General features: G+C 68.4%; 99 protein-coding genes, 2 tRNA genes, 1 rRNA gene and 2 pseudogenes (1 of these 104 running past the window's edge). 52 read left to right on the top strand and 52 right to left on the bottom strand.

Annotated elements, in window-relative coordinates:
* Both rrf and ASE83_RS07815 read left to right on the top strand, forming a co-directional pair.
* Positions 1–111 (top strand): 5S ribosomal RNA (gene rrf / locus ASE83_RS07810); the annotation flags it as partial.
* A 107-nt stretch (positions 112–218) separates the two neighbouring features.
* A tRNA-Met gene (locus tag ASE83_RS07815) sits at positions 219–295 on the top strand.
* A gap of 144 nt (positions 296–439) precedes the next feature.
* On the opposite strand, the gene ASE83_RS07820 is transcribed toward ASE83_RS07815, so the two are convergent.
* Complete coding sequence (locus ASE83_RS07820) at positions 440–793, bottom strand: hypothetical protein (RefSeq protein ID WP_156352900.1); 354 nt, start codon at positions 791–793, stop codon at positions 440–442.
* A pseudogene (locus ASE83_RS18125) lies at positions 751–945 on the bottom strand (transposase domain-containing protein); the annotation flags it as partial. The gene ASE83_RS07820 and the pseudogene ASE83_RS18125, both read right to left, overlap by 43 nt.
* Positions 946–1396: 451 nt before the next feature.
* Between ASE83_RS18125 and ASE83_RS07825 the strand changes: the two are divergent.
* The 8 genes from ASE83_RS07825 (at position 1397) to ASE83_RS07860 (ending at position 13669) form a co-directional block, all read left to right on the top strand.
* Positions 1397–2701 (top strand): MFS transporter, encoded by a 1305-nt coding sequence (locus tag ASE83_RS07825; protein ID WP_235513275.1) that lies wholly within the window; start codon positions 1397–1399, stop codon positions 2699–2701.
* A gap of 91 nt (positions 2702–2792) precedes the next feature.
* Positions 2793–4199, top strand: a complete 1407-nt coding sequence (locus ASE83_RS07830; protein WP_055787864.1) for an aldehyde dehydrogenase — start codon at positions 2793–2795, stop codon at positions 4197–4199.
* 88 nt (positions 4200–4287) lie between these two features.
* Entirely contained in the window at positions 4288–5124 is an 837-nt protein-coding gene (locus tag ASE83_RS07835) for a p-hydroxycinnamoyl CoA hydratase/lyase (protein WP_055787867.1), read from the top strand.
* Between the two features lie 155 nt (positions 5125–5279).
* Entirely contained in the window at positions 5280–7373 is a 2094-nt protein-coding gene (locus ASE83_RS07840) for an acetate--CoA ligase family protein (protein ID WP_055787869.1), read from the top strand.
* A 230-nt stretch (positions 7374–7603) separates the two neighbouring features.
* A complete protein-coding gene (locus ASE83_RS07845; protein WP_055787872.1) occupies positions 7604–9994 on the top strand; it encodes a TonB-dependent receptor in 2391 nt (796 codons plus the stop codon).
* A gap of 214 nt (positions 9995–10208) precedes the next feature.
* Entirely contained in the window at positions 10209–11798 is a 1590-nt protein-coding gene (gene nadB, locus ASE83_RS07850; RefSeq protein WP_055787877.1) for an L-aspartate oxidase, read from the top strand.
* A 121-nt stretch (positions 11799–11919) separates the two neighbouring features.
* Entirely contained in the window at positions 11920–12996 is a 1077-nt protein-coding gene (locus tag ASE83_RS07855; protein ID WP_235513274.1) for a serine hydrolase, read from the top strand.
* 7 nt (positions 12997–13003) lie between these two features.
* The gene (locus ASE83_RS07860) at positions 13004–13669 is read left to right on the top strand and encodes a phytanoyl-CoA dioxygenase family protein (RefSeq protein ID WP_055787880.1); all 666 of its coding nucleotides are present in this window, start codon (positions 13004–13006) and stop codon (positions 13667–13669) included.
* Between the two features lie 6 nt (positions 13670–13675).
* Here ASE83_RS07860 and ASE83_RS18465 read toward each other — a convergent pair whose 3' ends face one another.
* The 3 genes from ASE83_RS18465 to purH form a co-directional block, all read right to left on the bottom strand.
* Complete coding sequence (locus ASE83_RS18465) at positions 13676–13849, bottom strand: hypothetical protein (protein WP_200921866.1); 174 nt, start codon at positions 13847–13849, stop codon at positions 13676–13678.
* A complete protein-coding gene (locus ASE83_RS07865; protein ID WP_055787883.1) occupies positions 13827–14429 on the bottom strand; it encodes an HAD-IA family hydrolase in 603 nt (200 codons plus the stop codon). The genes ASE83_RS18465 and ASE83_RS07865 overlap by 23 nt, the downstream gene beginning before the upstream one ends.
* Before the next feature lie 157 nt (positions 14430–14586).
* Positions 14587–16176, bottom strand: a complete 1590-nt coding sequence (purH, locus tag ASE83_RS07870) for a bifunctional phosphoribosylaminoimidazolecarboxamide formyltransferase/IMP cyclohydrolase (protein ID WP_055787885.1) — start codon at positions 16174–16176, stop codon at positions 14587–14589.
* Between purH and ASE83_RS07875 the strand changes: the two genes are divergently transcribed.
* Positions 16175–16780: a hypothetical protein gene (locus ASE83_RS07875; RefSeq protein WP_156352907.1), complete on the top strand. Its 606-nt coding sequence runs from the start codon at positions 16175–16177 to the stop codon at positions 16778–16780. The genes purH and ASE83_RS07875 overlap by 2 nt on opposite strands.
* 76 nt (positions 16781–16856) lie before the next feature.
* On the top strand, positions 16857–17636 hold the full coding sequence (locus tag ASE83_RS07880) for an SDR family oxidoreductase (RefSeq protein WP_055787889.1): 780 nt from the start codon (positions 16857–16859) through the stop codon (positions 17634–17636).
* A 117-nt stretch (positions 17637–17753) separates the two neighbouring features.
* On the opposite strand, the gene ASE83_RS07885 is transcribed toward ASE83_RS07880, so the two are convergent.
* The 4 genes from ASE83_RS07885 to ASE83_RS07900 all read right to left on the bottom strand — a co-directional run bounded on the left by ASE83_RS07885 (position 17754) and on the right by ASE83_RS07900 (position 21961).
* Positions 17754–17981: a hypothetical protein gene (locus ASE83_RS07885; RefSeq protein WP_156352910.1), complete on the bottom strand. Its 228-nt coding sequence runs from the start codon at positions 17979–17981 to the stop codon at positions 17754–17756.
* 88 nt (positions 17982–18069) lie between these two features.
* Positions 18070–19809, bottom strand: coding sequence for a heparinase II/III family protein (locus ASE83_RS07890; protein WP_055787895.1), 1740 nt, complete (start codon positions 19807–19809; stop codon positions 18070–18072).
* Positions 19806–20465 carry a ribulose-phosphate 3-epimerase gene (rpe, locus tag ASE83_RS07895; RefSeq protein WP_055787898.1) on the bottom strand — a complete coding sequence of 220 codons (660 nt, stop codon included), beginning with the start codon at positions 20463–20465 and terminating at the stop codon, positions 19806–19808. The genes ASE83_RS07890 and rpe overlap by 4 nt, the downstream gene beginning before the upstream one ends.
* 236 nt (positions 20466–20701) lie before the next feature.
* On the bottom strand, positions 20702–21961 hold the full coding sequence (locus ASE83_RS07900; RefSeq protein ID WP_055787901.1) for an RsmB/NOP family class I SAM-dependent RNA methyltransferase: 1260 nt from the start codon (positions 21959–21961) through the stop codon (positions 20702–20704).
* A 93-nt stretch (positions 21962–22054) separates the two neighbouring features.
* On the opposite strand from ASE83_RS07900, the gene ASE83_RS18130 reads away from it, so the two are divergent.
* Positions 22055–22222 carry a DUF1674 domain-containing protein gene (locus ASE83_RS18130; RefSeq protein ID WP_082443393.1) on the top strand — a complete coding sequence of 56 codons (168 nt, stop codon included), beginning with the start codon at positions 22055–22057 and terminating at the stop codon, positions 22220–22222.
* 39 nt (positions 22223–22261) lie between these two features.
* Here the strand turns inward: ASE83_RS18130 and ASE83_RS07905 are convergent, their stop codons facing one another.
* Positions 22262–24694: a TonB-dependent receptor domain-containing protein gene (locus ASE83_RS07905; protein ID WP_055787904.1), complete on the bottom strand. Its 2433-nt coding sequence runs from the start codon at positions 24692–24694 to the stop codon at positions 22262–22264.
* 194 nt (positions 24695–24888) lie between these two features.
* Here ASE83_RS07905 and ASE83_RS07910 point away from each other — a divergent pair, with 194 nt between their 5' ends.
* Entirely contained in the window at positions 24889–26715 is a 1827-nt protein-coding gene (locus ASE83_RS07910; protein WP_055787907.1) for an AsmA family protein, read from the top strand.
* 630 nt (positions 26716–27345) lie between these two features.
* On the opposite strand, the gene ASE83_RS07915 is transcribed toward ASE83_RS07910, so the two are convergent.
* Genes ASE83_RS07915 through hemC form a run of 6 tightly spaced genes read right to left on the bottom strand, consistent with a single transcriptional unit; the run spans position 27346 to position 32671 of the window.
* Entirely contained in the window at positions 27346–28452 is a 1107-nt protein-coding gene (locus tag ASE83_RS07915; protein WP_055787910.1) for a CaiB/BaiF CoA transferase family protein, read from the bottom strand.
* On the bottom strand, positions 28449–28952 hold the full coding sequence (locus ASE83_RS07920; protein WP_055787913.1) for a GNAT family N-acetyltransferase: 504 nt from the start codon (positions 28950–28952) through the stop codon (positions 28449–28451). Before ASE83_RS07920 ends, ASE83_RS07915 begins: the two co-directional genes overlap by 4 nt.
* On the bottom strand, positions 28952–30136 hold the full coding sequence (locus ASE83_RS07925; RefSeq protein ID WP_055787914.1) for an acyl-CoA dehydrogenase: 1185 nt from the start codon (positions 30134–30136) through the stop codon (positions 28952–28954). The genes ASE83_RS07920 and ASE83_RS07925 overlap by 1 nt, the downstream gene beginning before the upstream one ends.
* A 10-nt stretch (positions 30137–30146) precedes the next feature.
* Positions 30147–31064 carry a hypothetical protein gene (locus ASE83_RS07930; protein WP_156352913.1) on the bottom strand — a complete coding sequence of 306 codons (918 nt, stop codon included), beginning with the start codon at positions 31062–31064 and terminating at the stop codon, positions 30147–30149.
* A gap of 33 nt (positions 31065–31097) precedes the next feature.
* Positions 31098–31763 carry a uroporphyrinogen-III synthase gene (locus tag ASE83_RS07935; RefSeq protein WP_055787922.1) on the bottom strand — a complete coding sequence of 222 codons (666 nt, stop codon included), beginning with the start codon at positions 31761–31763 and terminating at the stop codon, positions 31098–31100.
* Positions 31760–32671, bottom strand: coding sequence for a hydroxymethylbilane synthase (hemC, locus tag ASE83_RS07940; RefSeq protein WP_055787925.1), 912 nt, complete (start codon positions 32669–32671; stop codon positions 31760–31762). The genes ASE83_RS07935 and hemC overlap by 4 nt, the downstream gene beginning before the upstream one ends.
* A 283-nt stretch (positions 32672–32954) precedes the next feature.
* On the opposite strand from hemC, the gene tsaD reads away from it, so the two are divergent.
* Both tsaD and ASE83_RS07950 read left to right on the top strand, forming a co-directional pair.
* Complete coding sequence (tsaD, locus tag ASE83_RS07945) at positions 32955–33995, top strand: tRNA (adenosine(37)-N6)-threonylcarbamoyltransferase complex transferase subunit TsaD (protein WP_055787928.1); 1041 nt, start codon at positions 32955–32957, stop codon at positions 33993–33995.
* On the top strand, positions 33992–34966 hold the full coding sequence (locus ASE83_RS07950) for an NAD(P)H-dependent glycerol-3-phosphate dehydrogenase (RefSeq protein WP_055787930.1): 975 nt from the start codon (positions 33992–33994) through the stop codon (positions 34964–34966). The genes tsaD and ASE83_RS07950 overlap by 4 nt, the downstream gene beginning before the upstream one ends.
* Here ASE83_RS07950 and ASE83_RS07955 read toward each other — a convergent pair.
* The 4 genes from ASE83_RS07955 to metX form a co-directional block, all read right to left on the bottom strand.
* A complete protein-coding gene (locus ASE83_RS07955) occupies positions 34961–35755 on the bottom strand; it encodes a DUF72 domain-containing protein (RefSeq protein ID WP_055787933.1) in 795 nt (264 codons plus the stop codon). The two genes, ASE83_RS07950 and ASE83_RS07955, sit on opposite strands and share 6 nt — an antisense overlap.
* Positions 35756–35795: 40 nt before the next feature.
* Positions 35796–36509, bottom strand: coding sequence for a hypothetical protein (locus ASE83_RS07960; RefSeq protein ID WP_055787935.1), 714 nt, complete (start codon positions 36507–36509; stop codon positions 35796–35798).
* 74 nt (positions 36510–36583) lie between these two features.
* Complete coding sequence (gene metW / locus ASE83_RS07965) at positions 36584–37171, bottom strand: methionine biosynthesis protein MetW (RefSeq protein WP_055787938.1); 588 nt, start codon at positions 37169–37171, stop codon at positions 36584–36586.
* On the bottom strand, positions 37168–38295 hold the full coding sequence (gene metX / locus ASE83_RS07970) for a homoserine O-acetyltransferase MetX (protein ID WP_055787941.1): 1128 nt from the start codon (positions 38293–38295) through the stop codon (positions 37168–37170). Before metX ends, metW begins: the two co-directional genes overlap by 4 nt.
* 169 nt (positions 38296–38464) lie before the next feature.
* Here metX and hisC point away from each other — a divergent pair, with 169 nt between their 5' ends.
* The gene (gene hisC, locus ASE83_RS07975; protein WP_055787944.1) at positions 38465–39559 is read left to right on the top strand and encodes a histidinol-phosphate transaminase; all 1095 of its coding nucleotides are present in this window, start codon (positions 38465–38467) and stop codon (positions 39557–39559) included.
* A complete protein-coding gene (locus tag ASE83_RS07980) occupies positions 39559–40506 on the top strand; it encodes a prephenate/arogenate dehydrogenase family protein (protein ID WP_055787948.1) in 948 nt (315 codons plus the stop codon). The genes hisC and ASE83_RS07980 overlap by 1 nt, the downstream gene beginning before the upstream one ends.
* 14 nt (positions 40507–40520) lie before the next feature.
* On the opposite strand, the gene ASE83_RS07985 is transcribed toward ASE83_RS07980, so the two are convergent.
* The 7 genes from ASE83_RS07985 to ASE83_RS08015 form a co-directional block, all read right to left on the bottom strand.
* Entirely contained in the window at positions 40521–42449 is a 1929-nt protein-coding gene (locus ASE83_RS07985; protein WP_055787951.1) for a CocE/NonD family hydrolase, read from the bottom strand.
* A gap of 201 nt (positions 42450–42650) precedes the next feature.
* A complete protein-coding gene (ftsH, locus tag ASE83_RS07990) occupies positions 42651–44612 on the bottom strand; it encodes an ATP-dependent zinc metalloprotease FtsH (RefSeq protein WP_055787953.1) in 1962 nt (653 codons plus the stop codon).
* 69 nt (positions 44613–44681) lie between these two features.
* Complete coding sequence (tilS, locus tag ASE83_RS07995; RefSeq protein WP_055787956.1) at positions 44682–45719, bottom strand: tRNA lysidine(34) synthetase TilS; 1038 nt, start codon at positions 45717–45719, stop codon at positions 44682–44684.
* A gap of 387 nt (positions 45720–46106) precedes the next feature.
* The gene (locus tag ASE83_RS08000) at positions 46107–47096 is read right to left on the bottom strand and encodes a hypothetical protein (protein ID WP_055787960.1); all 990 of its coding nucleotides are present in this window, start codon (positions 47094–47096) and stop codon (positions 46107–46109) included.
* A 65-nt stretch (positions 47097–47161) separates the two neighbouring features.
* The gene (locus tag ASE83_RS08005) at positions 47162–47980 is read right to left on the bottom strand and encodes a helix-turn-helix domain-containing protein (RefSeq protein WP_235515978.1); all 819 of its coding nucleotides are present in this window, start codon (positions 47978–47980) and stop codon (positions 47162–47164) included.
* A gap of 222 nt (positions 47981–48202) precedes the next feature.
* A complete protein-coding gene (gene ptsP / locus ASE83_RS08010) occupies positions 48203–50479 on the bottom strand; it encodes a phosphoenolpyruvate--protein phosphotransferase (RefSeq protein WP_055787962.1) in 2277 nt (758 codons plus the stop codon).
* A gap of 148 nt (positions 50480–50627) precedes the next feature.
* On the bottom strand, positions 50628–51188 hold the full coding sequence (locus ASE83_RS08015) for a helix-turn-helix domain-containing protein (RefSeq protein ID WP_055787966.1): 561 nt from the start codon (positions 51186–51188) through the stop codon (positions 50628–50630).
* A gap of 101 nt (positions 51189–51289) precedes the next feature.
* On the opposite strand from ASE83_RS08015, the gene ASE83_RS08020 reads away from it, so the two are divergent.
* Positions 51290–51745 carry a DUF6456 domain-containing protein gene (locus ASE83_RS08020; RefSeq protein ID WP_055787969.1) on the top strand — a complete coding sequence of 152 codons (456 nt, stop codon included), beginning with the start codon at positions 51290–51292 and terminating at the stop codon, positions 51743–51745.
* A gap of 48 nt (positions 51746–51793) precedes the next feature.
* On the opposite strand, the gene ASE83_RS08025 is transcribed toward ASE83_RS08020, so the two are convergent.
* Positions 51794–54274 carry a DUF2339 domain-containing protein gene (locus ASE83_RS08025; RefSeq protein WP_162236629.1) on the bottom strand — a complete coding sequence of 827 codons (2481 nt, stop codon included), beginning with the start codon at positions 54272–54274 and terminating at the stop codon, positions 51794–51796.
* A gap of 73 nt (positions 54275–54347) precedes the next feature.
* Here ASE83_RS08025 and ASE83_RS08030 point away from each other — a divergent pair, with 73 nt between their 5' ends.
* Positions 54348–55004: a glutathione S-transferase family protein gene (locus ASE83_RS08030; protein ID WP_055787974.1), complete on the top strand. Its 657-nt coding sequence runs from the start codon at positions 54348–54350 to the stop codon at positions 55002–55004.
* The gene (gene dapF / locus ASE83_RS08035) at positions 55004–55954 is read left to right on the top strand and encodes a diaminopimelate epimerase (protein WP_055787978.1); all 951 of its coding nucleotides are present in this window, start codon (positions 55004–55006) and stop codon (positions 55952–55954) included. Before ASE83_RS08030 ends, dapF begins: the two co-directional genes overlap by 1 nt.
* Positions 55955–56235: 281 nt before the next feature.
* Here dapF and ASE83_RS08040 read toward each other — a convergent pair whose 3' ends face one another.
* Both ASE83_RS08040 and ASE83_RS18795 read right to left on the bottom strand, forming a co-directional pair.
* Positions 56236–56562, bottom strand: a complete 327-nt coding sequence (locus tag ASE83_RS08040; protein ID WP_235513273.1) for an antitoxin Xre/MbcA/ParS toxin-binding domain-containing protein — start codon at positions 56560–56562, stop codon at positions 56236–56238.
* On the bottom strand, positions 56559–56729 hold the full coding sequence (locus ASE83_RS18795; protein ID WP_200921867.1) for a hypothetical protein: 171 nt from the start codon (positions 56727–56729) through the stop codon (positions 56559–56561). The genes ASE83_RS08040 and ASE83_RS18795 overlap by 4 nt, the downstream gene beginning before the upstream one ends.
* Positions 56730–56986: 257 nt before the next feature.
* Between ASE83_RS18795 and ASE83_RS08045 the strand changes: the two genes are divergently transcribed.
* The 3 genes from ASE83_RS08045 (at position 56987) to ASE83_RS08055 (ending at position 60388) form a co-directional block, all read left to right on the top strand.
* Positions 56987–57487, top strand: coding sequence for a hypothetical protein (locus ASE83_RS08045; RefSeq protein ID WP_055787982.1), 501 nt, complete (start codon positions 56987–56989; stop codon positions 57485–57487).
* Positions 57484–58791, top strand: a complete 1308-nt coding sequence (locus ASE83_RS08050) for a DNA-packaging protein (protein WP_055787985.1) — start codon at positions 57484–57486, stop codon at positions 58789–58791. Before ASE83_RS08045 ends, ASE83_RS08050 begins: the two co-directional genes overlap by 4 nt.
* Before the next feature lie 475 nt (positions 58792–59266).
* Complete coding sequence (locus ASE83_RS08055; protein ID WP_055787987.1) at positions 59267–60388, top strand: phage portal protein; 1122 nt, start codon at positions 59267–59269, stop codon at positions 60386–60388.
* Between the two features lie 122 nt (positions 60389–60510).
* Here ASE83_RS08055 and ASE83_RS18470 read toward each other — a convergent pair whose 3' ends face one another.
* Positions 60511–60657, bottom strand: coding sequence for a hypothetical protein (locus ASE83_RS18470; RefSeq protein ID WP_156352919.1), 147 nt, complete (start codon positions 60655–60657; stop codon positions 60511–60513).
* A gap of 38 nt (positions 60658–60695) precedes the next feature.
* On the opposite strand from ASE83_RS18470, the gene ASE83_RS08060 reads away from it, so the two are divergent.
* The 15 genes and pseudogenes from ASE83_RS08060 (at position 60696) to ASE83_RS08130 (ending at position 73593) form a co-directional block, all read left to right on the top strand.
* Complete coding sequence (locus ASE83_RS08060) at positions 60696–61004, top strand: DUF6127 family protein (RefSeq protein WP_055787991.1); 309 nt, start codon at positions 60696–60698, stop codon at positions 61002–61004.
* The gene (locus ASE83_RS08065; protein WP_055787994.1) at positions 60992–61369 is read left to right on the top strand and encodes an HK97 family phage prohead protease; all 378 of its coding nucleotides are present in this window, start codon (positions 60992–60994) and stop codon (positions 61367–61369) included. The genes ASE83_RS08060 and ASE83_RS08065 overlap by 13 nt, the downstream gene beginning before the upstream one ends.
* Positions 61370–61621: 252 nt before the next feature.
* Positions 61622–62542 (top strand): annotated as a pseudogene (locus tag ASE83_RS08070) (phage major capsid protein); the annotation flags it as partial.
* A 536-nt stretch (positions 62543–63078) separates the two neighbouring features.
* Positions 63079–63282, top strand: a complete 204-nt coding sequence (locus tag ASE83_RS08075) for a hypothetical protein (RefSeq protein ID WP_055788001.1) — start codon at positions 63079–63081, stop codon at positions 63280–63282.
* Positions 63279–63659 (top strand): DUF3168 domain-containing protein, encoded by a 381-nt coding sequence (locus ASE83_RS08080; protein ID WP_055788003.1) that lies wholly within the window; start codon positions 63279–63281, stop codon positions 63657–63659. Before ASE83_RS08075 ends, ASE83_RS08080 begins: the two co-directional genes overlap by 4 nt.
* A gap of 288 nt (positions 63660–63947) precedes the next feature.
* Entirely contained in the window at positions 63948–64355 is a 408-nt protein-coding gene (locus ASE83_RS08085; RefSeq protein WP_055788005.1) for a phage major tail protein, TP901-1 family, read from the top strand.
* Positions 64352–64663: a gene transfer agent family protein gene (locus tag ASE83_RS08090; RefSeq protein ID WP_055788008.1), complete on the top strand. Its 312-nt coding sequence runs from the start codon at positions 64352–64354 to the stop codon at positions 64661–64663. Before ASE83_RS08085 ends, ASE83_RS08090 begins: the two co-directional genes overlap by 4 nt.
* Complete coding sequence (locus tag ASE83_RS08095; RefSeq protein ID WP_055788010.1) at positions 64660–64851, top strand: phage tail assembly chaperone; 192 nt, start codon at positions 64660–64662, stop codon at positions 64849–64851. The genes ASE83_RS08090 and ASE83_RS08095 overlap by 4 nt, the downstream gene beginning before the upstream one ends.
* A complete protein-coding gene (locus ASE83_RS08100; protein ID WP_055788013.1) occupies positions 64844–65389 on the top strand; it encodes a hypothetical protein in 546 nt (181 codons plus the stop codon). Before ASE83_RS08095 ends, ASE83_RS08100 begins: the two co-directional genes overlap by 8 nt.
* A gap of 3 nt (positions 65390–65392) precedes the next feature.
* On the top strand, positions 65393–67681 hold the full coding sequence (locus tag ASE83_RS08105) for a DUF2460 domain-containing protein (protein ID WP_055788015.1): 2289 nt from the start codon (positions 65393–65395) through the stop codon (positions 67679–67681).
* Positions 67678–68460, top strand: coding sequence for a DUF2163 domain-containing protein (locus ASE83_RS08110; protein WP_055788018.1), 783 nt, complete (start codon positions 67678–67680; stop codon positions 68458–68460). Before ASE83_RS08105 ends, ASE83_RS08110 begins: the two co-directional genes overlap by 4 nt.
* Positions 68461–68829: 369 nt before the next feature.
* Positions 68830–70953 carry a GTA baseplate fiber-binding domain-containing protein gene (locus ASE83_RS08115; RefSeq protein ID WP_055788021.1) on the top strand — a complete coding sequence of 708 codons (2124 nt, stop codon included), beginning with the start codon at positions 68830–68832 and terminating at the stop codon, positions 70951–70953.
* Entirely contained in the window at positions 70950–71450 is a 501-nt protein-coding gene (locus ASE83_RS08120; protein WP_055788024.1) for a DUF2793 domain-containing protein, read from the top strand. The genes ASE83_RS08115 and ASE83_RS08120 overlap by 4 nt, the downstream gene beginning before the upstream one ends.
* Before the next feature lie 107 nt (positions 71451–71557).
* Positions 71558–72676, top strand: coding sequence for an OmpA family protein (locus ASE83_RS08125; protein WP_055788026.1), 1119 nt, complete (start codon positions 71558–71560; stop codon positions 72674–72676).
* Between the two features lie 107 nt (positions 72677–72783).
* Positions 72784–73593, top strand: coding sequence for an APH(3')-I family aminoglycoside O-phosphotransferase (locus ASE83_RS08130; protein ID WP_055788028.1), 810 nt, complete (start codon positions 72784–72786; stop codon positions 73591–73593).
* Between the two features lie 109 nt (positions 73594–73702).
* Here ASE83_RS08130 and ASE83_RS08135 read toward each other — a convergent pair whose 3' ends face one another.
* The 3 genes from ASE83_RS08135 to ASE83_RS08145 all read right to left on the bottom strand — a co-directional run bounded on the left by ASE83_RS08135 (position 73703) and on the right by ASE83_RS08145 (position 76757).
* The gene (locus ASE83_RS08135) at positions 73703–74416 is read right to left on the bottom strand and encodes a CPBP family intramembrane glutamic endopeptidase, BDIM_20840 family (protein WP_055788030.1); all 714 of its coding nucleotides are present in this window, start codon (positions 74414–74416) and stop codon (positions 73703–73705) included.
* A gap of 82 nt (positions 74417–74498) precedes the next feature.
* Positions 74499–75662: an AraC family transcriptional regulator gene (locus ASE83_RS08140; protein WP_235513272.1), complete on the bottom strand. Its 1164-nt coding sequence runs from the start codon at positions 75660–75662 to the stop codon at positions 74499–74501.
* 117 nt (positions 75663–75779) lie between these two features.
* The gene (locus tag ASE83_RS08145; protein ID WP_235513271.1) at positions 75780–76757 is read right to left on the bottom strand and encodes a serine hydrolase domain-containing protein; all 978 of its coding nucleotides are present in this window, start codon (positions 76755–76757) and stop codon (positions 75780–75782) included.
* Positions 76758–77235: 478 nt separating this feature from the next.
* Here ASE83_RS08145 and ASE83_RS08150 point away from each other — a divergent pair, with 478 nt between their 5' ends.
* Together ASE83_RS08150 and ASE83_RS08155 are read left to right on the top strand one after the other, a co-directional pair.
* The gene (locus tag ASE83_RS08150) at positions 77236–78408 is read left to right on the top strand and encodes a helix-turn-helix domain-containing protein (RefSeq protein WP_082443389.1); all 1173 of its coding nucleotides are present in this window, start codon (positions 77236–77238) and stop codon (positions 78406–78408) included.
* Positions 78405–79886: a S41 family peptidase gene (locus ASE83_RS08155; RefSeq protein WP_055788036.1), complete on the top strand. Its 1482-nt coding sequence runs from the start codon at positions 78405–78407 to the stop codon at positions 79884–79886. The genes ASE83_RS08150 and ASE83_RS08155 overlap by 4 nt, the downstream gene beginning before the upstream one ends.
* 385 nt (positions 79887–80271) lie before the next feature.
* Here ASE83_RS08155 and ASE83_RS08160 read toward each other — a convergent pair.
* Positions 80272–80364: transfer RNA gene (locus ASE83_RS08160), tRNA-Ser, on the bottom strand.
* A gap of 166 nt (positions 80365–80530) precedes the next feature.
* Between ASE83_RS08160 and ASE83_RS08165 the strand changes: the two genes are divergently transcribed.
* Complete coding sequence (locus ASE83_RS08165) at positions 80531–81259, top strand: DUF1134 domain-containing protein (RefSeq protein WP_082443388.1); 729 nt, start codon at positions 80531–80533, stop codon at positions 81257–81259.
* Positions 81260–81525: 266 nt separating this feature from the next.
* Here the strand turns inward: ASE83_RS08165 and ASE83_RS08170 are convergent, their stop codons facing one another.
* The gene (locus tag ASE83_RS08170; RefSeq protein ID WP_055788043.1) at positions 81526–82857 is read right to left on the bottom strand and encodes a dihydroorotase; all 1332 of its coding nucleotides are present in this window, start codon (positions 82855–82857) and stop codon (positions 81526–81528) included.
* A 45-nt stretch (positions 82858–82902) separates the two neighbouring features.
* Here ASE83_RS08170 and ygfZ point away from each other — a divergent pair, with 45 nt between their 5' ends.
* Positions 82903–83646, top strand: coding sequence for a CAF17-like 4Fe-4S cluster assembly/insertion protein YgfZ (ygfZ, locus tag ASE83_RS08175; protein ID WP_055788047.1), 744 nt, complete (start codon positions 82903–82905; stop codon positions 83644–83646).
* Between the two features lie 70 nt (positions 83647–83716).
* Complete coding sequence (locus tag ASE83_RS08180) at positions 83717–84940, top strand: threonine synthase (protein ID WP_055788049.1); 1224 nt, start codon at positions 83717–83719, stop codon at positions 84938–84940.
* Positions 84941–84976: 36 nt separating this feature from the next.
* Here ASE83_RS08180 and ASE83_RS08185 read toward each other — a convergent pair whose 3' ends face one another.
* Both ASE83_RS08185 and ASE83_RS08190 read right to left on the bottom strand, forming a co-directional pair.
* Entirely contained in the window at positions 84977–87385 is a 2409-nt protein-coding gene (locus tag ASE83_RS08185) for a ligase-associated DNA damage response DEXH box helicase (protein ID WP_082443387.1), read from the bottom strand.
* Positions 87386–87538: 153 nt separating this feature from the next.
* Positions 87539–89188 (bottom strand): alkaline phosphatase D family protein, encoded by a 1650-nt coding sequence (locus ASE83_RS08190; protein ID WP_055788055.1) that lies wholly within the window; start codon positions 89186–89188, stop codon positions 87539–87541.
* 122 nt (positions 89189–89310) lie between these two features.
* Between ASE83_RS08190 and ASE83_RS08195 the strand changes: the two genes are divergently transcribed.
* From ASE83_RS08195 to ASE83_RS08205, 3 genes are all read left to right on the top strand, one after another.
* Complete coding sequence (locus ASE83_RS08195; RefSeq protein WP_055788058.1) at positions 89311–91695, top strand: TonB-dependent receptor; 2385 nt, start codon at positions 89311–89313, stop codon at positions 91693–91695.
* Between the two features lie 303 nt (positions 91696–91998).
* Positions 91999–94752, top strand: a complete 2754-nt coding sequence (locus tag ASE83_RS08200) for a TonB-dependent receptor (RefSeq protein ID WP_235513270.1) — start codon at positions 91999–92001, stop codon at positions 94750–94752.
* A complete protein-coding gene (locus ASE83_RS08205; RefSeq protein WP_055788063.1) occupies positions 94752–95780 on the top strand; it encodes a phytase in 1029 nt (342 codons plus the stop codon). The genes ASE83_RS08200 and ASE83_RS08205 overlap by 1 nt, the downstream gene beginning before the upstream one ends.
* Positions 95781–95811: 31 nt before the next feature.
* Here the strand turns inward: ASE83_RS08205 and ASE83_RS08210 are convergent, their stop codons facing one another.
* From ASE83_RS08210 to lgt, 11 genes are all read right to left on the bottom strand, one after another.
* Positions 95812–96417, bottom strand: a complete 606-nt coding sequence (locus tag ASE83_RS08210; RefSeq protein ID WP_055788066.1) for a DedA family protein — start codon at positions 96415–96417, stop codon at positions 95812–95814.
* A gap of 194 nt (positions 96418–96611) precedes the next feature.
* Positions 96612–97565, bottom strand: coding sequence for a glutathione synthase (gene gshB, locus ASE83_RS08215; RefSeq protein ID WP_055788069.1), 954 nt, complete (start codon positions 97563–97565; stop codon positions 96612–96614).
* Between the two features lie 311 nt (positions 97566–97876).
* Positions 97877–98848, bottom strand: coding sequence for a cell wall hydrolase (locus ASE83_RS08220; RefSeq protein WP_055788072.1), 972 nt, complete (start codon positions 98846–98848; stop codon positions 97877–97879).
* 216 nt (positions 98849–99064) lie between these two features.
* Positions 99065–101926, bottom strand: a complete 2862-nt coding sequence (locus ASE83_RS08225; protein WP_055788075.1) for a M16 family metallopeptidase — start codon at positions 101924–101926, stop codon at positions 99065–99067.
* Between the two features lie 142 nt (positions 101927–102068).
* Positions 102069–102263 carry a hypothetical protein gene (locus ASE83_RS08230; RefSeq protein ID WP_055788078.1) on the bottom strand — a complete coding sequence of 65 codons (195 nt, stop codon included), beginning with the start codon at positions 102261–102263 and terminating at the stop codon, positions 102069–102071.
* A 23-nt stretch (positions 102264–102286) separates the two neighbouring features.
* Positions 102287–103420, bottom strand: a complete 1134-nt coding sequence (gene tgt, locus ASE83_RS08235) for a tRNA guanosine(34) transglycosylase Tgt (protein ID WP_055788081.1) — start codon at positions 103418–103420, stop codon at positions 102287–102289.
* Positions 103421–103774: 354 nt separating this feature from the next.
* Positions 103775–105094 carry a cystathionine gamma-synthase family protein gene (locus ASE83_RS08240; RefSeq protein WP_055788084.1) on the bottom strand — a complete coding sequence of 440 codons (1320 nt, stop codon included), beginning with the start codon at positions 105092–105094 and terminating at the stop codon, positions 103775–103777.
* 175 nt (positions 105095–105269) lie between these two features.
* Positions 105270–106034 carry a peptidoglycan editing factor PgeF gene (gene pgeF / locus ASE83_RS08245; RefSeq protein ID WP_055788087.1) on the bottom strand — a complete coding sequence of 255 codons (765 nt, stop codon included), beginning with the start codon at positions 106032–106034 and terminating at the stop codon, positions 105270–105272.
* Entirely contained in the window at positions 106031–106540 is a 510-nt protein-coding gene (locus ASE83_RS08250; RefSeq protein ID WP_055788090.1) for a GNAT family N-acetyltransferase, read from the bottom strand. Before ASE83_RS08250 ends, pgeF begins: the two co-directional genes overlap by 4 nt.
* The gene (locus ASE83_RS08255; protein WP_055788092.1) at positions 106537–107607 is read right to left on the bottom strand and encodes a class I SAM-dependent methyltransferase; all 1071 of its coding nucleotides are present in this window, start codon (positions 107605–107607) and stop codon (positions 106537–106539) included. The genes ASE83_RS08250 and ASE83_RS08255 overlap by 4 nt, the downstream gene beginning before the upstream one ends.
* Positions 107604–108503 carry a prolipoprotein diacylglyceryl transferase gene (gene lgt, locus ASE83_RS08260; RefSeq protein WP_055788095.1) on the bottom strand — a complete coding sequence of 300 codons (900 nt, stop codon included), beginning with the start codon at positions 108501–108503 and terminating at the stop codon, positions 107604–107606. Before lgt ends, ASE83_RS08255 begins: the two co-directional genes overlap by 4 nt.
* A 321-nt stretch (positions 108504–108824) precedes the next feature.
* Here lgt and ASE83_RS08265 point away from each other — a divergent pair, with 321 nt between their 5' ends.
* The 5 genes from ASE83_RS08265 to nadA all read left to right on the top strand — a co-directional run bounded on the left by ASE83_RS08265 (position 108825) and on the right by nadA (position 113682).
* Entirely contained in the window at positions 108825–109193 is a 369-nt protein-coding gene (locus tag ASE83_RS08265) for a BlaI/MecI/CopY family transcriptional regulator (protein ID WP_055788098.1), read from the top strand.
* A complete protein-coding gene (locus ASE83_RS08270; RefSeq protein ID WP_055788101.1) occupies positions 109190–110815 on the top strand; it encodes a M56 family metallopeptidase in 1626 nt (541 codons plus the stop codon). Before ASE83_RS08265 ends, ASE83_RS08270 begins: the two co-directional genes overlap by 4 nt.
* 115 nt (positions 110816–110930) lie before the next feature.
* The gene (locus tag ASE83_RS08275; protein WP_055788104.1) at positions 110931–111788 is read left to right on the top strand and encodes an MBL fold metallo-hydrolase; all 858 of its coding nucleotides are present in this window, start codon (positions 110931–110933) and stop codon (positions 111786–111788) included.
* A complete protein-coding gene (locus tag ASE83_RS08280) occupies positions 111773–112489 on the top strand; it encodes a DUF4230 domain-containing protein (protein WP_055788105.1) in 717 nt (238 codons plus the stop codon). The genes ASE83_RS08275 and ASE83_RS08280 overlap by 16 nt, the downstream gene beginning before the upstream one ends.
* Positions 112490–112659: 170 nt before the next feature.
* A complete protein-coding gene (nadA, locus tag ASE83_RS08285) occupies positions 112660–113682 on the top strand; it encodes a quinolinate synthase NadA (RefSeq protein ID WP_443024311.1) in 1023 nt (340 codons plus the stop codon).
* 60 nt (positions 113683–113742) lie between these two features.
* On the opposite strand, the gene ASE83_RS08290 is transcribed toward nadA, so the two are convergent.
* From ASE83_RS08290 to ASE83_RS08300, 3 genes are all read right to left on the bottom strand, one after another.
* A complete protein-coding gene (locus ASE83_RS08290; protein WP_055788108.1) occupies positions 113743–114537 on the bottom strand; it encodes a hypothetical protein in 795 nt (264 codons plus the stop codon).
* Positions 114538–114667: 130 nt separating this feature from the next.
* Positions 114668–115306, bottom strand: coding sequence for a 2-dehydro-3-deoxy-6-phosphogalactonate aldolase (locus tag ASE83_RS08295; RefSeq protein ID WP_055788110.1), 639 nt, complete (start codon positions 115304–115306; stop codon positions 114668–114670).
* Positions 115303–115343: the final stretch of a 2-dehydro-3-deoxygalactonokinase gene (locus tag ASE83_RS08300; RefSeq protein WP_055788114.1), read on the bottom strand. The gene runs 829 nt beyond the window's last position; the window shows 41 of its 870 coding nt (coding positions 830–870); its start codon lies beyond the right edge, outside the window; its stop codon occupies positions 115303–115305. The genes ASE83_RS08295 and ASE83_RS08300 overlap by 4 nt, the downstream gene beginning before the upstream one ends.

Below are 115343 nucleotides of genomic sequence, written 5' to 3' on the forward strand. Positions count from 1 at the left end.
GTGGCTATAGCGTTTGTGAACCACCCGATCCCATCCCGAACTCGGCCGTGAAACCAACCTGCGCCAATGGTACTATTGCTCAAGCAATGGAAGAGTAGGTCGTCGCCAGGCATTGAAGCCGGTGCACATAACCATTCACAATTCTTGCACGCGCTTCCCGCCGAACCACACGACGACACGCTATCCAAGCGTGCCGCCGAGCGGATCAGCTCAGGTGACGCGGGGTGGAGCAGCCCGGTAGCTCGTCAGGCTCATAACCTGAAGGTCACAGGTTCAAATCCTGTCCCCGCAACCAACCCTTTCACTAACGCCCCAGGCCCCGTCTCCAAAGAGATGGGGCTAGGGGCGTTGGGNTAACCTGAAGGTCACAGGTTCAAATCCTGTCCCCGCAACCAACCCTTTCACTAACGCCCCAGGCCCCGTCTCCAAAGAGATGGGGCTAGGGGCGTTGGGCGTTCGGCGCACACGCGTTTTCCGCAAACGCCGGCATCCGGTACAAGGTATCCATTCGCGAAAGGCCGCGGGGCAGGTCAGCTTTCGCCCAAGAAGCCCGACCGCCTGTGGTCAAGTAGCTCGTCGAGGTAGTCGAAACCGTATCGCGTGAGGCGTTGATGGCCTCGACGTCGTCGTCGAGACTGGTGATGACGCTGAGGCGACCGTCTTCGGGCGCCATGTCCTCGGCGAGTTCCTCAATTACGGCGAGGTGCTTTGCGGCGTAGCGCGCGGTGAACGCCATCGAGGAGGCGGCCATCAGGCGGCTTTCGTGACCTGGATTCGAGGCACCCAGTTCCACGGTAGCAGCTCGTCGAGCCGGGTCGCCGGATATTAGGCAATGCGGGCGAGGACGTCGGCTAGCCAAACCTGCGAGTCGACGTTGTCGAGGCGGGCGGTTTGGATGAGGGTGTAGAGGATGGCGGCACGCTGGCCGCCCCGTTCCGAACCGCAGAGTTGCAGCAGGAAGTCGGTGTGGAAATTTAGGTACGGCGGAATTCCCGTCGGTAATTCCCTGTAGCCCCAAGTCCTCCTGAAAGCGCACCACGTCGCGGATTGCGGCGTCCTCCGCCGTGCCCAGCGCCGCTGCGTCGATCGTGCCCGCGCAATACGCCGCGCGCGCCTCGATCAGCGCCTTAGGCCGCAGAACGCTACCGACATGATCGGCGCGAAAGGGTGGGGCGGGCATCTTCCCTCTCCCGTAATCCCGTAGTTATCCACAGGGCTCGTCCTGACTTATCCACAGCCGAACCGGGTTATCCACAGCCCCGGAAGGAACGGCGAAGCAATCGGCAATGGCAGTTGTCGCGGTCCGTCATAGCAGTATATGTTACCCAACATAACAAAAAAACGGAGAGGGTGCATAGTGGCCCAAGACCCACGCAGTGCGATCGATCAGGGAGCGATGTCGCGATTCCAATGGGGAATCGTCGCGACCATGGTCGGGTTGAACGCGCTGGACGGATTCGACGTGCTGTCGATCAGCTTCGCATCGCCCGGCATCGCCGCCGATTGGGGCATCGATCGCGCCGCGTTGGGCATCATATTGTCGATGGAGCTGGTCGGCATGGCGATCGGATCGCTGTTCCTGGGCGGCGTCGCCGACCGCTTGGGGCGGCGGACGACGATCCTCGGCTGTCTGGGCGTGATGACCATCGGCATGTTGGGCGCGGCGAGCGCGGCGGGGATCGTTACCCTGTCGGTCTGGCGCGTCGCCACCGGCCTGGGTATCGGTGGGATGCTGGCATCGACCAATGCCGCCGTGGCCGAAGCCGCCAATGCGAAACATCGCGCGCTGGCCGTCGTGCTGATGGCGGCAGGCTATCCAATCGGGACGATCGTCGGCGGATCGGTGTCCGCCATACTGTTGGCCCAATATGACTGGCGCGCGGTGTTCGTGTTCGGTGCGATCTGCAGCGCGCTGTTCGTGCCGCTGGTGCTGTGGCGCGCGCCCGAATCGGTCGCGTTCCTGATGCATCGCCGTCCGCCCGACGCGCTGGCGCGGATCAACGCTACGCTGAAGCGCATGGGCCATGCCCCGGTCGCGGCGCTGCCGGAGCCGGAGCTGCGCACCGCCGCCGCCAAGGCCCCGATCGTCGCGCTGTTTTCCCCCGCGCTGCTGCGCACCACCATCCTGCTGACGCTCGCCTATCTGGCGCACATCATGACCTTCTATTTCATCCTGAAATGGATTCCGAAGATCGTGGTCGACATGGGCTTTCCCGCGCCGCAGGCGGCAGGCGTGCTGGTGTGGGCCAGCATCGGCGGGGCGACCGGATCGCTGATCCTCGGCCTGTTGACCGGGCGGCTGCGACTGCTGGGGCTGACCATCGGTGCGATGCTGTTGTCGACCGCGCTCGTCATCGTGTTCGGACGCGCGCAGAGCGATCTGACGGGCCTGTCGGTCGTTGCCGCCGCCGCCGGCTTTGCCACCAATGCCGGCGTGGTCGGGCTGTACGCACTGGTCGCCGAGCGGTTTCCGACCGGTGCGCGCGCCACCGCGACCGGGTTCGTCATCGGGGTCGGGCGCGGCGGGTCGGCACTGGCGCCGATGGTCGCGGGTTTCCTGTTCGCCGCCGGATATGGATTGCAGGCGGTCGCAGTGCTGATGGGCGTCGGGTCGCTGATCGCGGCGGTCGCGCTGTTCTTTCTGCGGGGTAAGCCGGCGGTGGTTTTGCAAGAGGCGGGAGGCGGAGCAGGCGCGGCGTGACGTCCTGACAATGGGTCACGCGAATTGCCCGATTGACGCGCCCGCTAAAGCGATTTAAGCTATAAAACATAACAAATAAGGAGAGGCCGCTATGGCGTCCGCAACAACATTCGACCGGATGAACCCCGTGACCGGCGCGGTCGCGACGACGGCCGAGGCGTTCGGCCCGGACGAGGCGAATGCGGCGGTCGAGGCGGCGGCGGCGGCGTTTCCGGTATGGTCTGCGCTGGGTCCGAACGCACGACGCGCGGCGCTGACCAAGGCGGCGGATGCGCTGGCGGCCAAGGGCGACCAGTTCGTCGCGGCGATGATGGGCGAGATCGGCGCGACCGAGGGCTGGGCGCGGTTCAACCTGATGCTGGCGGTGTCGATGGTGCGCGAGGCTGCCGCGCTGACGACGCAGATCGCGGGCGAAGTGATCCCGTCGGACAAGCCGGGCTGTATCGCGATGGCGCTGCGCGAACCGGTCGGGGTGATGCTGGGCATCGCGCCGTGGAACGCGCCGATCATCCTGGGCGTGCGCGCGGTCGCGGTGCCGCTGGCGTGCGGCAATACCGTGGTGCTGAAGGCGAGCGAGCAATGCCCACGCACCCACAGCCTGATCGCCGAAGCCTTTGCCGAGGCGCTGCCCACCGGCGCCGTCTCGATCGTCACCAATGCGCCCGAGGATGCGGGTGCGGTCGTCGGCGCGCTGATCGACCATCCGCAGGTCCGCCGCATCAACTTCACCGGATCGACCCATGTCGGGCGGATCATCGCGAAACGCGCGGCGGAGCATCTGAAGCCCGTGCTGCTGGAACTGGGCGGCAAGGCGCCGCTGATCGTGCTGGACGATGCCGACCTCGACGAAGCGGTGAAGGCGGCGGCGTTCGGCGCGTTCATGAACCAGGGGCAGATCTGCATGTCGACCGAGCGGATCATCGTCGTCGATGCGGTCGCCGACGCCTTTGTCGAGAAGTTCGCGGCCAAGGTCCGCACCATGGCGGTCGGCGACCCCCGCGAAGGCAATACGCCGTTGGGCGCGGTGGTCGATCGCAAGACGGTCGATCATGTCCGGTCGCTGATCGACGATGCGGTCGCGGCGGGCGCGGTGCAGGTGAATGGCGGCGCGGCGGACGGCGTGCTGATGCCGGCGCATGTCATCGATCACGTGACCCCGGCGATGAAGCTGTTCCGCGACGAGAGTTTCGGCCCCGTCGTCGGCGTCGTCCGCGCGCGCGACGAGGGTCATGCGATCGACCTGGCCAACGACACCGCCTACGGCCTGTCGGCATCGGTCTTCACCCGCGATACCGCGCGCGGCCTGCGCATCGCCCGGCGCATCCAGTCGGGCATCTGCCACGTCAACGGCCCGACCGTGCATGACGAGGCGCAGATGCCGTTCGGCGGGGTGAAGGCATCGGGGTACGGCCGGTTCGGCGGCAAGGCGGGGATCGACGCCTTCACCGAACTGCGCTGGATCACGATCGAGACGCAGCCGGGCCATTATCCCATCTGACGGTGCGGGCGCACCACGCCGGCCCGCTTTTCCCAACGACATTCTCGCCGACGACCCCGATCGCTGGCGCCAGCAAGAGGTTTGCACCATGACCGAAACGAGCAGCAACGGCGTCGTCGCCTATGATGTCGAGGGGGGCATCGCGTGGGTGCGGTTCAACCGTCCCGAAAAGCGCAACGCGATGAGCCCGACGCTCAACCGCGACATGATGGAGGTGCTCGACGCGCTGGAGTATCGCGACGATGCCGGCGTGCTGGTGCTGTCGGGCGAGGGGCCGGCATGGACCGCAGGCATGGATTTGAAGGAATATTTCCGGGAAACGGAATCGCAGGGCCTTGCCGGTACGCGCAAGGCGCAGCGCGAAAGCTATGGCTGGTGGCGGCGGCTGCGCTGGTACCAGAAGCCGACGATCGCAATGGTCAATGGCTGGTGCTTCGGCGGCGGATACGGCCCGTTGTTCGCCTGCGACCTGGCCTTTGCCGCCGAGGAAGCGAAGTTCGGCCTGTCGGAGATCAACTGGGGCATCCTGCCGGGCGGTGGCGCGACCAAGGTGGCGCAGGAACTGATGCCGTTCCGCAAAGCGATGTACCACGCGATGATGGGCGAGAATATCGACGGCAGGACCGCGGTCGAATGGGGTCTGGTCAACGAGGCGCTGCCGCTGGCGCAGCTCAAGGATCGAGTCACCGAGGTCGCGAAGGTGCTGCTGGCCAAGAACCCCGTCGCGCTGAAGGCGACCAAGGACGCGATGAAGCGCGTCGGCGTGATGAGCTATGACGATGCCGAGGACTATCTGGTTCGCGCGCAGGAAGCGGCCAATTCCTACGACAATGACGGCCGCAAGGAAGGCATCCGGCAGTTCATCGACGAGAAGAGCTACAAGCCGGGGCTGGGGGCTTACGACAAGGACCGGGCCAAGGTTTGACCTTCTAAATCCTCCCCGGCACGGGGAGGGGGACCATGCGAAGCATGGTGGAGGGGGGTGTCGACATACGGAACGGTTTCGTTGCGTGGCCAACCCCCTCCGTCAGCGCTTTCGCGCTGCCACCTCCCCGGATCGGGGAGGATCGAGGAAATCCGATGCCCGATCTTTCCCGCCTGCTCACCCCCCGTTCGGTCGTCATCGTCGGCGCGTCGCCGACGCCGGGCGCGCTGGGGAACGCCGTCCTGCGCAACCTCGAACGGCACGGCTATGCCGGTGACATCCACCTCATCAACCCGAAGCGTGATACGATCGACGGGCGTCCCTGCCTGAACGCGATCGACGACCTGCCGATGGGCGTCGATGCGGCGGTGCTGGCGATTCCCGGGCCGGCGGTGCTGGGCGCGGTGCGCGCGCTGGCGGCGCGCAGGGTCGGCGCGGCGATCATCTTTTCGGCGGGGTTCGCCGAAGGGGGCGAGGCGGGCCAGGCCGCGCAGGCGGAGGTCGCGCGGATCGCGGCCGAACACGGCATGATCGTCGAGGGGCCGAACTGCCTCGGGCTGGTGAATTATGCCGCCGGCGTGCCGCTGACCTTTGTCGAGGCGCCGGTGCTGGACCTTGCGGACAAGCCGGCGGTCGGCATCGTCAGCCAGTCGGGCGCGATGGCGGTGGTGCTGGGCACCACGCTGATGGCCAAGGACCTGGGGCTGACCGTGTCGGTGTCGACGGGTAACGAGGCGGCCTCGGGCGTCGAGGATTATGTCGAGCATCTGATCGCCGACCCCGCGACACGGGCGATCGCGATGATCGTCGAGCAGTTCCGCCAGCCGGCGCGCTTCCTGGCGCTGGCGGCACGGGCACGGGCGGCGGGCAAGCCGATCGTGCTGCTTCATCCCGGCACGTCGAGCGCGGCGCGCGAAAGTGCCGCCACGCACACGGGCGCGATGGCCGGCGACTGGCAGTTGATGAAGGCGAAGGTCGAACGCGCCGGGGTGATGCTGGTCGACAGTCTGGAGGCGCTGGGCGATGTCGTCGACGTGGCAGTACGCGCCAGGCCGGTCCGGCGTGGGGGCACGGCGGTGCTGACCGAAAGCGGCGCGTTCAAGGCGCTGACGCTCGATCTGGCCGAAACGATCGGGCTGGACCTGCCGCCGATGGCCGGGGCGACCGCGGATGCGATGCGCGCTGCCATCCCGGACTTCATTCCGGTATCCAACCCGATGGACCTGACGGCGCAGGCGCTGGTCGATCCCGACCTGTATCGCCGCACGCTGATCCCGCTGCTGGCCGACGACGGCTATGCCGCCTTGGTGTTCGGCATCATCCAGACCGATGCGGCGACGTCGGCGCGTAAATTCCCCGCGATCATCGATGCGGTGCGCGCGCTGGCGCCGGACAAGCCGGTGATCTTCGCCGGGCTGGACGATGGAGCGCCGGTGCCGCCGGATTATATCGCCGCGCTGCGCGCGATCGGAGTGCCCTATTTCCCGTCGCCCGACCGCGCCTTCCGTGCGCTGGGCCATCTGCTGCGCCATGCCGCGCGGGATTTCGCGGTGGCGGCGACCGAACCGGTCGCGCTCGACCTGCCCGGCGGGGTCATTCCCGAATATCGTGCGAAGGCATTGCTGGCCCCGGCCGGCATCCCCTTCCCGGCGGGCGGGTTCGCCGCCGATATGGGGGCGGCGCAGGCGATCGCCGCGCGCGTGGGCTATCCGGTCGCGATCAAGGCGCAGGCGGCGGCGCTCAGCCACAAGAGCGATGCCGGCGGCGTACTCCTGCACATCGCCGACGATGCCGCGCTGGCGGCGGCATGGGACCGGCTTTACGCCAATGTCGCCGCCTATGATCCCGGCATTACCCTCGACGGGGTGCAGGTCGAGGCGATGGGCAAGCGCGGGATCGAACTGATCGTCGGCGCGCGGAACGATCCCGATTGGGGGCCGGCGATCCTGGTCGGGTTCGGCGGGGTGACCGCCGAGCTGCTGCACGATGTCCGGCTGCTGCCAATCGACCTGACCCACGACGCGATCGTCGCCGAACTGCGCGCGCTGAAGCAGGGGGCGCTGCTCGACGGCTATCGTGGTTCACCCGCGCTGGATGTCGATGCGGTCGCGGTGCTGATCGCCGATCTTGGCCGGGTGCTCGCCGGCAGCCCCACGATCCTCGAGATCGATCTGAACCCGGTCGTCGTCTATCCGAAGGGGGAGGGCGTGGTGGCCCTCGACGCGCTGATCCTGGCGGATGCCGGGTGAGAAAAGAACGTCGTTCGTCGTCCCCGTCACCCCGGCCTTGAGCCGGGGTCCCGCTACTCCTTCTTCGGCGGTTGCAAGGAAGCGGGACCCCGGCTTTGATCCAGGGCGACGCAAAGACATCAGCGGCCACAATTGTAGCAATGAAACATTACAGTTATTGACAATAGCATTTGGTGGCGTAGCCTGCTGGAAAAGGGGAGCGACAGATCTCCCCGCCATGGGAGGATGCTATGACTGGCCTTCGTTCGACGATGGTTACCGCGCTGCGTTGTCATGCCGCGATCGGTGCCTTGACAATTGCCGCCATCCCCGCCGCCGCCGCGGCACAGGACGCCCCGCCTGCCGCCACCGAACCGGACGATGGGGAAATCATCGTCACCGCCCGCCGCCGAGAGGAAAGTCTTCAGGACACGCCGGTCGCCATTTCGGCGTTCAGTTCGGAAATGCTCGACCAGCGCCAGATCGTGCAGACGCAGGACCTTGAGCGCATCACCCCCAGCCTCCAGTTCAAGCCCGCCGGGCAGTTGTCGGGCAACAGCGCGGCGTCGGTCGTGTTCATCCGCGGCGTGGGACAGGTCGATCCGACCGCCGCCGTCGATCCGGGCGTCGGCATCTATCTCGACGAAGTATATCTCGGCCGTGCGGTCGGCGGTGCGATCGATTTCGGCGACATCGACGGGGTGGAGGTGCTGCGCGGGCCGCAGGGTACGTTGTTCGGCCGCAACACCATCGGCGGCGCGATCCTGGTCCGCACCCGCCAGCCGCAAATGGGCAAGACCAGCGTCCGCGCCCGGCTGCGCGTCGGCGATTACAACTTACGCGAAGGGTTCGCGGCGGTGAACGTGCCGCTGGGCGAGACGCTGGCCGCGCGGGTGTCGGGCGGGTTTCGCCGACGCGACGGCTATGTCATCCGCGCGTTCGACGGCCTCGATCTCGGCAACGAGAATGGCTATTCGTTAAACGGCGCGCTGAAATGGGAACCGTCGAGCCAGTTCGACCTGTTCCTGCGCGCCGATTATTCGCGCCGCGACGAACATGGCGCACCCTTCGTGCTGGCCGGGGTCAACGAACAGGCGCCGGTCGCGGCGATCGCCAGCGTTGCCGCCGGCTGCCCCGGTGCGACCATCCCCTTCGCCCCGATCGCGCCGGGCGACCGCCGCTTCGGCGCGCCCAACGTGCCGCTCATCAACGATGCGCGCTGCGCCAACGACCTGCAGGCGAAGGGCGATTTCGTGAACGGCGGCAATGCGCCGGTGATGAGCATGTCGGAGGTATGGGGCGTCGCCGGCACCGCCAATATCCACCTGACCGAACAGGCGCTGGTGAAGCTTATCACCGCCTATCGCGAAACCAGCTCGCGCGGCATTCGCGACGCCGACAACACCCCGCTGACCCTCATCACCACCGATGTCGGGTCGCAATCGGCGCAGTTCAGCCAGGAGGTCCAGCTCCAGCTCGACTTCGGCAAGGTGAACGGCATTCTCGGCGGCTATTATTTCAACGAATCCACCGACGAGCGCGCGACGGTCTTCCTCGCCTTTCCACCGTCGCCGCCGGTGATCCGCTCGCTGCTGGCCGGCGGTCCCGGCAGCCGCGACCTCCAGGTTTCGCGCCTGAAGACCAATTCGGTCGCGCTGTTCGGCGAGGTCAGCTGGTCGCCGACCGAGCGGCTGGAGCTGAGCGGTGGCCTGCGCTACACCTCCGATCGCAAATATTATCAGGGAACGGTGCTGAACCTGTTCCCCGCGACCCAGGGCGACCCCAATCCGCTGCCGACGCTGGCGACCACGCAGGGCGGCCCGCTGTTCATCTTCCCCCGCCCGTTCCAGCGCGATTTCGCCGCACTCACAGGCTCTGCCAGCGTGCAATATCGATGGAGCGGCGCGATCAGCACCTATGCGTCCTATGCCAAGAGCTTCAAGTCGGGCGGCTTCAACACCCGCTACAACGCCGCGACCGCCGACAATCTGCCGGTGCCGTTCTCGGACGAAAGCGTCACCAGCTACGAAGTCGGCGTGAAGACCAATATCGGTCGCCTGCGCCTCAACCTCGCCGCGTTCCAGGCGGAATATCAGGACATCCAGCTGATTTTCCGCCAGGGCGTGGTGCCGCTCCTCTTCAACGCCGGCGAAGCGCGCATCCGCGGGTTCGAGGCGGAGGCGAGCTGGCGCGCGCCATGGGGCCTGACGGTCGATGGCGGCTTGAGCGTGCTCAAGGACAAGATCAAGAGCATCACCCCGATCCCCGGTGCCACCGCCACCGTGACGCCGAACGACGACCTGCCCTTCACCCCCGACCTGCAAGCCAATCTCGGCCTGTCGTACAAGATCGAACTGGGGAACGGCATGACGCTGACCCCGCGCGTCGATGGCAGCTATACGTCGAAGATCACCTTCATCACCGGCAGCATTCCGTTGATCGAGGAGGATGGCTATTTCGTCGGCAACGGATCGGTGGGCCTGAAGCTGGCCAACGGCATCGAGATCAGCGCGGGGGTCAACAACATCCTCGACCAACGCTATCTGATTCAGGGAAACGCCTCGCTCGCGACGCTCGGCTATGCGGAGCGCATCTTCGCCCGCCCGCGCAACTGGTTCGCGCAATTGTCGACGTCGTTCTGATCGAGGGGCGGCGGGGGCACGGTAACGGTTGCCCCTGTCCGTCACCCCGGGCTTGACCCGGGGTCCCGCTTCTTCTTCTGCGGCGGTTAAGAAGCGGGACCCCGGGTCAAGCCCGGGGTGACAGGAAGGGGGCGGACTTCCGTGCCATATCCACCGCGCTTGTCACGCCCCACGAAACGCGCCTAGTCGTCGGACAGATCAAGCGGAGCGCATCTTGTCCCACGACCCTGCCCAGAGCGACATCCTCATCATCGGGTCGGGGGCCGCCGGCCTGACCGCCGCGTTGCACCTGGCCGAACGGTTCCGCGTGACGGTGCTGGCCAAGGGGGCGCTGAACGAAGGGTCGACGGCGTGGGCGCAGGGCGGGATCGCCGCCGTGCTGGAACCCGGTGACACGTTCGAGAACCATGTCGAGGACACGATGGTCGCGGGCGCCGGGCTGAACGACCGCGCGATCGTCGAGTTCGTCGTGGAGGCCGCCCCCGCCGCGATCGAGCGGCTGGCGGCGCTGGGCGTGCCGTTCAACACCGACGGCGAAGCGCTGCACCTGACGCGCGAGGGCGGCCATTCGCACCGCCGCATCGTCCATGTCGACGACGCGACCGGCTGGGCGGTGCAGGAGGCGCTGATCCGCGCCGCCCGCGCCCATCCCAACATCACCCTGCTGCCCGACATGGTCGCGGTCGACCTGGCGACCAGCCGACACGAGCAACGCTATTCGGGCGCGGGCAATGTGTGGGGCGTCTATGCCTTCAACCGCGCGACCGATCGGGTCGAGCTGTTCACCGCGCGCGCGACGATCCTCGCGACCGGCGGGGCGGGGCGGACCTATCTGTTCAGCACCGCGCCGCGCGGCGCGACCGGCGACGGCATCGCGATGGCGTGGCGCGCGGGGTGCCGCGTGTCGAACATGGAGTTCATGCAATTCCACCCGACCTGCCTCTACAATCTGGAGGTCAAGAACTTCCTGATTACCGAAGCGGTGCGCGGGGAGGGGGGCAAGCTCATCAACCCCACGACGGGCAAGAATTTCATGCCCTATTACGACCCGCGTGCCGAACTGGCCCCGCGCGACATCGTGGCACGGGCGATCGATGCGGAGATCAAGCGCTTCGGCCTCGATTACGTCCATCTCGACATCAGCCACATGGACCCGGCGTTCGTGCGCGGGCATTTCCCCAACATCCATGACAAGCTGCTGGGCCTCGGCATCGACATGACCCGCCAGCCGATCCCGGTGGTGCCGGCGCAGCATTATACCTGTGGCGGGGTGGTGATCGACCGCGACGGGCGTACCGACCTGCCCGGCCTCTATGCGGTCGGCGAAGTGTCGCAATCGGGGCTGCACGGGGCGAACCGGCTGGCGTCCAACTCGCTGCTGGAATGTTTCGTGTTCGGCGAGGCGGCGGCGAAGGACATCGCCGCGCGCTGGGACGACCTGCCGCCGCCGCCCGCGATCCGGGGCTGGGACGAAAGCCGCGTGACCGATTCCGACGAGGAAGTGGTCATCAAGCAGAACTGGACCGAAATCCGCCGCTTCATGTGGAATTATGTCGGCATTGTCCGCTCGACCAAGCGGCTGGAGCGCGCCCGCCACCGCATCGCGATGCTGACCGAGGAGGTGGCCGATTATTACGGCCATTTCCGCGTCACCGCCGACCTGATCGAACTGCGCAACCTGTTGCAATCGGCCGACCTGATCGTGCGGTCGGCGCTCCGGCGGCAGGAGAGCCGGGGCTTGCACTATACGCTGGATTACCCCGAAACGGGGCGCCAGGCGATCGACACCATCCTCGTTCCCTGAAGCGCACCGCCATTCGTCGTCCCTGCGGGGGGATTCGTCGCAAGCGATCGCGTCCACCCTGTTATGTTAACACACGGACAAGCATGGTTGCGGCAACTTGGCGGGTGAGATGATCGCACAAATGTTGAATCGAATCGGGTCGCGCAACGCGGCACTGATGGCGGCGGTGGTTGCACTGGGTGGTGCCGGGCTGGCGACGCGGACGTTGCCCCCCGCCGCACAGGCCGCCGCCCCGCGCTATGCGGTGCCGGTGCCGCTCCCCGCGCAGACCCGGCCCGCGCCGCCGGCGCTCGTATCGGCGATCAACGCGCTGGGCGGCGGGTTCCAGGGCAAGGTTTCCATCGCGGTGCGCAGCATCGACGACGGCTGGGTCGTGGGCCACGCCATGGACCAGCGGATGCCGCAGCAATCAGTCAGCAAATTGTGGGTCGCGCTGACCACGATGAACGCGATCGACGAGGGCAAGCTGGCGCTGACCACCCCGGTCACCATCACCCGCAGCGACCTGACCCTGTTTCACCAGCCGATCGCCTATCTGATGAAGGACGGCGTGTTCAACACGACCGTCGGCGACCTGCTGCGCCGTGCGCTGACGATGAGCGACAATACGGCGAACGACAAGCTGCTGAACCTGGCGGGCGGGCCGGTCGCGGTGCGGGACTTCATCGCCAGCCGGGGCCTCGGCAATATCCGCTTTGGGCCGGGCGAGCGGCTGCTCCAGGCCCGGACCGCCGGCCTGCCGTGGAAGCAGGAATATTCGCAGGGCAATGCCTTTGCGCAGGCGCGCGCCCGGCTCGACCCCAATGTCCGCCGTGCCGCCTATCAGGCCTATGTCGCCGATCCGCCCGACGGCGCGGGCGCGGGCGCCATCGCCGATGCGCTGGCCCGGCTGCACCACGGGATGCTGCTGACGCCGCAGTCGACCCAGTGGCTGCTCGACACGATGAGCCACACCCGCACCGGCCGCGCCCGCATCCGCGCCGCGCTGCCCGCCGGGTGGAGCGTCGCGCACAAGACCGGGACCGGACAGGATCTGGGCGGACGCACCGCGGGCTTCAACGACGTCGGCATCCTGACCGCGCCGGATGGCAAATCCTATGCCGTCGCGGTGATGATCGGCGACACGTCGCGCCCGGTGCAGGAACGCCAGCAACTGATCCAGACGGTGGTGTCGTCGATCGTCGCGGTGCACGGCTAAACCGATCGTGCCGCTCGGCTTCGCCGTCGATGGGGCGGAGCGGATCGACGGGGCGGTCACCGCCGAACTGCCGGCGATCGACGCCGCGCTGGCCGATGTCCCACCCGATCGTGCCGGGGTGCGGATCGCCGGCAATGCGGCGCTGGCATCGTTGCTGGCCGCCGATGGCGCGATCGGTGCGAGTGCAGCCCGCGTTTTGGGAGAGGACTGTCGTCCGGTCCGGGCGGTCCTGTTCGACAAGAGCGCGGCGACCAACTGGGCGCTCGGCTGGCATCAGGACCGCACCATCTGCGTGCGCGAGCGCGTCGATACGCCCGGCTTCGGCCCATGGACGGTCAAGGCCGGCCTGCACCATGTCGAGCCGCCCTTCGCCCTGTTGGCGGCGATGGTGACGCTGCGGGTCCATCTCGACCCGGTCGGTGCGGACAATGCGCCGCTGCTGGTCGCACCCGGATCGCACCGCGCGGGGCGGGTGCCGGTCGACACCGTTCCCGCCGTCGTACGGGCGCACGGGATCGCGGCGTGCCTGGCGGCGGCGGGCGATGTCTGGCTCTATGCCACGCCCATTCTCCACGCATCGGACGCTGCCGTCCGGCCGGCGCGGCGACGCGTGCTGCAGGTGGATTTCTCGGCGGCCTTGCTGCCGAACGGACTGGGGTGGGCAGGCGTCTAGGGCGCCCTACCGCTTCGCCAGCAACCGCGGCGCGACGCCCGTGTCGGTAATCACCACCGGCACGATGCCGCCATCGGCGCGGAACGTCAGCCGGTCGATCGCGACCTCGCGGTGGTTGCCGTCGGTTTTGGTCAGCGGGCGGCGGTCGATCCTCAGGTCAGCGATAATCGGCGATCGCATAGGTCCCTTCCTCCGCCCCCACGCGCGGGCCGACGATCGCGACCGCCGCTCCCGCCGCCTTGCCCGCCGCGACCCCGGCGGGTGAATCCTCGAACACCAGGCAGTCCTCGACCGCGACGCCCAGCCGGTCGGCGGCGAGGCGGAAGCCCTGCGGATCGGGCTTGCCGTTCGTCACGTCCTCGGCCGTGATGAACACCTGCGGGATCGGCAGGTCGATCGCGCGCAGCCGCACCTCGGCCAGGTCGCGCGGCGCGGAGGTGACGATCGCCCAGTCGCCCGGCGCCAGCCCCGCGATCAGCGCATGGATGCCGTCGATCGCGACGACGCCGTCGACATCCTCCAGTTCGGCCGCGTTCAGCCATGCGGCTTCGGCATCGACATCCATGCCGGCCGTGGCGAAGCGGCGGACGGTATCCTCACCCCGCACGCCGTGACACACCGCGATCAGCTCTTCGGCATCGATGCCGTGCCGCTCGCACCAGCGCCGCCAGACGCGCTCCACCGCTGCGCTGGAATCGAGCAGCGTCCCGTCCATGTCGAACAGGAAGGCGGCGTAGTGGGTGTTGCGGAACGATGGCATGGGGTGGTCGTACCGGGTGGGGCCGGGGGAGGCAAACTCCGCTTCACCATAAACGTCGCCCCAGCGAAGGCTGGGGCCTCACGCGGCTCCTGTCACGTACAACAACCGCAAGATCCCAGCCTTCGCTGGGATGACGTCTCGCTCGGGATCGATCCCCTCAATGCCGGAAGTGGCGCATCCCGGTGAACACCATCGCCAGTCCGGCTTCGTCCGCCGCCGCGATGACCTCCTCGTCGCGGATCGATCCGCCCGGCTGGATCACCGCCGTCGCGCCTGCCTCGACCGCAGCCAGCAGGCCGTCGGCGAAGGGGAAGAAGGCGTCCGATGCGACCGCCGACCCGATGGTGCGTGCCTGCGCCCAGCCAGCCTTGTCCGCCGCGTCCTTCGCCTTCCACGCGGCGATGCGCGCGGATTCCAGCCGGTTCATCTGCCCGGCGCCGATGCCCGCCGTGCTGCCGTCCTTGGCATAGACGATCGCGTTCGACTTCACATGCTTGGCGACGGTCCAGGCAAAGCGGCAATCGGCCAGCTCCTGTGTCGTAGGCTGGCGCTTGGTCACGACCTTCAGCTCGACCTGGCCCAGATTGCCGCCGTCGCGCGACTGCACCAGCAGCCCGCCGGCGATGCTCTTGACCATCAGCCCGCCGCGCGCCGGATCGGGCAGGTCGCCGGTCAGCAGCAGGCGCAGGTTCTTTTTCGCGGCGAACACCGCCTTCGCCTCGTCATCGGCCGACGGGGCGGCGACGACTTCGGTGAAGATACCGCTGATCGCACGCGCGGTTTCGCCGTCGAGCGGACGGTTGACGGCGATGATGCCGCCGAACGCCGACACGCTGTCGCAGGCGAGCGCCGCCTGATACGCTTCGATCAGCGTTGCACCGGTGGCGACGCCGCAGGGATTGGCGTGCTTGACGATGACGACGGTCGGCGGCCCGTCGCGAAACTCGCTGACCAGCTCCAGCGCGGCATCGGCGTCGTTATAGTTGTTGTAGCTCAGCGCCTTGCCCTGCACCTGCTCCGCCTGTGCGATGCCACGTGCCGCCGGCCCGCGCGGGATGTAGAGCGACGCCGACTGGTGCGGGTTCTCGCCATAGCGCAGTTCCGCGCCGCGCGTGAAGGCGAGGGGGAGGGTGTCGGGGAAAATCTGCCCCTGATCGGCAAAGGCGAACCACTGCGTGATCGCCGAGTCATAGGCAGCGGTCGCGGCATAGGCCTTGGCGGCGAAGCGGCGGCGGGTGGCGAGCGTCGTCGCACCGCCGGTTTCGGCCAGCTCGGCGATCAGCGCGGCATAGTCGGCCGGATCGGTGACGATCGCCACCGCATCATGGTTCTTGGCGGCGGAGCGCACCATCGACGGGCCGCCGATGTCGATATTCTCGATGATCGTGTCGCGGTCGGCGCCCTTGGCCACGGTCGCTTCGAACGGATAGAGGTTCACGACGACGATATCGATCGCGCCGATGGCATGTTCGTCCATCGACGCGACGTGCTGCGGATTGTCGCGCACCGCCAGCAGCCCGCCATGGACCACCGGGTGCAGCGTCTTGACCCGCCCGTCCATCATTTCAGGGAACCCGGTCAGCTCCGAAATATCGCGGACGGTAAGGCCCGCGTCGCGCAGCGTGGCAGCGGTGCCGCCGGTGGAAACCAGCTCGACGCCATGGCTGGCAAGGGCGGTGGCGAGGTCGACGATGCCGCTCTTGTCGGAAACCGAGAGGAGCGCGCGCTGTGCGGTGACATGATCCATGGCCGCGCCCTTTCGCGCGAATGCGGCGGCGGGGCAAGGGGGCGTGGGTTGCGACCTTTGGCGGTTGGGAGCGGCCGGCTCGTCCGCTATCGTCCGGCGGGCAGAACCGCCGCGGATGGAGAGATTCGGAATGCGTCTATACGGCCTGCCGTACATCATTTCGGCCCTGCTGGCCGGCTGTTTTCCGTCGTCGAACGCGGTGGATGCGCAGGTCAGGTCCGCGCAGCGGGCTTCGATATTCAGGGCGACGGCGACTTGGCGGCTTTCGGCGGCGAACTGGTCCAGGTCCACGCCGGCGATGCGCGATGCCGCCTATCGGTTCTGCATCGCGCGTCATGGCGCGGACAGCACCTGTTTCCACGAACAGGATTATTCGCTGATCGCAGCCAATCACGCGGAAACGAATGCCCGCCGCGCCGTTCGCAGCAAGTCCGACGCTTCTTTTTTCGATGCCATCCGATCCCGGCCGGAGGCATTTGACGAGGCCCGACGCTATTGCTTCTCGGTCTATCGCGACGCCGGCGCGCAGGACGCGCGGATGCTCGGCCCGTGTCTGTCCAGCGCGACCGGGTCGGATTTCTTCTCGATCATACCGGTCTCCTGACAACAACCGCGCATCGGGTGGCATCGGCACAATGAAACGCGCTGCCGCACGGTATGTTCGGAAAGGAGACTCTGTCATGCAACGTCTGCAATCGAAGATCTGCGTCGTCACCGGCGCGGCGCGAGGGATCGGCCACGCCATCGCCACGCGCTTTCACGCAGAGGGCGGTATCGTCGTCCTGACCGACAGCGACTCGGGGGCCGGACAGGCCGCCGCTGATGCGCTTGGCTGCCGCTTCGTTGCGCTCGACGTGCGCGAGGAGGACGACTGGGCGCGGCTGGCGCATGAGGTGCCGGTCGCCGATGTCGTGGTCAACAATGCCGGCGTGACCGGGTTCGAAGGCGGCATGGTGCCCCATGATCCCGAACATGCCGCGCTCGCCGACTGGCGCGCGGTCCATGCGGTAAATCTGGACGGCACGTTCCTCGGCTGTCGCTACGCGATCGGCGCGATGAAGGCGGTGGGCACGGGATCGATCATCAACATCTCGTCACGCTCCGGGCTGGTCGGGATTCCAGGGGCAGCGGCCTATGCGTCGTCCAAGGCGGCGATCCGCAACCATAGCAAGAGCGTCGCGCTCTATTGCGCGCAGCAGGGCTGGCGCATCCGCTGCAATTCGCTCCATCCGGCGGCGATCCTGACCCCGATCTGGGAACCGATGCTGGGCGACGGCCCCGACCGGGAAACGCGGATGGCGGCGCTGGTGGCGGATACGCCGCTCAAGCGGTTTGGCTTGCCCGAGGAAGTCGCGGCGGTCGCGGCGATGCTGGCATCGGACGAAGCGACATACATCACCGGGACCGAGGTCAATATCGATGGCGGCCTGCTCGCCGGGTCAGCGGCGTCGCCGGGGTAGGCAATCTCGCTGCCACAGACGTCACCTCAGCCGGCGCTGGGGTGACGTTGCGACCTTACCCGATCCTCACCGCGTCGAGTGAAAGCTCTGGCGTGTCATTCCGCCAACGGTCGATGCTCAGTCACAGCCATAATACGTAGTTTCTTCGTACAGGGTAGGCGTCCCCGAGCGGAACGACCCGCCGTCGCAGAACGCGATGCGTTGGCCGGACACCGTCGACATGCTTTCGTCAGTATACCAAACGACAACATATTCCTGTCGGCGCACCTGTGCTGCAACCGGTAGCGCGATGGACGTCGATACGATCGTGCTGAGAGCGAGCACTTCTAAGATTTTGCGCATCATCGTGTTTCTCCCGTTCTCCCCGAAGGCAAGCTGGCCGGCACGGAGAACGGGTGTCAAGCAATCGCTGTGACCGGATATCGGCGAACGCCTACCGCGCCCGGTGGAACCGCCACGAAAAATCATGGCCCCCCGCCGGGGTCGCGCCCGACAGCACCAGCTGGAACGTCGGCACCGGCTTGCCCGTATCGTCGATCCACAGGCTTTCCTCGACGCCCAGCGTCGCGCCCTTGCAGCGGAACTGCCACACCGGGCCGCCATCGGGGATGCGCAGGAACGCGGCCTGTCCGTCCGGGGTCGGGGCGATTTCGATGCCGGGTGCCAGGTGGAAGCGCGCGACGAAGCTGGTCTCGCCCTTGCGCCCGCGGCGGCCGGTCGGGATCAGCATGTCCTCGCCCTGCACGTCGCGGCCGTCTGCGGATAGGGTCAGGACGCGGCGATGCTGGAAGCCGAGACGCTTGGCATAGCCGTCATGCGCGACCTCGATCCGGCTGATCGCGTCGCTTTCCTGCCGGTGCATGTCGACCACGCCGACGCCCTTGCCCAGCGACCCGTCGGCATGGATCGCGGTCGAATTGGCATCGGCCAGCACCAGCGTCGAATGCGCGGCGGTGGTGCGCAGCGCGCGGCGCAACTCGCTCGACAGCGTCAGCAGCGCCGCGCCCGCGCCGCCGCAATTCACTACGATCCGCTGCCCGCCATCCGACAGCTCGAACGCCAGCGTCGACGCGCATCCCTCCCGCGCCGCGCGGGCGACCGGCGGCGGGGCGGAATCGACCATCAGCACGGTGCGCCCGGCGGCCAGCCGCTGGTATCCCCAGTCGCCGGCGTGGCGTAATGGGCGGGTGCGCACCCCCGTCGCCGCGACGACATCGGCGATACGTTCGCCCGACACCGGTCCCGATCCCTGCCAGCAGGCAAGCCCCCCCTCGCCGTGGCACACGCCCAGCAGCGCGGCGACCATGCGGGTCAGCGCCAGCCCTTGCGCCTCGGGCACGTCCATCCGCCGCGCGGCATAGATTTCGCGTAAGCTCGCCAGCGTCATCACCGCGTCGAGCTGTTCGGCGGGCGATCGGCCGACGATGCCGCCATCCTCGAACAGGCCATTGGTCAGTGCGCGGGCGAGGCCATGTTCGCCGAAGCCCCGGCGCGGATCGCCACCGGGGATGACCAGCCCGGCGGCGACGACGCCCGCCCAGGCGGTGATCGCGCGGATACCGGCCGGTGCCTTCCCCGCTTCGCCGTCCAGATGGCGGGCGGCGCGGGCGATGGTGTTGAGCACGCGCGAGCGATAGACCAGATCGGTCGACGACAGGATCAGCGGCGCGTGTGCGATCCAGAACAGCATCCGCCGCCCGGTGACATGCGCGCTCCACGCCGGTTCCGACACGCGTTCGCCATGCGCCGCCAGCCATTGCAGCATCAGCGTTTCGGCGATCGGCACCGCCGTCACCCGCGGCGCGACGCTCGACAGGTCGCGCAGCCATGCGAAGCTGTGGAGATGGTCGGCAAAGGCGGCGGAGAATTTCGGACGGTCGAGGCCGAGCCGATCGATTGGTACCGCTTCCCCCCGGAACATCAGGTCGCCGTGCAGCAGCGCCTGCCCGCGTGCCACGTCACCGAAGAACGGATCGTCGGCGACCGCGATCAGCTTCAGCGGATGCCGCCCTTTCAACCGCAACCCGTGGAGCGGGGTACGCCACGCCAGCCGTTGCAGTTTCTCGGTGATCCGTTCGGACAGCGACAGCCCGGTGCCGCCGCCCTGTCGCACCAGCCGCTTGCCGACGTCGATCCCGTCGCGCGGTTCGTCGATCGGCTGTGGGGGGATCATGCGCCGCGCAGTGCGGCGATATTCGCGGCATAGGCGGTCGGACCGCCGGTAAAGGTCGCGGTGCCGGCGACCAGACAGTCGGCCCCGGCGGCGATCGCCCTGGGCGCGGTCACGCGGTCGATGCCGCCATCGACCTGCAGGTCGATCGGGCGACCCGTGGCGTCGATCCTTGCGCGCAGCGCCTCGATCTTGCGCAGCTGGCTGTCGATGAACTTCTGCCCGCCGAACCCCGGATTGACGCTCATCACCAGCAGCAGGTCGGTCAGGTCGATCACCTGGTCGACCACCTCGACCGGGGTGCCGGGATTGAGCACCACGCCCGCGCGCTTGCCCAGCGCCTTGATCCGCTGGAGCGTGCGGTGGAGATGCGGGCCGGATTCCGGATGGACCGACAGGATGTCGGCGCCGGCCTCGGCAAAGGCCTCCACCAGCGGGTCGACCGGCGACACCATCAGATGCACGTCGAACGGCTTGGGGCTATGCGGGCGCAGCGCCTTCACCACCGCCGGGCCGATGGTCAGGTTGGGCACGAAATGCCCGTCCATCACGTCGATATGAATCCAGTCCGCCCCGGCGGCATCGATGGCACGGACTTCCTCGCCCAGCTTGGCGAAGTCGGCGGACAGAATGGAGGGCGCGATACGGACAGCTTGCATGTGGTCCGTCCTAGCACGGTCTGCCGACTCGGCAAGCAAAGGGTAAAGTAAGAAGTAAGAATTGGTTCACGCGAAGGCGCGGAGGCGCGAAGGGTTGCATCCTTGGCGCCTGCGCGCCGCGCAAGCGGCCTTATGCCTTCCGGTAGCCGTTGCGGGGGAAGGCCCGCTGCGCGGGAAGTGGTTCTGCAAGCGCAACCTCCTTCGCGCCTTCGCGCCTCCGCGTGAACCGATCTTCTTCAGCTCCGCCGCAACCGGACGATGAAGAACCCGTCCAGCCCGCCCTGGTCCGCCAGCATCCCCGGCAGCGTCCGCACATAACCCCCTGGGTTCGCACTCACGCCTTCGGGCAGCTCTTCGGCCGTGGCCGGCTCCACCGCATAGTCCGGCCGCCCGCTCAGGAACCGGTCGAGCTGCGCCTCGCCCTCGGCCGGCTCCAGCGAACAGGTGGCATAGACCAGCCGCCCGCCGGGCTTCACCCAGTCAGCGGCGCGCGCCAGCAGCCGCGCCTGCAGCGCCGCCGTCTCGGCGATCACGCTCGGGCGCACGCGGTGCAGCACGTCGGGGTGGCGGCGAAAGATGCCGGTCGCGCTGCACGGCGCGTCGAGCAGGATCGCATCGACCGGCTCGGCGGGCTTCCATACCAAAGCGTCGCCGGTCACGACCTTGGCCGACAGCCCGGTCCGCTCCAGATTTTCGGTCAGGCGCATCAACCGGCTCGCCGAATTGTCGAGCGCGGTCACGTCCCACCCGGCGGCGGCCAGTTGCAGCGTCTTGCCGCCCGGTGCCGCGCACAGGTCGAGCGCATGGCCCGGCCCCTTGCCCAGCAACCGCGCCGGGATCGATGCCGCCAGGTCCTGCACCCACCATTCGCCCCCGGCATAGCCCGGCAGGTCGGCGATGGCGCCATGTTCGGCCAGCCGCCGATGGCGCGGGGCAAGCGTCAGCCCTTCCGGCCCGTCCTCGCCCTTCAGTGACAGATCGACCGGCGGCTGCTGCGCGATCGCCTGCGCAGCGGCGATCACCATGTCCTCGCCCCATGCCGCGACCCAGCGGGCATCGGTATCGGCCGGCAGCGTCGCCGCATCGGGCAGCCGGGCGTTGCCGCGCATCAGCGTGCCGAACACGCCATGGACCAGCTTGCGCGGGCCGCCATCGACCAGCGGCAGCGCGGTCGCGATCGCGGCGTGCGGCGGCGTGTTCAGCACCAGCGCCTGCGCCAGCGCGAGGCGCAGCACGAACCGCGCCTTGGCATCGTCGGGCAATGGCCGCTGCGTCGCGCCGTCGATCAGCGCGTCGAGGTCGGGCAGGCGGCGCAGCACGGCGGCGGCGATGGCATGGGCGAGGCCACGATCCTCGCGCCGGTCCAGTTCGGCGGTCGCGCTGGCCAGCGCCGCCTCCAGCGGCAATCCGCGCCGGATCACGGCATCGAGCAGTTTCAGCGCGGCACGGCGCGCGGGAACGCCCGGCGCTTCGGGGGCAAGGCGGGGGCGGGCCATTATCGGGTTCCGATGCGGAAAGGGGTGTCGGTCACTTGAATCCTGTCGCCGGTCCGCCAAGTGAATCGCCAAGCGAACCGGAAAGGACCCCCTATGGGCAAGCGACCCCCGCATGTGAAGCCACCAGCGCATCTCTCCAAGTCGCCGCCGGTGCCGATCCCCGAACCGCTGCCCCCCAGATCGGACGGCGACGATCCGCTGGGCCTCAGCCCGACACGCTATGGCGACTGGACGTCGAAGGGCATCGCGATCGATTTCTGACGCGGCCGTCGCCCCCCGGCAACGGCCGCTTGCCGGTTCCTAGAAATCCAGCCGTAGCGTCGTGGAGATCGCCCGCCCGTTCAGCAGCCGCCCGCGGACGATGCCGGTGGTAGGGATGCGATCCTCGTCGATGCCGGTCAGCGCCAGCCGGTCGAACAGGTTGGTCGCGTTGATCGACAGCAACAGCCGGTCGACCACGCGGACCTGTGCGAAGGCGTTGGTGGTGACATAGCCCGGGATTTTCAACAGGTTGACGTCCTGCGCATAGGTGTCGGTGGTGCCGATGAACACCGCGCCCACCGCGAAGCGATCGGTGCTGACCTGCGGTGTCGCCTGAAAGATCAGGTTCGCCTGATGGCGCGGGGTATTGCCGTCCAGCGCCGGGTTGACCCGGTCGCGCACGATCGTCGCATCGGTATAGGTCGCGCCCGCCGTCAGGCTGAACATGCCCCGCCGCACCCCGCCTTCGAACTCCAGCCCCTTGGCGGAATAATCGCGGGCGATGACCGCGCCGGTCGAGGTGTTGATGTTCGAATCCTGCGCATCGACATGGAAACCGGTCAGGTTCAGCGTCACGCCGGCATGGCGGTATTTCACGCCCAGCTCCGCCTGCTTGACCGGATCGAACGCGGCGGACGGGATCGCCAGCCTGCCCGTCGCATTGTCGATCACGCTGCCGAAGGTGATGCGATCGGCATTGGCGCGCGCGCCCCGGCTGTAGCGGGCGAACACCGCCAGCGGCTCCGCCACGCGAAAGACGACGCCGGTCGAATAGGACAGATACTTATAGTCATAGTCGACCAGGCCCGGCGCGGTCGGCGTGATGCCGACCCGCTGTTCGGGCGGGGAGATCACGCCGTTGCCGTCGATGTCGCGCGCCACCTGCCCAATGCGCCCACCGCCCAGTTCCACGCCGTACACCTGCCCGCTGGCATGGCCCATGTCATAGCGCAGGCTGCCGCCGATCGAGACGCGACCGATCTTGTAATTGGCCGATGCGAACGGCGCATTGACCTTGTACGACAGCCGCAGCGTGCGGCGCTGCGTGCCCGACAGCGGGTTGTAGGCGTAGATGCCGCTCGCCGTACGCGCGGTCCCGGTTGCGTCGAACACGTCGAGCAGTTCGGCCGCGCCGCCGCCCTTCACCTCGGTCACCGCGACGCCGTACAGGATCGAGGTGTCGATCGCCTGGCGCGCGGCATAGAAGCCGGCTGTCGTGGTCAGGCTGCCGTCGCCGACCTGCCACACGCGGCTGGCGCGAATGTCGTTGGTGACGTTGCCGACATCCTGCTGGCGCCGGTCGCGGATATTGTAGATGCCGATCAGCCCGTTGCCGTTCAGCGCGGCGGGATTGGCGATGACCTGCCCGGCGCTGGCACCGCTGGCATAGCGGAACGTGCCGCCGGTCGCGCCCAGCCGCGTCAATGCCGCAGAGGGGGACAGCATCAGGCTGCTGAACGGGCCGATCAACCCGCCCGACCGCCCGGCGATGCGGAACCGTTCGGTCACCGTCCACTCGGCCAGCGCGATCTGCGCCTCGACCCCGAACGACGTCTCCTTGACGCGCTGGCCGTCGCGGATGTCCTCGCGGATCGGGTTGTTCGCCTCGTCCAGCAGCGTGATCGACTGGAGCGCGCGCGTCGAGAGCGTATCGCGGGTCGGATCGAACGACGCCACGGCGGAGTAGCTGGGATCGGCATCGCTGCCGGTCACGCGCAGCGGCACCGAATCGTAGAAGGGCGAGCGGTCGTCGAGATATTTGCCGTACAGCCGGATATAGCCGCCGGTGAACTCACGGGTGACATTGACCTTGATCTGGCCGCCGCGCTGCCCGTCGAAGCCGATGCGGCGCGGCCCCTCGCCCTGGCGGTAGAAGCCGCCGACATGGAAGCGCAGAGTGTCGCTCAGCCGCCCGCCATAGTCGAAGTCGCCGCGATACTGGTCGAAGTCCAAGCCCGCGCTCAGCGCGACCGCCCCGCCCTCGCGCTCACCGGTCTTGGAGATGAAGTTGATGATGCCGCCCGGCGCGTTGCTGGTGAAGGTCGACGCCGAACCGCCCCGGATCGCCTCCACCTGCGCCAGGTTCAGGTCGATGCGCAGGAAGCTGTCGGCGCTGGCGCCGACGATGTCGCCGAACTCCATGACCGGCAGTCCGTCTTCCTGCAACTGGACGAACTTCGCGCCCGACGACGACAGCGGCAGGCCGCGAATGGTGATGTTGGCGATGCTCTCCCCATTGGGCGCTTCGGCCAGGATGCCGGGGATCGCGCGCAGCAATTCACCGATCGAGCGGGGGGCGAGCTTGGCGATCTCCCCCTCGCGCAGCACGCTGGTGGAGGTCGCGCTGTCCAGCCGGTCGCGCCCCTTGGCCACGCCGGTGGTGACCGTATCCTGTTCGGGCGCAACCTGCTGCGCCTGCGCCGGAATTGCCAGTACGATCGACGACAGGCCGCAGATGATCCGCCAGTTCATGATTATTCGTTCCTCCCCCGAATCCGATTGAGGGCAAGGTAGCGTGAACTGTTTTGCAAACGGCTAAAGCGGCGGTAAGGCTTTCTTATGCAACCGCGCCCGGTCGTCGGGGGATGGTGCGCCGCAACCTACACCCCTGTCAGTAATTCCATTGCGGGGATGGAACGAACCCGGCGTTCCCGACTTTTCGCCTTATGGCTCGGCTTTCGCGTACATGGCGGTTCATCCTCGGCGGCATCGCCGGCCTGCTGCTCCTGATCCTGGTGATCCTCGCCGCCTTTCCATGGGGGCTGTTGCGCGAAAAGGTGTCGGTGAAGCTGGCCGAACGCTTCGGCTCCGACGTATCGATCGGCACGATCGAACGGGTCGAGCCTTTGTCCTTTTCCCCCACGCTGATCGTCCGTGACCTCGCGATCGCGCAGCCGAGCTGGGCGGGGAAGGGCGATCTGGTCCGCTTGCAGCGCATCGACTTCCGCTTCCGCGTCCTGCCGCTGCTGCGCGGCAAGTTCGACCTGACCGCGCTTGCCATCGATGGCGGGCAAGTGGCGATGGTGCGCACCCGCGACGGCCGCAAGAACTGGGCACCCGACAAGCGCGGGGACAAGGGGTCGGCCTCCGCGATCACCAGCCTGACCGTCCGCAACCTGAAGATCGACTATCGCGACGCGGTGCAGAACCGCCGCTTCGACGTGACCGTCGCGTCGGACGGACAAGGCTTCCGCGCGAGCGGCGACGGCGCGATCGACGATCGCCCGGTCAAGGTCTCGCTCACCGGCCCCGCCATTGCCGGCGACGGCGCATGGCCCTTCACCGCGCGGGTCGCCGGGCCGACGATCACCGTCGATGCGAAGGGCACCATGGCCTCGCCGCTCGACACCAAACGCATGACCGTCGATCTGACGGCGCGCGCCGACAATCTGAAGACGCTCGACGCGCTGATCGAGGCGGGTCTGTTCGGCACCCAGCCGGTCGCGCTGACCGCACGCGTGCGCCACGACGATCCGACCTGGACGATCGAGAAGCTGTCGGGCACGATCGGCCGGTCGCGGTTGGCGAGTGCCAACGCCACGGTGACCAAGGCGGACGAGCGCACCGGCATCGACGGGCGGCTGCACTTCGCCACCCTGTCGTTCGACGATCTCGAAACCGATGAAGGCCGGGCGCGGGCCGTCGCGATCGAACGCCGCATCGGCCCGCGCGTGGTCCCCGGCACCCGCATCAACCTCGCGAAGATGGGCAATCTCGACGGGAAGCTCGCCATTCGCGTCGACCGGCTGCTCGACATGGCGGCGTTGCGCAGCCTCGACACCGTGCTGGCGATCGAGGACAGCCGCCTGACCGTCGCGCCGCTGACCGTGCGGCTGGCGCAAGGGCGGATCACCGGGCAGGTGGTGGTCGATCAGCGTGGACGGACGACGCCCAGGGCGACGTTCGACCTGCGATTGACCGATTCACGCATCTCGACCTTCGCCGGCGGCGCACCGATCGACGCGCCGCTGCGCGCCCGGCTGCGGCTGGTCGGCAGCGGCGATACCATCCGCCAGGCGATCGGCCGGTCGGACGGCACGATCGGCTTCGCGGCGGCGGGCGGGGTGTTGCCGGCGAAGATGGCGTCGATGCTCGGCGCCGATGTCGCGCGCGGGGTGCTGACCGACGACGATGCGCAGGCGCGGCTGCGGTGCCTCGGCCTGCGGCTCGACGTCACCAACGGCCTCGGGCGGATCGATCCGCTGCTCATCGACACCTCGCGGGCGCAGACGCGGGGGCAGGGGGTGGTGCGCCTGCCCGACGAAACCCTGTCCATCGCGCTGACCGGTACGCCGAAGCAGCGCACGTTGCTGCACCTCGACCAGCCGGTCCGCATCACCGGGCGTCTACAGGCACCGACGGTGCAGATTCCGCCGGGGGTCAAGAGCGCGGGCGGCATCCTGAAGATGCTGGGCCGGGCAATCCGCGGCGATGACCGCCCGCGCGCGGGCAATGCCGATTGCGGCGCGCTGGTCCGCCGCGTGCTGCGATAGGCTTGCGAGCGTGACCTGCGGCGGCCGGAGTCCGATCCACCCTGTTTGAACCGGACGTCATCCCGGTAAAGGCCGGGATCTCCCAGTTGTAGCGCGGGACAGGAGCCGCTTGAGGCTCCAGCCTGCGTTGCGGCGACGTTCCTGGACCGGTGGATCAAGCACCTCTTTACCGGGGCTGCACTCTGCATCTCGCTGGCCGAGGGACCGATGCTGACCCGGTGGCAGCAAAGCTATCGCGGCGTGCTGCCAATCAACCGCCGCCTGTCCGCCGCCAGAGCTTGATGACATAAGGTAGAACCGTTCGTCCTGAGGTGCCGCTGAGCTTGTCGAAGCGGCGTATCGAAGGACCGTGGTGGAGGTGCTTCGATACGGGCCTTCGACTGCGCTCAGTCCCTACTCAGCACGAACGGTTCTACCGGATGTCATCACGTTCCAGCGCCGGTTGCACGATGTGCGCAGCCTGTTGGGTGTGGCGGGTGTGGCGCTGTACCTTTACGCTTTCCTACAAGCCACCACGACGCCATGATCGGCGACGCGCGACCCGCGCCCGATCTTTGACAACCGCTGCAAACGCCACCGATCGCCCTGTCGCGAACATTGTGCGAGTGTGAACTTCGTGAACTTTGGCGCTCAGGGCCGCTGCGGCGCGCCCCGTTCGGCGACCATCCGCTCGCCATCGATCACGATCGGCCCGGCCAGACCCGGCAGGCCGTCCGGCCGGATCGCCATGCCCCGCGCCATCACCTGCGGATCGGCGAACACCTCGTCCAGCGCGTTGATCGGCCCGGCGGGGATGCCGGCGGCCTCCAGCGCCTCGTACAGATCGGCCTTGCGCCACGTCGCCACCGCCGCCTGCACGGCCGGGATCAGCGCGCGGCGATGCGTCACCCGCGCCGGATTGGTCGCAAAGCGCGGGTTTATGTGCAGGTCCAGCCCCAGCACGCCGCACAGCCGCGCGAACTGCCCGTCATTGCCGACCGCGATGACCAGTGCGCCGTCCGCGGTCTCGAACGCCTGATACGGCACCAGATTGGCGTGGCCGTTGCCCATCCGCGTCGGCACGCTGCCGCCCACCATGAAGTTCAGCGCCTGATTGGCCAGCACCGCCACCTGCGTATCCATCAGCGCCATGTCGATCCACGCGCCCTCGCCGGTCAGGTCGCGGCGACGCAGCGCGGCAAGGATCGCCACCGCCGAATAGACCCCGGTGAACAGGTCGGCATAGGCGACGCCCGACTTTTGCGGCGCCCCCTCCGGCTCGCCGGTCAGCGACATCGCACCGCCCATCGCCTGGATGATGAAGTCATATCCCGCGCGATGGGCATAAGGGCCGTCCTGCCCGAACCCGGTGATCGAACAGGTCACCAGCCCCGGCCGCACCGCCGACAGCGACGCGTGGTCCAGGCCGTATTTCGCCAGCCCGCCGACCTTGTAATTCTCGATCACGACATCGGCGGTGGCGACCAGCGCACGCACTTCCGCCTGTCCCTCCGGCGTCGCGATGTCGATCGCCACCGACCTCTTGCCGCGATTGGTCGCATGGAAATAGGCCGCGTCGCGCGGGCTGCCATCGGGCGCGGTGACGAAGGGCGGTCCCCAGTGGCGGGTATCGTCGCCGCTCACCGGCCGTTCGACCTTCACCACCTCCGCGCCCAGATCGGCCAGCACCTGCCCGCACCACGGCCCGGCAAGGATGCGCGCCAGCTCGACCACCCGTATCCCGGCCAGCGGTTTCACGCGCGGCGCAGCTCGTAGAGGACGCGCGGCACGATCTGTCCACCCCTTTCGACCATCGCATCGGGCAGTTGTGTCGCGCCCAGCGCCTCGATCGCGCGCCGCGACCGGTGGTTGTCGACGCCGGCGCTGAACCGGACGGCATCGACCTGCGTCAGCGCATGGTCGATCATCAGCCGCTTCAATTCACGATTATAGCCCCGCCGCCAATGGCTGCGCGCAAGGAAGGTCCAGCCGATCTCCACCGCTTGCGGCCCCGCCGGCACATAGCGGGTCGCGCCGATGACCGCGCCGTCCGCCGCATCGCGGATCGTCAGCATACCGCCCGTCGCCAGCCCCTCGTCGAAGAAGGCGCGGAAGACCTCGGGTTGCCAGCGGTCGTGCGCGGGATGCTGGTCCCAGATCGCCGGGTCCGCCGCGACGGCGTACAGCGCGTCATGGTCGTCGGCGGTCGTCGGCGCGACCGACACCAGCTCGCCGATCAGGACCGGCTGGCGGTGCATCAGAACGCGGCGATCCCGGTGATCGCCCGACCGAGGATCAGGCCGTGGACGTCGTGCGTGCCCTCATAGGTGTTGACCGTTTCGAGGTTGATCGCATGGCGCATCACATGGAATTCGGCCGCGATGCCGTTGCCGCCGTGCATGTCGCGCGCGGTGCGGGCGATGGCCAGCGCCTTGCCGCAATTGTTGCGCTTGATGATCGAGATGGCTTCGGGGGCGAGGGTCCCCTCGTCGAACATCCGCCCGGCCCTGAGCGCCGCCTGTAGCCCCAGCGCGATCTCGGTCAGCATATCGGCCAGCTTGAGCTGCACCAGCTGCTTGGACGCCAGCGGCACGCCGAACTGCTGCCGGTCGAGCGTATATTGCCGGGCGGCGTGCATACAGAATTCCGCCGCGCCCATCGTGCCCCAGGCGATGCCGTAGCGCGCGCGGTTGAGGCAGCCGAACGGCCCCTTCAGCCCTTCGACATGCGGCAGCAGCGCGTCCTCGCCGACCTCGACGCCCTCCATCACGATCTCGCCGGTGATCGACGCGCGCAGGCTCAGCTTGCCCTCGATCTTGGGCGCGGACAGTCCGGCCATGCCCTTTTCCAACACGAAGCCGCGAATCTTGCCGCCATGCGCGTCGGACTTGGCCCAGATGACGAAGACGTCGGCGATCGGTGAATTGGTGATCCACATCTTGGCGCCGCTGATGCGATAGCCGCCGTCGATCTTCTCCGCCCGCGTCCGCATCCCCGCCGGGTCGGACCCGGCATCGGGTTCGGTCAGCCCGAAACAGCCGACCCATTCGCCGCTGGCCAGCCTGGGCAGATATTTCGCCTTCTGCGCGTCCGATCCATAGGCGTTGATCGGGTGCATCACGAGGCTCGACTGCACGCTCATTGCGCTGCGATAGCCCGAATCGACCGCCTCGACCTCCCGCGCGACCAGGCCGTAGGCGACATAGCCCATGCCCGCCCCGCCATATTCGGGATCAATGGTGACGCCCAGCAGGCCGAGCGCACCCATCTCGGTCATGATCTCGCGGGCGAAATCCTCGTCCAGAAACGCGCGGGTCACGCGCGGCAACAGCTTGCTCCGGGCATAGCCATGCGCGACGTCGCGGACCATGCGTTCCTCGTCGCTCAACTGCGCGTCGAGGGCGAAGGGGTCTTGCCAGTCGAAGCGGCCCATATCGGCCATGGGCGTTTCCTTACAGCGTGGGGGCGACCGTCTCGGCGGCGGCGGGGGGATCGGTCTGCAGCGGCGCGGGCTGCACGATGACGGGCGGCGCGACCGGCGCGGGGCGCGGTGTGGTGAGCGCGACCGATTCGAGCTCGACCAACGCCTTGCGCGCATTGACATAACGCTGGGCGGCGTTGGCCCAGCCGGCGGCATTGGCCGCACCCGGCATCCGTTCGACCTCCGCCATCGCCAGCTCGACCTGTCCGGTATCCAGCCGCCGCCGCGCCCGCTCCAGCCGGTCGCCGGGACGGCTGCTGGGGGTCGTGCCCTGGCGGATCACGATCAGCTGCCCGACCTCGCGTCGCAGGGCATCCCACCAATTTTCGCTGGCGGGTCCGGCGGTGAGCGAAATCGCGGCGGCGTCCAGCGCGCTGCGCAGGTCGTCCAGCGTCACCGGGTTCTGCGCGGTGGCGATCAGCGTGCGGACCGCATCGGGCCGGCTGCCGCCGAACCGGTCGCGCAGCTGCCCCTCCAGATATTCGAGCGGCCGTCCACGATCCAGCGCGCGGCGCGTGGCGACGATCACCATCATGTCCTCCGCCCGCGTGGCATAGCCGGCGGCGTTGCGCGCGCTGCTGTCCAGCCCGACGATGCGCGTCTCCAGATCGGCGATGCGCGCGGCCAGCGCCGCTTCGCGCGCCGACAGGATCGGCAGGGCGGACACCTGCGTCGGCGGCGCGGCGTTGGTCGCGACGGGGGTCGGCTGCGCGGTCGGCACGGCGGCCTGTTGCTGCATCCCCCATCCGAAGCGCGGAGCGACGTAGCGCAGCACCGCCAGTGTCGCACCGATCCCGATCGCGAAGGCGATGATCGCGATAGCCAGCCATCCCCGGCCGGACCGGCGACGCGGATGGCTGGTCGTCGAAAAGGGCGCATCGTCGCTCATCATGCCGCCTTATCCCCGCGCCCGTCCGCCGGGTCAATCACATGCGTCGGCAAGGGCGGCGGCGGCGGCGATCGTCGCGGCGTCGTCGGGCCGTCCGGCGATGGCGACCGCACGCCAACCATCGCCAAGCGCGTCCGCGACCGCCGGGGCGATGGCGGCGATGGCGATGGCGCCGCGATCCGCGACCAGCGTCGCCAGCCGCCGGGCGGCACGCTGCGAATGGACGAGCGCCACGGTCCCGCGCAGCAAGGCGGGATCGACCTCCTCGACCGCCTCGCTCACATAGACGGCGCGGATCGCGGTCAGGACCGGATGGGTCGCAACCGCCCGGTCACGCCCGGTCAGCAACAGGGCACGACGCACGCCTGCCCGCCCGGCACGGTCCAGCAGGGTCCGCCCATCGGCGTCGCCGGTCGCGACGACCCGCAGCCCCGCCGCCCGCGCCGCCGCCGCCGTCGCCGCGCCGACGGCATGAGCCGGCAGCGTCGCATAGGCTTGCAGCGCCGCCCCTGCCTGTCGCACCGCATTGGCGCTGGTCAGGATCAGCGCGTCATGGTCGCCCGCCGGCGGACCGGCCCATGCCAGCGGCACGATCCGGAACAGCGGGACGCGGATGGCGGTGAGTCCCAACGCCTCGATCGCGCGGGCGGTGGCGGCATTGCCCGGTTCGGGCCGCAGCACCGCCAGCGGCCTGCTCATCGCGCGAACAGCCTCGCCACGCTGTCGGGCGCCCGCGCCAGCATCGCCTCCGCCAGCAGGCGCGGCAGGTCGATATCGTCGATCGCCCCGCTGGTGCTGTCGGCCACCTGCGCGCTGCCGTCCTGCGCCAGCAATTGCGCGCGCAGCGTCAGCACATCGCCCTCGATCATCGCCAGCGCCCCTACCGGCGAATGGCAGTCGGCCCCCAGCGCCGCGAGAAACCCGCGCTCGGCGCGCACCGCCTGATGCGTCGGGGCATGGTCGATGACCCGGACGAAGGCGAGCGCATCGGCATCCTCCGCCCGCACCTCGATCCCCACCGCACCCTGCGACGGGGCGGGGAGCAGGGCGTCGATCGACAAGGCGGTGCCGACATCGTGCCGGCCCAGCCGCTCCAGCCCGGCGGCGGCGAGCAGGGTCGCATCGACTTCCCCTGCCGCCAGCTTGGAGAGGCGGGTGTCGACATTACCGCGGAACAGCACGATCCGCGCATCGGGCCGGTGGTGGAGTATCTGTGCGGCGCGGCGCGGGCTGCTGGTGCCGACGACGCCGCCCTCTCGCAGATCAGCCAGCGAGGCGATGCCGACCAGCCGGTCGCGGACATCGGCGCGCGGCAGCATGGCGGCGATGCGGATTTCGGTCGGGCGGACCGTCTCGACATCCTTCATCGAATGGACCGCCGCGTCGATATCACCGCAGCACAGCGCACGGTCCAGCTCCTTGGTCCACAGCGCCTTGCCGCCGATCTCGGCCAGCGCGCGATCCTGCACCCGGTCGCCGGTGGTCTTGATCGTCACGATCGCGATGTCGGCCGGATCGACCCCATGCGCCTGTGCCAGCGCGTCGCGGGTCGCGTGCGCCTGCACCAATGCCAGCGGCGATCCGCGCGTGCCCAGTTTGAACGTCATGTTTGCTCGCTATCCATCGTGTCCGTCCGGGGCAAGGTGGAGTGGGTTCACGCGGAGGCGCGGAGGCGCGGAGAAGATTGTTTTCGCGCAGAGGCGCAGAGGGGTACGCCGCGAAAGCGGCTCCTGAACATAAGGTCTCCCGGTCGCGGGCGAGTATTTCCGATCGCAACCCCTCTGCGCTCTCTGCGCCTCTGCGCGATCAAAATCCTTCTTCTCCGCGCCTCCGCGCCTTCGCGTGAACCAACCTTTCTCCCACCCCCCGATCCGCGCTAAGGCAGACAGGATGTCAAACCCCCTCATCCTCGGTATCGAATCCAGCTGCGACGAAACCGCCGTCGCCATCGTGCGCGGCGACCGCACCATATTGTCGCACCGGCTGGCGGGACAGGAGGCGGCGCACGCCCCCTATGGCGGCGTCGTGCCCGAAATCGCGGCGCGCGCGCATGTCGAAATCCTGCCCTTGCTGGTCGAGGGGGCGCTGGCCGACGCCGGCGTTGCATTGCACGATGTCGACGCGATCGCCGCCACTGCCGGGCCGGGGCTGATCGGCGGGGTGATGGTCGGGCTGGTGACCGCGAAGGCGCTGGCGCTGGCGGCGGGCAAGCCGCTGGTCGCAGTCAACCATCTGGAGGGTCATGCGTTGTCGCCGCGCCTGACCGATCCTGACCTCGCCTATCCCTATCTGCTGCTGCTGGTGTCGGGCGGGCACTGCCAGTTGCTGCGGGTCGATGGCGTTGGGCAGTATCGTCGGCTGGGCACCACGATCGACGATGCGGCGGGCGAAGCGTTCGACAAGACCGCGAAGGTGCTGGGCCTCGGCTATCCCGGCGGCCCGCGGGTCGAGGCGGCGGCGCTGGCGGGCGATGCGAAGGCGGTGCCGCTGCCCCGCCCGCTGGTCGGCACGCCCGATCCGCATTTTTCGTTCGCGGGGCTGAAGAGCGCGGTGCTGCGCGCGCATGACGCCGGCATCCATACGACCGCCGACATCGCGGCGTCGTTCCAGCAGGCGGTGGTCGACTGCCTGCTCGACCGGACGAAGCTGGCGCTGCACCTCGCCGGGCCGGTCAGCGCTTTGGTGGTGGCCGGCGGGGTCGCCGCCAATCGCGCGGTGCGGGCGGCGCTGGAGGCACTGGCGGCGGCAAACGGCCTGCGCTTCGTCGCGCCGCCGCTCTGGCTGTGCACCGACAATGCCGCCATGATCGCCTGGGCCGGGGCGGAGCGGTTCATGGCCGGCCATAGCGATCCGCTGGACGTGGCGGCGCGGCCGCGCTGGCCGCTCGATCCATCGGCGGAAAAGGTGCGTGGGGCAGGAGTGAAGGCATGAAGATCGGGGTCATCGGCGGCGGCGCCTGGGGCACCGCACTGGCGCAGGTCGCGGCGCGCGGCGGCGACGTGACGTTGTGGGTGCGCGAGGGCGAGGTCGCCGACGCGATCAACGCCACCCGCACCAACCCGCTGTTCCTGCCCGGTGTCACCCTTTCGCAAGCGATCCATGCGACGACCGATGCCGGTGCCTTGCACGATGCGGAGGCGCTGCTGGTGGTCGCCCCGGCGCAGCATGTCCGTAGCGTGCTGTCGAGCATCGACGTCGGCACCCGCGCGCTGGTGCTGTGCGCCAAGGGGATCGAGGCGGGAACCCGGCTGCTGGTGGGTGAGGTCGCCCTCGCCGTTCATCCGCAGGCCCCGGTCGCGGTCCTGTCCGGCCCGACTTTCGCGCACGAGGTCGCGGCGGGCAAGCCGACTGCCGTCACCCTCGCCTGTGCCGATGCAGGGTTGCGCGACCGGCTGGCCGAACGGCTCGCGGCACCCGCCTTCCGCCCCTATGCCAGCGACGACGTGATCGGCGCGGAGATCGGCGGCGCGGTCAAGAACGTGCTCGCCATCGCCTGCGGCGTGGTCGAGGGCGCGGGGCTGGGGCAGAATGCGCGGGCCTCGGTGATCGCGCGCGGCTTTGCCGAGATGACCCGTTTCGGGCTGGCGCGCGGTGCGCGGGCGGAGACGCTGGCCGGGCTGTCGGGGCTGGGCGATCTGGTGCTGACCTGTTCCTCGACCGCGTCGCGCAACTATTCGCTAGGCGTCGGGCTGGGGCAGGGGCGCGCCGCCGCCGAACTGATGGCGGATCGCCGGACGGTGGCGGAGGGTGCGTTCACCGCACCGGTCCTGCGCGAGGCGGCGGCGGAAGCCGGCGTCGACATGCCGGTAACGGCGGCGGTCGGGGCTTTGCTGGACGGCACGCCGGTCGCGCAGGTGATCGATACGCTGCTTGCCCGCCCGCTGCGCCGCGAAGGGCTATAGCCGGTCGATCAGCGCCATCGCCCCATGCGGCGCCCGTACCTTCGCACCATTGATGAAGAAGACGAAGGTTTCGCGCGGGGTACGCGCGGGCGGCGTGGCATCGACATAGGGCAGGCCGTCCGGCACCCCGCCGTTCGCCCAGGCTCGCGCCGCATCGGCCCAGCGATCGAGCGCGGCATCGTCATAGCCGGTGGCGACGTCCTCCTGCGCATTCTCCAGCCGGGCGTAGACGAAGTCGCCGGTCACATCGGCGATCGCCGGATGATCGGCGGAATCGGCATGGACGATCGCCACCCCGGCCCTGCGCGCCATCGCCACGAATGCGGGCACGGCGAAGCTGTCATGCCGGACCTGCACCGCATGGCGCAGGGTCACGCCGGCATGGGCGTCGGGCAGCAGCGACAGGAAGGCGGCGAAATCGTCGGCATCGAACTTCTTGGTCGCCATGAATTGCCACAGAATAGGCCCCAGCTTCTCGCCCAGTTCGGTGATGCCCGATCCGACGAACCGTTCGATCGACTCGCCTGACTCCGCCAGCACCTTGCGGTTGGTGCAGTATTTCGACGCCTTCACCGCGAACACGAAGCCGTCGGGCGCGGTCGCGGCCCAGTTGGCGAAGCTCGCCGGCTTCTGGGTGCCGTGATAGGTCGCGTTGATCTCGATCGCAGTGACCGCGCGCGACGCGAATTCCAGCTCCCGCTTCTGCGCCAGCTTGTCGGGGTAGAAGGTGCCGCGCCACGGCGGGAAGCTCCAGCCGCCGATGCCGATGCGAATGGGAGCTTGGGTCATGCGCGGATCGTGACCTGTCGCCACGCCGCTGGCAAGCGCGTCAACGCGCCGCCATGCGATAGCCGCCGCCCGTGACGTCGGTCGACGCGACCAGCACCTGCGGGTCGACCGCCAGCTTCGGCGCCTGCCCACCCTGCCACGCCGCCAGCTCGACGCGATACTGGTCATAGGCGCGGTAGAAATCGACGAAGGGCTGGTCGAGCGAGGCGATGCCGGGCGCGGCGAACCCGTCGATCCCGCCCACCGGCAGGTCGGCGACCTGCGCCAGCATCGGCAGCGCGGTGGCGCAGAACTGGTCGCGCACCGGCGGCTGGGCGAAATAATTGTAGACGCGGGTCATCGCATCGTCGAACCGGTCCTGCCAGTCGCCCCCGCCCCTGCGATATTCGGCCTCCAGCGCCTTGTGCGCGGCGGCGAAGCGGGCGGCATGGACCTTCAGCAGCCGGTTATACTGCGCGACGCCGGTCGGGTCGGCGACGTTGCACTGGAGCGCGGCGACGTTCAGCGCCGACCGCAGATGCCACACGGCGGCATCGGCCGACAGGGCATGATTGGGCGTCGCATAGCTGCCGTCGGACAGGACGGCCGGAATGGTGAGGGTGGCGGCCGCGCCCATCGGCGGTTTGGGCCTCGGGGCGGGGGCCGCGACCGGGACCGGCGGCGGTGTCACCACCGCGACCTCGGGCGTCTTGCGCGTGCAACCATGGAGCAGCGCGGCACTGCAGGCAGCGAGCAGGAGCAGGCGTGTACGCATCGAACCGAATCCCGTCTTGTCCCCCGACAGACGGAAGTATCGGCCGCAAAGCCTGCATAATGGTTAACGCGGCATCAGCGTTTGAGCAGGAACACCGCATGTTCGGCGCGGAAATTGGCCGCCGCCGCCGTCGTCCGCTTGCCCCCCGACAGGAACCATGCGTCGACGACAGTAATGCCCTGTTTGGCGACATAGGCACGGAAATCGTCGATCGTCAGGTGATGGATATTGGGCGTCTCGTACCATTCGAGCGGCAACAGCTTCGTCACCGGCATCCGCCCGCCCCACAGCAGCGACGCACGCACCCGCCAATGGGCGAAGTTCGGAAAGGACACGAATGCCTGCGCACCGATGCGCAGCAGATGGTCGAGCACGACATGCGGCCGCATCGCGGTCTGCAACGTTTGGCTCAGGATCGCATAGTCGAAGCTGGCGTCGGGATAGTCGGCGAGGTCGCGATCGGCATCGCCCTGCATCACCGACAGTCCCCGCGCCATCGCATCGGCGACATTGCCCGGATCGATCTCGAGTCCCCGCGCATCGACGCCGCGTTCGTCGCGCAGCGCCGCCATCAACTGCCCGTCGGCGCAACCGACATCCAGCACGCGGCTGCCGCGTGTGACATTCGCGGCGATGATCGCCAGGTCGGGCCGCAGGGTCATGCCCGTGCCTCCAGAAAGCCGCGCATGATCCGGTCCAGTTCGGGTGAATCGAGCAGGAACGCATCGTGGCCGAACGGAGAGGACAGTTCGACGAAGCTGGCGGGCGCGCCGGCGGCGTTCAGCGCGTGGACGATATTGCGGGACTCGGCCGTGGGATAAAGCCAGTCGGTGTCGAAGCTGACGATGCAGAACCGCGCCTTCGTCTTGCGAAAGGCGTTGGCCAGCACCCCGCCATGCTCCTCCGCCAAGTCGAAATAATCGAGCGCGCGGGTGATGTAGAGATAGCTGTTGGCGTCGAACCGGTCGGTGAACGCCAATCCCTGATGCCGGAGATAGCTTTCGACCTGAAAATCGGCGTCGAAGCCGAAGCTCCTGGCGCCGGCCTGTCCATCGGCGCGCGCCTGCAGCTTGCGGCCGAACTTGGCGGTCAGGCCCGCTTCGGAGAGGTAGGTGATGTGCGCCGCCATCCGCGCGACCGAGAGGCCGGCGGCGGGGGGCGATCCATCGGCATAATATTCGCCACCGCGCCAGTTCGGGTCGGCCATGATCGCCTGTCGCCCGACCTCGTGGAACGCGATGTTCTGCGCCGAATGCCGCGCGGTCGACGCGATCACCACCACCGCCTCCACCCGGTCGGGCAGCGTCGCCGCCCAGGACAGCGCCTGCATCCCCCCCATCGACCCGCCGACCACCGCGCGCAGCCGATCGATGCCGAGATGGTCGAGCAGCATCCCTTGCGCCCGCACCATGTCGCGGATGGTCAGCACCGGAAAGCGCATCGCATAGGGGGTGCCGGTGGCGGGATCGATGCTGGCGGGACCCGACGATCCCATGCAGCTGCCCAGCACGTTCGAACAGATGACGAAATGCTTTTCCAGATCGATCGGCTTGCCCGGCCCGACCATGCGCGACCACCATCCGGGCTTGCCGGTGCGCGGATGGGTGGAGGCGACGTGCTGGTCGCCGGTCAGCGCGTGGCAGATCAGCACCGCATTGTCGCGCGCCGGCGACAGCGTGCCATAGGTTTCATAGGCGATGTCGATCGCCGGCAGCATTGCCCCGCCGTCCAGCGCGAGGCCGGAGGTCAGGGTAGCGCGACGATCGGGGCCGAAACGGGAATCCATCGGCGTGCGGTAAATGCGTGGCGCGGCGGGTTCAAGGCTTGGGGTGGGCTATACCACCCCCGTCGTCATTCTCGCGGAGGCGGGAATGACGATCAGAAGCGGTGTGCATTATGCCAACCTCCGACCCGAACCTTGCGTTCAGGGCCGGCATTTGCCAGTGCCCGAACCCATGAACGCACCCGCTCCGAAGCCCTGGATCCTCGACATCGCCCCCTATGTCCCCGGCCGGTCGAAGACCGATGACGGGCGGCAGGTGGCGAAGCTGTCGTCCAACGAGAATCCGCTGGGCACCTCGCCCCATGCCCGTGCCGCCTTCGCCACCGCCGACCGCAGCCTCGAACGCTATCCCGACGCCGGAGCCGGCGACCTGCGCACCGCGATCGGGCAGGCGCATGGGCTGGACCCGGCGCGCATCATCTATGGCACCGGGTCGGACGAGGTACTGCACCTCGCCGCCGGGGCCTATGCGGGGCATGGCGACGAGGTGATCTTCGTCCGTTACGGCTTTGCGGTCTATGAGATCGCGGCGCGGCGGGTGGGGGCGACCCCGGTGATCGCGCCGGACAAGGACCATGCGACCGATGTCGACGCGATCCTCGCCTGCGTGACCGAGCGGACCCGCGTCGTCTTCGTTGCAAATCCGAACAACCCGACCGGCACCTATGCCCCGCGCGGCGAGATTGCGCGCCTCCACGCCGGGTTGCCACCGCACGTGCTGCTGGTGCTCGACCAGGCCTATGCCGAATATCTGGAGCCGGCTGAGGACGATCACGGCCTCGACCTCGCCAAGACCCAGCTCAATGTGCTGGTCACGCGGACTTTTTCGAAGATCCACGGCCTTGCCGCCGAGCGGATCGGCTGGGGCTATGGTTCGGCGGAGGCGATCGATGCGATGCACCGTATCCGCGCACCGTTCAACGTGACCACCGCCGGACAGCAGGCGGCGATCGCCGCGATCCGCGACAAGGGCTTTGTCGAGGCAAGCCGCGCGCACAATCGCCAGTGGCGGACATGGTTCGAGGTCGAGATCGCGGCGATGGGCAATGCGGGCCTGCGCGCCGTGCCGTCCAAGGCCAATTTCGTGCTGGTGCTGTTCGAAGGGCCGGTCAGCGCGGGCGACGCCTATCAGGCGCTGATGGACCGCGGGTTCATCGTCCGCTGGTTGCCGGGGCAGGGGCTGGCCAACGGCCTGCGCATCTCGATCGGGACCGAGGCGGAGGTGCGCGGGATCGCCGCCGCGCTGCGCGACATCGTGGGCGGCTGATGCTGCCCTTTTCCCGCGTCGCCATCATCGGGCTGGGGCTGATCGGATCGTCGATCGCCCGCGCCGTGCGCGCCGAAATGCCGACGGTGCGGCTGACCGGGCATGATGCCTCGCCGGAAGCGCGCGAGGCGGTGCGGGCGCTCGGGCTGGTCGACGACTGCACCGACCATGCCGGCGCGGCGGTGATCGACGCCGACCTCGTCATCTTGTGCGTGCCGGTCGGGGCGATCGGCCCGGTCGCGGCGGAGATTGCCGCCGACCTGCCCGCCGGGGTGATCGTCAGCGACGTGGGATCGAGCAAGGCGGGGATTGCCGCCGCCCTGGCCGAGGCGCTGCCCGGCGTCGCGATCGTGCCGGCGCATCCGGTGGCCGGGACTGAGCGCAGCGGGCCGGAGGCGGGCTTCGCCACGCTGTTCAAGGGGCGCTGGTGCATCCTCACGCCGGCCGCCGATGCCGATGCGACGGCGGTCGAGCGGGTCGCCGAGTTCTGGCGCCGGCTGGGTGCCGACATCGACACGATGGACGCGCAGCATCACGACCTGGTGCTGGCGGTGACCAGCCATCTGCCCCACCTGATCGCCTACACCATCGTCGGCACCGCGTCCGATCTGGAGGCAGTGACGCAGAGCGAGGTCATCAAATATTCGGCGGGCGGTTTCCGCGACTTCACCCGGATCGCCGCATCCGATCCGACGATGTGGCGCGACGTGTTCCTGGCGAACAAGGATGCGGTGCTGGCGATGCTCCAGCGCTTTTCGGAGGATTTGTCGGCGCTGCAACGCGCGATCCGCTGGGACAAGGGCGACGAACTGTTCGACCTGTTCACCCGGACGCGAGCCATCCGCCGCTCGATCGTCGAGCAGGGACAGGACGACGCGCGCGAGGATTTCGGGCGGGATCACGGGTTAGCGCCAAGCGCGACGTCATCCCGGCCTGCGCCGGGATGACGTGAGCGACCGCGTTACTTCGTCTCCACCACCGGCAGCCACACCGCACTGGGGCTGCTGCCGCCGCGTTCGATCGTCACCGTTGCCTTGCGGTATGCGTCCTTCGGCGCGGTGAAGATGTTCGGGACATAGGTCTGCGGGTTGCGGTCGTAGAGCGGGAACAGCGACGACTGGACCTGCACCATGATGCGGTGCCCCGGCTGGAACACATGGTTCACCGTCGGCAGGCGGAAGCGATAGCGTTGCGTCTTGTTCGCCGGGATCGCCGAGGGCTTGGCGAAGTCGTTGCGATAGCGGCCGCGGAAGATGTCGAGGCTGATGGGGAGCTGGTATCCGCCCATCGCCGGCTGGCCGGGCACGACGTCGGGATAGACGTCGATCACCTTCACCACGAAATCGCCGTCGGTGCCGGTCGTCTTGGCAAAGAGGTCGGCGATCGGCGCGCCCGATACCTTGACCGGCTGGGTCAGCACCGGGGTCTGATAGGTCATGACGTCGGTGCGCCCGTCGACATGGCGCTGGTCGCTGACCAGCCATGCCTTCCACCGGCCGTCGTCGAAATTGACCGGGCGCGAGAGGTGCGGGACCGGCTTGGCGGGATCGGAGACATAGCTGTCGCCACCGGCCTTGGCCGCAGTGAAGCCGAGATCGCCGTCCGCGCCCAGATAGATCGGCTTGAGCGGTGCGGCGCAGCCCTTCTCGCACGCCAGCGGCCATTGCGACAGTTCGTCCCAATGGTTCTCGCCGGTATTGTAGATCAGCGCCTGCGGCGGGGTGAAGGCGGGGCGGCCGTCGCGCAGATACTGGTCGAAGAAGGGGAACAGGTAGTTCTGCCGCCATTGCAGCGCGGTGTCGCCGTTGAACTTGATGTCGCCCAGCGACGATCCGTCATAGTTCGCGCCGCTGTGCCGCCATGGCCCCATGACGAGGAAGTTGTTGCCGCCCTTGCCCTTGGCCTTCAGCGCCTCCCATGCGGTGATCGCGCCGTACATGTCCTCCTGATCCCACAGCCCCTGTTCCCACATGGTGGGGACGTTGGAGGGGTTGGCGGCGATCAGCTTGTCGAGCGCCTGCCCCTGCCAATAGGCGTCGTAGGAGGGATGCGCGACGAAGCGCTGCCAGAAGGGCAGCTGGGCATAGCCCGACGCCTTGGCCCAGTCGTTGGCCGAGCCGACGTTCCGGAACTGGTCGTAATCGTCATAGGTGGTCGATGGCGGCGACGAGCCCGAACCTTTGTAGCCGGTCTGGCTGCCGATCCAGCCGATATTGGCCAGCCGGAATGCACCGTAGTGGAACCAGTCGTCGCCCATCCAGCCGTCGATCATCGGGCTTTCGGGGGCGGCGACCTTCAGCGCCGGATGCGGGTTCAGCAGCGCCATGACGACGGTGAAACCTTCGTACGACGACCCCAGCATCCCGACGCGGCCGTTGCTTTCGGGCAGGTTCGCCTTGTTCACCAGCCAGTCGATCGTGTCATAGGCGTCGGTGACGTGATCGGTGCTCGTGGGGTTCAACGGGCCACGGACGGGGCGGGTGACGACATAGTCGCCCTCCGACCCGTATTTGCCGCGAATGTCCTGGAACACGCGGATATAGCCGGCGCGGGTGAAGACCTCGTCGCCCTGCGGCAACGTCGCGACATAGCTGGTGCTGTCGGCACGGGCGACCCGACCCGATGCGTTGTATGGCGTGCGGGTCAGCAGGATCGGGGCGTTCGCCGCGCCCTTCGGGATCATGATGACCGTGTGCAGCTTCACCCCGTCGCGCATCGGGATCATCACTTCGCGCTTCACATAGTCGTATTTGTCGGTCGGCGGGACGAACTTCGCCGGGATGTCGCCGTTGGGCGGCCAGATGTCTGGGCCGGGCCGGGCGGTCTGTGCGGCGAGGGTCGACGCGCCGAGTGCGAGGGTGCAGGCGAGAAGGAGCGGACGGATACGCATGGGTGCTAGGGACTCCTGACCGATCGCCGGGCGGCGATGCGATGATGTCACATCGTTCGGCGGGGCGTCGGGGAAGTCAATATGGCCGACACGGATATCGGCGATATCGGTCCAAAGTTCACGAAGTTCACACTCGCACGCTATTTGCGTTCGGTATGAAGACCGGTGGTGGAGCGACCGCTCCACCACCGGCAAACGCCATTATGCGCCCTGCGGCGTCGGCGATCCGAAGGGGCCGCGCGGGCGGCGGGTCTTTGGGATCGAGGTGCCTGCGGCGGCCAGCGGGGTGGAGGGCGTGCCCTCGTCCCGGCCGATATCCTCACCCGCGATCAGCCGCTTGATCTCGTCGCCCGACAGGGTTTCGAACTCGAGCAGCGCGCCGGCCAGCGTGTGCAACTGGTCGACGTGATCGGTCAGCAGCTTGCGGGCGCGGTCGAGACCGCCTTCGACGATGCGCTTGATTTCGCTGTCGATCAGCTCGGCAGTCTTGTTCGACATCCGCGCGGGCGCAGACGACGAATAGCCGAGGAAGCTCTCACCCTGTGGCTCGCCATATTCGACCGGCCCCACCGCATCGGACATGCCCCAGCGGGTGACCATGTCGCGGGCAAGCGACGTCGCCTGCTGGATGTCGCCCGAAGCGCCCGACGACACCTTGTCATAGCCGAAGATGATCTCCTCGGCGACGCGGCCGCCCATCGCGACCGAGAGGTTCGCGTACATCTTATCGCGGTGATAGCTGTACGAGTCGCGCTCGGGCAGGCGCATCACCATGCCCAGCGCGCGGCCGCGCGGGATGATCGTCGCCTTGTGGATCGGGTCCGATGCCGGTTCATGGAGCGACACGATCGCGTGGCCGGCCTCGTGATAGGCGGTCATCCGCTTCTCATCGTCGGTCATCACCATCGAGCGCCGCTCGGCACCCATCATGACTTTGTCCTTCGCCTCCTCAAACTCCTGGTTCGCGACAAGGCGCTTGCCCTTGCGCGCCGCCGTCAGCGCCGCTTCGTTGACGAGGTTGGCGAGGTCGGCACCCGAGAAGCCCGGGGTGCCACGCGCGATGACGCGGGCATCGACGTCGGGCGCCAGCGGCACCTTCTTCATATGGACCTGCAGGATCTTGATCCGGCCCTCGATATCCGGGCGCGGCACCACGACCTGCCGGTCGAAGCGGCCCGGACGCAGCAGCGCGGGGTCGAGCACGTCGGGACGGTTGGTCGCGGCGACGATGATGATCCCTTCGTTCGCCTCGAACCCGTCCATTTCGACCAGCAGCTGGTTCAGCGTCTGTTCGCGTTCGTCGTTACCGTTGCCCAGACCCGCGCCGCGATGGCGACCGACCGCGTCGATTTCGTCGATGAAGACGATGCAGGGGGCCGACTTCTTGGCCTGTTCAAACATGTCGCGGACGCGGCTGGCGCCGACGCCGACGAACATCTCGACGAAATCCGACCCCGAAATGGTGAAGAACGGCACGCCCGCTTCACCCGCGATGGCGCGGGCGAGCAAAGTCTTACCGGTGCCGGGCGAGCCGACCAGCAGCGCGCCCTTCGGAATCTTGCCGCCCAGACGGGCGAACTTGGTCGGGTCCTTCAGGAAGTCGACGATCTCTGTCAGTTCGGCGCGTGCCTCGTCGATGCCGGCGACATCGTCGAAGGTGACCTTGCCTTCTTTCTGCGTCAGCATCCGCGCGCGCGACTTGCCGAAGCCCATCGCGCCGCCACCGCCGCCGCCCTTCTGCATCTGGCGCAGGACGAAGAAGGCGATGCCGAGGAACAGCAGGAACGGAAGCGACTGGACGAGGATCGCCATCCAGATGTTCGGCCCTTCCTCCGGCCGCGCGTTCATGACGACGTTCTTCGCGCGCAGCCGCTCGATCAGGTTGGGATCGTTCAGCGCGTTGGTGCGGAACTTGTCGTCATTGGTGTAGGTGCCGGTGATCGTGCTGGTCGCGATGTTGACGTCGCGGACCGACCCTTCGTCGACCTTGTTCAGGAAGGTCGAATAGGGGATCACCTGACCTTGGGTCTGCGTCGACGGGCCGTTGAACAGCTGGACGAAGATCGCCAGCGACACCAGGATGCCGACCCAGATCAACAGGCTCTTCATCCACGGATTGCCGCCGTTGTTTTCGGGGCCGTTCTGCTTGTCGTTGTCGTTCATGCGGACGTGCTACCTCTCAGTGCATCCAAGATAGGCTCGGCGAGGTTAATGGCAATGGAACAACGTCGATCAGTCTGATCGGCGCGGTGGAGCGGGCCGAAAGTGCCAGATTCCGTGGCCGGCCGACGCCAGCACGCCGGCTTTCGTCGCCGTTCCGCCCGAATCGAGCGCATCCAGCAGCGATTCGATATTGGCGGCGTCGGACCAGCGGCCTTCGGTGATGCCGTCGACCAGCCGCACGTCGCCGATCGCGCGACGGGCGAGTCGGCGGCGCAGTTCGCGGGGCAGGTCGGTCATGTCGAGGCGGCATTCCCCGGCTTCGGCGTCCAGACTGCGCGTGCGCCACAGCCAGTCGATCGTTTGGGACAGCGTGGCGTCGACCTCACAGCAATGCGCGGCGGCGGCGGCAAGCCCCAGCGGGTCGAGATGCCCGGCGGCCAGCAGCGTGCGCACGGCGGTGCGGTCATGGCGCGGGTCGGTGTTCGAGGGGTCGTCGACAAAGGGCAGGTCGGCGGAGAGGGCGCGCAGGTCGGCGCGGCGCCAGGTGAGGAGCGGGCGGACGATGGGGAGCGGAGTCACATCGGCGACGGCAGCCACCGCGTCTTTCGGATAACTGGCGTGCCAGCGATGCTGTTCATAGGTCCAGCGCGGCCGGATGCCGGCAAGGCCGGCGGGTCCGGACGCGCGGGCGGCGCGCATCAGGAAGGTTTCGGCCTGATCGTCGGCATGGTGCGCGGTGGCCAGTGCGGTGGCGTGCCCGGCGATCGCCCAGTCGGCAAGCAGGGCGTAGCGGGCGTGGCGCGCTTGTGCCTGGATGCTGGCGCCGGCGGGGGGCGTGTCGGGGGCGAGTGTGGCATGGGAGATGGCGTGGGCGCGGCACCAGTCGGCGACCATCGCGGCTTCGTTTGCCGACGCGGTGCGCAGGCGGTGGTCGACGGTAGCGGCGATGACGGCGTTCGGGAACGCTGCGACGGCGAGGGCGAGGAGCGCCATCGAATCGGGGCCGCCGGAAACGGCGATCGCCAGTGGACGGTCGGGCGTGGGGGCGGTGGCGAGCGCGGTCAGGTCCTGGGTGAAGCGGGTAAGGGCTTTGGGGGGTGGGGTCACGGGCTCGTGCCGGGATGAGGTGGGGGGGGTGCTGAGCTTTCGGTGCAGCGGAGCCTTCCGGTTCACGCCGGCCAGTGCCACACAGCCCGGCCGAGACTGTCCAGACATGGCCATTTCATCCTCATCCGTTTGCTTCGAGCCTGTCGGGAACCGTAGTCGAGAAGGGGGTGCCCAAGGCAGGGCGTTCTCGACTGCCGCTTCTCGACAAGCTCGAACCGAACGGGTATTTCTTGGGCGGACGGGATGCCTTCGCCCGTTGGTGCCGAGCAAGGGCTGAGCGCAGTCCAAGACATGGATCGGAGCACCTCTGTATGTCCTTCGATACGCTGCTTCGACAGGCTCAGCAGCTACTCAGGACGAACGGGTATGGCTGCCGAACGCCTTCCCTCACGCCGCGCATTTGTTGGCGGTGCGCCCCTTGGCCACATCGGCCTTCATCGCCGCCGAAATCTTGTCGCCATAGACGTCGTTCAACTCGCCATAGACGTCGCAAGCTTCCTTGGTCTTCTTCAGCTTGGTGAGGGCGTCGGCGAGGTAGAACAGGCTGTCGGGGGCGCGTTCGCCGTCGGGCATGTTCTTGTAATTGTCGTAGAATTCGCGCGATGCGAGGCTGGGCTTGCCGTCGTCCAGATAGGACCGGCCGATCAGGTTCTGGGCATAGCTGGCGCGGCGGTGCTTGGGGTATTTCGCGACGACCGGGCGCAGCGCGGCGATAGCTTCGGGATAGAGTTTCGCGCTCCACAGGCGGAAGCCGTAGAGATAGCCGTCTTCCGCCGCGTCGCCGGACGACGGCTTTTCGATCGCGGCGATGCGCTGGGCGCGGGCCGGGTCGGCGGCGGCGGGCGCAGTGACGACGGGTGGGCGGACCGTGCCGCCGCCGAGTGTCCCGCCGCCATTGCCGGGGCCGCGCGTCGGGGGCGGGCCGTCGGTCGAGGTGTCGCCCGAGGCGGCGACCGCGCCGGGGGTGGCAGGCGCGATCGGCGGGGCGCCGGCCGATTCCAGCGTCTTCAGCTTCGCATCGGTCGCGGTCCGGTACGCCTCGAACGCCGATTCGAGCTGGCGCAGCTTGTATTGCGCCTGTTCGAGCTGGCCGGTCAGCGCCTGCTGCTGCGATTCGAGCGCGTCGACGCGCGAGGTCAGCGTGGCGAGCGGGCCGCTCGACGGGCTGCCGGGGATGTCGGTCGGCTGGATCGGGGCGGTGATCTGCGGTTCGACCTGGTTGGGCGCGCCGCCGGGAAAGACCTTGCGTTGCACGGCGCGCATCTCGCGCTCCAGCTTGTTGACGCGGGGTTCGAGCGTGGTCGCGGTCTGGGCAGAGGCCGGCACGGCGGCGAGCAGGCCGAGCGCGACGAGCGGCAGGGCGTTGAGATAGCGCATGAAAACTCCCCCCGGAGCAGGTTGGATGGGCCGCACGACCCTAGGCAGGCGAGCTGTCGCCACGCTTAACCGGCGGGCGACGGCGTCGGTGTGGGCGCTGCCGACGCGCGGTTGCGCAGGGCCTCCGCGCTGACGCCCACGGTGACCGGGCGTTCGGCGGTGCCGAGCGGCGGCACGTTCGATCCGTTGACGGTGACGGTCAGCAGGTCGGGGCGACCGGTGCGGATCTGCGGGTTCTTCGCGGTCATCGGCACGTCGTAGCGATCGCCCGCCTTCATCTCCTTGTTCACCAGCGTGCCGGTGTCGTCGAAGATGCGGACCCAGGTCGTGCCGGTGGCGGTCAGCGTCACCTGTCCCCCGCCCGCCGGGACCGGCGGTGCGACGGGCGCGGTGTTGCCGGTTGCGGGCGTCGGGGTCGGCGGCAACATGCCGAGGTCGCCGGCGACGGTCGCCTGGGCGGTCACCGGTTCGTCGCGGCGGAACAGCGAGGTGCCGAAATACAGGCCGACGCCCAGCAGCAGTACGATGGCGATCGCGGCGGCGATGACGACGACGCCGGGCGAAGGCCCGCGGCGCATGTCGATCGGTTCGAGGTCCTGCAACGGTTCGGGACGCTGGTAATTGGCGGCGAGTTCGGAGCGGAGCGCGCGCGCCACCTCCGTCTCGTCCACGCCGACTGCGCGGGCATAGGCGCGGCCGAAGCCCATCGCATAGGTGATCGAGGGGAGCGCCTGAAACTTGCCGTCCTCGACCGCTTCAAGGTGGCGCAGCGGAATCCGCGTGCGCTGCGCGATGTCCGACAGGGTCAGGCCCTGCGCCTCGCGTGCCGAACGCAGCATCATGCCCGCCGTGCGTGGCGCGCCCGTGGTGCTGTCGCCGTCCATCATCACTACCCTTCCAACCCGCTGATCGTCCCGCCCCCGGTCCATGGGCGGTTTCGGCCAGCGCAGGGCGGCTGTCAACGTCGCAGCGGGGTGTCGGGTGGAAAGTGAGGTGGGGGAGAGGAACTTATCCTTCCCGGCACGGGGAGGGGGTGCTTCGATACGGGCCTTCGACAAGCTCAGTCCCTACTCAGCACAAACGGTTCTACCGGATGTTATCGCGCTCTAAGAAAGGTCGATGCCGTTCGCCCTGGCCCATTCCTCCAGCGCGGGGCGCAGGGTACGGCTGGGGGTGGCGAGGAGGCGGTCGATTTCCGCCATCGCCGCCTGCCGGTCGAGCGAGCGGATCATCGCCTTGACCGGGCCGACCGCCGCCGGGGTGATCGACAGCCGGTCGATGCCGAGCGCGATCAGTGCCATGGCTTCCAGGGGACGCCCGCCCATCTCGCCGCAGACCGCCACCGGCTTGCCCGCGTCGTGCGCCGCGCGGGTGACACGGCGCAGGAAGCGCAGGATCGCCGGGCTTAGCCAGTCGTAGCGCATCGCAAGGCGCGGATCGGCGCGGTCGGCGGCGAACAGGAACTGGGTCAGGTCGTTGGTGCCGATCGACAGGAAGTCGAGGCTGGGCCACAGGAAATCGAGCACGTCGGCAAGCGCCGGCACCTCCAGCATCGCGCCGTAGCGGATGTCGGTCGGCAGCGGCTTGCCCCGGCCGCGCAGCCATTCGCGCTGCGCCTCGAACAGGGCGCGCGCCTCCTCGAACTCCCACGGTTCGGACACCATGGGGAACATGACGTGGAGCGTGCGGCCATCGGCGGCTTCGATCAGGGCGCGGGCCTGCGCCTTCATCAGCCCTTCGCGGCCGAGCGCCAGGCGCAACGCGCGCCAGCCCATCGCCGGGTTCTCCTCGACATGCCCCTCGGCATGGTCGAGATAGGGCAGCGCCTTGTCGCCGCCGATATCGACGGTGCGGAACACGACCGGACGATCGCCCGCCACGTCGAGCACGTCGCGGTATAGCCGCTGCTGGCGCTCGCGCTGCGGGAGGGTCGCCGACACCAGGAACTGGAATTCGGTGCGGAACAGGCCGATGCCATCGGCGCCGGTCAGGTCGAGCGCGGCGGCGTCGTCGCGCAGGCCGGCATTGACCATCATCGTGATGCGATGGCCGTCCTTCGTGACCGGCGGTTCGCCCTTCATCGCGGCGAAGGCGGCACGGCGCTTCTGCGTCAGCGCCAGCTTCGATTCGAACGCCTCCTCCATCGCCGGGGTCGGGCGGATGACCAGCAGGTCCTCGACCGAATTGAGCAGCAGGCGGTCGCCCTCCGCGATCAGGCGGCGGACGTCGCGGACGCGGCCCAGCACCGGCACGCCCATCGCGCGGGCGACGATGACGACGTGCGCGGTCAGCGACCCTTCCTCCAGCACGACCCCTTTCAGGCGGCGGCGGTCATATTCGAGCAGTTCCGCCGGCCCCAGATTACGCGCGATCAGGATCGTGTCCTGCCGCAGACCCATCTGCGCGGCGGTGCCGAGCTGGCCCGACACGATGCGCAGCAGCCGGTTGGACAGGTCCTCCAGATCGTGCATCCGGTCGGCGAGCAGCGGGTCCTTGATCTCGCGCATCCGCATCCGCGTGCGCTGCTGCACGCGCTCGATCGCGGCTTCGGCGGTCAGGCCGCTGTCGATCGCCTCGTTGATGCGGCGCGCCCAGCCTTCGTCATAGGCGAACATCTTGTAGGTCGCGAGGACCTCGTCATGTTCGCCGCCGACGCCGAATTCGGCCTGGTTCGACATGCGTTCGATCTGGTCGCGCATCTTGTCGAACGCGGCATAGACGCGGTGGCGCTCCGCCTCGACATCCTCCGCCACGGTATGTTCGATGACGATGCGCGGCTGGTGGAAGACGGCGACGCCCGCGCCCATGCCCTCGACCAGCTTGAAGCCGGGGACGCGCACCGCGCCGGTCGCCTGCGGCCGGATCGACGCGCCGCCGGTCGCGTCGATCAGGTCGGCATTGGCGATCAGTTCGGACAGCACCATCGCGACGGTCTGCAGCGCCTCGATCTCGACATCGGCATAGCGGCGCGGTTCGGCGTGCTGGACGGTCAGCACGCCGACGGCGCGTTCGCGGCGGATGACCGGCACGCCGGCGAAGCTGTGATATTTGTCCTCGCCCGTCTCCGGCCGATAGGCGAAGTCGGGATGGGTCGCGGCCTCGGCCAGGTTGAGCGTTTCGATATTGGCGACGATCGTGCCGACCAGCCCTTCGCCCGGCGCGAATTTGGTGACGTGGACCGCCTCCTGCGCCAAACCCACGGTGGCGAAGAGTTCGAGCAGCCCCTCGCGCAGCAGGTAGATCGAGCAGACCTCGCTATCCAGCGCCTCCGCGATGATGCGGACGACCGAGTTCAGTTTGGCCTGCGCCGGACTTCGCGACGCCATCACGTCGTGAAGGTTCGTCAGGATTTCGCGGGCGGAGGCGGTGGCCGAGACGGGCATGGGCGAGGGCTAACACGCCAGCGCCGGGGCGTCACGACGCTTTAGGACGGGGTCGGGGAAAGTTGCGGTTGGGTAATCGCTAATCAGCTTTATCGTCATTCCCGCCTGCGCGGGGATAACGGCGTTTGATTTTGTCGGACGTCCCAAACTACAAATTGCGCACCAGCCGCTCCGCCACCGCGATCCACGCGCAGCGCAGGCCGACCGGGCCGGCACCGAGCGTCGCGGGAAGGATCGATACCATGTCGCCGTCGAACGCCAGCAACCGGCCGAAGGCGAAGCGACCGGCGGGGCCGGGGGCCAGCACGTCACGGTGGAGCGCGGCGATATAGTCGGCGGGCGCCAGGCGGCGGCACCACAGCATGTCGCCCGCGCGATAGTCGCCGGTCGTGGCCTGCACGATCATCGCGACGAGTTCGCCCTCGCTGCGCGGCGGGGTGACGCTCATCGCGCGGCGGGGGGCCGCAGCACCCGACCCGTCGAGGATCGCGGCGACCGGAATGTCGGGGCGTTCGGGCAGGCGGACCAGATCGGCGGCCTCGACCGCCAGCGCGGCGGCGATGCGGTTGAGCCAGCCGACCGAGACGGTGCGGGTGCCGGTTTCGAGGCGGCCGATGGTCTGTGCGGTGGTCGGCGGCACGCAGCGGATCGCGACCTCCTCCAGCGTCAGGCCGCGTGCGCGGCGCACTTCGCGGATGGCGGTAATCATCGACGGTCTTCCTCGTGCACAAACCAGATCGGTACAAATGCTTTCCTACAACCCTGCCATCATGGCAACCCCGCCGGCGAATCGACGGAGGGAGGCGGGCTTTGCGCGAACTGGTGGAACGGCGGCTGGTGGACGGGCGGGTGCGGCAGGAACCGGGCGGGCGGCGGGTGCAGGTGAACTTGCGCGAGTCGCCCCTCGACTGGCTGCGGTCGCGGTCGCTGGTCGATGCGCGGCAATATGAGGCGGGCGAGCGGCTGCGCGGCGATTACGAACGGGCGGCGCTGGGACCGCGCGTGACGATGCGGTGGGACGCGGCGCCACGGGGCGCCAAGGGGGCGGCAAGCGATCCGTCGGGCGGACAGGTGGCGGCCAAGGCGCGGTTCGACGCGGCGGTGGTAGCGGTCGGGCCGGGGCTGTCGGACATTCTCTGGCGGACGGTGTGCGCGAACGAGGGGCTGCCGGCGGCGGAAAAAGCGCTGGGCTGGCCGGCGCGGGCCGGGCGGCTGGTGCTTACGTTGGCGCTCGATCGGCTGGCGGCGCATTATCGGCTGGCGTGACGTTGGTACCGGCCAGTGCCGAGTGAACAATGCCCCGCATTGTTCAGATCATGCCGGGGGCATGATCGATCCGACACTCCCCTCCCCGCCACCCACGACAGTATCTTGCATGGGTGGCGGGGAGGGGGAGCGGGCCGGTGCCGCGACAACATAGCGCCGATAGGCCCAGCCGATGCCGATCAGCGCGCCGCCCAATGCCATGAACGACAGGATGCGCAGCACCCCCTCCAGCGCGGCGGCATCGATCAGGAACACCTTGAGCGTGGTGAGCGTCAGCAGGGTCAGGCCGAAGCGGCGCAGGTCGGCGCTGGCCCGCGCGATGCCGCGCCACAGCCACAGGGTGGCGAGCGCGAGCATCGCGGCGGAATAGCCGCCATTTTCGGCCAGGCCGATGGGACCGGTGAGCAGGGTCCCATGCGCGATCTGGCGGATGGTGGCGAGCGTCGCGACGAGGGTCAGCAGCGCGGCGATCAGGCTGCGGCGCGGCAGGTCGGTCCATCGCCAGATCAGCGCGGCGGCGAAGCCGAGGTGCAGCGTCGCGGCGTTGAGCAGGGGGAGCGGGCCGACGTTCTGGGCGATCCACACCGGGTTTAGCCCGAGCAGGTCGTACCAGACGAGCCGTGCCAGCCCGAGGATGAGGAAGGCGGCGCCCAGCCGACGATGCCGCCGACCTGCCAGCGCGCCGATCAGCAAGCTCAGGTCGGTGAGCAGCGCGCGCTCGATAAAGCCGTTGGCGGTGAAGGCGGGCAGGGTGGCGATGGCGAAGGGCTGTTTCAGGAGGACATAGCCGCCCAGCACGGTCAGCGCGATCTGCACCGGCAGGATCAGCCGGCGGAGCGGGCCGAACAGCGCCGGCGCGCGCCATGCCGCCGCCAGGACGGCGATGCCGGGCAGGAGGATAAGGGCGGCGGCATCGACCGCGCGCGGCAGATAGGCGTAGGGAAAGACGTCGAAGCCGAGCGACTTGCCGAGCGCGACGAGGATCTGCGCGATCGGTCCGGCGGCGGCGAGAAGCAGCAGCAGCCACGGCAAAACCACCAGCCGTCCGATCGCCCGGCGGTCGAGGCGCAGCGCGGCCAGCAATATCCCGCCCGCCGCCAGCGGGGCGAGCGCGATCCATGGCGCAGGCAGGTAGGTGGCGAGCAGGATGCCCACCGCGAGCGCGACCGTGGCGATGCCGCCGACCAGCCCGACATCGCCGCGCTCGACCCGGTCGCGGTGCCGCCATGCCAGCGCGCCGCCGGCCAGCGCGAGCAGCAGCCACGGGATCGGGCGGGCGATCCACGGCGTGCAGAGCTGTGCGGCCAGCAACGGCCCGATGCTGCCCAGCAGCGCGACCGCTCCCCAGCCGGCACCGCGCCGCGACAGGGCGGCCCCCGCCCCGGCGAAGATCAGCATCGCGACCGGCACCATGGCTTCGGTGGCGTTGCCGTCGTCCTGCACCATGCCCGCGCCGGTGAGCAGGGTAACGAGGATCGCGGTGACGATGGCGGCGGGAAGCAGGATCGCGTCGCGCCAAGCGAGGACCAGCGCGGCGACGGAGAGGGTCAGGTAGAAGCTCCACGCCAGCACCGAGAAGTCGAGCATCGGCGCGAGCGCGAGCATCTGCACCAGCGCGGCGAGCAGGGGGGCGGCGCGTAGCCACGGCCGGGCGATGGCGGCGCGTGGCGTGGCGAGGCTGCCGCCGATCGCCAGGACGATCAGGAACACGGCGATGCCGCCCAGGCTGGCCGGGGGGACCAGTGCGATCAGCAGCCCGACCCAGCCGAACGCCGCGACCAATGCCGACAGCGCCAGCCATGCCCAGCCGCGCACGATGGCGAGCGCCAGCAGCGCGACGACGAACAGGCCGAGATAGACGAGCAGCGCACCGATCCCGGCGGCGTCATAGCCCGCGACCAAAGGCGCGGCGAACCCGCCGACCAGCGCCATGACTGCGGTCGGCGGGCCGTGGCGCAGTGCCAGGAATAGGCCGAGCGCGGTGACGCCCAGCATGATTGCGAAGCCCGTCGCCGGACCGATCAGGTGATAGAGCGCGGCGGCGAGGTAGAGCGTGGCATAGGCAGACGCGATGCCGGCCCCGGCCAGCACCTGTGCGATGCGCGGATCGTCGCGGGTGGCGGCGAAGCCGCGCGCGGCCTCGCTGCCGATCAGCAGGGCGAGCGCGAACAGCGCGGCAAGGACGGTGCGGATCGCGGGCGTCAGCCACCCCGCCTCGATCGACAGGCGCACGAGGAAGATGCCGCCGATCACCAGCGCCAGCCCGCCGATCCAGACCGGCAGGCGGCTGCCGACCAGCGTTTCGAAATCGATCGCCGGGCGGGACGGACGGGGAAGGGCGGGGCGTCGCCGCGGCGGTGCGGGCGCAGGCGGTGGCGCGATGTCGGCTACCGGAACGGGCGGGGGCGGCTGGTGTGGAACGACGTCGGGCAAGGGATGTCCCCGCCGCTCCAGCGCGTCGACCCGCCGCTGGAGGCGGACCAGCGCGACCGTCAGCGCGATCACGGTGAGGAGGAGGACTATCGTCACGATACCGGGTTGTGGCACAGCCGGCCGACCGGTGTCGCCCCCTTCGCGACGACCGGACGGAGATTGCAAGCCGATGCAGCTATATGGTTCGACCATTTCGCCGTTCGTCCGCAAGGTCGCGGTGTTCGCCGAGGAAAAGGGGATCGCGGTCGAGCTTGTGCCCGCCGCCGCCGGCGACCGATCGCCCGCGTTCCGCGCGATCAGCCCGTTCGGGCAAATCCCGGCGCTGGTCGATGGCGACTTCACGCTGGCCGATTCGAGCGCGATCGTCACCTATCTCGAGGCGAAGCATCCCGACCCGGCGCTGATCCCCGCCGATCCGCAGGCGCGCGGACGCACCATCTGGTTCGATGAACTGGCGGATACGGTGGTGTTCGCGACGGGCCGGACCATGTTGTTCAATCGGGTGGTCGGGCCGTTGTTTCGCGGAGTCGCTGGCGATGCGGCGGCGGCGGACGCGGTCGAGCGCGAGCAGTGGCCGGCGATCCTGACCTATCTGGACGCGGAGATCGGCGAGCGCGACTTTCTGGTCGGGGATACGCTGACGCTGGCCGATATCGCGATCGGCAGTGCGTTTGCCAGTGCGCTCCACGCCTGTGCGCCGATCGATGCGGCGGCCTATCCGAACCTGGCGCGCTATCTGGCGGCGATGCTGGCGCGGCCGGCCTTTGCGACGCGGGTGGCGAAGGAACAGGCGTTCATCGCCAGGGCGCGAAAGAAAGCTTCATAATGCAACTGAAATTCGTGAAGTGTCATGGGTCGGGCAATGATTTTCCGCTGATCGATGCGCGGGACATCGAGCTGGACGATGCGGCGTGGGCGCGGGTCGCGCGGGCGCTGGCGGATCGGGCGAGGGATGTCGGCGGCGACGGGCTTTTACTGCTAACTGGTTCTGATAAAGTCAATATTTTCGGGATGCGGATGTTCAATCCCGATGGGTCGGAGGCGGAGACTTGCCTGAATGGCCTCCGCTGTACCGCGCGGCTGGGGTTCGAGGTGACGGGCACCACGGCCGGACAGGTGCGGTTGAAGACCAGCGTGGCGCAAGCGCGGGTGGTCGCGCCGATCGCGCCGGGCGTCGCGACGATCGAGACGAAGGTCGGGCCGGTGTCGCTGGCCCCGCGCGATGTCGGGCTGAGCGTCGGCAGCGAACCATTCGTCGAGGCGGCGATCCCCGGCCTGCCGAGCGAACGGCGCTTCACCGCCGTCGCGATGCCGAACCCGCATCTGGTCGCGTTCGTCGATGCGGTCGATGAGGGCGAACTGGTGCGGCTGGGCGACTGGTGCGAGGCGGCGCCCGCGCTGATCCCGACGCGCGCCAATGTCAGCTTCGTCGAAGTGCGCGAGGCGGACCATGCGCCGGCGCTGTTCGTGCGCACCTATGAGCGCGGCGTCGGGCTGACCAACAGCTGCGGCAGCGCGATGGCGGCGTCGACCCATGCCGCCGCGCGGACGGGGCGGATCGGCTGGGGCGTGGAAACGCGGGTCTTCAATCGCGGCGGCATGGTGCGCGCCAGGGCCGATGCCGATGGCGTGGTGACCATCGCCGGCAACGCGACGTTCGAATGGGATGGCGAGATCGAGGTCGATCCGGCGACCGGCGTTGCGGGCGCGCTGCGGATCACCGGGCGGCGCGACGAAGAAGTCGCGGCGTGGGAGTCTATGCTCGCGGGATTGTGAGTGGGGTTTCCCGCCACGTTCCCGTTTGCTTCGAGCCTGTCGCGAACCATAGTTGGGAAGGGGGGCCAAGCGGGCGGGTTCTCGACTGCCGCTTCTCGACAAGCTCGAAGCTGCTCGAACCGAACGGGGTGGGCTGGCGTGGGCTGCATCATCAACCCGTCGTCCTGCGTAGCTGTTGCGCTGACCGAAACAGCGTATCGAAGGAGCGGTGCTTCGATACGGGCCTTCGACAAGCTCAGTCCCTACTCAGCATGAACGGTGTTGCACGACGGGTTAAAGGGTCAGACCTTCCGCTGCGCCATCGCCGCCTCGACCAGCGCCAGACCTTCCGCGCTGGCGATCGCCAGGTCGAGCGGGCGGCCGCCCAAGGCTTCGTCATGGTCGTTGAGGAACGCCATCGCCGCGTCGCGGTCGCCGAAATGACGGAAGGCCCCGGTCGCGACCTGCCCCTGGCGTGTGGCCTGTTCCGGGGTCAGGCGGACGGTCGTGTATTTGCGGCGGAACTTCATCGCGCCGGGGCGCGCCGCCGGTTCGGTCGCCGGGGCGGCGACGTCGTTAGCGACGGGCGTATCCATGTCGTCCGAAGCGGGAGAAAGGGCGGCGGTCATGCGGTCACCATCCGGCCCGAGGCGCCGAGCAGGTCGCGCAGCGAGGCGATCTGCTTTTCATAACAGCGGGCGATGCCGCCGTGCGAATGCGCCGCCTCGACCGATTTGGCATTGGCGACGCGCATCAGCGCGACCTGATGGCGGTGGAGAAGATCGTTGAGGTCCATCGTTGACGCTCCCGACAGCGTAAGCGGAAGCGCGTGCGTCTCCCGGTCGCTGGCGCCTACGGACCATCTGCCAACGATGCCCCTTATGTGGGGACGACGGGCGCAATCCGCCATGGCTGGGTTAAAACGAACCAGATGGGAACATTCCGGTTGACAGCGCGACGCTGATATGGCACAAAACAGGAACATCGGGAATTGTAGGGATCGGGGCCGGGCGGAAACGTCGTCGGCCCCGATCCGCGTCTGGGGGTGGGGACATGGCAAGTGACAGCGTGATCCGCAGCGGAACGAACCGTCCGCTGCAACGGCGACATGTGACGCATGGCTGGACCGATGCGCGCCGGGCAACCTTTCTCGACCATATCGCCGCGACCTGTAATCTGGCTACGTCGCTGACCGCCGTGGGCATGACCAAGACCGGCCTCTACGCGCTGCGCCGGCGCGATCCGGTGTTCGCCGAGCAACTGCGCAGTGCGATGCTGGTCGGGTACGAGCGGCTGGAGGCCGAATTGCTGCGCAAGGCGGTGGCGGCGTTCGAGGATGGCGATACCGGTGGCGCGGAAAAGGGCGATGTGATCGTCGAACCGATGAGCGTGGATCAGGCGATGCGGCTCCTCGAACGCTATCAGACGTCGCAGAAGGGCAGCGGCGGGCCGGGCGTTCGCGAGGTACGGCATCGCGCTACGCAGGCGGAAACCGACGCGATGTTGCTGGAGCAACTGCGCATCCTGCGCCGCCAGCGCGAGAAACGGGCATGACGCCGCGCGATCCGATGATCGAGGAGCTGATCGCCTTGGACGATGCCGAACAGGCGCGCATCATCGCGCGGCTGACGCCCAGCCGGCGGCTCGAACTGGCGACGCGCTGGAGCATCTATGCCCATGCCGGACAGACGGTCGCCGACAATGACTGGACGGTGTGGCTGATCCAGGCGGGGCGCGGGTTCGGCAAGACCCGCGCCGGAGCGCAATGGGTGTGCGCGCAGGCGGCGGACCGGGGCGACCTGCGCATTGCGCTGGTGGGGGCGAACCGGCGCGACGTCGAAACGGTGATGGTGCGCGGGCCGGCGGGGCTTCTGGCGATCGGGCGACATTATGGCGCGGTCAAATATCGGCCGTCGCATAACATGGTCGAGTTCGGGTCGGGCGCGAAGGCGTTCGTCTATGCCGCCGAAAGCCCGGAGGGACTGCGCGGGCCGGAGCATCATGTCGCGTGGTGCGACGAACTGGCGAAATGGCGCAATGCCGATGCGACATGGGACAATCTGATGATGGGGATGCGGATGGGGGAGCGGCCGCAGACGCTGGTCACGACCACGCCGCGCGTGATCCCGCTGCTGCGGCGCATCCGGGCGATGCCGGGGGTGCGGATCACCGGCGGGCGGTCGCGCGACAACCGGCATCTGTCCGAAAGCTGGTTCGCGCAGATCGAGGGGGCCTATGCCGGCACGCGGCTGGGCCGGCAGGAGCTGGAGGGCGAGCTGATCGAGGATGTCGCGGGCGCGTTGTGGTCGCGCGCGATGATCGAGGAGCGGCGGGTGGACGCGGTGCCGACGCTGGTGCGGGTGGTCGTCGGGGTCGATCCGCCCGCCGGGGTGGGGGGCGATGCGTGCGGCATCGTGGCGGTCGGCAAGGGCGTGGACGGCCATGCCTATGTGCTGGAGGATGCCAGCGTTTCCGGCCTGTCGCCCGAGGGGTGGGCGGGCGCGGTCGCGGCGTGCGCGGGCCGCCATGGCGCCGACCGGGTGGTGGCGGAATCGAACCAGGGCGGGGCGATGGTCGCGAGCGTCCTGCGCGCGGCGGATGCCGGATTGCCGGTGCGGCTGGTCCATGCGTCGCGGGGGAAGGCGGCACGGGCGGAGCCGGTGGCGGCATTGTACGAGGGCGGGCGGGCGTTTCATGTCCGCACGTTTCCCGCGCTGGAGGACGAGCTGTGCGGGCTGGTTTCCGGTGGTGGCTATGAGGGGCCGGGGCGCTCGCCGGACCGCGCCGATGCGCTGGTGTGGGCGATGTTCGAGCTGATGCTGGGCGGGCGCGGGGAGGCGGTGGTGCGGGTGTTGTGAGTTGCGGGCGGGGTTCTCGACGGACGCTTCTCGACAGGCTCTAAGCTGCTCGAACCGAACGGGGTGTGTGGGGGCTAGGGGGGTGGTGTTTTCGCGCTCTGCGGTCCCTTGCTTGCCCTTCGTCCTCTCCGTTTGCTTCGAGCGCAGGTTCGAGGTTGTCGAGAACCGTAGTCGAGAAGGGGGTGCCGCGAACGCGCCTTCGCTTTCGGCTGGGGAAGAAGAAGCGGGACCCCGGATCAAGTCCGGGGTGACGGTGTGGGGGCGGTTCGCTCCCGTTCATTTATCCCCGCCTGCGCGAGACCTCTGCAAAAGCCCCCGATCCGTACCCCGGCCTTCGCCGGGGTACGGCGAGGCGTTGGCTCTGTTCAAGACTTTTGCAGAGGTCTCGCCTGCGCGGGGGTACGCCAGTGCACGGCGAGGGCACGCTGCCCTTCAAGACATCGAACGGGCACGGCCCGACAACAGGAGAACGAGCATGAAATGGTTCGGACGCAGGTCCGGGCGCGATGGCGCGCGTCCGGTGCTGGCGCGTGGCGGCGCGACCCTTTGGCGCGACGGCAGCGGGCCGGCGGCGGGGGATTGGGCGCAAGGCTATGAGGCGCAGCTGCGCGAGGCGTATCTGGGCAATCCGATCGCGCAGCGCGCGGTCCGGATCGTGGCCGAAGGGCTGGCGTCGCTGCCGCTGAAGGGCGATCCGCGCGGGGTGACGCTGGTCGAGGCGCGGTCGGCGGGGCAGGACCTGCTGGAAAGCGTGGGCGCGCAACTGCTGCTGCACGGCAACGCCTATATCCAGATCCTCGACGACGGCGCGGGCGGGATCGGCGAACTCTATGCGCTGCGGCCCGAGCGGGTGACCGTTGAGGCCGATGCGGGCGGATGGCCGGTCGCCTATCGCTATCGCGTGGGTGAGCGGGTGCTGCGCATTCCGATGGAGGGCGAGGGCGGCCGGCCGGGGCTGATCCACCTGCGCGGCTTTCATCCGCTGGACGATCATTATGGGCTGGGCTGCCTGGGCGTGGCGGCGGGTGCGGTCGCGATCCACAATCAGGCGGCGCGGTGGAACAAGGCGCTGCTGGACAATGCCGCGCGGCCGTCGGGGGCGCTGGTCCATGATCCGGGGGATGGCGGGGTGTTGTCGGGCGAGCAGTTCGACCGGTTGCGCGCGCAGATGGACGATGCCTTTGCCGGGGCGGCCAATGCCGGGCGGCCGATGCTGCTGGACGGGGGACTCAAATGGCAGGCGATGAGCCTGACCCCGGCGGACATGGATTTCGTGGGGTTGAAGGCGCAGGCGGCGCGCGAGATCGCGCTGGCGTTCGGGGTGCCGCCGATGCTGCTGGGGCTGCCGGGCGACAATACGTTCGCGAATTACCGCGAGGCGAACCGCGCGCTGTGGCGGCAGACGATCGTGCCGCTGGGCAAGCGGGTGCTGGGCGCGATCGGGCAGGGGATCGATGGCTGGCTGGGGACGGGTGCGCTGGAGATCGACATGGAGGCGATCCCGGCGCTCAGCGACGAGCGCGACCAGTTGTGGACGCGGGTGGCGGGGGCGGATTTCCTGACCGACGACGAGAAGCGGGGGTTGGTGGGGATGTGAGCGCGCTGTCCGATCCGCTCACGCGGAGGTGCGGTGCCGGCCCGCTCCCCCACCCGGCCACCCATCGAGAATACCGTGTGGGTGGCCGGGTGGGGGAGCGGGCCGGCACCGCACCTCACAAATCAACGCGGCGTGCAGACCAAGGTCGTGCGGTCGAACCGGCCGCCGGCGTCGAGGCAGCGTTTCCCTTTGAGGAACGGCAACGCGAAGGTGAAGGCGAGCAGGGCCGCGCCGAAGGCGGCGGCGATGATGCGGAGGCGCGGTCTCACGGGGCCGGGCTAGCGCGGCGACAGGCAGGAGGCAAGCGATGGGCGATACGGGGCTGCTGGCGCAGCTGATGGGACAGGCGGCGGACGATGGCGCCGACCTGCAGACGCTGCGCGCGATTGCGGAGGAGGCGGGCGAGCTGGGCGCGAGCCGGGCGATGGCGCGGATCGGATTGTCGGACGCGGCGGCGGCGGCCGACGTGCAGGAGCTGCGCGAGCTGTTGAAGGCGTGGCGCGATGCGAAGCGATCGGCGGTGCGCGCGGCGGTGGCGTGGGTGATGCGGATGGCGTTCGCGCTGCTGCTGGTCGGCATCGCGGTCCGGACCGGGTGGCCCGAATGGGCGCGGTGAGGTTCGCGGGCTATGCCGCGATCTTCGGCCGGGCGGACCGGGGCGGCGACGTGCTGCTGCCCGGTGCCTTGGTGGCGGCGGGGGCGGTGCCGCTGTTGTGGCAGCATCGCGGGGACCCGATCGGCACGGTCGAGTGGCTGGGCGAGGATGCGCGAGGCCTGGCGGTGATCGGGCGGATCGCGGGCGGAGAGGCGGCGCGGCTGGTCCGGGCGGGGGCGGTCGACGGGCTGTCGTTCGGGTACCGGGCGCGCAGCGTGCGGCAGGGGGCGTGGCGGACGATCGCCGCCGCCGACCTGATCGAGGTGAGCGTGGTCGCGCAGCCGATGCAGGTGCTCGCGCGCATCCATGCGGTCGAGGACGGGTGAGCGTTTTCCGGACGCGCTCGCGCGCGTCGTGCGGTGCCGGCCCGCTCCCCCACCCGGCCACCCACACGGTATTCCGATGGATGGCCGGGTGGGGGAGCGGACCGGCACCGCACCAACAAAGACTTTCACGAACTTTTCCACAACGGGGTGTCGCAGCAACGCGGCGCCCCTTTTTTCATGGGGACGACGAGGATGACGATCGAGACGCTGGCGGGGAGCTTTTCGGGTGTGGCGGCGGGTGCGAGCCGGCCGATGCTGAGCATGGGGGTGCGGGGCGGTGGCTTCGGCGCGTTCGTGCGGAGCGGCATGACCATCGAGACGAAGGCGGTGGCGGGGACCAGCGATGCGGGCGGCGGCTATGCCGTGCCGCGCGAGATCGACGCGATGATCGGCGCGACGCTGAAGAGCGCCAGCCCGATCCGCGCCATCGCGCAGGTGGTGAGCGTGGGGTCGGCCGGATACCGCAAGCTGGTTACCAGCGGGGCGACGCCGTCGGGCTGGGCGAGCGAGGGCGGCGCGCGGCCGGAGACGGCGACGCCGACCTTCAACGAAATCGCCCCGCCGATGGGCGAGCTGTACGCCAATCCGGCGGCGAGCCAGGCGATGCTGGACGACGCCGCGTTCGACGTCGAGGTCTGGCTGGCCGACGAGATCGCCAGCGAGTTCGCGCGGGCCGAGGGGCAGGCGTTCGTCGCGGGCAGCGGCGCCGGGCGGCCGCGCGGGTTCCTGAACTATCCCACCGCCACGACCGGCGACGCAGTGCGGGCGTTCGGGACGCTGCAATATCTGCCGAGCGGCGCGGCGGCCGATTTCGGCGCCGATCCGGAAAACCGGCTGATCGACCTGGTGCACAGCCTGCGGGGGGCGTACCGGCAGGGCGCGTGCTGGGTGATGAACGCGCAGACGGCGGCGCGCATCCGCAAGTTCAAGACGGCGGACGGCGCGTTCCTGTGGACGCCGGGGCTGGCCGAGGGACAGGCGAACACGCTGCTGGGCTATCCGGTGGTCGAGGCGGAGGACATGCCCGACATCGCCGCGAACACCTTCCCGATCGCGTTCGGGAACTTCAAGGCCGGGTATTTGATCGCCGAGCGAGCCGAGACGCAGATTTTGCGCGATCCTTATTCGAACAAGCCGTTCGTGCACTTCTATGCCACCAAGCGCGTCGGCGGGCCGGCACCGCCCTATCCGCGTGAGCGGATCAAACAGGAGACAATCATGAGCGCAGCGCCCTTTCCGGCGGCGGTGATCGCGGGGGTGCGCGTGGCGGCGCGCGACCATCTGCGGATCACCGGGACCGCCGAGGACATGGTGATCGACCGGCTGGCGGAGAGCGCGCTGGCGCTGGCCGAGGCCTATACCGGCACCGCGATGATCGCGCGGCCGCATGAGGCGATGATGGCGGCGTCGCCCGAATGGCGGCCGCTGCCGGTCGCGCCGGTGACCGCGATCACGGCGGTGCCGCCGGTCGCGGCGATCGACATCGACGAAGCCGGCACGGGATGGGTGCGGATGGCTGCGGCGGGGCCGGTGCGCTTCGTCGCGGGGCTGGCGATGGAGTGGAGCGCGGTGCCGCCGCCGGTGGCGCAGGGGATCGTGCTCCTGGTCGCGCATCTGTTCGATGCGCGGACGGCGGCGGCGGCACCCCCGGCGGCGGTGGGGGCGCTGTGGCGGCCGTGGCGGCGGATGCGGCTGGTCGGGGAACGGCGATGATCGGTGCGCTGGAGCGGGCCGAGGCTACGGCCGAGCGCCGGGCGGAGGCGGCGCGCGCGCGGGTGGTCGCGGCGGCGCGGGACGTGCCGGGGGTGTCGGCGGAGGTCGTCGGCGATGGCGTGGTGCTGTCGGGGCGGGGGCTTGTGCGGCGTACCATCGCCGATCCCCGGCTGCAGGATATTGCGGGGTGGGGGCGATGATCGCGGGGGCGGTGTTGCAGGCGATGCTGGTCGCGCGGTTGCGGGCGGTGCTGACGACGGCGAGCGTGTTCGATGCGCCGCCGGTGCGGGCCGGGCGGCCGTATGTGGTGGTCGATACGCCGGTGCTGACCGACTGGGGCACCAAGGATGCCGCCGGACGCGAGGGGCGGGTCGTCGTGCAGGTGTTCGACGGGGGCGAGGTGCCGGCGCGGCTGCGTTCGATCGCGGCGGCGGCGGAGGTGGCGGTGTTGTCGGCGCCTGCGCTGCTGGCCGGGTGGCGGGTGGCGAGCCTGTCGTTCGTGCGCAGCCGGGTGCTGCGCGAGGGGGATGGGTGGGTCGGGGCGATCGAGTTCCGGGTGCGGATGCTGGCGGGGTGATTTCCGCGTTCGTCCGATCATACCCCCGCTCAGGCGGGGGTCCAGGGTCGCTTCGCGGGTGGTGGCGTTTGGGGCTCTGGATCCCCGCCTTCGCGGGGATACGGTTTTGGTCGACGGATGCCCTCAATGTTTCCGGACGTACCCCGGCGAAGGCCGGGGGCCAGTTGGGCAGCGGTTTCGATCAGTTAGCGGCGGCTCCCGGGCGGTGTCGCGGGATGCGGTGGGAGACCCCGGCTTTCGCTGGGGTGACGGTTTTGGTTGGGCGGCGGACTTTTCAGGAGACAATCGATGGCGGCGGAGAAGGGTAGTGCGTTCCTGTTGAAGATCGGGAACGGGGCGGTGCCGGTGGCCTATGCGACGGTCGCGGGGCTGCGCACGACGCAGTTGAGCGTCAATGGCGAGGCGGTGGCGATCACCAGCAAGGATTCGGGCGGGTGGCGCGAATTGCTGTCGGGGGCCGGCGTGCGGTCGGTCAGCGTCAGCGGCGCGGGCGTGTTCACCGGATCGGCGGCGGAGGTGCGGCTGCGCGGCAATGCGCTGTCGGGCGTGATCGACGACTATCGGCTGAGCTTCGAGAGCGGCGAGACGATGACCGGGCGGTTCCTGGTCACGCGGCTGGACTATGCCGGCGATTATAATGGCGAGCGCAATTATACGCTGGCGCTGGAATCGTCCGGCCCGGTGGTGTCGGCATGACCGCGCCCGCCAATCCGGTGCGCGGCGAGGCGCATGTGCGCGTGCACGGCGAGACATTGGTGCTGCGCCCGAGCTTTGCTGCGCTGGTCGCGGCGGAGGGGGAGGTGGGGTCGCTGTTCGCGCTGGTGGAACGGGCGGCGGCGGGGCGGCTGACCCTGGCCGAGCTGGTCGCGTTGCTGTGGCATTGCCTGCGCGATCCGGCGCCGATGGGACGCGACAGTTTCGCGGAAGGCGTGACGGCCGGCGGACTGGCGGCGGCGACCCCGGCGCTGAAAATGCTGATCGCGCAGATTCTGGGCGGGCGGTGACGTTCGCCGAAGCCGCGCGGCGGATGGGGGGACTGGCGGGCGTCGCCTTCGGCTGGGGACCGGACGCCTTCTGGCGCGCGACGCCCGCCGAGCTGGGCACGCTGGTGCAGGCGGTGCGGGGCGATGCGCCCGACCCCTGCGACCGGATCACGATCGACCGATTGAAGGAGCGTTTTCCCGATGGATGAGGAAATCGAACGGCTGGTCGTGCGCGTGCGCGCCGATACCGCCGGGTTCGCGCAGGATGTGGCGACGATGCAGGCCAGCCTCGACGGGCCGTTCGCCGGCGGCATCGACCGCGCCGGGCGGGCGATGGAGACGACGCTGGCGCGCGCGATCCGCAGCGGCAAGCTGGGCTTCGACGACCTGCGCGACACGGCGTTGAAGGTGCTGGGCGAGATCGCGGCGGCGGCGGTGGTCGGTGCGGTAACGCCGGGCGGGGGCGGCGGGCTGATCGGGCTGCTGGGGCAATTGATCGGCGGCGCGCCGGGGCGGGCCACGGGAGGCCCGGTCAGCCCGGCGCGACCGTACTGGGTCGGTGAGCGCGGGCCGGAACTGTTCGTGCCGACCAGCAGCGGACAGGTGGTCCCGGCGCAGGCGGGCGGCGGTCGCGAGGTGCGGGTGGCGATCACGGTAAATGCCGGCGGCGGCGATGCGCCGCGCGCGCTGCAACAGTCGAGCCGGCAGGTGGCGCGGGCGGTGCGTGCCGCGCTGATGGAGGCTTGAGCCATGGGATATTGGCTGGCGGAGACCCGCACGGTGCAGGAGGCGGGGGTGCTTTCGCGCTTCGATCCTGCCTATTGGACGGTCGATTTTCCGCGTCCGATGATGGCGTCGGTGGTGACCACGGGGGCGGACGCGCTGCGGGTGGATTGCGTCTTCTACCGGCAGGATGATCTGGCGGGGCTGATCTGGGCATCGGAGGATGTCCATGACCACCCGCTGCTGCGCTATGACACGGTGCGCGATTATCGCGACTGCACCCTGCGGTTCCGTTGGCGCTCGTCGGGCGTCCGGGCGCTGGATGCGACGCATGGCCCGGCGCTGACGATCGAGGGGCGCGATGCGGCCGGCGTGGCACGGGCATGGTACGTCCGGCTGTGGAATTATGCGACCGGTAGCCCTGAGGATGCCGAGGTCGTCATCGACTTCGCGACCGTCATCGGCGGGTACACGCTGCCCGAGGATGGGGTGCCGGTGTGGGCGGGCGATGTCGACCGGATGTTCGTGTCGCTGGTGCCGCCGGACTATGCCGAGGACGGCGGGCTGCTGGCGGCACCGGCCAAGGGCTGGGCGGAGATGTCGGCGATCCGCTGCGATGGGTCGGGATCGGTGCTGGGGGTGGGCGACGTGGTGCTGCCCGAACATGGGTTGCGGATCGCGAGCGGCTATGACGACAGCTATCACCTGACGCCCGAGCGGCTGCTGCACAATGCGCTGCGGCTGGGGTATCGCGGCGCCCTCGTCCATTATGTCGGCATGAGCCATTATTTCCGGCTCGAACGGTCGGGCGACGGGTTGTTCGTGTCGCTCGGCGGCGGGGTGCTGAACGTGGCCTGCGCGGCGTGGCATCGCGACTTCGCGGCGCGTGCCGGGGCGCTGGGATATGATCCGGTCTGGTCGCTCAGCTACGAATTGTTCGATGCGCATTGCTGGGGCGACTGGAAGCAACGCGCGGCGGACGGGTCGCCCGCGCTGACCGGCTGGGCGCCGCCGTCGACGCTGCTGTCGCCGGCGCATGTCGGGGCGATGGCGTATTTGCAGGCGGTGGCGCGGGCGTTCGTCGGGATCGGGCGGGCGGCGGGCGGGCGCCGGCGGTTCCAGGTCGGCGAGCCTTGGTGGTGGGTGACGACCGATCATCGCATCTGCCTGTATGACGATGCGGCGCGGGCGGCGCTGGGCGGCAATCCGCCGGTGATCGACGATGTGTGCGGGGAGCTGGATGCCGCGCGGCGGGCGTTGCTCGACCGGGCGGGGGCGTTGCTGGCGGCGTCGACGGCGGCGCTGGTCGCGGCGGCGCGCGAGGCGGGGGCGGAGGAAGCGCTGCTGCTCGCCTATCTGCCGACGATCCTGAATGCCGACAGTCCGGAGGTGAAGCGGGCGAACCTGCCGGTCGGGTGGGCAAGGCCGGCGTTCGATGTGTTGCAGCTGGAGGATTATGACTGGGCGGCGACCGGCAATGTCGGGGCGACCACGCGCGGGGTCGCGGCGGCGGGGGAGCGGCTGGGCTATCCGGCGGATGAGCAGCATTATTTCTCGGGCTTCGTGTTGCGGCCCGAGGATCGCGGGCAGTGGCGGGCGATCGCGGCGGCGGCGGATGCCGCGCGGGCGCGGGGCGTGGCCGACACCTTCGTCTGGGCGCTGCCGCAGGTGCTGCGCGACGGGTTCACCTATTTCGAAGAGGAGGGGGCGATGGAGGCGTTCGACGATGTGCGCTTTCCGCTGGCGCTGGGCGCGGAGGCCGAGGTGATGCCGGAGACGTCGACCGCGATCGTGGTGGCGGCGGGTGGGCATGAGGCGCGCAATGTCGACTGGGCGGAACCGCGCACCCGCTATGATGTGGGACCGGGCGTGCGGTCGCAGGCGGATGTGGCGCTGCTGCTCGATTTCTTTCGCGCACGGCTGGGGCCGGCGCGGGCGTTCCGGTTGCAGGACCCGTTCGACCACGCGACCGCCGTGGAGCCGGGGTATGGCGATGTGGTGATCGGGACCGGCGATGGCGTCACGACTCGGTTCGCGCTGGTGAAGCGATACGGGCAGATGGTCCGCCGGATCACCCGGCCGGTGGCGGGCAGCGTGCGCATCGGTGTGGGCGGGGTGGAGACGCAGGGCTTTGCGGTCGGTGACGGCGGCGTGGTGCTGCTCGACGTCGCGCCGGACAAGGGCGTGGCGGTGACGGCGGGGTTCACGTTCGACGTGCCGGTGCGCTTTGCCGAGGACCGGTTGCAGGTGGCGCGCGCGACCCATGGCGCGGGCATCGCGGCCAGCGTGCCGCTGATCGAGGTGCGCGAGGCATGAGCGCGGTGTCGACGCTGACCTTGTGCTGGCGGATCGAGCGGCGCGACGGGGTGACGATCGGCCTGACCGCGCATGAACGCGATGTGGTGGTGGACGGGCTGACCTGTCGCGCCGCGCCGGGGATGACCCCTTCCGCCATCGTGCGCGACGATACGCTCGACGCGCCGGCGATGACCGTCGAGGGAGCGCTTGGCCATGCCGCCATTGACGAACGCGACCTGCGGGTCGGGCGCTATGACGGCGCGCGGGTGGCGGTGTTCGCGGTGGACTGGGAACGGCCGGGGGCGCCCGTGCCGGTGGCGAGCGGGCGGATCGGAACGGTCGAGACCGGGCGCGGGAGCTTTGCCGCCGAACTTCTGGGCGGGGAGGTGCGGCTGGAGGCGCCGGTGGTCGAGGCGACGTCGCCCGGATGCCGCGCGACGCTGGGCGACCGGCGGTGCGGGGTGGCGATGCGCGGACGGCGGCGGATCGTGCGGGTAAGCGCACAAGAGGGCGAGCGGCTGGTGCTGGCGGCGGGCGCGGGCTTCGCGCGCGGGCGGTTGCGCTGGATCGGGGGCATGAATGGCGGGCTGTCGGCGTTCATCGTTGCGGCCGATGCCGAGGGGGTGACGCTGGAAGCGCCGCCGCGCTTCGAGGGGGCGGGGGCGCTGGTGGAGTTGAGCGAGGGATGCGACGGGACGCTCGCCACCTGTCGCGACCGGTTCGGCAATGTCGCGAACTTTCGTGGGGAGCCGCATCTGCCGGGGATCGATCTGCTGACCCGCTATCCGGGCGGATGAGCGCGGTCGGGCGGGCGCGGGGTGCGATCGGGTGCCGGTTCCGGCGGCAGGGGCGGACGCCCGAGGCGGGGTTCGACTGTGTCGGGCTGGTCGGCTGGGCGCACGGGGTCGCGGTGCCGGACGATTATCCGCCACGCAGCGGCGATGCGGCGCGGGCCGCCGCCGTGCTGGGGCAGACGTTCCGGCAGGTGGAGCAGGTGGCGGCGGGCGATGTGCTGCTGATCGAAAGCGGCCCTGGACAACTGCACCTGGCGCTCGCGACCGAAGCGGGCGTGATCCACGCCGATGCAGTGGCGCGGGCGGTGGTCGAGCGGCCGGGGCCGCCGCCCTGGCCGGTGATCGGCATCTGGCGCAAACGGGAGAGTGACGATGGCGACGATGGTGCTGACGACGCTGGGCGGCGCGGTGGCGGGGCCGGCCGGGGCGGCGCTGGGCCGGATCGCGGGACAGGCGGTCGACGGGACGGTGTTCGGCGGTCCGGCGCGACAGGGGCCGAGGCTGCGGGAGTTGCAGGTGCAACTCTCCAGCTATGGCACGCAGATCTCGAAGCTGTTCGGGACGATGCGGGTGGCGGGCACGGTGATCTGGGCGACCGACCTGCGCGAGGCGGCCGCGACCAGCGGGAAGGGGGCGGCCCGGACCACGCGCTATAGCTATACCGCGTCGTTCGCGGTCGCGCTGTCGGCGCGGCCGATCCGGGGCATCCGCCGCATCTGGGCCGAGGGGAAGCTGTTGCGTGGGGCGGCGGGCGACTGGAAGACGCGCACCGGTTTCCGCTGGTATCCGGGCGACGAGGCGCAGATGCCCGACCCGCTGATCGCGAGCCTGGTCGGGATCGGGAACGCCCCGGCGCATCGCGGCATGGCCTATGCAGTGTTCGAGGATCTGGCGCTGGCCGATTTCGGCAATCGCATCCCGTCGCTGACCTTCGAGGTGGAGGCGGATGCCGCCCCGATGGCGGTCGGAACGATCGTCGCGGCGCTGGGCGGCGGGGCGATCCGCGCCGGGGCGGTGGGGCCGTTGCTGGCCGGCTATGCCGCCAGCGGCGAACGGGTGCGCGACGCGGTGGAGGCGATCGTCGAGCCGCTGGGCGGATGGTATGCCGCCGAGGGCGACGGCATAGCGCTGCGCATCGGTGCGGGACCGGCGCGGATGCTGCCCGATACGGCACTGGCCGTAGAGGCGCCCGCCTGGCGCCGGCCGCCGGGCGTGCCGGCCGATGTCGCCATCGCCTATCACGATCCGGCGCGCGATTATCAGGCGGGGGTACAGCAGGTGGTGCGGCCCGGCGGGGCGGGGCGGATGCTGCGGATCGAGCTGCCCGCCGCGATGGATGCGGCGACAGCGGCCGGGATCGCCGCCGACCGGGCGGCGCGCGAGGGCGCGGCGCGCGACGTGCGGACCGTGGCGCTCGACTGGCGGGCGATCGATGTCGCGCCGGGCGACCGGGTGACGCTGTCGGACGATCCGGGCCTGTGGCGGGTACGGCGGTCGCGGATCGAGGCGATGCGGATCACGCTGGAGCTGGTCCGGATCACGTCCGCCGGACAGGCCGGGCGTCCGGCGACGGGCACGGCGCAACTGGCGGCGGACGTGCTGACGGGCCGGACGGCGCTGCGGCTGGTCGAGCTGCCCGGCGAGGATGCGGGCGCGGTGCCATGGGTCGGCGTGGTGGCGGCCGGTACTGCACCGGGCTGGCGCCGCGCGACGCTGTCGGTCGGGAGCGATGCGGACGGGTGGCGCGAGATCGGCGACACCGCCGCCGCCGGCGTGTTCGGAACGGTGACGGTACCGCCTGCGCCGGGCAGCGCGCTGGTCGAGGATCGGGCATCGGCGGTCGAGGTCCTGCTGCTGCACGACGGCATGATGCTGGACGGCATCGATGCGGCGGCGGTGGACCGGGGCGGCAATGCGGCGCTGGTCGGCGACGAGATCATCCAGTTCGGATCGGCGGTACGGATCGGTCCGGCACGGTGGCTGCTGTCGCGATTGTGGCGGGGGCGACGCGCGACCGAGGCGGCGATGGCGACCCATCGCGCGGGCGAGCGGTTCGTGCTGCTCGACGCGGCGACTCTCCGCCGGATCGACGGCGTGGGCGTCGGGACCCCGGTCGGCGTAGTGGCGACCGGCATCGACGCGGCGGATGTCGCCACCGCGACCGTCACGCCGAACGGTGAATGGCTGGTCCCGCCGGCGCCGGTGCACCTGTCGATCACGACAGATGGCGACGGCCCGCTGCTGCGGTGGGTCCGCCGGACGCGGCTGTTCGTGCCGTGGCGTGACGGCGTGGACATGCCGCTGGTCGAGGAGCGCGAGGCGTATCGGCTGAGCATCGTCGATGCGGCCGGCACGCTGCGGTCGTTCGAGCTGGCCGAGCCGCAATGGCGCCTGGCCGACGGGACCGGTCCGGTGACGATCGAGGTTCGCCAGATCGGGACCAACGGCCTCTCGCCCCCTGCAACCCTGTCCTATTCCCCGGAGACGTCGCGATGAACGAGTTGACCCACCGCCTTGCCCTGCCGCTGTTGCACAGTGCGCAGGCGCACAAGGAAATGGTGCATAACGAAGCGCTTATGCTGATCGACCTGCTGTTGCACGGATGCGTCTCCGGTGTCGCACTGGACGTGCCACCGGCCCAACCGGTGGTCGGGCAATGCTGGATCGTCGGTCCCGCGCCGAGCGGGGTATGGAGCGGGCGCACGGACCAGATCGCGGGGATGACTGATGGCGGCTGGCGTTTCGTCGTGCCGCGTGAGGGGATGCGGCTGTGGTGGATCGGCGGCGAAACGACCGTGGAGTTCCGCGGCGGTGCGTGGCGGCGCGGGGAGGTGCGGGCGCAGCGGATCATGGTCGACGGCGTGCCGGTCGTGGGCGCGCAACAGCCGGCGATCACGTCGCCCGTCGGCGGGACGACGCGCGACGAAGAGGCGCGGGCGACCCTTTCGGCGGTCCTATCCGCGCTCCGGGCGCATGGCCTGATCGCTGCCTGAATCCGTGATATTCCTGCAACACCACAGAATTTGTGCGCTTGCGTGGAAACTAACGCTTCGGTACTTGGTTTGCGCTGTCCGTAGGACAACTGTGAAAGGGGACTAGAATGCGGAAGCTTGCCGTCACATTGGCGCTCGCGACCACTGCGCTCGCAACTCCCGCCCTCGCCCGCGACAACGCGTGGTATGTGGGTGTGGAAGGCGGCGCGATGATCGTCGAAGACATCGATTACGATCTGACCACGCCGGCCGGTGGCGTCACCACCGTCGATAGCAACTATGGCTACGACGTTGGCGGCACCGTTGGTTACGACTTCGGCGCGCTGCGCGTCGAAGCCGAAGTTGCGTACAAGAGCGCAACCGTCGACGAACTGCGCACGACCGGTTCGATCGCGACCGGCCCGACCACCTCGGTCGGTGCTGGCACCTATAGCGGCGGTGGCCGCACCTCGGCGCTGTCGTTCATGGCGAATGCCCTGCTCGACTTCGGTGACGACGACGCCATCAGCGGCTTCGTCGGCGGCGGTGCCGGTGTCGCTCGCGTCAAGGCCAGCGACTATCGCGTGAACAACGCGTTCGCGGCACTCGACGATTCGGACACCGTGTTCGCATGGCAGGCTCTGGCGGGTATCCGCGCGCCGCTGAGCGAAAATGTCGACGTGTCGCTGAAGTATCGCTTCTTCAACGCCGATGACGTTCGCCTCGTGAACGTTCGTGGCGTTGGCTATGACGGTCGTTTCCGGTCGCACAGCCTGCTGGGTGGCCTGACCTTCAACTTCGGTGCGCCGACCCCGCCGCCGCCGCCGCCGCCGCCGGTCGAAACGCCGCCGCCGCCGCCGCCGCCGGTCGAAACGCCGCCGCCGCCGCCGGTCGTCTGCACGCCTGGGCCGTACATCGTGTTCTTCGAATGGGATAAGTCGGACGTCACGCCGGAAGCGGCTGGCATTCTCGACAACGCCATCTCGAACTACCAGTCGTGTGGCAACGCGCAGGTCATGCTGGCCGGTCACGCCGACCGTTCGGGTTCGGCTTCGTACAACGTCGGTCTGTCGCAGCGTCGCGCTGACTCGGTCCGTGCGTACATGGAAGGCCGTGGCATCTCGGGTGGTTCGATCTCGACCGAAGCGTTCGGTGAAGGCCGTCCGCGCGTCGAAACCGCCGACGGTGTTCGCGAACTGCAGAACCGTCGCGTGGAAATCACCTACGGTCCGGGTTCGGGCATGTAATTCCACTTCTTCGGAAGTTGAATTTCGGAAGGGAGGTCGGGCAACCGGCCTCCCTTTTCGTTTGTCGGCTGTCGGGCGATGATGCTCGGGTATCGATCGGTGGAGTGATGATGGAGCGGGACGTCCTTTGCGCACCGGTAGCTGTGCCGGCAGGGCTGGCGGAACAGGTCGCCGGTTATCGCTGGTCGCGGGATCAGATCGGTGAGTCGGGCAGTGCCGTCTATCGTTTGTCGGGCCAGGCGGGGGCACCCGATCTCTTCCTGAAGCACGGGCAGGGTGACGCCGCCGGCGACGTTGTCGATGAAATGGTCCGGCTGCGCTGGCTGACAGGCCGGCTGGCGGTGCCGCATCTGGTCGGTTTCGTCGCGGCGGCGGACGACGCCTGGCTGCTGACGGCGGCATTGGCGGGGGAAACCGCGTGGCAGGTGCTGGACCGCGCGCCTGGACAGCGGGAGCAGGTGGTCGATGTGCTGGCTGCCTTCCTGCGGACGCTGCACGCATTGCCGGTCGCGGCGTGTCCGTTCGATAGCGGTATCGAACGGCGGCTATGGCTTGCCCGCCAGCGGATCGACGCCGGGTTGGTCGACGAAGACGATTTTGACGACGTCCGCGCTAGATGGTCCGCGCAACAGGTGTGGGATGCGCTGCAAAATCATATGCCGATGACGCCCGATCCCGTCGTCACCCATGGCGATTTCTCGCTCGACAACATCCTGCTGCACGAAGGGCGGGTGACGGGCTGCATCGACCTTGGTCGCGTCGGCGTTGCCGATCGCTATCAGGACCTGGCGATCCTATCCTCCAATTTGACGGAGTTTGGCGGTACGCTGCCTGCACGGCTTTTCACCCGTTATGGCATCGATGCGGTCGACCGGGCCAAGGTCGAGGTGCACTTGTTGCTCGATGAGCTGTTCTAAGGGTCGGAAACCATTGATGCGATGGTCGTGATCTGACTCACCTTCTGTTTCTCTAGAGTCGTGTTTGCTGCCGACGTCAGCTTCCGGTGCTGACCAACAAGTCTCAAACTTAGGCCAGCAGCGAGAACGAATTACCGAAATTGTGGAGTAGGATCGGCAGGAGCAGGCTTCCCGTGCGCAGGCGCAGCCAGACGGCGATGAACGAAGGAATGGCGGTCAGCGCCATTGTCATGGGGTCGAAGTGGAAGCTGCCATGCGAAAAGCCTAAGGCGTGCGCCATCCCGAACAGGACGCATGATAACACAGCACCCCATCCCCAATCGACCCCAAGGAACCGCTTCCTGCCGGTGAATGCCTGATCGAGCGCGAACAGCAGGATACCCCGGTAGAAGGGTTCCTCCTCAAAACCCGGCATCGTCAGCTGAAAGGCGATTTCCTCGCCGCTGGCCTGCCCGCCGGGAAAGGCCACCGCGACCATGACGAAGAAGGCGCAATAGAGCGCCGCCACGGGCAACGCGGCCTTCAGGCTGCCGGGCGCCTGTGCGATCGTCAGGCCGACACGACGCAAACCGAATGCAGGGGACAAGGCGATGGCAAGCGTTGTGGCGAGCGCCAGAAGCTTGCCTTGCCAGTTCCACTCGCCGCCGATCAGGTCAGACAGCGATCCGTAGGCGCGGGTAAGAAGCGCATCGTTGATCGCCACGAGCAGCGCCGCGATCAGCAGCCAGCGCACGGAGAAGCGTTGCCGATCGGTGCATCCCACCAGTGTGCCCAGGATGAGGAGAAGCCCCACCGTTCCTCCCAAGCCGATCAGTCCGTTCATGCGCCTGCTTTCGTCGTCTGCAATGAAGACCTGCTATCTTTGCATCAGCGGATTGCCCTCTCAAAAGTGGGCATTTCGTTCCTCACAACCCGGCATTTACCAGATGCGTGGCGTTCGATCCGTCCTGGTGCGCAGCGGCCCGGTAGTCGCTGGGGGTGCGCCCTTCGACTGCCCTAAAGGCACGGTTGAAGCTGGCGAGCGAGGCAAAACCGCTATCGAGCGCGACGGTGATGAGTTTGTCGTCCCGATCCCGATCGCTCAGCAATCGACGCGCCTCCGTCACCCGATACTGGTTCAGGAACGTGCGGAAATGATCGTAGCCCAGCTCGTGGTTAATGAGCGTTCGTACGGTACGTTCCGACGCTCCCATGCGCTCGACGAAAGTTGCAAAGGTCAGTTCGGGATCGAGGAACACGCGATCCGTTTCCATCAGATCGGAGAGCCGGCGATGCAATTCGCCGGCATGGCGGCGGCCGGCTTGGGGCGCTGCTTCCGCTGGCGATGATGCTTCATCGGTGACGCCGAACGGCAGCAGGTCGGGGCGCACGATCAGCAGCTTGCCGGCCAGCCACACGGCAAAGGTGAGCGCCATCGCGTTCTGGGTAATGGCGAACGCGAGCGGACGCCATGCGAAACCGAACAGCGCATCCGCCGCCAGATCGACGAACAGCATTCCGCCAAGCAGGACCGCGACCATGATCCGAGCGTCATGGCGTTGCGGGATCAGGTCGCCCCGACGTTCGGCCAGCAGCCGCCAGACCAGATGGCCGACGATCGCAAAGCCCAGAGCCACCAGCAGGAACGACAGCCCCTTGCCCGCAAGCACGTCGCCGAGCAGCCCGCGATCCAGACCGGCGATGGCGGCCCAAGCTATGCCAACAATCAGCACGCCGCCGCCCAATCTGAACCGGCTATCGAAGCAGGACAGACAGAACCACCACAAGAAGATGACGGCAAAGCCGCTCACGGTATGAGCGGCGGCCCCGATCGTGTCGGTCGGGACGAGCGTTGGTAACGGCGTGTTGCCGATCACGAAGCCGGCAAGGCATATCGCCAAGGGAGCGAACAGAACGGCGGGCAAGCCAACCTGCTTCCGTGCGCCGAACAGGAGCCATGCCAGCAGAAGGATCGCGGCGACAGCACCCGCCCGGATCGCGGCGTCAAGTTGGCCTATGTTCATTCCGGCACGATACGGAAAGGCTTGGCGGTAGACCACAGGGTGAGGGCCGGTGGCGGTCTCGATCAACTGCTACAATGGGAAAGCCCCTGACCATCCAGATTGCCGCTTCACGACGGGAAGCCGTCGGAAGCGGCCTAACGGCAATGCGCTGTTGCTCGGCGGTCGTCATGCCGCATGGTCCTGTCAGGTCATCTGCCCGCAGAGGAAGGCGATCAGCCGCGGGTCGCTGCCGGTGCGTTCGAGGATAGGTATGATGACCCGCCATCCATTGTCGCTATTGGTCAGGATGACGATCCCGTCACCGTCCGCGCGATTTATCGCTGCGAAGGTGAACGCCCCGGCATCCTTGCCGGTGTGGAGCATCGTCGTCCCGCCGGGGAAGCCGAGGAGCTGCCAGCCCAGGCCGAAGCCGGTCCATGGCGGACAAGTGGTCGCCTTCGCTCCGGCGCACACCCCGGGCGTCAGGTCGGCGTGCGATCTGCTGCGCTCTGACGCGACGAAAGCGGCCATGCCCCGGTCGTTGCGGACTTCGATCAGGAAGCGGGCATAATCGCGCGCCGTCGCATGGGCCAGGTCGGCGGCATTGAAGCGCGTCACCGGCGCGACGGGCAGCGGTTTGCCTTCTTCGTCATGGGGCATGGCGAGGGGCGCCGTCGCACCTTGCGCAGAGACATAACCCGATGCACGCATATGGGCCGGGGCGAATAACCAACGCTTCGCCAGCGCCTCGAACGACTGCCCGGTGCGACGTTCGGCGTAGCGCGCCGCATATTGATACCCCTCGCCCGAATACCCCGTGGTCGTGCCGGGATCATGATCGAAGGCCAGTCCCTTCGCATCGCGCCAGTTCGGCAACCCGGTGCGGTGGCTCAGCGCCATGCGGACCGTCAGCTTCGCCCGCCGAGGATCGCGCGCCAGATCGGGGTCGCTCCAATAGCGATCCATCGGCTCGTCGAGCGACAGCCTGCCGGCCGACACCAGCCGCAGGATGATCTCCGCCGTCAGCGGCTTCGTCAGCGATGCGAGGTTGTAGGGCGTGGCGACGGTCGCGGGTCGGTGCGGGCCAGCCATGCCCCATGCACCCGTCGAGACGATCCGTCCGTTGCGGATCAAGGCGACCGACGCGCTCTCCACATGCTGTTCCCGGAGGATCGTGGTCATATCCGGCAACGAGGCATGTGGTCTGGCTTCTGCCATCGACGCGTACGCCAGCGTCGCCATCATGGCGCCAGCAACGATCCGTCCCGGCACATTAGCTGTATTGCTCATGTGCAACAGTTAGCGAGGTCGACCCGTAGCAGCAACCTAGGGCTGATCGACATTCACCGGTCTATCTTCACCCCGGACGTGTTCCGGGGTCCATTTCGCCGCAATCGCGGTTTCTAGAGGCTCACACAGTACCGATTGCCGCGCCGTAGACCCCGGAACACGTCCGGGGTGACGAAATAGAATGTGAATGTCGACCCGCTCTGGATCGTCTCGATCCCGATCGCCGTTCGTTGGCCAAGTAGCCCGACACCGTTCAAGGCCACGGGTAACTCTCGCAGAGCGAACGGATTGGCTGAAAAACCGGTTGCAGACAGCCAAGGTCCAGCGATCGCTGGCTGCGACGGAACGCAAGAAATGCTAGCGGTCGGCGATGGACCTCGTCTTTGGCTGGCGCAGCGCCATGCTGCTCTCCGCAACGGTCGTGCTGCTGCCATTGGCTGCGGCATTGGCGTCGAGCCTGCGCAATCGACGGGCGAACCGGACGCTGGCGCTTATGATCCTCGTCCTCGTCGGCGTCTTCACGCCGTGGCTCATCGGGTTCGCGGGCTTCTACGATCGCTGGCGCTGGCTGACGTTTCTCCCGGTCGCGGTGCCGTTGTTGGTCCCGGCCTTGCTGCGCTTCTACGTCCACGCCCTGATGGGCGATACGCTGCCGCCGCGATGGCGGGCCATGCTTGTACCCGGAATAGTCGAATTCGGTTTCCAGGCGATCAGCTTCTGCCTGCCGATGCCCTGGAAGGACCACTGGGCGGATATCGCCTTCTTGGTCTTCACGCCGATCTTCTCGCTCGCGCTGATCGGCAGTTTCGCGATGCACATCGTCGCATCGCTGCGGCTGTTGCGGCGCTATCGCAGGGCGCTGGCCCATGTCGTCGGTGACGATGCGCGCTTTGCTGCGCGCTGGTTGTCCACTGCGATCGCCGCCTTCGGGCTGTTATGGAGCATCTGGGCGGCGGTGCTGATCTGGGACTGGTTCGATCCGCTCGGCTATACCGGACTGATGTGGCTGTATCTGATGATCGCGGCCGCCGCGCTGTTTCTCGCGATCGAGGGGTGGCGGCATGGTGGTGCGCCGTTTCCCGAGCTGTCGACGCTCGAACGCCGTCCGGCGGCGCATGACAAGGGGCCTGCGCGCGACTGGGCACGACAGGGTGCCGAATGGGCCGAGCGGACCCGCGCCGCCGGGTGGGCGAACGACCCTGATATCGACGTGGCGACGCTTGCCCGGCTGCTGGGCACCAACACCGCCTATCTGTCGCGCGCGTTGAACGAGGGTCTGGGTCTGAACTATGCGGCGTTCATAAATGGATTGCGCAGTCGCGCCGTCATCGCGCGCCTCGACGCGGGCGACACGCGCGACGTATTGAGCCTCGCGCTGGAGGTAGGGTTCGCGTCGAAGGCCAGCTTCAACCGGGCGTTCCGGGCCACGACCGGCATGACGCCTTCGCAGTATCGGACCCAGGTCGCAGAAACGAAAAACCATGCGGCGTTGCCGGAAATGAGGCGACCGGACGCGGTTCCGCCGTCCATTCCCAGCGCATGAACCGACGCGATCTGCTTGCGGCCCTTGCCGCGCTTCCACTGGTCTCTTGCCCTACACGCGCCATCGCCGCGCCCGATGCCGCGGGTATTGCCGAGGATGTCGCTGTGCTGCGCGCGGCGATGGCGATCCATCCGGGGCTGCACCGTTATCTGTCGCCGGGCGATGTCGCTCGCCATCTTGCAGCCTTCGAGCGTGACTATGCCGCCGGCGCACGGGCGGGGTCGTGCGAGCGTTGTTTCCTCGTTTTGTCCCGGTTCCTGACCACGATCCGCTGCGGACACAGCTATCCCAATTTCTTCAACCAGCGTGATCCGGCGGTAAAGGCGCTGTTCGACCGTCCGACCCGGTTGCCGTTCGACTTCGAATGGATCGGGCGATCGATGGTCGTCACCGCCGACCATAGCGGAACCGGCGCGTTGCCGCGCGGGTCGCATATCCTGTCAGTCGACGGACGAGGTGCTGGCGACATTCTCGACGCGTTGATGCCCTATACCCGTGCCGACGGGCATAATGACGGCAAGCGTCGCTCGCTGCTTGGCGTACGGGGGGCGGAGGACATCGAATATTTCGATGTCTTCCAGGGGCTGCTGTTGCCACCCAAAGGGGGCGTGCGCCGTCTGTCGGTGCGGCGACCGGATGGCCGGGAAAGGCGTCTGGAGGTGCCCGCGATCGGTATTGCCGCGCGGCAGGCGACGATGACCCGCGTGCGCGAGGACAGCGATGCCCCGCGCTGGACCTACTGGGTGCGACCGGACGGCGTGGCGGTGCTGGACATGCCCGGTTGGGCGATGTGGAACTCCAAATGGGACTGGCGACGCTGGCTGTCCGACCGCCTCGACGATGCGGCGACCACGCGCGGTCTGGTGATCGACCTGCGCCGCAACGAGGGCGGCGACGATTGCGGCGATCCGATCCTCGCGCGGTTGATCGAGCGCGATCTGGTCGGTTGGACGTTCGAAACGAAAGTGCGGTTTCGCGAGGTGCCGGCAGCGCTGGCGCCGCACGTCTCCACCTGGGATAACCGGTTCCGTCGCCTCGGCGTCGGCGGTACCGATCTGGGCGATGGCTGGTACGGCCTGCCCGAACGCGAGAACCAACTGCCGATCCGCCCGGACGCGAAGCGCCTGGGCGTACCCGTCGCCGCGCTGATCGGCCCGGCGAACAGTTCGGCGACCTTCGGCTTCATCAACGCGGCGCGTGCCAGCGGCCGGATCAGGCTGCTTGGCGAAGCGACCGGTGGCAACCGGCGCGGGATCAATGGCGGGGGCTTCTTCTTCACGACGCTGCCCGGCAGCGGGATCGAGTTCGACCTGCCGCTGATCGGCTATTTCCCGTCGACGCCGCAGCCCGATGCCGGCATCGAACCGGATGTCCGCATCCCTCTGACGGCGGATGCGATCGCGGCGGGCACCGATCCTGCACTGGAAGCCGCAGCGACATGGTTGGCCGAACGTAGTGTGCGTCCGCATTCCGGCTAGTCCAATCCGCTGGTTGCCGGAACATTGCCTTGCGATCGCGGGGAGGCTTGGCCGCTTTTCGAGCCATCCGTTGCGTTCGAAATGGGTAGCTGCTCTAGGATCAGCTATCCTCGAGTTGCCATTTTACGCGGGAATGATTTGCACGTCGCGCTTCCATGTCGGTGGATGCGTCGTGCCGATCAAGCTCGCAGTAAGCCGCGATCGAGCGGTCTTAGACATCGAGAAAATAGCTTCGCGATAGAGCCGGTACCATCGGTATCTTGCCGGAAATCGGGTCTTACCCTTCCGCCAGCGTCTAGCTAGTCGATGGGCGTTGACACGAATAGGACGCAGAGATGCGATGCCGCCCATTCCCGATGCAGATACAACCACATGCCGATCAGAATGGCGGAGACGGAGGGATTCGAACCCTCGGTAGGAGTAATCCCCCTACGGCGGTTTAGCAAACCGCTGGTTTCAGCCACTCACCCACGTCTCCCAAGCGCGCAGCGCTGCTTGGAGAGCGGGCCTATAGCGGGGGAATGGGCGGCGATCAACACCCTACGTTGATCGTAATTCGACGCCGCCCGGCCGCGCGTTCATTGCAGGGACAGCTACCTGGCGACTATCGTGCGCGGGACGGGCATGATTGCGGGGAACGAGTGATGAAACGGTTGATCGGATGGATGGCGCCGCTGCTGGTGCTGGCGGTGCCGGCCCAGGCGCAGGTGCGGACCGTCGATCCCAACGATGCGATCGATGGCGATCTGGCCCCGCAGCAACGGGCGCCTGCGCCTGCGCCAAGGTCGACCGTGCCGCCCGCCTATGAGTCCGCACCGGCCCAGCCGCAGCAGCAGACGCCGCCGCCCGTACAGCAATCACCGAGTACGACCGCGACATCGGCGGCGAACGACACGTTCGAGCGTGAGGATCTGATCGGCGCGGCCGAGGGGGTGTTCGGGCGCGGGGCCGAGGGGCTGGCCGGAATCCTGGAAAATATCCTGAAGGACCAGGGCAAGCCCAACGCCTATATCGCCGGCCGCGAGGCGGCGGGCGCGTTCGTTGTCGGGTTGCGCTACGGATCGGGCGTGATGAACCACAAGGTCGAGGGGCAGCGGCCGGTCTATTGGACCGGACCCTCGGTCGGGTTCGATGTCGGCGGCGACGCAACCAAGGTCTTCGTGCTGGTCTACAACCTGTATGATTCGCAGGAACTGTACAAACGCTTCCCGGCGGCCGAGGGGCGGGCCTATTTCGTCGGCGGGTTCTCCGCGAGCTATCTGCGGCGGGGGGACGTGGTGCTGATCCCCGTGCGACTGGGCGTCGGATGGCGGCTGGGGGCGAATGTCGGGTATATGCGGTTCAGCGAGAAGCAGAGGTGGCTGCCGTTTTAAGGCGCAGGGCGGCCCGCAACTGCGGGACTCGCCCCAGCCCGGCCGGCGGCTGAAAGCCGACCGACGACGCGGGCTTTGCCCGCGGCGCTGGCGATCGAAACGTCATCCCGTTTACAGTCTTTCGAGCGGCTGCCGTCGTTCGCTCCTCGTAGAGATTCCGGCCTTCGCTGGGATGACGCTCAGGCGGGGGCCGTAGATCCATATCAAAAGAAGCGGGACCCCGGGTCAAGCCCGGGGTGACGATGGTGGTATCGTCCTGATCCCTCTCAGCCCCCCGGAAACGCGGTCGATTCGAACCGCACCGGCGCGCCCTGAGCCTCACCGACCAGTTGCGCTTCCCACATCGCGGTCCGGCCGCGCACGATGGTCCCGACCGGCCGGCCGGTCAGCGTGTCGCCGGTGAAGGGCGACCAGCCCGCGCGCGAGGCGAGCCACGATTCCTCGATGGTCCAGCGTTGCTTCAGGTCGACGACGGTGAAGTCGGCGTCATAGCCGAACGCGATCCGCCCCTTGCCGGCCAGCCCGAAGATGCGCTGCGCCCCGGCGCTGGTCAGGTCGATCAGGCGTGCGAGCGTCAGCCGTCCCTCCGCGACATGGTTCAGCAGCAGCGGCAGCAGCGTCTGGACGCCCGGCATCCCGCTGGGGGTGGCGGGGTAGCGCTTGGCCTTTTCCTCGATCGTGTGCGGCGCATGGTCGGAACCGATCACGTCGGGCACGCCCTGCGTCAGCCAGTGCCACAGCCCGTCGCGATGCGCAGCCGACCGGATCGGCGGGTTCATCTGGGCATAGGTGCCAAGGCGCGGATAGGCGTCCTCGCCCGCCAGCGTCAGATGCTGCGGCGTGACCTCGCAAGAGGCGATGTCCTTGTTCACGCCCAGGAGTTCCAGCTCGGCCGGGGTGGTGACGTGCAGGACGTGCACGCGCCGCCCGGCCTCACGCGCCAGCCGCAGGATGCGGCGGGTGGCGATCAGCGCGCTTTCATCGTCGCGCCAGACGGGGTGCGAGGCGGGATCGCCGCTCACCCGCTCGCCCTCGCGCGCGATCATCCGCATCTCGTCCTCGGCATGGATCGCCACGCGGCGATGCCCGGAGCGCAGCACGCGCAGCAGGTCGTCATCCTCTGACACCAGCAGGTCGCCGGTCGACGATCCCATGAAGATCTTGACGCCGGCGGTGCCGGGCAGCCGCTCCAGCTCGGCCAGATGGTTCGCGTTGCGCGCGGTGGCACCGACGTAGAAGGCGTGGTCGCAATACATCCGCCCCTTGGCGCGGGCGAGCTTGTCGGCGATCGCGTCCTCGGTATCGGTCGCGGGCTTGGTGTTCGGCATTTCGAACACGGCGGTCACGCCGCCCATCACCGCCGCGATCGATCCGGTGACGAGGTCTTCCTTATGCTCCAGTCCGGGTTCGCGGAAATGGACCTGCGTGTCGATGACGCCCGGCAGGATGTCGAGGCCGGTACAGTCGATCGTCTCGCCCGCGTCGCCGGCCACGCCGATGCCGGCGATCCGCCCGTCGACGATGCCGATATCGACCTGTGCCGGGCCGGAGGGAAGGTGGACGGTGCCACCGGTGAGCTTGGTATCGAAGGTCGCCATTGCCGCCTCTTGTGGTCAGGGGGTGGGCCGTCCTACCTGTTGGCCATGACCATGACCACCCCCGCTTGCCCCCCCGGTACCTGGCTGTCCGACCGGGCGGTGTTGCGCGTCGGCGGCACCGAAGCGCGCGTCTTTCTGCAAGGGCTGGTGACGCAGGATATGGGCGCGGTGACGCCCGAAACGCCGGGGTGGGCCGCGTTGCTCAGCGCGCAGGGCAAGGCGCTGTTTGATTTCATCCTGTGGGCCGATAGTGATGATATCCTGATCGATTGCGAGGAAGCGGTGGCGGATGCGCTGGCAAAACGGCTGACGCTGTACCGCCTGCGCCGCGCGGTGACGATCGAGCGTACCGATATCGGCGTCCACTGGTCGCGCGAGGGGACGGACGGCGTGGCCGATCCCCGACTGGCGGCGCTGGGGCGGCGCTGGCTGGCCCCGGCGGGCGCGGCGGCGAGCGGCTGGCCGGCGCACCGGCTGCGTCACGGCGTGGCCGAGGGGCGGGCCGAGCTGGGCGACGGGCAGACGCTGTGGCTGGAATGCAATGCCCGCGAGCTGAACGGGGTCAGCTTCACCAAGGGCTGCTATGTGGGCCAGGAAAATACCGCGCGGATGAACTATCGCTCGACGGTCAACCGCCGGCTGGTGGTGGTGCCGACCGACGTGCCCGGGCCGCGCACGCGCATCGTCTATCCCGAGCTGGGCCTCGCCGTCGAGCATCGCCGGATCGACGATCTGGGCGAGGCGTTGCGGCCCGACTGGCTGGCGACGGCGCTGGCGGAGCCGGCCTGAGCGTCATGCCGTGGCATAACCGCGCCGAGGCCCGATGGACGGCGCGGGCGGCTGCGATACAAGTCACATCATGCATGACAACCTGACCGCCGATCGCCCGACCTTCGTCACCCATCTCGAATGTTCGATGACCGGCGAGCGTTATGCCGCCGATACGCTGCACAATCTGTCGAAGGCCGGGCGACCGTTGCTGGTCCGCTATGACCTGGCGGCGGTCAAGGCGGCGCTGTCGCGCGATGCGCTGTCGGCGCGCGATACCGATCTGTGGCGCTGGCGCGAACTGCTGCCGGTGCGCCGCGCGGCGAACATCGTCAGCCTGGGCGAGATCGAGACGCCGCTGATCCCGATCACCGCATCCGGTGGCGCGCGGGTGCTGGTGAAGGACGAAGGCCGCCTGCCGACCGGCAGCTTCAAGGCGCGCGGGCTGGTGATGGCGGTGGCGATGGCCAGGGAACTGGGCGTGCGGCGCATCGCCATGCCGACCAACGGCAATGCCGGCGCGGCGCTGGCCGCCTATGCCGCGCGCTGCGGCATCGAAACGATCGTCTTCTGTCCCGAGGATACGCCCGAGGTGAATGTCCGCGAGATCGCGGCACAGGGCAGCCGGGTGTGGCGGGTCAACGGCCTGATCGACGATTGCGGCGCGATCGTCGCCAGGGGCGCGGCGGAGGGACGCTGGTTCGATTTCTCGACATTGAAGGAGCCGTACCGGATCGAGGGCAAGAAGACGATGGGCCTCGAACTGGCGGCGCAGCTTGGCTGGCGACTGCCGCAGGCGATCTTCTATCCGACCGGCGGCGGCACCGGGTTGATCGGCATGTGGAAGGCGTTCGACGAGCTGGAGGCGCTCGGCTGGATCGGGTCGGAGCGGCCGCGCATGTATGCGGTGCAGGCGTCGGGCTGCGCCCCGATCGTCCGCGCGTTCGAGGCGGGACAGGACCATGCCGAACGCTGGGAGGACGCGCACACCGTCGCCGCCGGCATCCGCGTGCCGCGTGCGGTCGGCGACTTCCTGATCCTGCGCGCGGTGCGGGAAAGCGGGGGCAAGGCGCTGGCAGTCGGCGATCCGGCGATCCTGAAGGCAGTCGATGACTGCGCGCGGCGCGACGGGCTGCTGCTGTGTCCCGAGGGCGGCGCGACGCTGGCCGCCTACCGCCAGGCGCTGCGCGATGGAGAGGTGGATGCGGAGGAAGAGGTCGTCCTGTTCAACTGCGCCACCGGCCTGAAATATCCGATGCCACCCGCGCCCGCGATGCTCGACCGGCACGCGCCGATCGACTTCGACGCGTTGTAGGACGGGCCGAACGGTTCCGTTCGACGGCCTCGCGTCCTAATCCAGCGCCATCGCCTCGGCGGCCAGTGCTTCCGCCTCGACCAGCAACGCGTCGTCGGCCGACCCCTGCGTCACGCGTTCGCGCCCGACCAGCACCAGCACCGGCACCGCCAGCGGGCTGACGCGGTCGAGCTCGACATGGCGGATGCGGGCCTGCGCCGTTTCCAGCAGTGTCGCCAGTCGCCCGACATCGGTCATCCGCGCGCGGGCATCGTCCCATGCCGCCTGCAGCAGCAGATGGCCGGGTTCGTATTTGCGCAGCACGTCGTAGATCAGGTCGGTCGAGAAAGTGACCTGCTTGCCGGTCTTGCGCTTGCCGGGATGCTGCCGCTCGACAAGGCCGCCGATCACCGCGACCTCGCGAAAGGCGCGTTTCAGCAGCGCCGATCCCTGTACCCAGTCGACGAATTCATGTTCGAGAATGTCGGGGGAGAACAGCGCTCGCGGGTCGGTGATCGGTTCGAGCGCGTAGCAGGCCAGCGCATAGTCGTTCGACACGAAACCGATCGGATTGAGACCGAGCGCCTCCATCCGGCGGGTAATCAACATGCCGAGCGACTGGTGCGCGTTCCATCCTTCGAAGCTGTAGGCGACCATGTAATGCCGCCCGTCATGCGGAAAGGTTTCGACCAGCAGTTCGCCGGGGCGCGGCAGGACCGAGCGGCGCGCCTGGATTTCCAGCCACTCGCGCACGTCATCGGGAAAGCGCGACCATTGGGACGGATCGGCCAGAAACCCGCGCACCCGGTCGGCCAGGTTGGTCGACAGCGCCATTCGGGTGCCGCCATATTTGGGGATGCGCGCGGGCTTGGCTGTCGCGCGGACGACCAGATCGGTCAGTTCGATCTTTTCCACCTCCAGGCTCATGCCCGAAAAGAAGAAGGTGTCGCCGGGCGACAGGGTGGAGGCGAAATATTCCTCGACCGTGCCGAGCCGTCGCCCGTTCCGGAACCGCACGTCGAGCGTCGGCGCGTCGACGATGATGCCGGCGTTCAGCCGATGCTGCGCGATGAAGGCGGGCTTGGTGACGGTCCACAACCCGTCTGCATCCAGCCGCAGCCGCTTGAACCGGTCATATGCCTTCAGCGCATAACCGCCCTCGGCAATATAATGCAGCACGCGGTCGAACGTGTCGGCATCCAGCGCGGAATAGGGGAGGGCGCCCTGCACCTCCGCCAGCATGTCGGCGGCGGCGAAGGGTTCGGCGCAGGCGCAGCCCATCAGATGCTGCGCCAGCACGTCCAGCGCACCGGGGCGGAAGACTTCGCGGTCGAGTTCCCCCGCCTCCACCGCGTCGAGCGCCGCCTGCGCTTCCAGAAATTCGAAGCGGTTGCCGGGCACCAGCAGCGCCTTCGACACCTCGTCCAGCCGGTGATTGGCGCGACCGATCCGTTGCAGCAGGCGCGACGATCCCTTGGGTGCGCCCATCTGGATCACGCAGTCGACATCGCCCCAGTCGACGCCCAGGTCGAGGCTCGCGGTGGCGACCAGCGCGCGGAGCTTGCCATCGGCCATCGCCGCCTCGACCTTGCGCCGCGCCTCGCGGTCGAGGCTGCCGTGATGGACTCCGATCGGCAGCTGCGCATCATTGGCCAGCCACAGGTCCTGAAAGATCAGTTCGGCCAGGCTGCGGGTGTTGCAGAAGACGATGGTGGTGCGGTTGCGCTCGATCTCGCGCATCACCTGCCCGGCAGCATAGCGGCCGGAATGGCCCGACCAGGGGATGCGGTCCTGCGGCAACAGGATACGGATATCCGGGTCGGCGCCCGGCTCCCCCTGAACCAGCGTCACCGCGTCGATGTCGCCATGCGGGGCGAGCCAAGCGCGATAGCCGTCGGGATCGGCGACCGTCGCCGACAGCGCCACCCGGCGCAAGGCCGGGGCATGGCGTTGCAGCCGGGTGAGGCATAGTGCCAGCAGATCGCCGCGCTTGTCGGTGGCGAAGGCGTGGACCTCATCGACGATGATCGTGCGCAGCGATGCGAACAGCCGGTCGGCATCGGGATAGGATAGCAGCAGGCTGAGCGATTCGGGTGTCGTCAGCAGGATGTGCGGCGGTTTGGCGCGCTGGCGTGCCTTGCGGTCGGACGGGGTGTCGCCGGTGCGGGTCTCGACCCGGATGGGCAGGTCCATCTCGGCGATCGGGGTCAGCAGGTTGCGCTGCACGTCGACCGCCAGCGCCTTCAGCGGCGAGATATAGAGGGTGTGCAGGCCGTCGCCGGGGGTTTCGATCAATTCGGCCAGCGTCGGCAGGAAGCCGGCGAGGGTCTTGCCCGCGCCGGTCGCGGCGACCAGCAGTGCGTGGTTCCCGGCGCGCGCGACGTCCAGCATCTCGCGCTGGTGACGGCGCGGGGACCATCCGCGTGCGGCGAACCAGTCGGCTAAAGGGGCGGGGAGGTCGCGCACTCGCGCCAATGTAGGGTGGCGGGGGCGGGGTGCAACGCGGGCATGGACCGTATCCCCGCGCAGGCGGGGATCCAGAGCCACGAACGCGACGGTCGCATTTTTTTTGGCCCTGGACCCCGCCTGCGCGGGGGTACGATGGCGGGGTGATTGGCGCTAGACCGCCGTCATCGGCCCTAGCTTCCCTGCGGCCACGCGCCACCGGGCCGTCGTCGCGGTGGTGAAGCCGGGCGTCGTCACGCTCGACACGGTGCGGAACTGCGCGTCGGCATGGGCCGGCGTCAGGGTGAGCAGCAGATAGCCCTTCCGATCCTGATCGCAGTAGCGGACCTCCGGCGCGTCCTTTTCGATCACCGTGCCCAGCCCCGGCAGCAGCGATCCATAGGACGGGCTGGAAATCGCGGTCGCGCCGAATTCATGGGCGACCAGCCGGCCGGCATCGTCATGCAGGTCGTTGGCCCAGCCGGCATGGCTGTCGCCCGACAGCACGATCGGCCGCGCCTTCGCCCGGCGGAACGCGGTGTAGAGCCGCTCGCGCGCCGGGGGATAGCCGTCCCAGCTGTCGAAATTGAACGGCAGCCCGGCGCGGTACGATCGCTGTGCTGCGGCGATGCGCGGGGCATAGGCGGCGGGCAGGCCGTTCAGCATCGCGGCATAGCGCTCCGCCCCCATTTCCCGGATCAGGTCGGGACCGGGGACGCGCGCCATCACCACCTGATTGCCGAGCAGTTGCCACGGCTGCTTTGCACGAACCGACCGAGCCAGTTCGCGCTCGACCCAATCCTGCTGCCCGCGCCCCAGCATCTCGCGGTCGGGCCGGGAGCGGACCGCCAGCATCGCGGCATAATCCTCCGGCTCGATGCCCGCCCCCTTGGGCGCGGCCTGTTCCGACCGGGCGAGCAGGCGGGTTTCGACCATCACCAGCGTCGCGAGGTCGCCGAAATCGAAGCTGCGGTTGATCGCGGCCCAGGGCTGGCCGGGCTTCGGGTCGCGGATCGGCATCCATTCGAAATAGGCCTGCATCGCCGCCGCCTTGCGCGCCGCCCAGTCGCCCTCGGTCGCCGGGCTGTGGTTCTCCGCGCCGCCGACCCACGCATCGTTCGCGCTTTCATGGTCGTCCCACACGCAGATGAACGCGGCGCGCGCGTGCGCCGCCTGCATCGCGCCGTCGCGCTTCACCTGCGCATGGCGGGTGCGATAATCGGTGAGCGTGATGATCTCATGGCGGGGTTCGGGCAGGCGGTTCAGCTTGCGGCCGATCTCCGCGCCATAGCCGTCCGCGCCATATTCATAGATGTAGTCGCCCAGATGCAGCACCGCATCGACGCGCGGTTCGGCGGCGATGGCGGTATAGGCGTGCCAATATCCGCCGGGGTAGAGCTGGCACGACACCACCGCCAGCGCGACTTGCGGAGTGGCCCCGCGCGGCAGGGTGCGGAAGCGGCCTTTGGGCGACGCGGTGCCGCCGGGCGCGGTGAACCAGTACCAATAATCGGTGCCCGGCTTCAGGCCCGTCGCCTCGACCTTGGCAGTGAAGTCGCGCGCCGCCCGGGCCATCGCGCGGCCGGTCGCGATCGCCGGGCCATCCACGTTCCCTGCGACATGCCAGTCGAGCGCGATGTCGCCGCTGTCGGCCGCCGCCGGCGTCGCGCGGGTCCACAGGATCGCGCCGTCCGCCGCCGGATCGCCGCTGGCGACGCCGTGCGCGAAGGTCGCGCCGTCCGGCGCGGCATGGGCGATCGTCGGCAGGGTCAGGGCGGCGCTGCTGCCCATCAGGCGCAGGGCGTCGCGGCGGTTCAGGGTCATCGGAAGCGCTTTCGTCAAAGGATATGCCGGACGTCCTATGCAGCCGATGCGACAGGTCGATGACGTCACGGACCTGTCATTCCCGCCCCCTAGAGGCCGCGCCATCATTAGGGGGATATTGCATGAACTCGTGTCTGCGCTCGACCGTCGCCTTGTTGGCGATCACTTGTTCGACCACCGCCTTTGCCCAGGCCAATGTCCAACCGCAGGCGGATGAATCAGACGAAATCGTCGTCACCGCGCAAAAGGTCGAACAGCGGATCGAGGATGTGCCGGTTACCGTCACCGCCGTGACGGGCCGCAAGATGGCCGATCTGGGCGTGTCGACGCTGGCCGATGTCGCGCAATATATTCCGGGGCTGATCGTGCAGGAGCAGAGCGCGAACAATCCCGGCTTCGTCATTCGCGGCATCACGTCGGATTCGGGGTCGGCGCAGCAGGGCGCGCGCGTCACCTTCTATTATAACGGCGTCGACATCAGCCGCTCGCGCGGGGCCTATCAGGACCTGTTCGACCTCGAACGGATCGAGGCGGTGAAGGGGCCGCAGGCCACGTTGTTCGGCACGGCCGCCGCGGTCGGCGCGGTGTCGATCCTGTCGGCCAAGCCCAAGCCCGGCTTCGCCGCCGACCTTGCCGCGTCCTACGGCAATTTCAACCGGACGCAGGTGTCGGGCATGGTCAATGCCGGGGGCGACACGCTCGCCGCCCGCCTCGCCTTCGCGTACAAATTTCGCGACGGCTATGTCCGCAACATCGCGGGCGACCCGAAGGTGCCGAACCAGAATCAGGGCCGGGTCGACCAGGACGATCTGAACGGGCAGGACCAGCGCGGCATTCGCGGGTCGCTGCGCTGGACGCCGACCGACGCCGTCACCGCCGACCTCGTGCTGACCTATGACGGGCAGCGCAATCCCGGCACCGCGTTCAAGAGCCGCGCCTTTGCTCCGACCGGCGGGCAGACCGGCGATTATGGCACCGCCGAACTGTCGGGTTCGCCCTACAGCCAAGAAGTGCTTGGCAAGCGCAAGCTTGGTCTCGACCGCGATGTCTATGACGCGAACCTGACCGTGTCGGTCGATCTGGGGCGCGGCGTCACCTTCACCACGGTCAACGGCTATCGCCGGTTCAACAGCCTCGAGACGTTCGACGCCGATGGCGGTCCGGCATGGTATCTGGAATTCGCCGAGGATGCGAAGGGCGACCAGTGGAGCCATGAAGGCCGCTTCAACTTCACCGGCGAGAAGGCACGCGCCTCGTTCGGATGGAACGCCTTCTTCGAAAACGGTTTCCAGCGCGTGCCCTTCTCGACCGAAGAAGGCACCTATCTCGCTTGTTCGGTGACGGGTGCCTATGCCCCGATCCGCGCCGTGCTCAACCAGGCCGGCATCCCGACCGGTCCGAACTGCGTCGCGGCCAATGGCACGGTGCCGGGTGCGCGGGCGACGGCGATCCTGTCGCGCGGCACCCTGACCGAACTGCCCTATGCGGCGGTGTTCACCAATTTCGGCAACAACGACACCTATTCGATGTTCGCCGATACGACGTGGATTCCGGTCCCCGCGCTGGAACTGACCGCCGGTGCCCGCGTGCTGATCGAGGATCGCCAGTCGGGCTACAGCTCGGTGCAGCCCTTCTCGCGGCTGCTCGCCGGGGCCGGGGTGTTCACCAGCCTGCTCGGCACCGCCAGCACCAATGGCGCGAAGTTCGAGGCGGAGCGCAGCTTCGCCGCCGTGCTGCCACGCTTCAACGCGCTCTTCCGCCTGTCGGACGCGGTCAACCTCTACGCCACCGTCAGCAAGGGCCGTCGCTCGCCGGTCGTGCAACTCGCGGCGGCACGCACCGGCAGCAGCGTGACGGCGGGGGTGATCCCGGCGCTGCAGATCGTGCCGGAGGAACTGGTGTGGAATTACGAAGGCGGCATCAAGGGGCGGGTCGGACCCTTTACCGGCGCGGCGTCGGTCTTCTACCAGCGCTATGACGGGTTCCAGGTGTCGGTGACCGAGAATGGCGTCACCACCACCCGTTCGGCCGGATCGGCGGACAATCTGGGCGTCGAGCTGGAGGGGACGTTCCGCGTCGGGCAGGTCCTGTCGCTGTTCGGGACCTTCGCGTATCTCGACGGCGGGATCGGCAGCGATGCGACCAACGGCGTGTTCGCCGGCAACCGCTTCCGCCTGCAACCCGACATGACCGCATCGGCCGGCGCGAACCTGCGGGTACCGGTCGGCTCGGCGACCTTCTATGCCGTGCCGAACGTGACGTATCGGTCGAAGGTGTTCTTCGAACTGCCGAACCGGCAAGCGATCTCCACGCCGGGCTATACGCTGTTCAACCTGCGTGCCGGCGTGGAACTGGGCGATCGGTTCACCATCGGCGGCTTCGCACGCAACCTGACCGACGAACGCTATCTGATCGACGCGGGCAATACCGGCGGCGGCTTCGGCGTGCCGACCTATATTCGCGGCGAACCGCGCTTCTATGGCGTGGAACTGGGCGCGCGCTTCTGACGCACGCGCCGGAGACGCAGGACGCCGGTGCCACGCGAGCGGCACCGGTGCCTCGTGTCTGGTTCGGAGCCGAAGCGCGTGGTCGCCGAAGTCATCGTCGAGCATCCACCGACCTGCACTGCCCAGCCTGTTGCCCCGAAGCCACAGCTGGAACCACCATCGCCAGCGTCATCGTTCGGTAACGCGGCCGTAACCAACCTGCCACCCCCGCCCGGCAGGGGACGGACCACACGGGAAGCCGGGAGCTTCCAAGGGGGAACAGACATGGTTGCAATCTTCGCGCGGTCCACGCGGGCCGTTTTCGTGCGTGCGCTGCTGAGCGGTGCCGCGATCCTGCCGGCGGTGGCCTTTGCCGCGCCGCCGGAGGAGACGCCGGTCGTCGCCGACGTCGTGCCGGGCGACGAAGAAGGGCAGGAAATCGTCGTGCAGGGCACCCGCCCGATCGCCGAATCCGAACAGGCCGCACTGGAAATCCAGCGCAACAGCCCGGCGCTGGTGTCGGTCATCGCGTCCGACGCGGTCGGCCGCCTGCCCGACCAGAACGTCGCGCAGGCGATCAGCCGCCTGCCCGGCGTCGGCGTCGAACGCGACCAGGGCCAGGCGCGCTACGTCAACCTGCGCGGCGCGCCCAAGCGCTGGACCACGCTGTCGTTCGACGGCGTCAACGTCGTCAGCCCCGAAGGACGCGCCGCGCGCTTCGATTCCATTCCCTCGGCGATCGCCAAGCAGATCATCGTGCGCAAGGCGGTGACGCCCGACATGGTCGGTGAAACCATTTCGGGCAATGTCGACATCATCACCCGCTCGGGCTTCGATCAGGACGGCTTCCACGTCGCGGGCAAGGCCGGATATGGGCTGGTCGAACTGGGCGACCGGCGCGAGTTCGAAGGGTCGCTGGTCGTGTCCGACCGGTTCGACACCGGCATCGGCGAGTTCGCCATCGCCTCGTCGGCCAGCCTGTACCGCCGTGGCATGGTGACCGACAATTTCGAAACCGATTGGGAAAGCGTCGATCAGGACCGTCGTCCGGGCTTCGCCGACCGCATCTGGGCGCGCGAGACCGAGAACAAGCTCTATCGCCTCGTCCGCAAGAACTATGCGCTGTCGACCCGGCTCGACTGGAAGCCGGCGCCCGGCCACCGCATCTTTGCCGAAACCATCTATTCGGCGTTCCAGGACGACGAACAGCGCAACAACTATATCGTCGACCTCGACGACCAGCAGTCGCGCGTGCCGACCGGGACCGCTGCCTGTACCGTGAACGCCACCCCGGCGGCGAACACCACCGGCTATGCCGATGTCTGCACCGGCAACACCCCGCTGAAGGGCACGGTGTACGGCATCGACCTGAACTCGAACTTCACGGTCCGCGCGTACAAGCAGTCGGTGTTCACCAACACGCTGGGCGGCGACCATGATCTCGACACGTGGCGCGTGTCGTGGCGCGCGAACTATACCCGCTCGATCGACGACCGCACGCAGCCGGCGCAGCTGAACTATGACAGCCCGTCGTTCGGCACCAACGGCGCGAATGCCGCCAACCGCCTGACCGTCGGCTACGACTTCACCGATCCGCAGTTGGCGAAGATCGAGCTGTACCGCACCATCCGCAACGCAAACGGCACCTTCGCACGCGGCGCGCGGGTGACGGCGATCGAGGATTTCCCGCGCTCGCTTGCCCGGCTGCGCTCGCTGCTCGCCGCCGACACGACCGACGCCTATACCGCGCGGGTCGATGTGCAGCACGACGTCGACGCCCTGCTGGGCGACAAGACCACCTTCGCCTTCGGCCTGCGCTTCGACGACCGTACGAAGTCGGTCGACGAACGCCTGCTGGAACTGAACAGTGCGGCACAGTTCAGCGCGGCGGGCATCCCCACCGGGTACGGCCAGATCGCGATCCCCGGCGCCTTCCAGGGCAAGCTGCCGCTCGGCTACACCTTCCAGTATTTCGGGCGCGACCAGATCCTCGACCTAGTCGACCGCGCGAAGACGGTCGGCAGCTATGTCGACCAGACCGCCAACCTGTACGACGTGAACGAGCGTATCTATTCGGCATACGGTATGGCCACCGTCACCACCGATTGGGGCAATGTCATTGGCGGCCTGCGGATCGAGCATATTCGCAACGACTCTGCTGCGTTCGGTGCCGGGCCACAACGCCTTGAAGTCAAAACAAGTCAAACGCTGGTCTATCCTAGTTTGCACGTGAATTACGACGTGACTGACCAGATGAAGGCGCGGCTGTCGTTCAGCACCGGTGCGGCCCGGCCAGACTACGACCAGCTTCGCCCGAACCTGACCTTCAACGACGCGAATCTGACGATTTCGGGCGGCAATCCCGATGCGAAGCCCGAAAAGGCGATGGGCGTCGACGCCTATGTCGAATATTATGGTGCGACCGGCGGCTTCCTGTCGTTCGGTGCCTATTACAAGCGGCTGCGCAACGTGCTGTTCGACACCAGCCGGACCTTCGGCCGCGACATACTAAACTCCAACGGCTTCGACCGTTCGCAATATGTATTCTCGGGTATCGACAATGGCGGCAACGGGTCGATTCTCGGCATCGAAGGCGCGATCCAGCAGCAGCTTGATCCGTTCGTCGGCGACCTCGGCCTGCCCGACTGGGTCGGCGGGTTCGGCGTGCAGCTGAACGCCACGCTGAACCGCAGCCGCGCCGAGACGCCCGATGGTCGCCGCGTACCGCTGCCCGGTGCCTCGGACGCGGTCTATAATCTGGGCGTCTATTACGAGAAATACGGCTTCTCGGCGCGGGTCCAGTATCAGAACCGCTCGCGCTGGCTGGACGATCTGGGCGATTTCCAGGTCATCAACGGCGTCAATCGCGGCGTCGATGGCGGCGATTTCTATTGGGCGAAGGATGACGAACTCGACGCGTCGGTGCGCTATGCCATCGGCCGCAATGTCGAACTGTTCGGCAATTTCAGCAACCTGCTGAACGGTCCCGGCCGTCGCTACGTCCGCGATACGCGCTACACGATCGAGCGCGAGACGTTCGGCCGCCGCTATCAGGCCGGCGTGCGGGTGAACTTCTGATGCGGCGGCTCGCCCTTGCGGCGGCGTTGCTCGGCGGGTGTGCGATGACGCCCCCGCCGGCCGCGACGCCGGTTGCCGCTCCGATGGTCGCGGCGGCGGCGGAAACCGATCCGGTCGACACCGCCGCCGACGCCGCCGACGATCCCGCCATCTGGCGCAACCGGCGCAATCCCGCCGCCAGCCTGGTGATCGGCACCGACAAGAAGGCCGGCATCCATGTGTACGACCTGTCGGGCAAGCGGCTGAGCTTTACGCCGGCCGCGCGGCTCAACAATGTCGACCTGCGCGACATTGGCGGCCGGGTGATCGCCGCCGCCAGCGACCGCGCCGACGAAACGCAGGCGCATGTCGCGCTGTTTACGCTCGACACTATGGGCCGCAAGCTGGTGCCGATGGGGCGCTTCCCCGTCGGCGCGGGCGAGGCGTACGGCATGTGCCTGTGGACCCGCAAGGCGGACAAGGCGCTGTTCGGCTTCGTCGTGATGAAGGACGGGCGGATCGATCAGGTGTCGATCGAGCTGGGCGGTGCGACGCCGGTGGTGCGCACCGTGCGGTCGATGAAGGTCGGCACCCAGGCCGAGGGCTGCGTGGTCGATGACCGGACGGGCACGCTCTACGTCGCCGAGGAGGATGTCGGGCTGTGGCGCTTCGCCGCCGATCCCGCCGCCCCGGTCGAGGGCACCGCCATCGCCAAGGTCGACGGCACGACGCTGGTCGCCGATGCCGAGGGCTTGGCGCTGGCCCCGGCCGGGCGCACCGGCGGCTATTTGGTCGTCAGCAGCCAGGGCGACAATGCCTATACCCTCTATCGCCTGCCCGGCGTCACCCATGCCGGGCGCTTCCGCATCGGCGGCGGGTCGATCGACGGGACCAGCGACACCGACGGCATCGACCTGATCCTCGGCGATTTCGGCCCGAGGTTCCGCAAAGGGCTGATGGTCGCGCAGGACGGCGACAACGCCCCCGATACGCAGAACTTCAAATATGTATCGTGGGCCGATGTGCTGAAGGCGCTGCGGCTGCGCTGAAGGAAAATGGCGGTGGTCCGGTACGACCAGATCACCGCTCCGCGCGTGGTTTCCACGTGATGACGCGGTAGATGTACCCGATCACGATCGCCGCCGACATCGCGATCGCGACCGGCCCGACATAATGGTCGAGCCGTTCGAAATTCGACCCCAGCCACAGCCCGGCATAGGCCAGCACGGCGTTCCAGATGACGCTGCCGGTGAAGGTCGCCAGGAAAAAGCGCCAGCGCGGCATACAGGCCATGCCGGCGGGCAGCGAGATCATCGTGCGGAACGTTGGCATGAAGCGGAAGAGGAAGACCGTCTTGCCGCCATGTTTACGGAAGAAGCGGTGCAGCTTCTCCACATCCTCCCACTCGACGGTCAACCACCGGCCCCAGCGGTCGACGAACGGCTTCAACCCGTGATAGCCGAAGCGCCGCCCGATCGCGTACCAGAAGTAATTGCCGGCGGTCGTGCCCGCCGTGCCCCATAGCAGCAGCGGCACCATCGCCATGTCGCCGCGCGCCACTGCCATGCCGCCCAGCCCCATGATGACCTCCGACGGGATCGGCGGGATCACATTCTCCAGCGCCATCAGCAGGAAGATGCCGAGATAGCCACCGCGCGCGATCGCATCGAGGATGAAGGTCGTCATGGGGGTTGGGAACGTCCGGGCCGGGGTTTCGTGCCGTTGGAGGTGCCGCGTGCCTGCGTCGATCAACCGCCACGAACGTCACCCCAGCGCAGGCTGGGGTCTCTCGCGGCTTCTGCCCCGCGCGATTACCGGGAGACCCCGGCCTGCGCCGAGGTGACGTTCGTGGCGGGGCAGGTTTTCGCGAGGCCGGGCGTTTACTTCGCCGCCACCCGCGCCTCGATCGCGTCCCAGATCATGCCCGCCACATCGGTCCCGTCGAACTTCTCGATTGCGACGATGCCGGTGGGGGAGGTCACGTTGATCTCGGTCAGCCATTCGCCGCCGATGACATCGATCCCGACGAAGATCAGCCCGCGCCGCTTGAGTTCCGGCCCGAGCGCCGCGCAGATTTCGCGTTCCTTGTCCGTCAGTTCGGTCTTGGCCGCCGTCCCGCCGACCGCCAGGTTGGACCGGATCTCGCCCGCGCCGGGCAGGCGGTTGACCGCGCCCGCGACTTCGCCGTCGACCAGCACGATGCGCTTGTCGCCCTTGGCCACCGCCGGCAGGAACGCCTGCACCATATGCGGTTCGCGGTACGCGGTGTTGAACACCTCGATCAGCGAGGACAGGTTCTGCGCATCGGCATCGATCTTGAAGATCGCCTTGCCGCCATTGCCGTGCAGCGGCTTCACCACGATCGAGCCATGTTCGTTCAGGAACGCGCGGGCCTCCTCGACCGACCGGGTGATGAGCGTCGGCGGCATGAAGCGCTGATAGTCGAGGACGAACAGCTTTTCGGGCGCGTTGCGCACCGATGCCGGGTCGTTGACCACCAGCGTTCGGTCGCTGATCCGCTCCAGCAGGTGCGTGGCGGTGATATAGCCGAGGTCGAAGGGCGGGTCCTGCCGCATCAGCACGACATCGGTCTGCTCGCCCAGGTCGAGGCTTACGGGATCGCCGAACGCGAAATGGTCGCCGACGACGCGCTGCACCGTCACCGGCCGGGCCTGCGTCCACACCCGGTCCCCGGACTGGTTCAGCTCCTCGGGCGCATAATGGAACAGCCGGTGCCCGCGCGCCTGCGCCGACAGCATCAGCGCAAAGGTCGAATCGCCCGCGATGTTGATGCCGGCAAGGGGGTCCATCTGGACGGCGACGGTCAGCGACATGGGGGACACTCCGGTTGGTTGCCGTTCAGGTAGGGGGCTGGTCGCGGAAAGTCACGTGGGGTTACATCGTGATCGGATGCCGGCCTTGTCGTTTCGAACCAGACGTCATCCCAGCTTTCGCCGGGGCGTCGACGGGAGAGGGACGACACTTCCTAGACCCTCATGACCTGAAACCTATCCGTTCGTGCTGAGTAGGGGCTGAGCTTGTCGAAGACCCGTATCGAAGCACTGGTGGCAGTCCTTCGATACGCCCCTTCGACTTCGCTCAGTGGCTACTCAGGACGAACGGGCAGGCTTGGAGTCATCATGCTCTACCGCAGCGGTTTGCCCGAGTCCTTCCATTTGTCGAGCATCGGCGATTCCGGCGGCAGTGTGTTCCCGGATTCCGCGATCGGCGTCGGGTTGGGGGCGGGCGTCGGCGGCGACACGACGGACGGCGGCACCGGCGGTATCGTCTCGACCGGCACAACCAGCAACGTCGTCGTCGGCGGCAGCGGGCGGAGCGGGCCGGGCGACGGCTCCATGCCGATATAGCGGTCGGTAAAGGCGGCGGGGGTGCCCCACCACCCCTTCCACCGGTGGAAGAAATGCGCGCCGAACACGCCGGTCATCACCAGCGCGCGGTTCCACGACGGGGTGACCGCATAGGTATGGTAATGGGTGGCGAGACCGACCGGGGCGAACACATCCCCCGACAGCGCGCGGGCGGCGACCCGGCGCGACCGCAGCCAGACCGACGGCGCCGGCACCCGCGCCATTGCCCCGTCGCAGGCGAAGCTGAACTGGCAGACCGGCCGGTCCGACCCCTGGAACACCACGCCGCACACGCTGGCGGGAAAGGCCGGGTGGCGCACGCGGTTCAGCACGACCTGCGCGACGGCGCGCTGCCCGGCATCGGGTTCGTTGCCCGCCTCATAATAGATCGCCGTCGTCAGGCATTGCAGCGCGCGGGCGCGGTCGAGCTGGCTGCCGCGCAGTACGAAAGGTCGCGCGGGCTGGATCGAGGCATCGCCGACATCGGCGTCGACATTGGCCGGCAGCGCCGGGAGCGGCGCAGTGCCGGTTTCCCCCCGCCGGACCGGTGCGTCGAGCAGCAATTGCGCGGCACCCGGGAAATGGTCGTCGGCCTCATAGCCGGTGGCGATGGCCGGGGGGGGCGCGGGCGGATCGCGATGGTCGCGCGCGGCAAGCCCCGCTCGCACGGCGATCGCCCCGCCGGCCAGCAGCAGGGCAGCACCGCCGAACTTGCGTGCGCGCCGGTATCTGGGGGGAAGGGCCGCCATGGGGTGCCTGTAGCGGCAAATGGTATCGAAAGTCGCAAGATTCGGGACGCGCAGCACGCCTTGCCGTTACCCCGGCCAAGCGAGGAATCTTTGCAAAAAACCCTACCTTTGAACCCGTCCGTACCCCCGCCTGCGCGGGAATACGGTCGAGTAGACTTGCGCACGGTCCTCACCGTGCGCCGGACCCCCGATCAAATCCGGGGTGACGATACGCCCCTATTCCGCCCCCAAATCCGCCCGGCCCAGATCGACAGACGCCGCCGGGATCACCACCAGCTGCGGATAGGCGGCGCGGAGCGGTTCGAGGAACTGTTTCGCGTCGCCGACCACGACGATGCTCGCCACCTTCGGGTCCATGACCTGCGCTGCCGCCTGCTGCACCGCCGCCGGTCCGACCGCCTCGATCGAGGGGAGGAAGGTCGCGATGCGCGCCAGCGGCACCCCGTCCGACACATAGGTGACGATGGTGCCGGCAATGCCGCTCGTCCGTTCGATCGTTCGTCCGAAATTGCCGGTCAGTACCGCCTTGCGCGTCGCCAGTTCGGCCTCGGGCGCGGGTTCGGCCCCCATGCGGCGCATCTCGTCGGTGATGATCTTCACCACCTCCGGCGCGGACGGGTTCTTGGTCTGGGTCGATGCGCTCACCACCCCGCCGTCGCGGCGCGCGTCCAGCTCGGAGCGTGCGCCATAGGCGAGGCCGCGCTTGATGCGGATTTCCTGGTTCAGCCGCGACGAGAAACCGACGCCCAGCGTGGCGTTGGCGACGGCGGCGGGGAAATAGGTGCTGTCGCTCCGCCGGATGCCGGGGCGGGCGACGACGACGCCGGCCTGTCCGGCACCGGGCATGTCGACGACGATCACCCGCGTGCTCAACTGCGGCGAGGGTGGAAGGGCCGGGCCGCGGGGCGGGGCGAGCGGCAATGCGCTGGACCGCCAGTCGCCGAAGAGCCGCTGCGCCAGCGCCATCCCGTCGGCGGCGCCGAGGTCGCCGACCAGCACCAAGGTCGTCTTTTCCGGCTGCCACGCGCCATTATAAGCGGCCTTCACGTCGGCGCGGGTGATCGCCTTCAGCGTGGTCGGCGTGCCGCTGGCGGGATGGCCATAGCCCGAATATTCGCCGAACACCGCATTGTCGGCGATCAGGCCCGACAACTGCCCCGGATCGGTCAGCGCGACGCTGACCCCGTCGATGGTGCGCGTGCGCAGCCGGTCGATCTCGTCCTGTGCGAACACCGGGTTGCGCGCGACGTCGGCGAGGATGCCGAGCGCCGGCGCGGCTTGTGCCGATCCCACGGTCAGCGTGACGTTCTGCGAATCCCAGCCGGCGCCGCTGCCGATGCTGCCGCCCAGCGATTCGACCGCGCGGGCGATCTCGGTCGCCGACCGGGTCTTCGTCCCCTGCGTCAGCAGCCCGGCCGTCAGTTCGCCTACGCCGGCACGCCCGTTCGGGTCCCTCGCCGCGCCGCCGTCCGCGACCAGCGCGGCGGTGACGACCGGCACCCCGCGCTTCTCGACCAGTACGACGCGCATTCCGTTGGGCAGGCGGCGTTCGACCGGCACGGGGATCGCGACCTGTACCGGTGCGCCGGGGGCGGGCGGCAGGATGCGTTGCCCTTCGGCGGCAGGCGTGTGGATCGCGATGCCCGGCGGCACCGCCAGCGGCGCGGTGACGACGCTGTTGGCGATGGCGATGGTGTCGCTGGCGGCACCTGCCGGCTTGGCGGTGTCGGGCAGGTAGCGGATCGTGGCGGCGCGGTTGCTGGCCAGCCAGGTTTTTGCGACGCGCTGCACATCGGCGGCGGTGACGCGCCCGATCGCGGCCAGCGCCTTGTCGGCGGCCTGCGGGTCACGCTCGACGATCACGCCCTGCGCCAGTGCCGACGCTTTCCCTTCCGCGGTTTCACGCGACAGCAGTTCGGCGGTGGTGATCTCGTTCTTCGCCTCGGTCAGTTCGGCCGCAGTCGGCGGCGTCGCGATCAGGCTGGCGACCTCGCGCTTCAGCGCCGCTTCGCCGTCCGCCACCGACTTGCCGCCGGCAAGGATGGCGTAGAGCGACAGCGTGCCCGGACCCTGCTTGGCATCGAGCTGTACGCCGACATCCTGCGCGATCTGGTCACGGTATACGAGGCTCTGGTGCAGCCGCGAATTGTCGCCGCCCGACAGGATCGCGTCGAGGATTTTCAGCGCCGCCTGATCGGGATGGTTGGCCGGCGGCAGTGGATAGCTGATGAGGATCGCGGGCAGCGGCGTGTTCGCCTCATAGACCGTCTTCGTCACCGGTTGCTGGCGGACCGGTTCGTCGATGGTCACGCGCGGGATCGGGCGGCTGGGTTTGGCGATCGGCGCGAAATACTGGTCGACCCAGCGGTTCAGCTGCGCGGGATCGAAATTGCCCGCGACTACCAGCACCGCATTGTCGGGCCGATAATAGGTCGCGTGGAAGGCGCGGATGTCGTCGATTGTCGCCGCGTCCAGATCGGCGATCGATCCGATGCCGGGCCGGGCATAGGGGTGGCGGCTGTACGACACCATCGGCGCATACAGGCCGAACAGCTTGCCATAGGGCTGCGCCAGGATGCGGCTGCGCAGCTCCTCCTTCACGACCTCGCGTTCCGACGCGAAGGTCTTGGGATCGACGACCAGGGTCGCCATCCGGTCGGCCTCGGCGAACAACAGGCGCTGCAGGTGGTTGGCGGGCACCACCTCGAAATAATTGGTGTAATCGTCGGCGGTCGACGCGTTGTTGTATCCGCCGACATCCTCGGTTAGCCGGTCGAGCTGTTCGGGCACCAGGTTGCGCGTCGCCTTGAACATCAGATGCTCGAACATATGCGCAAACCCCGACCGACCGGCGGGATCGTCCTTCGACCCGACATCGTACCACACTTGCACCGACACGTTCGCGCTCGACGTGTCGCGAATGGCATAGACGCGCAGCCCGTTGACGAGGGTGCGTTCGGTATAGGCGATCGGGGGGACGGTCGCGCTGGCGGCGGGGGCCGCCGGGGCGGGGCGCTGCTGCGCATAAGCGGGGCTGAGCAGGGCGGTCGAGATCAGCAGCGCGAGGCCGAAACGCATGGGGGTTACTCTCCGGTCGGATGATGCGGCAGGGTGTGGGCCGCATCGCCCCGGAGTGTCAACGTATCGTCGGTTACGAAGAGACGGTTGACCTATAATGCTCCGTCATTCCCGCCTTCGCGGCAATGACGGAGCGGACCGGTCACCCCTTCTTGCGCCCCGAATTGGCGTAGAGCAGCGCGGCGGCCAGCGCGGCCGATCCGATGCCGATACCGATCGGCACCAGCGGCCATGGCTGCCCCTTCGACGGCTGCTTGGTCTCGGCGGCGGCATCGGCGACGCGCTTCACTTCCTTGGCGGCGGCGGTCACTTCGTTCAGGTCGGTCTTGTCGGTCATGATCCTCTCCCTCTTCTCGGGGTTCAATGCTTGGGGGCGGTGTAGCGTGCCCGGAAATCGTCGGCAAAAACCGCCAGCGTATCGTTCGCGATCGCGGCGCGCAGGTCGGCCATCAACGCCTGATAGAAATAAAGGTTATGCTCGGTCATCAGCATCGCCCCCAATATCTCGCCTGCGCGGACGAGGTGGTGGAGATAGGCGCGGCTGTGGCCATGGCATACCGGGCAGGCGCAGTCGGGATCGATCGGTCCCAGATCCTCGGCGAACTTGGCGTTGCGGATGTTGATCGGGCCTGAACGGGTGAACGCCTGTCCGGTACGGCCCGAACGGGTCGGCAGCACGCAGTCGAACATGTCGATGCCGCGTTCGACCGCGCCGACGATGTCGTCGGGCTTGCCGACGCCCATCAGATAGCGGGGCTTGTCCACCGGCAGCTGCTGCGGCGCATAGTCCAGCACGCCGAACATCGCCGCCTGCCCCTCGCCCACTGCGAGGCCGCCGACCGCATAGCCGTCGAAGCCGATGTCGATCAGCGCGTCGGCGGACGCCTTGCGCAGACCTTCGTCGAGCGCGCCCTGCTGGATACCGAAGAGGGCGGCGCGGGCGGCATGGTCCTCGCCCGAATCGAACCCGGCGCGGCTGCGGCGTGCCCAGCGCATCGAGCGTTCCATCGCCCGCGCCTGCACGTCCCGCGTCGAGGTCGTCGGGACCAGTTCGTCGAACGCCATCACGATGTCGCTGCCCAGCAGCCGCTGGATTTCCATCGAGCGTTCGGGGCTCATCAGGTGGCGGGTGCCGTCGAGGTGGCTCTTGAACTCCACCCCATCCTCCGACCGTTTGGTCAGTTCGGACAGGCTCATCACCTGATAGCCGCCGCTGTCGGTCAGGATCGGCCGGTCCCAGCCCATGAAGGCGTGCAGCCCGCCCAGCCGCGCGACGCGTTCGGCGCTGGGCCGCAGCATCAGGTGATAGGTGTTGCCGAGCAGGATGTCGGCCCCGCTGGCGCGTACGTCGCTGGGCTTCATCGCCTTGACGGTGGCAGCGGTGCCGACCGGCATGAAGGCGGGGGTGCGGATGTCGCCACGCTGCATGGCGATGGTGCCGGTGCGGGCGCGGCCGGACGTGGCGGTGACGGTAAAGGCGAAACGGGGTGCCATAAGGCGAGCGGTCATGCCGGAGCTTCCCCGCGCTGTCGACCATTGTTGCGCTATCGTGGCGGACAGAAGTGCATGACCGATCCGATGAACGCCGGCGACGATGCCTTGCCCGGTGCGCCGCGTAGTGGCGAGGATGTGTGCCCGCGTTGTGGCGGCATGGGATAAGGTGACCGCAGGGATCGGTGGGGGCTAACCGACCGATCCCTGCGAGATAGCGTTCAACCGTTCGTCCTGAGTAGCCGCTGAGCTTGTCGAGGCGGCGTATCGAAGGACTGCGGAAGGTGCTTCGATACGAGCCTTCGACAAGCTCAGTCTCTACTCAGCACGAACGGTTGGATTTACGTGCCCGACCAGTCAGATCGCCGCCAGCGCCTGTTCGAAATCGGCGATCAGGTCGTCGGCATCCTCGACCCCGATCGAGATGCGCACGAGGTTGTCGGTGATGCCCAGCGCGGCTTTCCGCGCGTCGGGCACCGACAAATGCGTCATCCCCGCCGGATGGCTGGCCAGCGTCTCGGTGCCGCCCAGGCTCACCGCCAGCTTGGCGATGACCAGCGCGTCGAGGAACGCGAACGCTTCCCGTTCGCCACCCTTCAGATAGAGCGAGAAGGTCGACCCGCCGCCGGTGCAGTGCCGGGCATAGATGTCGGCCTGCCGCTCCATGCCCGCGGCGTCCTTCAGAAAGCCTAGATAGCCGACACGCTCCACCTTGGGATGGTCGCGCAGGAAGGCGCAGACCTTTTCGGCATTCTCGCCCGCGCGGCTCATGCGCAGTTCGAGCGTCTCCAGCGAGCGCAGCAGCATCCACGCCGTGTTCGGGTCGCAGATCGTGCCGATCGTGTTGCGCATCGATCGGATGGTGTTGATATGCGCCTTCGACCCCAGCACGCCGCCCGCGACCAGATCGCTGTGCCCGCCGGCATATTTGGTCAGCGAATAGACGACCAGATCGGCACCGTGTTGCAACGGCTGCTGCCACAGCGGCCCCAGAAACGTGTTGTCGATCGCGATCGGCGGCTTGTCGTCACCGGTGCCGAATGCCGCGTCACGCGCGGCGGCGACCGCTTCGATATCGACCAGCGCGTTGGTCGGGTTGGCCGGGCTTTCGAGATAGATCAGCGGCACGCGGCCGCCGGCCTGTCGTAGCACGGCCTCGATCTCGTCCTGCGTGGCACCCGCCGGGAAGTCGAGATACTTGACCCCGAAGCGGCCCAGCACGCGGCCGATCAGCGTCTCGGTTGCAGCATAGAGCGGCCCGGAATGGATGATCGTGTCGCCCGGCTGCACCATCGACAGGAACAGCGTCGCGATCGCCGACATGCCGCTGGAAAAGACCAGCGCGTCCTCCGCCGCTTCCCACACGCCCAGCCGATCTTCGAGGATTTCCTGGTTCGGGCCGTTGAACCGCGAATAGACGAGGCCCTCGGCACCGCCCGGCCGCTTGCCGGTCACGCCTTCGAAATGGCGCTTGCCCGCGGCGGCGTTGGGAAAGACATAGGTCGATGTCGCGAAGATCGGCGGTTTGAGCGATCCTTCGGACAGCACCGGGTCATAGCCATGGCCCATCATCAGCGTGGCGGGCTTCAACCGGCGGCCGCCGACGGTGTCGATCGGGGGCTTGGGGCGGCGGCGCGGGGGGACGCCGGTCAGGTCTGCTTCGGTTTCGTCGGTCACGGGGCTCTCTCCTATTTTCGGGTGAGCGTAGCGATAGTTACGGCAGAAACCAAATCGGGTTGCAATGTCCGCCCGTCATTCCGGCGAAGGCCGGAATCCATGGATGGGGTGACGTTGCGGCAGGATCGCCAGCATCCGACACAACGGATCCCGGCCTGCGCCGGGATGACGATGATTATGAGGCGATCCCGATCACCGACAGCTGCCGCCCATAATCCGCTTCGCCCCGATGCGTTGCCCGGCGAAAGCTGAAGAACCGGTCCTCCTGGGCATAGGTGTCCTGCCCCAGCGCCTCGATCCGCCGCACGCCCGCCGCGGCCAGGCGATGGACGACATAGGCTTCGAGGTCGAACCGGGCATGGCCGGGGCGATTCTCGGCAAAGAAGCGCTCGTTCGCCGGATCGGTCGCGCAGAAGCGTTCGACGAAGCCCATGTCGACCTCGTAGCTTGCTCGCGCGATGCAGGGGCCGACAGCGGCGGCGATGCGATCGGCGCGGGCGCCGAGCTTTTCCATCTGGGCGATGGTCGCATCGGTGACGCCGGCCAGCGCGCCCTTCCACCCGGCATGGGCCGCGCCGACGACACCTGCCTCCCGGTCGGCGAGCAGCACCGGCGCGCAATCGGCGGTCAGGATGCCGAGCAGGATGTTCGGTCGTTCGGTGACCATCGCGTCGCCCTGCGGCCGTTCGCCGTCGGGAAAGGCGGTGAGGACACGGACGACCGAGGCCGAATGGACCTGATACAGCCCGCACAGCGCCGCGCCCGGCAGTACCGCCGCGACGGCCCGCGCGCGGTTCTCCGCGATGGCGGCGGGATCGTCGCCCGATCCGAGACCGGTGTTGAGGCCGGCAACGACCCTGGTCGACACCCCGCCGCGCCGCCCCAGAAAGCCGTGCGCCACGCCGTCCAGCGCCGCGCTGCGCAACACTTCGACCGTCATAGCGCCACCCGCATCACGTCATCCTCGTCCCGGTGGTTGCCGACCATGAAGTCGTAGCGGCCGACGCGTACGAAGCCATAGCGTTCGTAGAAGCGCCGCGCGCGGGCGTTGTCGATGAACACCGACAGATAGAGTTCGTCCGCGCCGGTCGCCCGTGCCTTGGCCAGCATATGTTCCATCATCTTCGCGGCGAGGCCGCTGCCCTGCCATGGCCTGCGGACATAGAATTGGCGCAGTTCGATTGGTGTGCCGGTCGGTTCGAACGGTAGCGAGGGCGGACCGAGCTTGGCATAGCCCGCAGCTTCGTCCCCGGCCATGGCCAGCACGACATGATAGCGTGGGTCGGTGAGTTCCGCCGTCCATTTGGCCGGATCGTGGTTGGTCAGGAAGGCGGCGAGGTCGTCGGGGGCGTAGAGATGGCCGAACGTCTCGACAAAGGTCTGCGCACCGATCCCTGCCAGCAGCGCGGCATCGGCGGGCGTCGCGTCGCGCAAGGTGGGCGTCATGCGGCGAACCCCGCCGGCACCGGCCAGCCCGGCGACGTAATCGCGATCGCCTTGAACAGCGTTCCCATCTGCTCCTCCTCCACCAGCCGGTCGCGATCGGCGCGCAGCGCCTCGGCACGCTCCGGGCTGCGAAGGCTAAGCGCCTGCGTCCGCGCATCGATGCCCAGCGCTTTCAGCAACGCGCCCTGATCGACCGGGCCATAGGCGACGGCATCCTCGGCGCGCGCCGCCTCGACCAGCGTGCCGAAATCGACATGGGCGGTCAGGTCCTGTTCGCCCGGATCGTCATACGGGTTGACGAAGCCATGGCCGCGCACCGCCTGCAACGTGTCGCCCAGCGCCGGGCCGGCATAGCCATAGTCGACGATGATCGCGCAGCCGCCCTGCGCGACGATCCGTTTCGCCAGTTGCCGCAGGACGGCGACGGCGGCGGGCGCGGTTTCCAGCACCGATCCGACGGGCGCATCGCGGAATGCTGGCGGGATGATCGGATCGAACCCCCGCTGCCCCATTACCGGCAGGAACAAAGTGTCCTGACACGCGACCAGCCGCTCGCGCCAACCATCCGCCGTCTTCACCAGTTGCCGGATCGGCAGCGCGTCGAAGAATTCGTTGGCGACGACCAGCAGCGCGCCGTCCTCGGGCAGGCCGACCAGATCGACCGCCCATTCGGCGTCCGGCACGCGCTTCGCCTGTTCCTCGCGCAGCGTCGGGCTGGTTTCGATCAGATGGGCCGGCGGCGTGCAGCCCGCCGACGCCATCGACCGCAGCGCATCTGCGGCGAGCGTGCCGCGACCGGGGCCGAACTCGACATAGCGCGCCGCCGGACGCCCCGCCCGGTCCCAGCTGTCGGCGAGGCCCAGGCCGATCAGCTCGCCGAACATCTGGCTGATTTCGGGCGCGGTGGTGAAGTCGCCGTTCGCGCCCAGCGGATCGCGCGTCGCGTAATAATGGGCATTGGCCGCGCCCATGAACTGCGCGAGGCTGATCGGCCCGGCCAGCGTGATCGCGCGGGCCAGCCGTTCGGGCAGGGCGGGGTCGGCGGCGGTGACGACAGGCTCGCTCAAGCCACGCTCTCCGACCCCGCGATCGGTTCGACGCGGACCCGGCGCCGCTTCGACGTCATCATCAGGTAAATGCCGATCGCGATCATCGGCAGCGTCAGCCACTGGCCCATGTGCAAGCCCGTCGCCTGTGCGAATTCCACCAACTGCGCGTCCGGCTCGCGCCAGAATTCGATGATGAAGCGCGCGACGCCAAACCCGGCCATGCCGGTGCCGAGCAGGAAGCCGGGCTTGTAGCGCGCATCGGTGCGCCAGAAGAGAAAGGCGAGGACCAGGAACAGGATCAGCCCTTCGCCCAGCGCCTCGTAGAGCTGGCTGGGATGGCGCGCGGGGTCGAGGCCGCCGGCCACGGTGCGCGGGAAGACGATCGCCCATGGCGCGTCGCTGGGCTTGCCCCACAGCTCGCCGTTCACGAAATTGGCGATTCGGCCGAGGAACTGGCCGATCGGCGCGACGCAGGTGACGTAATCCGCGACCCTGAGCGCACGCAGGCCATGCTTGCGCGCCAGCCACCAGATGCCGAGGATCAGCCCGACCATGCCGCCATGGAACGACATGCCGCCGTCCCACAGCCGCAGGATCTTGATCGGGTCGACGAACATCTCAGGCGCGTAGAAGATCGCATAGCCCAGCCGTCCGCCCAGAATGATGCCGAGCGTCGCGTAGAACACGAAGTCGTCGGCATGGCGCCGCGCCATCGGCGCACCCGGCTGGTCGAGCAGCTTGAGCAGATACCACCAGCCCGCCAGGATGCCGGTGATATAGGCCAGCGAATACCATTTCAGCTGGAAGAAGCCGAGGTTCAGCGCGACCGGATCGAGTCCCAGATCGACATAGCGGATATGGCCGGCGGCCATGCCGACATCGCCGGTGGCGGCGGCGAGGGTGGATAGGATCAAGGGGGTACGCTCCGGCTGTGGTGCCGCGCGTAATATCGGGGTTGGCGGGTCAGGGGAACCACCGATGCTGCAGGGGGACCCGGGGTGGGCGGACCGGCGCCAGGGGGGGATGCTGCCGGTCCGCCCGAATTGAAGCGCGAACGCGTCGGGTGCCATTATCCTTGCAGACCATGTGCCAGTTTCGCGCAGCGGCGGTTTTGCGACGATTTCTTGGTTAACCGCTTCCCGGTCTGGGAACCGGCTGTAAACGATCCCGACAGGCGCGGTGGCGCACGAAGATTACGCTTGTAAACGAAATGACCACGGGTGTAGTCATGACCCATGGCCGAACGAATCAGCGATGCCGAGCACGCCGTGATGGAAGTGCTCTGGGACAGGAACCCGCTCACCGCGCAGGAGGTGGTCGAACGCGTCGCCCCGGCACGGGGATGGACCGCGAACACCGTCAAGACGCTGCTCGGGCGGCTGCTGGCGAAGGACGTCGTCGGTGCGGAGGAAGACGGGCGGCGCTATCGCTATCGTCCGCTGGTCGCGCGCGAGGAATATGTCGCGGGCGAATCGCAGCGGTTCATCGACAAGCTGTTCGGTGGCAGCCTGACGCCGCTGGTCGCGCACCTGGCCGAACGCGACCAGTTGAGCGCGCGTGAAATCGACGAGATCGAGGCTCTGTTGAAGGCGCTGAAACAATGATCGGATGGGCGGTGGAAACGATCGCGGCGACGACGCTGCTGATGCTGCTGGTGCTGGGCCTGCGCGGCCCCGTCGCGCGGCGCTTCGGTCCGCAGGTGGCCTATGCGCTGTGGGCGCTGCCCGCACTGCGCATGGTCCTGCCGCCCATTCCCGATTACTGGCGCCCGGTGGAGTTCAACCCGATCGGTGCGGCCACCGAACCCGGCGTCATCATGCTGGGCGTGCCTGTCGCCGAGGTGCCCGCGCTGCCGCAGGGCTGGGGCATGGCCGATGTCCCGCTGATCGTCGTCGCGCTGTGGCTGCTGGGCGCGGTCGCCTTCGTCGCATGGCATATCGTGCAGCACAGCCGCTTCTGCGCACGGATATTGGCGTCGGGCCGGGCCAAGGGGCTGGCGGGCGGCCATGTGCAGATGATCGAGAGCCGCCATGCCGCCGGGCCGCTCGCCTTCGGGGTGCTGCGCCGCTACGTCGCGATGCCGGTCGATTTCCGCGAACGCTACGACGATCGCGAGCAGGCGTTGGCGCTGGCGCACGAATTGGGCCACCATGCCCGCGGCGACTTGGCTGCGAACTGGGTCGCGCTGGTGGTGCTTGGCTGCCACTGGTTCAATCCGGTCGCGTGGCGCGCCTTCCGTGCCTTTCGCGCCGATCAGGAAATGGCGTGCGACGCGATGGTGCTGGCCCGCGCCACGCCGCAAGTCCGCCACGCCTATGCCACCGCCATCGTCAAGTCGGCGCATGGCCAGGCGCTGTCCGCCGCCTGCCACCTGCACGGCGTCCATGAACTGAAAGGGAGACTCATCATGTTGTCGAAGCACCGGGTGATGTCGCCCGCCACCCGCCGCATCGCCGGTGGTGCTACCCTGACCCTCGCCGTCATCGGCCTCGGCCTGACCGCATCGGGGACGAAGGCGGCGGAGACGATCCGGTCGAAGGTCGAAACCGCGACCGGCGTCGATATCGCGCGCGTCGATGCACAGGCGGCGGAGGCTCTTGCCCCGGTTGCCGCGATCGTACCGGCACAGGCCGCCACCATGCCCGTCATCGCGCCGGCCGCTGCCCAGCCGGCCCTACCCGGCAAACCCGCCAAGCCGGCATCGCCCGCCGATCCTGCCGATCCCGCCCTGCCCGCCGCGATCAAGCTGGTCCGGACGCCGGCGCCGGCCGATGGCGAAGTGCGCAAGATCGTCGTCCAGCGCTTCGATGCCAAAGGCAAGCTGTTGGGCCAGACGGTCAACGATATTCCGGAAATGCGCGTCGTGAACGCCAATTGCGGCCCCGGCACGCAGACCAGCCTGACCCGCAACGAAGGCGGCAAGCAGATCACCGTCGTCTGTTCCGATCGCATCCGGATCATCACCCGTGACGCGGAGTTCCGGGCGCAGCAGGGCGCGAAGCTGGCAGCGCTCGGCGCGGCACGGGCGGCGCAGGGGCAGGCGCAGGCGATGCAGGGCGAAGCCTATGCCCGGCAGGGGATGCAGGCGGCGCTGGCCGGGTTGCGTGCGGCGCGTGCCTCGATCGCGGCGAACGGCGACATGCCGGCCGAGGCACGCCAGAGCGCATTGGAAGGCATCGATGACAGCATCCGCGAAGTGCAGGAAGAAATGGCTTCGAAGGACTGATCCCCAGGAGTTCGCGGACGTTCTGCCCCGTTCGTTCGCGACAGGGCCGGTCGGCAACACGCCGGCCGGCCCATCGTCTTGCATCGCGTGCGCACAGCCGCCATCTCGCACGGCAATGGCTGAATTCCCCCCTGGCATGGCCCAGCCGCTCGAACCGCTGGTGACGCGGGTGCTGGCGCGCAACGCATCGCCCTATACCCATACCGGTACGCAGAGCTTCGTCGTCGGCGGCAGCGGCGCGGTGGCGATCATCGATCCGGGGCCGGTCGACGACGTGCATCTGGACGCGCTGCTCACCGCGGTCGGCGGGCGCGATGTCGCGGCGATCCTGTGCACCCATACGCACCGCGACCATAGTCCGGGCGCAAGGCCGCTGGCGGAGCGGACCGGCGCGGCGATTATCGGCTGTGCACCGCTGACGATGGACGATGCCGGCCCGCGCGCCGATGCGGCGTTCGATGTCGACTATCGCCCCGACCGCGTGTTGGCCGATGGCGAGGCGGTGGCAGGCGACGGCTGGACACTAATCGCGGTCGCGACGCCGGGGCACACGTCGAACCATCTCGCCTTTGCGCTCCCCGAAAGCGGCGCATTGTTCAGCGGCGATCACGTCATGGGCTGGTCGACGACGATCGTCTCGCCGCCCGATGGCGACATGGGCGATTATATGGCCAGCCTCGACAAGCTGCTGGGGCGCGAGGATCGGGTCTATTACCCGGCGCATGGCGATCAGGTCGACAATCCCCGGCGGCTGGTGCGCGGGATGCTTGGCCACCGCAAGCAGCGCGAGGGGCAGATTGCCCGCGCCATCGAACGCGGCACCCACGACATCCCGGCGATGGTCGCGGGCATGTATGTCGGGCTGCACCCCAAATTGCTCGGCGCGGCGGAGCGGTCGGTGCTGGCCCACCTGATCGACATGGAACGGCGCGGAATCGTGCGGCAGGAGGGCGCGACATGGCATCGCAATTGAGGCCGCAGGCGATCCGGCTGGGCGTGGCGGTCGTGGTGCTGCTGGCGCTGGCGATCGGCGGCTGGGTCCTGTGGCAGCGTTATGAAGAAAAATACGCCGTCACCACCGAACCCGACAGCGGGCAGGCGGTAACCCGGATCATCACCGCGCGGCTGTCGGGTGCCAGCGTGCTGAAGGTCGCGTCGCTCTCCGGTACATTGCAGGCGACGGCCAGCGACGTGCGCGGTTTCGGCTGGCTGCGCAGCGATCAGGTGGTCAAGATGCCCTATTCGGTCGATTATTTCGTCGATCTGGGCGGGATCGGCGACGGGCAACTGAGCTGGTCGGCGGATACCCGTACGCTGGTGGTCGACGCCCCCGACGTGACCGTCGCCCGGCCGAACATCGACGAAGCGGGGCGGACGCTGATGCAGACCAACGGCCTCTATGTCTCGCGGGAGGCAGCAGCTGCGTTGGCGCAGCGGGTGTCGACGGTGGCGCAAAGCCGTGCCGAGCGTGAGGCGCGCAGCCCGCAGCGGCTGGCGCAGGCGCGCGAACTGGCGCGGGCGAGCCTTGCGCGGGTGCTGGCCGCTCCGCTGGCGGCGGCGGGCGAGGGCGATGTGCGGGTGGTAGTCACCTTCCCGGCCGAACGGGGCCGGCGGGACGGCGAGCGCTGGGACGTATCGACCCCTCCTGCCGAGGTGCTCGGCAATCGGCGATGACAAGCCAGAGGCGTCGCTGTAGGGGGCTGTTCAGGACAAGTTGCACCGTTCGTCCTGAGTAGCCGCTGAGCTTGTCGAAGCGGCGTATCGAAGGACCGCCACAAGGTGCTTCGATACGGGTCTTCGACTTCGCTCAGCCCCTACTCAGCACGAACGGATATGGGGATGGCATGGCCGCCATCCACAGGGAGACGATGATGAACGCGCGCACCGAATTGCCCACCGGCACCGACCTGCTGGCCGAAATCGACCGGCTGCGCCGTGAGCGCAACGCCGTCATCCTCGGCCATTATTACCAGCGGCCCGAGATTCAGGACCTGGCGGACTTCGTCGGCGACAGCCTCGACCTCAGCCGCAAGGCGGCGGCGACCGATGCCGATGTCATCGCGTTCTGCGGCGTGCGCTTCATGGCGGAAACGGCTAAGATTCTGTCGCCTGACAAGACGGTGATCCTGCCCGACATGGATGCCGGCTGTTCGCTGGAGGACAGCTGTCCGCCCGACCAGTTCGCCGCCTTCCGCGCGCAGCATCCGGATCACATCGCGCTCACCTATATCAACTGCTCGACCGAGGTGAAGGCGCTCAGCGACATCATCGTCACCTCGTCCTCGGCGGAAAAGATCCTGTCGCAACTGCCCGCCGACCAGAAGGTGATCTTCGGCCCCGACCGCAATCTGGGCGGGTATCTAATGCGCAAGACCGGGCGCGACATGCTGTTGTGGCCGGGGGTGTGCATCGTGCACGAGGCGTTCAGCGAGACCGAATTGCTGAAGCTCAAGGCGCAATATCCGGGCGCCCCGGTCGCGGCGCATCCCGAATGCCCGGCGATCATCCTCGACCATGCCAATTATGTCGGGTCGACCAGCGGCATCCTTGCCTATGCCGCCGATTTCCCCGGCGACACGCTGATCGTCGCGACCGAGCCGCACATCATCCACCAGATGGAAAAGGCGCTGCCGAACAAGAATTTCATCGGCGCACCGGGCGCGGACGGCAACTGTAACTGCAACATCTGCCCGTACATGGCGCTCAACACGCTGGAAAAGCTCTATATTGCCCTGCGCGACCTCAGCCCGCGTATCGAGATTGAGGAAGGGTTGCGGCTCAAGGCGAAGGTATCGCTCGACCGGATGCTGGCGATGGCTAGCGGGACGGTTGGCTTGGGCGACCTGGGACCGCTGCGCGCGAGCTAATTCACCTTACTCGTCACCCCGGACATGATCCGGGGTGACGGAGCGGATTTGCTTTTCTGGCTACCGCCCCAGCCAGTGCCGCACCCCGCCGCGCGACAGGCCGATAAACGTTCCGACGACCATCAGCAGCGCGGCGACAAGGACGGCGAGCGCCACCAGCGCCGCCACCTGTCCGCCCGCCGCCCAGATCGCGGCCAGCGCCCACAGAAACACCAGCGCATAGGGCGGGCAGCCGCGCGTCGCGATCAGCGCCGCCGCCGCGATCGCACCCGCGACGAACAGCAGCAGCGCGGCGATCAGCGGCGTCGCTGACCCGCCATCGACGCCATGGAAGCGCAGGGTCGCGGCGATGTTGACGATCGACGCGACCGTCAGCCAGCTGGTGAGCGCGGTCAGCGGCAGCGCGGCGCACCACCGCTCCCCGGCCGAAAATCCGTGCGGCCAAGCAGAAAAGGTCCGCAGGGTCGCGATCAGGCAGGCGAGCGTGAACAGGATGATGATCGCCGACGGGAAACTCAGCCCGAAGACCTGCGTATAGGCCGCCCATAGAGCGTTGCCGAAAAACGCCCCTGCAGCGGGCAGGCGCAACCGGGCCAGCAACGGATTGCCGCGTTGCCGGGGCAGGGCCTGGTACGCCGCGAACACCAATGTACCGGTGTAGAGCGCACCCCAGATCGCGAATGCCCAGCCGGCGGGCGTCACCAGCGTGCGCACCATGTTCGACTGTTCGCCGATGCTGCGACCGATACCGATGCCGGGCAGCAGCGGCGTCAGCAACTGCGAAATCGCGCACAGGATCGGGAGGGCGCGGGTCAGGGGCGAGGCGTCGCTGGTGCGAAGGGCGCGGGTCGGCATGTCCGGGGGAACTCGCCAGCCTGCGTTCGGTTGCCGGGAGCAACCGGTTGGCACCTTTCGGCGCGGCGGTTGACCCACCATTTTCGTCACTCCCGCGAAGGCGGGAGTCCATAGACACTGCGACCTTCTCCTAACCCTCCAGCGCGTTCCACGCGGCGACGAATGCCCGCGCGCGTTCGCCGACAGTCGCCGCGTCCATCTTCGGTACGTACAGCGCCGAGCCGAGGCCATAGCCCGCCGCTCCGGCCTTGTGCCAGTCGTCCAGCACCGACGGCACGATGCCGCCGACCGGCAGCATCCGCACGCCCAGCGGCAGGACGGCGCGCATCGCCTTCATCACGGCCGGGCTGGCGGCTTCGGCAGGGAACAGCTTCAGCGCGGCGGCACCGGCGTCCAGCGCGGCAAAGGCTTCGGTCGGGGTGGCGATGCCGGGCATCGCGACCAGCCCGCGCTCGGCCGCCGCCGAAATCACGGTGGTGTTGGCGTTGGGGGAGATGATGAGCGTGCCGCCCGCCGCCTCGACCTGTTCGACCTGTTCGACGGTCAGCACCGTGCCCGCGCCGACCACGGCATAGCCCTCCAGCCGCTTCGACAGGCGGGTGATGCTCTCATACGGATCGGGCGAGTTCAGCGGCACTTCGACGATGGTGAAGCCGGCGTCGAGCAGAGCGTCGCCGATCGCTTCGGCTTCGTGCGGTTGCACCCCGCGCAGGATCGCGACCAGCGGGCAGCGGGCAAAGGCGGCGTCGAACGATTCGCGGTGGGTCATGCGGACAGCTTTCGGATTTGGGTGATGCCGGCGATAA

This window comes from Sphingomonas sp. Leaf32, assembly GCF_001421765.1.
Classification (GTDB): domain Bacteria; phylum Pseudomonadota; class Alphaproteobacteria; order Sphingomonadales; family Sphingomonadaceae; genus Sphingomonas.

Excerpts from the sequence above, each read along its gene's own strand:
- ASE83_RS07825 (WP_235513275.1), top strand. The coding sequence starts at position 1,397 with ATGTCGCGATTCCAATGGGGAATCGTCGCGACCATGGTCGGGTTGAAC.
- ASE83_RS07830 (WP_055787864.1), top strand. The coding sequence starts at position 2,793 with ATGGCGTCCGCAACAACATTCGACCGGATGAACCCCGTGACCGGCGCG.
- ASE83_RS07835 (WP_055787867.1), top strand. The coding sequence starts at position 4,288 with ATGACCGAAACGAGCAGCAACGGCGTCGTCGCCTATGATGTCGAGGGG.
- ASE83_RS07840 (WP_055787869.1), top strand. The coding sequence starts at position 5,280 with ATGCCCGATCTTTCCCGCCTGCTCACCCCCCGTTCGGTCGTCATCGTC.
- ASE83_RS07845 (WP_055787872.1), top strand. The coding sequence starts at position 7,604 with ATGACTGGCCTTCGTTCGACGATGGTTACCGCGCTGCGTTGTCATGCC.
- ASE83_RS07855 (WP_235513274.1), top strand. The coding sequence starts at position 11,920 with ATGTTGAATCGAATCGGGTCGCGCAACGCGGCACTGATGGCGGCGGTG.
- ASE83_RS18465 (WP_200921866.1), bottom strand. The coding sequence starts at position 13,849 with ATGCGATCGCCGATTATCGCTGACCTGAGGATCGACCGCCGCCCGCTG.
- ASE83_RS07865 (WP_055787883.1), bottom strand. The coding sequence starts at position 14,429 with ATGCCATCGTTCCGCAACACCCACTACGCCGCCTTCCTGTTCGACATG.
- ASE83_RS07875 (WP_156352907.1), top strand. The coding sequence starts at position 16,175 with ATGGCCGCGCCCTTTCGCGCGAATGCGGCGGCGGGGCAAGGGGGCGTG.
- purH (WP_055787885.1), bottom strand. The coding sequence starts at position 16,176 with ATGGATCATGTCACCGCACAGCGCGCGCTCCTCTCGGTTTCCGACAAG.
- ASE83_RS07880 (WP_055787889.1), top strand. The coding sequence starts at position 16,857 with ATGCAACGTCTGCAATCGAAGATCTGCGTCGTCACCGGCGCGGCGCGA.
- ASE83_RS07885 (WP_156352910.1), bottom strand. The coding sequence starts at position 17,981 with ATGATGCGCAAAATCTTAGAAGTGCTCGCTCTCAGCACGATCGTATCG.
- ASE83_RS07890 (WP_055787895.1), bottom strand. The coding sequence starts at position 19,809 with ATGATCCCCCCACAGCCGATCGACGAACCGCGCGACGGGATCGACGTC.
- rpe (WP_055787898.1), bottom strand. The coding sequence starts at position 20,465 with ATGCAAGCTGTCCGTATCGCGCCCTCCATTCTGTCCGCCGACTTCGCC.
- ASE83_RS07900 (WP_055787901.1), bottom strand. The coding sequence starts at position 21,961 with ATGGCCCGCCCCCGCCTTGCCCCCGAAGCGCCGGGCGTTCCCGCGCGC.
- ASE83_RS18130 (WP_082443393.1), top strand. The coding sequence starts at position 22,055 with ATGGGCAAGCGACCCCCGCATGTGAAGCCACCAGCGCATCTCTCCAAG.
- ASE83_RS07905 (WP_055787904.1), bottom strand. The coding sequence starts at position 24,694 with ATGAACTGGCGGATCATCTGCGGCCTGTCGTCGATCGTACTGGCAATT.
- ASE83_RS07910 (WP_055787907.1), top strand. The coding sequence starts at position 24,889 with ATGGCTCGGCTTTCGCGTACATGGCGGTTCATCCTCGGCGGCATCGCC.
- ASE83_RS07920 (WP_055787913.1), bottom strand. The coding sequence starts at position 28,952 with ATGCACCGCCAGCCGGTCCTGATCGGCGAGCTGGTGTCGGTCGCGCCG.
- ASE83_RS07925 (WP_055787914.1), bottom strand. The coding sequence starts at position 30,136 with ATGGCCGATATGGGCCGCTTCGACTGGCAAGACCCCTTCGCCCTCGAC.
- ASE83_RS07930 (WP_156352913.1), bottom strand. The coding sequence starts at position 31,064 with ATGAGCGACGATGCGCCCTTTTCGACGACCAGCCATCCGCGTCGCCGG.
- ASE83_RS07935 (WP_055787922.1), bottom strand. The coding sequence starts at position 31,763 with ATGAGCAGGCCGCTGGCGGTGCTGCGGCCCGAACCGGGCAATGCCGCC.
- hemC (WP_055787925.1), bottom strand. The coding sequence starts at position 32,671 with ATGACGTTCAAACTGGGCACGCGCGGATCGCCGCTGGCATTGGTGCAG.
- tsaD (WP_055787928.1), top strand. The coding sequence starts at position 32,955 with ATGTCAAACCCCCTCATCCTCGGTATCGAATCCAGCTGCGACGAAACC.
- ASE83_RS07950 (WP_055787930.1), top strand. The coding sequence starts at position 33,992 with ATGAAGATCGGGGTCATCGGCGGCGGCGCCTGGGGCACCGCACTGGCG.
- ASE83_RS07955 (WP_055787933.1), bottom strand. The coding sequence starts at position 35,755 with ATGACCCAAGCTCCCATTCGCATCGGCATCGGCGGCTGGAGCTTCCCG.
- ASE83_RS07960 (WP_055787935.1), bottom strand. The coding sequence starts at position 36,509 with ATGCGTACACGCCTGCTCCTGCTCGCTGCCTGCAGTGCCGCGCTGCTC.
- metW (WP_055787938.1), bottom strand. The coding sequence starts at position 37,171 with ATGACCCTGCGGCCCGACCTGGCGATCATCGCCGCGAATGTCACACGC.
- metX (WP_055787941.1), bottom strand. The coding sequence starts at position 38,295 with ATGGATTCCCGTTTCGGCCCCGATCGTCGCGCTACCCTGACCTCCGGC.
- hisC (WP_055787944.1), top strand. The coding sequence starts at position 38,465 with ATGAACGCACCCGCTCCGAAGCCCTGGATCCTCGACATCGCCCCCTAT.
- ASE83_RS07980 (WP_055787948.1), top strand. The coding sequence starts at position 39,559 with ATGCTGCCCTTTTCCCGCGTCGCCATCATCGGGCTGGGGCTGATCGGA.
- ASE83_RS07985 (WP_055787951.1), bottom strand. The coding sequence starts at position 42,449 with ATGCGTATCCGTCCGCTCCTTCTCGCCTGCACCCTCGCACTCGGCGCG.
- ftsH (WP_055787953.1), bottom strand. The coding sequence starts at position 44,612 with ATGAACGACAACGACAAGCAGAACGGCCCCGAAAACAACGGCGGCAAT.
- ASE83_RS08000 (WP_055787960.1), bottom strand. The coding sequence starts at position 47,096 with ATGCGCTATCTCAACGCCCTGCCGCTCGTCGCGCTCGGCCTGCTCGCC.
- ASE83_RS08005 (WP_235515978.1), bottom strand. The coding sequence starts at position 47,980 with ATGGACGGCGACAGCACCACGGGCGCGCCACGCACGGCGGGCATGATG.
- ptsP (WP_055787962.1), bottom strand. The coding sequence starts at position 50,479 with ATGCCCGTCTCGGCCACCGCCTCCGCCCGCGAAATCCTGACGAACCTT.
- ASE83_RS08015 (WP_055787966.1), bottom strand. The coding sequence starts at position 51,188 with ATGATTACCGCCATCCGCGAAGTGCGCCGCGCACGCGGCCTGACGCTG.
- ASE83_RS08030 (WP_055787974.1), top strand. The coding sequence starts at position 54,348 with ATGCAGCTATATGGTTCGACCATTTCGCCGTTCGTCCGCAAGGTCGCG.
- dapF (WP_055787978.1), top strand. The coding sequence starts at position 55,004 with ATGCAACTGAAATTCGTGAAGTGTCATGGGTCGGGCAATGATTTTCCG.
- ASE83_RS08040 (WP_235513273.1), bottom strand. The coding sequence starts at position 56,562 with ATGACCGCCGCCCTTTCTCCCGCTTCGGACGACATGGATACGCCCGTC.
- ASE83_RS18795 (WP_200921867.1), bottom strand. The coding sequence starts at position 56,729 with ATGGACCTCAACGATCTTCTCCACCGCCATCAGGTCGCGCTGATGCGC.
- ASE83_RS08045 (WP_055787982.1), top strand. The coding sequence starts at position 56,987 with ATGGCAAGTGACAGCGTGATCCGCAGCGGAACGAACCGTCCGCTGCAA.
- ASE83_RS08050 (WP_055787985.1), top strand. The coding sequence starts at position 57,484 with ATGACGCCGCGCGATCCGATGATCGAGGAGCTGATCGCCTTGGACGAT.
- ASE83_RS08055 (WP_055787987.1), top strand. The coding sequence starts at position 59,267 with ATGAAATGGTTCGGACGCAGGTCCGGGCGCGATGGCGCGCGTCCGGTG.
- ASE83_RS08060 (WP_055787991.1), top strand. The coding sequence starts at position 60,696 with ATGGGCGATACGGGGCTGCTGGCGCAGCTGATGGGACAGGCGGCGGAC.
- ASE83_RS08065 (WP_055787994.1), top strand. The coding sequence starts at position 60,992 with ATGGGCGCGGTGAGGTTCGCGGGCTATGCCGCGATCTTCGGCCGGGCG.
- ASE83_RS08075 (WP_055788001.1), top strand. The coding sequence starts at position 63,079 with ATGATCGGTGCGCTGGAGCGGGCCGAGGCTACGGCCGAGCGCCGGGCG.
- ASE83_RS08080 (WP_055788003.1), top strand. The coding sequence starts at position 63,279 with ATGATCGCGGGGGCGGTGTTGCAGGCGATGCTGGTCGCGCGGTTGCGG.
- ASE83_RS08085 (WP_055788005.1), top strand. The coding sequence starts at position 63,948 with ATGGCGGCGGAGAAGGGTAGTGCGTTCCTGTTGAAGATCGGGAACGGG.
- ASE83_RS08090 (WP_055788008.1), top strand. The coding sequence starts at position 64,352 with ATGACCGCGCCCGCCAATCCGGTGCGCGGCGAGGCGCATGTGCGCGTG.
- ASE83_RS08100 (WP_055788013.1), top strand. The coding sequence starts at position 64,844 with ATGGATGAGGAAATCGAACGGCTGGTCGTGCGCGTGCGCGCCGATACC.
- ASE83_RS08105 (WP_055788015.1), top strand. The coding sequence starts at position 65,393 with ATGGGATATTGGCTGGCGGAGACCCGCACGGTGCAGGAGGCGGGGGTG.
- ASE83_RS08110 (WP_055788018.1), top strand. The coding sequence starts at position 67,678 with ATGAGCGCGGTGTCGACGCTGACCTTGTGCTGGCGGATCGAGCGGCGC.
- ASE83_RS08115 (WP_055788021.1), top strand. The coding sequence starts at position 68,830 with ATGGCGACGATGGTGCTGACGACGCTGGGCGGCGCGGTGGCGGGGCCG.
- ASE83_RS08120 (WP_055788024.1), top strand. The coding sequence starts at position 70,950 with ATGAACGAGTTGACCCACCGCCTTGCCCTGCCGCTGTTGCACAGTGCG.
- ASE83_RS08125 (WP_055788026.1), top strand. The coding sequence starts at position 71,558 with ATGCGGAAGCTTGCCGTCACATTGGCGCTCGCGACCACTGCGCTCGCA.
- ASE83_RS08130 (WP_055788028.1), top strand. The coding sequence starts at position 72,784 with ATGATGGAGCGGGACGTCCTTTGCGCACCGGTAGCTGTGCCGGCAGGG.
- ASE83_RS08135 (WP_055788030.1), bottom strand. The coding sequence starts at position 74,416 with ATGAACGGACTGATCGGCTTGGGAGGAACGGTGGGGCTTCTCCTCATC.
- ASE83_RS08145 (WP_235513271.1), bottom strand. The coding sequence starts at position 76,757 with ATGACCACGATCCTCCGGGAACAGCATGTGGAGAGCGCGTCGGTCGCC.
- ASE83_RS08150 (WP_082443389.1), top strand. The coding sequence starts at position 77,236 with ATGGACCTCGTCTTTGGCTGGCGCAGCGCCATGCTGCTCTCCGCAACG.
- ASE83_RS08155 (WP_055788036.1), top strand. The coding sequence starts at position 78,405 with ATGAACCGACGCGATCTGCTTGCGGCCCTTGCCGCGCTTCCACTGGTC.
- ASE83_RS08165 (WP_082443388.1), top strand. The coding sequence starts at position 80,531 with ATGAAACGGTTGATCGGATGGATGGCGCCGCTGCTGGTGCTGGCGGTG.
- ASE83_RS08170 (WP_055788043.1), bottom strand. The coding sequence starts at position 82,857 with ATGGCGACCTTCGATACCAAGCTCACCGGTGGCACCGTCCACCTTCCC.
- ygfZ (WP_055788047.1), top strand. The coding sequence starts at position 82,903 with ATGACCATGACCACCCCCGCTTGCCCCCCCGGTACCTGGCTGTCCGAC.
- ASE83_RS08180 (WP_055788049.1), top strand. The coding sequence starts at position 83,717 with ATGCATGACAACCTGACCGCCGATCGCCCGACCTTCGTCACCCATCTC.
- ASE83_RS08190 (WP_055788055.1), bottom strand. The coding sequence starts at position 89,188 with ATGACCCTGAACCGCCGCGACGCCCTGCGCCTGATGGGCAGCAGCGCC.
- ASE83_RS08195 (WP_055788058.1), top strand. The coding sequence starts at position 89,311 with ATGAACTCGTGTCTGCGCTCGACCGTCGCCTTGTTGGCGATCACTTGT.
- ASE83_RS08205 (WP_055788063.1), top strand. The coding sequence starts at position 94,752 with ATGCGGCGGCTCGCCCTTGCGGCGGCGTTGCTCGGCGGGTGTGCGATG.
- ASE83_RS08210 (WP_055788066.1), bottom strand. The coding sequence starts at position 96,417 with ATGACGACCTTCATCCTCGATGCGATCGCGCGCGGTGGCTATCTCGGC.
- gshB (WP_055788069.1), bottom strand. The coding sequence starts at position 97,565 with ATGTCGCTGACCGTCGCCGTCCAGATGGACCCCCTTGCCGGCATCAAC.
- ASE83_RS08220 (WP_055788072.1), bottom strand. The coding sequence starts at position 98,848 with ATGGCGGCCCTTCCCCCCAGATACCGGCGCGCACGCAAGTTCGGCGGT.
- ASE83_RS08225 (WP_055788075.1), bottom strand. The coding sequence starts at position 101,926 with ATGCGTTTCGGCCTCGCGCTGCTGATCTCGACCGCCCTGCTCAGCCCC.
- ASE83_RS08230 (WP_055788078.1), bottom strand. The coding sequence starts at position 102,263 with ATGACCGACAAGACCGACCTGAACGAAGTGACCGCCGCCGCCAAGGAA.
- tgt (WP_055788081.1), bottom strand. The coding sequence starts at position 103,420 with ATGGCACCCCGTTTCGCCTTTACCGTCACCGCCACGTCCGGCCGCGCC.
- pgeF (WP_055788087.1), bottom strand. The coding sequence starts at position 106,034 with ATGACGGTCGAAGTGTTGCGCAGCGCGGCGCTGGACGGCGTGGCGCAC.
- ASE83_RS08250 (WP_055788090.1), bottom strand. The coding sequence starts at position 106,540 with ATGACGCCCACCTTGCGCGACGCGACGCCCGCCGATGCCGCGCTGCTG.
- ASE83_RS08265 (WP_055788098.1), top strand. The coding sequence starts at position 108,825 with ATGGCCGAACGAATCAGCGATGCCGAGCACGCCGTGATGGAAGTGCTC.
- ASE83_RS08270 (WP_055788101.1), top strand. The coding sequence starts at position 109,190 with ATGATCGGATGGGCGGTGGAAACGATCGCGGCGACGACGCTGCTGATG.
- ASE83_RS08275 (WP_055788104.1), top strand. The coding sequence starts at position 110,931 with ATGGCTGAATTCCCCCCTGGCATGGCCCAGCCGCTCGAACCGCTGGTG.
- ASE83_RS08280 (WP_055788105.1), top strand. The coding sequence starts at position 111,773 with ATGGCATCGCAATTGAGGCCGCAGGCGATCCGGCTGGGCGTGGCGGTC.
- nadA (WP_443024311.1), top strand. The coding sequence starts at position 112,660 with ATGGCCGCCATCCACAGGGAGACGATGATGAACGCGCGCACCGAATTG.
- ASE83_RS08290 (WP_055788108.1), bottom strand. The coding sequence starts at position 114,537 with ATGCCGACCCGCGCCCTTCGCACCAGCGACGCCTCGCCCCTGACCCGC.
- ASE83_RS08295 (WP_055788110.1), bottom strand. The coding sequence starts at position 115,306 with ATGACCCACCGCGAATCGTTCGACGCCGCCTTTGCCCGCTGCCCGCTG.